This is a genomic window from Kitasatospora sp. NPDC094019 (genome assembly GCF_044764505.1).
Classification (GTDB): domain Bacteria; phylum Actinomycetota; class Actinomycetes; order Streptomycetales; family Streptomycetaceae; genus Kitasatospora.
Window position 1 is genome coordinate 127,652 of sequence record NZ_JBIWIF010000009.1, and the last position, 111,970, is coordinate 239,621.

Annotated in this window: 103 protein-coding genes (2 of these 103 cut by a window edge); 45 read left to right on the forward strand and 58 right to left on the reverse strand. The window is 73.8% G+C overall.

All coding sequences use genetic code 11. The annotated features are described in order from the left end of the window. Nucleotides 1-454, forward strand: partial view of a hypothetical protein gene (locus ACIQ9P_RS21535; protein WP_402358260.1) — the 3' portion only. Its footprint begins 770 nt before the window's first position; the window shows 454 of its 1,224 coding nt (coding positions 771-1,224); its start codon lies off the left edge, out of view; it ends in the stop codon at nt 452-454. A 156-nt stretch (nt 455-610) separates the two neighbouring features. Next, nucleotides 611-2,824: a tetratricopeptide repeat protein gene (locus ACIQ9P_RS21540; RefSeq protein ID WP_402358263.1), complete on the forward strand. Its 2,214-nt coding sequence runs from the start codon at nt 611-613 to the stop codon at nt 2,822-2,824. A gap of 119 nt (nt 2,825-2,943) precedes the next feature. On the opposite strand, the gene ACIQ9P_RS21545 is transcribed toward ACIQ9P_RS21540, so the two are convergent. The 7 genes from ACIQ9P_RS21545 to ACIQ9P_RS21575 form a co-directional block, all read right to left on the reverse strand. After that, a complete protein-coding gene (locus tag ACIQ9P_RS21545; RefSeq protein ID WP_402358266.1) occupies nt 2,944-3,453 on the reverse strand; it encodes a DUF6545 domain-containing protein in 510 nt (169 codons plus the stop codon). Further along, nucleotides 3,446-4,015: a ParH-like protein gene (locus ACIQ9P_RS21550; protein ID WP_402358269.1), complete on the reverse strand. Its 570-nt coding sequence runs from the start codon at nt 4,013-4,015 to the stop codon at nt 3,446-3,448. The genes ACIQ9P_RS21545 and ACIQ9P_RS21550 overlap by 8 nt, the downstream gene beginning before the upstream one ends. A 91-nt stretch (nt 4,016-4,106) precedes the next feature. After that, nucleotides 4,107-4,586 carry an XRE family transcriptional regulator gene (locus ACIQ9P_RS21555; protein ID WP_402358272.1) on the reverse strand — a complete coding sequence of 160 codons (480 nt, stop codon included), beginning with the start codon at nt 4,584-4,586 and terminating at the stop codon, nt 4,107-4,109. 136 nt (nt 4,587-4,722) lie between these two features. Continuing rightward, nucleotides 4,723-5,430, reverse strand: a complete 708-nt coding sequence (locus ACIQ9P_RS21560; protein WP_402358275.1) for an SDR family NAD(P)-dependent oxidoreductase — start codon at nt 5,428-5,430, stop codon at nt 4,723-4,725. 325 nt (nt 5,431-5,755) lie between these two features. Then, nucleotides 5,756-6,127, reverse strand: coding sequence for a fic family toxin-antitoxin system, toxin component (locus ACIQ9P_RS21565; protein WP_402358278.1), 372 nt, complete (start codon nt 6,125-6,127; stop codon nt 5,756-5,758). Further along, the gene (locus ACIQ9P_RS21570; RefSeq protein WP_030397208.1) at nt 6,124-6,375 is read right to left on the reverse strand and encodes a plasmid mobilization protein; all 252 of its coding nucleotides are present in this window, start codon (nt 6,373-6,375) and stop codon (nt 6,124-6,126) included. The genes ACIQ9P_RS21565 and ACIQ9P_RS21570 overlap by 4 nt, the downstream gene beginning before the upstream one ends. Before the next feature lie 30 nt (nt 6,376-6,405). Further along, a complete protein-coding gene (locus ACIQ9P_RS21575) occupies nt 6,406-7,647 on the reverse strand; it encodes an FAD-dependent monooxygenase (protein WP_402358281.1) in 1,242 nt (413 codons plus the stop codon). A 146-nt stretch (nt 7,648-7,793) separates the two neighbouring features. Here ACIQ9P_RS21575 and ACIQ9P_RS21580 point away from each other — a divergent pair, with 146 nt between their 5' ends. Continuing rightward, nucleotides 7,794-8,378, forward strand: a complete 585-nt coding sequence (locus ACIQ9P_RS21580) for a TetR/AcrR family transcriptional regulator (RefSeq protein ID WP_402358284.1) — start codon at nt 7,794-7,796, stop codon at nt 8,376-8,378. A 104-nt stretch (nt 8,379-8,482) separates the two neighbouring features. On the opposite strand, the gene ACIQ9P_RS21585 is transcribed toward ACIQ9P_RS21580, so the two are convergent. Continuing rightward, nucleotides 8,483-9,964 carry a purine-cytosine permease family protein gene (locus tag ACIQ9P_RS21585; protein ID WP_402358287.1) on the reverse strand — a complete coding sequence of 494 codons (1,482 nt, stop codon included), beginning with the start codon at nt 9,962-9,964 and terminating at the stop codon, nt 8,483-8,485. 179 nt (nt 9,965-10,143) lie between these two features. Here ACIQ9P_RS21585 and ACIQ9P_RS21590 point away from each other — a divergent pair, with 179 nt between their 5' ends. Next, nucleotides 10,144-10,881, forward strand: coding sequence for a VOC family protein (locus tag ACIQ9P_RS21590; protein ID WP_402358290.1), 738 nt, complete (start codon nt 10,144-10,146; stop codon nt 10,879-10,881). Nucleotides 10,882-10,955: 74 nt separating this feature from the next. Here ACIQ9P_RS21590 and ACIQ9P_RS21595 read toward each other — a convergent pair whose 3' ends face one another. Further along, nucleotides 10,956-12,176 (reverse strand): saccharopine dehydrogenase family protein, encoded by a 1,221-nt coding sequence (locus ACIQ9P_RS21595; protein WP_402358293.1) that lies wholly within the window; start codon nt 12,174-12,176, stop codon nt 10,956-10,958. A 430-nt stretch (nt 12,177-12,606) separates the two neighbouring features. Here ACIQ9P_RS21595 and ACIQ9P_RS21600 point away from each other — a divergent pair, with 430 nt between their 5' ends. The 3 genes from ACIQ9P_RS21600 (at nt 12,607) to ACIQ9P_RS21610 (ending at nt 14,758) form a co-directional block, all read left to right on the forward strand. Continuing rightward, nucleotides 12,607-13,167: a dihydrofolate reductase family protein gene (locus ACIQ9P_RS21600; protein WP_402358296.1), complete on the forward strand. Its 561-nt coding sequence runs from the start codon at nt 12,607-12,609 to the stop codon at nt 13,165-13,167. 267 nt (nt 13,168-13,434) lie between these two features. Further along, the gene (locus ACIQ9P_RS21605) at nt 13,435-13,677 is read left to right on the forward strand and encodes a DUF397 domain-containing protein (protein WP_402358873.1); all 243 of its coding nucleotides are present in this window, start codon (nt 13,435-13,437) and stop codon (nt 13,675-13,677) included. Between the two features lie 121 nt (nt 13,678-13,798). Further along, the gene (locus ACIQ9P_RS21610; RefSeq protein WP_402358299.1) at nt 13,799-14,758 is read left to right on the forward strand and encodes a Scr1 family TA system antitoxin-like transcriptional regulator; all 960 of its coding nucleotides are present in this window, start codon (nt 13,799-13,801) and stop codon (nt 14,756-14,758) included. Nucleotides 14,759-14,850: 92 nt separating this feature from the next. Here the strand turns inward: ACIQ9P_RS21610 and ACIQ9P_RS21615 are convergent, their stop codons facing one another. Then, nucleotides 14,851-15,678, reverse strand: a complete 828-nt coding sequence (locus ACIQ9P_RS21615; protein ID WP_402358302.1) for an SAM-dependent methyltransferase — start codon at nt 15,676-15,678, stop codon at nt 14,851-14,853. A 239-nt stretch (nt 15,679-15,917) separates the two neighbouring features. After that, the gene (locus ACIQ9P_RS21620) at nt 15,918-16,364 is read right to left on the reverse strand and encodes a hypothetical protein (protein WP_402358305.1); all 447 of its coding nucleotides are present in this window, start codon (nt 16,362-16,364) and stop codon (nt 15,918-15,920) included. Between the two features lie 768 nt (nt 16,365-17,132). Here ACIQ9P_RS21620 and thpR point away from each other — a divergent pair. Further along, a complete protein-coding gene (gene thpR / locus ACIQ9P_RS21625; protein WP_402358308.1) occupies nt 17,133-17,750 on the forward strand; it encodes an RNA 2',3'-cyclic phosphodiesterase in 618 nt (205 codons plus the stop codon). A gap of 90 nt (nt 17,751-17,840) precedes the next feature. On the opposite strand, the gene ACIQ9P_RS21630 is transcribed toward thpR, so the two are convergent. Beyond that, complete coding sequence (locus ACIQ9P_RS21630; RefSeq protein ID WP_402358311.1) at nt 17,841-19,211, reverse strand: glutamate-cysteine ligase family protein; 1,371 nt, start codon at nt 19,209-19,211, stop codon at nt 17,841-17,843. Further along, nucleotides 19,208-20,740 carry a flavin monoamine oxidase family protein gene (locus ACIQ9P_RS21635; RefSeq protein WP_402358314.1) on the reverse strand — a complete coding sequence of 511 codons (1,533 nt, stop codon included), beginning with the start codon at nt 20,738-20,740 and terminating at the stop codon, nt 19,208-19,210. Before ACIQ9P_RS21635 ends, ACIQ9P_RS21630 begins: the two co-directional genes overlap by 4 nt. A gap of 413 nt (nt 20,741-21,153) precedes the next feature. On the opposite strand from ACIQ9P_RS21635, the gene ACIQ9P_RS21640 reads away from it, so the two are divergent. Next, nucleotides 21,154-22,248: an NAD(P)-dependent alcohol dehydrogenase gene (locus ACIQ9P_RS21640; RefSeq protein ID WP_402358317.1), complete on the forward strand. Its 1,095-nt coding sequence runs from the start codon at nt 21,154-21,156 to the stop codon at nt 22,246-22,248. 36 nt (nt 22,249-22,284) lie between these two features. Here ACIQ9P_RS21640 and ACIQ9P_RS21645 read toward each other — a convergent pair whose 3' ends face one another. Both ACIQ9P_RS21645 and ACIQ9P_RS21650 read right to left on the reverse strand, forming a co-directional pair. Next, a complete protein-coding gene (locus tag ACIQ9P_RS21645; protein ID WP_402358320.1) occupies nt 22,285-23,655 on the reverse strand; it encodes an amidase family protein in 1,371 nt (456 codons plus the stop codon). A gap of 125 nt (nt 23,656-23,780) precedes the next feature. After that, complete coding sequence (locus tag ACIQ9P_RS21650) at nt 23,781-24,140, reverse strand: hypothetical protein (RefSeq protein ID WP_402358323.1); 360 nt, start codon at nt 24,138-24,140, stop codon at nt 23,781-23,783. Nucleotides 24,141-24,457: 317 nt separating this feature from the next. On the opposite strand from ACIQ9P_RS21650, the gene ACIQ9P_RS21655 reads away from it, so the two are divergent. Beyond that, complete coding sequence (locus ACIQ9P_RS21655) at nt 24,458-25,933, forward strand: glutamate synthase subunit beta (protein ID WP_402358326.1); 1,476 nt, start codon at nt 24,458-24,460, stop codon at nt 25,931-25,933. 59 nt (nt 25,934-25,992) lie between these two features. Here the strand turns inward: ACIQ9P_RS21655 and ACIQ9P_RS21660 are convergent, their stop codons facing one another. Next, entirely contained in the window at nt 25,993-26,595 is a 603-nt protein-coding gene (locus ACIQ9P_RS21660) for a hypothetical protein (protein ID WP_402358329.1), read from the reverse strand. A gap of 28 nt (nt 26,596-26,623) precedes the next feature. Here ACIQ9P_RS21660 and ACIQ9P_RS21665 point away from each other — a divergent pair, with 28 nt between their 5' ends. Beyond that, nucleotides 26,624-26,851: a hypothetical protein gene (locus ACIQ9P_RS21665; RefSeq protein WP_402358332.1), complete on the forward strand. Its 228-nt coding sequence runs from the start codon at nt 26,624-26,626 to the stop codon at nt 26,849-26,851. 377 nt (nt 26,852-27,228) lie between these two features. Here ACIQ9P_RS21665 and ACIQ9P_RS21670 read toward each other — a convergent pair whose 3' ends face one another. Then, nucleotides 27,229-27,846, reverse strand: a complete 618-nt coding sequence (locus tag ACIQ9P_RS21670; RefSeq protein WP_402358334.1) for a TetR/AcrR family transcriptional regulator — start codon at nt 27,844-27,846, stop codon at nt 27,229-27,231. A gap of 104 nt (nt 27,847-27,950) precedes the next feature. Here ACIQ9P_RS21670 and ACIQ9P_RS21675 point away from each other — a divergent pair, with 104 nt between their 5' ends. Further along, the gene (locus ACIQ9P_RS21675; protein ID WP_402358337.1) at nt 27,951-28,421 is read left to right on the forward strand and encodes a DUF1348 family protein; all 471 of its coding nucleotides are present in this window, start codon (nt 27,951-27,953) and stop codon (nt 28,419-28,421) included. A 34-nt stretch (nt 28,422-28,455) separates the two neighbouring features. On the opposite strand, the gene ACIQ9P_RS21680 is transcribed toward ACIQ9P_RS21675, so the two are convergent. The 3 genes from ACIQ9P_RS21680 to ACIQ9P_RS21690 form a co-directional block, all read right to left on the reverse strand. Next, nucleotides 28,456-28,890: a hypothetical protein gene (locus tag ACIQ9P_RS21680; RefSeq protein WP_402358340.1), complete on the reverse strand. Its 435-nt coding sequence runs from the start codon at nt 28,888-28,890 to the stop codon at nt 28,456-28,458. A gap of 230 nt (nt 28,891-29,120) precedes the next feature. Continuing rightward, nucleotides 29,121-29,861 carry a class I SAM-dependent methyltransferase gene (locus ACIQ9P_RS21685; protein ID WP_402358343.1) on the reverse strand — a complete coding sequence of 247 codons (741 nt, stop codon included), beginning with the start codon at nt 29,859-29,861 and terminating at the stop codon, nt 29,121-29,123. Between the two features lie 197 nt (nt 29,862-30,058). Continuing rightward, entirely contained in the window at nt 30,059-31,660 is a 1,602-nt protein-coding gene (locus ACIQ9P_RS21690) for an FAD-binding oxidoreductase (RefSeq protein WP_402358346.1), read from the reverse strand. Nucleotides 31,661-31,729: 69 nt separating this feature from the next. On the opposite strand from ACIQ9P_RS21690, the gene ACIQ9P_RS21695 reads away from it, so the two are divergent. Continuing rightward, nucleotides 31,730-32,353: a TetR/AcrR family transcriptional regulator gene (locus ACIQ9P_RS21695; RefSeq protein WP_402358349.1), complete on the forward strand. Its 624-nt coding sequence runs from the start codon at nt 31,730-31,732 to the stop codon at nt 32,351-32,353. 119 nt (nt 32,354-32,472) lie between these two features. Here the strand turns inward: ACIQ9P_RS21695 and ACIQ9P_RS21700 are convergent, their stop codons facing one another. The 3 genes from ACIQ9P_RS21700 to ACIQ9P_RS21710 all read right to left on the reverse strand — a co-directional run bounded on the left by ACIQ9P_RS21700 (nt 32,473) and on the right by ACIQ9P_RS21710 (nt 47,547). Next, a complete protein-coding gene (locus ACIQ9P_RS21700) occupies nt 32,473-45,576 on the reverse strand; it encodes a hypothetical protein (protein ID WP_402358352.1) in 13,104 nt (4,367 codons plus the stop codon). A gap of 278 nt (nt 45,577-45,854) precedes the next feature. Next, entirely contained in the window at nt 45,855-46,454 is a 600-nt protein-coding gene (locus ACIQ9P_RS21705) for a fasciclin domain-containing protein (protein ID WP_402358355.1), read from the reverse strand. Between the two features lie 226 nt (nt 46,455-46,680). Next, entirely contained in the window at nt 46,681-47,547 is an 867-nt protein-coding gene (locus ACIQ9P_RS21710; protein ID WP_402358358.1) for a helix-turn-helix transcriptional regulator, read from the reverse strand. Between the two features lie 113 nt (nt 47,548-47,660). On the opposite strand from ACIQ9P_RS21710, the gene ACIQ9P_RS21715 reads away from it, so the two are divergent. Beyond that, nucleotides 47,661-49,283, forward strand: a complete 1,623-nt coding sequence (locus ACIQ9P_RS21715) for an MFS transporter (protein ID WP_402358361.1) — start codon at nt 47,661-47,663, stop codon at nt 49,281-49,283. A gap of 38 nt (nt 49,284-49,321) precedes the next feature. On the opposite strand, the gene ACIQ9P_RS21720 is transcribed toward ACIQ9P_RS21715, so the two are convergent. Continuing rightward, on the reverse strand, nt 49,322-50,836 hold the full coding sequence (locus tag ACIQ9P_RS21720; protein ID WP_402358364.1) for an MFS transporter: 1,515 nt from the start codon (nt 50,834-50,836) through the stop codon (nt 49,322-49,324). 315 nt (nt 50,837-51,151) lie between these two features. Between ACIQ9P_RS21720 and ACIQ9P_RS21725 the strand changes: the two genes are divergently transcribed. The 4 genes from ACIQ9P_RS21725 (at nt 51,152) to ACIQ9P_RS21740 (ending at nt 54,464) form a co-directional block, all read left to right on the forward strand. Next, nucleotides 51,152-51,727 (forward strand): hypothetical protein, encoded by a 576-nt coding sequence (locus ACIQ9P_RS21725; protein ID WP_402358367.1) that lies wholly within the window; start codon nt 51,152-51,154, stop codon nt 51,725-51,727. Nucleotides 51,728-51,941: 214 nt separating this feature from the next. Further along, nucleotides 51,942-52,268 (forward strand): hypothetical protein, encoded by a 327-nt coding sequence (locus ACIQ9P_RS21730; protein WP_402358370.1) that lies wholly within the window; start codon nt 51,942-51,944, stop codon nt 52,266-52,268. Continuing rightward, entirely contained in the window at nt 52,265-53,887 is a 1,623-nt protein-coding gene (locus tag ACIQ9P_RS21735; RefSeq protein ID WP_402358372.1) for an alpha/beta hydrolase, read from the forward strand. The genes ACIQ9P_RS21730 and ACIQ9P_RS21735 overlap by 4 nt, the downstream gene beginning before the upstream one ends. Nucleotides 53,888-53,927: 40 nt before the next feature. Then, a complete protein-coding gene (locus ACIQ9P_RS21740) occupies nt 53,928-54,464 on the forward strand; it encodes a hypothetical protein (protein WP_402358374.1) in 537 nt (178 codons plus the stop codon). Nucleotides 54,465-54,522: 58 nt separating this feature from the next. Here the strand turns inward: ACIQ9P_RS21740 and ACIQ9P_RS21745 are convergent, their stop codons facing one another. Continuing rightward, the gene (locus ACIQ9P_RS21745; protein ID WP_402358377.1) at nt 54,523-54,780 is read right to left on the reverse strand and encodes a hypothetical protein; all 258 of its coding nucleotides are present in this window, start codon (nt 54,778-54,780) and stop codon (nt 54,523-54,525) included. A gap of 463 nt (nt 54,781-55,243) precedes the next feature. Between ACIQ9P_RS21745 and ACIQ9P_RS21750 the strand changes: the two genes are divergently transcribed. Beyond that, nucleotides 55,244-55,393 carry a hypothetical protein gene (locus ACIQ9P_RS21750; protein ID WP_402358380.1) on the forward strand — a complete coding sequence of 50 codons (150 nt, stop codon included), beginning with the start codon at nt 55,244-55,246 and terminating at the stop codon, nt 55,391-55,393. Between the two features lie 102 nt (nt 55,394-55,495). Here ACIQ9P_RS21750 and ACIQ9P_RS21755 read toward each other — a convergent pair whose 3' ends face one another. The 4 genes from ACIQ9P_RS21755 to ACIQ9P_RS21770 all read right to left on the reverse strand — a co-directional run bounded on the left by ACIQ9P_RS21755 (nt 55,496) and on the right by ACIQ9P_RS21770 (nt 59,378). Continuing rightward, nucleotides 55,496-56,389: an alpha/beta fold hydrolase gene (locus tag ACIQ9P_RS21755; protein ID WP_402358383.1), complete on the reverse strand. Its 894-nt coding sequence runs from the start codon at nt 56,387-56,389 to the stop codon at nt 55,496-55,498. 6 nt (nt 56,390-56,395) lie between these two features. Next, complete coding sequence (locus ACIQ9P_RS21760; protein ID WP_402358386.1) at nt 56,396-57,052, reverse strand: dihydrofolate reductase family protein; 657 nt, start codon at nt 57,050-57,052, stop codon at nt 56,396-56,398. Nucleotides 57,053-57,207: 155 nt separating this feature from the next. Further along, nucleotides 57,208-58,251 (reverse strand): alpha/beta hydrolase, encoded by a 1,044-nt coding sequence (locus ACIQ9P_RS21765; protein WP_402358389.1) that lies wholly within the window; start codon nt 58,249-58,251, stop codon nt 57,208-57,210. Between the two features lie 59 nt (nt 58,252-58,310). Then, nucleotides 58,311-59,378 carry an alcohol dehydrogenase catalytic domain-containing protein gene (locus tag ACIQ9P_RS21770; protein ID WP_402358392.1) on the reverse strand — a complete coding sequence of 356 codons (1,068 nt, stop codon included), beginning with the start codon at nt 59,376-59,378 and terminating at the stop codon, nt 58,311-58,313. Between the two features lie 134 nt (nt 59,379-59,512). Between ACIQ9P_RS21770 and ACIQ9P_RS21775 the strand changes: the two genes are divergently transcribed. From ACIQ9P_RS21775 to ACIQ9P_RS21785, 3 genes are all read left to right on the forward strand, one after another. Further along, nucleotides 59,513-60,223 (forward strand): CGNR zinc finger domain-containing protein, encoded by a 711-nt coding sequence (locus ACIQ9P_RS21775; protein ID WP_402358395.1) that lies wholly within the window; start codon nt 59,513-59,515, stop codon nt 60,221-60,223. 11 nt (nt 60,224-60,234) lie between these two features. Continuing rightward, the gene (locus tag ACIQ9P_RS21780; protein WP_402358398.1) at nt 60,235-60,384 is read left to right on the forward strand and encodes a hypothetical protein; all 150 of its coding nucleotides are present in this window, start codon (nt 60,235-60,237) and stop codon (nt 60,382-60,384) included. 253 nt (nt 60,385-60,637) lie between these two features. After that, nucleotides 60,638-61,432 (forward strand): DUF4232 domain-containing protein, encoded by a 795-nt coding sequence (locus ACIQ9P_RS21785; protein ID WP_402358401.1) that lies wholly within the window; start codon nt 60,638-60,640, stop codon nt 61,430-61,432. A 12-nt stretch (nt 61,433-61,444) separates the two neighbouring features. On the opposite strand, the gene ACIQ9P_RS21790 is transcribed toward ACIQ9P_RS21785, so the two are convergent. Then, nucleotides 61,445-62,188, reverse strand: a complete 744-nt coding sequence (locus tag ACIQ9P_RS21790; protein ID WP_402358404.1) for a hypothetical protein — start codon at nt 62,186-62,188, stop codon at nt 61,445-61,447. A gap of 253 nt (nt 62,189-62,441) precedes the next feature. Between ACIQ9P_RS21790 and ACIQ9P_RS21795 the strand changes: the two genes are divergently transcribed. Next, entirely contained in the window at nt 62,442-63,269 is an 828-nt protein-coding gene (locus ACIQ9P_RS21795; RefSeq protein ID WP_402358407.1) for a lipase family protein, read from the forward strand. A gap of 525 nt (nt 63,270-63,794) precedes the next feature. Continuing rightward, entirely contained in the window at nt 63,795-64,208 is a 414-nt protein-coding gene (locus tag ACIQ9P_RS21800) for a hypothetical protein (protein ID WP_402358410.1), read from the forward strand. Between the two features lie 385 nt (nt 64,209-64,593). Here ACIQ9P_RS21800 and ACIQ9P_RS21805 read toward each other — a convergent pair whose 3' ends face one another. Together ACIQ9P_RS21805 and ACIQ9P_RS21810 are read right to left on the reverse strand one after the other, a co-directional pair. After that, the gene (locus ACIQ9P_RS21805) at nt 64,594-65,118 is read right to left on the reverse strand and encodes a DUF6584 family protein (protein WP_402358413.1); all 525 of its coding nucleotides are present in this window, start codon (nt 65,116-65,118) and stop codon (nt 64,594-64,596) included. A 96-nt stretch (nt 65,119-65,214) separates the two neighbouring features. Continuing rightward, nucleotides 65,215-65,799 (reverse strand): helix-turn-helix domain-containing protein, encoded by a 585-nt coding sequence (locus ACIQ9P_RS21810; protein ID WP_402358416.1) that lies wholly within the window; start codon nt 65,797-65,799, stop codon nt 65,215-65,217. 160 nt (nt 65,800-65,959) lie between these two features. On the opposite strand from ACIQ9P_RS21810, the gene ACIQ9P_RS21815 reads away from it, so the two are divergent. Continuing rightward, nucleotides 65,960-66,598 carry a class I SAM-dependent methyltransferase gene (locus tag ACIQ9P_RS21815; protein WP_402358419.1) on the forward strand — a complete coding sequence of 213 codons (639 nt, stop codon included), beginning with the start codon at nt 65,960-65,962 and terminating at the stop codon, nt 66,596-66,598. A gap of 137 nt (nt 66,599-66,735) precedes the next feature. Here the strand turns inward: ACIQ9P_RS21815 and ACIQ9P_RS21820 are convergent, their stop codons facing one another. Next, nucleotides 66,736-67,620, reverse strand: coding sequence for a DMT family transporter (locus ACIQ9P_RS21820; RefSeq protein WP_402358422.1), 885 nt, complete (start codon nt 67,618-67,620; stop codon nt 66,736-66,738). A gap of 49 nt (nt 67,621-67,669) precedes the next feature. Then, nucleotides 67,670-68,467, reverse strand: a complete 798-nt coding sequence (locus tag ACIQ9P_RS21825) for an alpha/beta fold hydrolase (protein ID WP_402358425.1) — start codon at nt 68,465-68,467, stop codon at nt 67,670-67,672. Between the two features lie 360 nt (nt 68,468-68,827). On the opposite strand from ACIQ9P_RS21825, the gene ACIQ9P_RS21830 reads away from it, so the two are divergent. Then, on the forward strand, nt 68,828-69,883 hold the full coding sequence (locus ACIQ9P_RS21830; RefSeq protein ID WP_402358428.1) for a serine protein kinase RIO: 1,056 nt from the start codon (nt 68,828-68,830) through the stop codon (nt 69,881-69,883). A 72-nt stretch (nt 69,884-69,955) separates the two neighbouring features. Here the strand turns inward: ACIQ9P_RS21830 and ACIQ9P_RS21835 are convergent, their stop codons facing one another. The 12 genes from ACIQ9P_RS21835 to ACIQ9P_RS21890 all read right to left on the reverse strand — a co-directional run bounded on the left by ACIQ9P_RS21835 (nt 69,956) and on the right by ACIQ9P_RS21890 (nt 82,783). Then, nucleotides 69,956-71,056 carry an LLM class flavin-dependent oxidoreductase gene (locus tag ACIQ9P_RS21835; RefSeq protein WP_402358431.1) on the reverse strand — a complete coding sequence of 367 codons (1,101 nt, stop codon included), beginning with the start codon at nt 71,054-71,056 and terminating at the stop codon, nt 69,956-69,958. 6 nt (nt 71,057-71,062) lie between these two features. Beyond that, nucleotides 71,063-71,599 carry a flavin reductase family protein gene (locus tag ACIQ9P_RS21840; RefSeq protein ID WP_402358434.1) on the reverse strand — a complete coding sequence of 179 codons (537 nt, stop codon included), beginning with the start codon at nt 71,597-71,599 and terminating at the stop codon, nt 71,063-71,065. After that, nucleotides 71,596-72,438, reverse strand: a complete 843-nt coding sequence (locus tag ACIQ9P_RS21845; protein ID WP_402358437.1) for an alpha/beta hydrolase — start codon at nt 72,436-72,438, stop codon at nt 71,596-71,598. Before ACIQ9P_RS21845 ends, ACIQ9P_RS21840 begins: the two co-directional genes overlap by 4 nt. Beyond that, nucleotides 72,435-73,619, reverse strand: coding sequence for an LLM class flavin-dependent oxidoreductase (locus ACIQ9P_RS21850; RefSeq protein ID WP_402358440.1), 1,185 nt, complete (start codon nt 73,617-73,619; stop codon nt 72,435-72,437). The genes ACIQ9P_RS21845 and ACIQ9P_RS21850 overlap by 4 nt, the downstream gene beginning before the upstream one ends. Before the next feature lie 101 nt (nt 73,620-73,720). Next, on the reverse strand, nt 73,721-74,935 hold the full coding sequence (locus ACIQ9P_RS21855) for an acyl-CoA dehydrogenase family protein (RefSeq protein WP_402358443.1): 1,215 nt from the start codon (nt 74,933-74,935) through the stop codon (nt 73,721-73,723). Then, nucleotides 74,932-76,032 (reverse strand): ABC transporter ATP-binding protein, encoded by a 1,101-nt coding sequence (locus tag ACIQ9P_RS21860; RefSeq protein WP_402358446.1) that lies wholly within the window; start codon nt 76,030-76,032, stop codon nt 74,932-74,934. Before ACIQ9P_RS21860 ends, ACIQ9P_RS21855 begins: the two co-directional genes overlap by 4 nt. After that, nucleotides 76,029-77,132, reverse strand: a complete 1,104-nt coding sequence (locus ACIQ9P_RS21865; RefSeq protein ID WP_402358449.1) for an ABC transporter ATP-binding protein — start codon at nt 77,130-77,132, stop codon at nt 76,029-76,031. The genes ACIQ9P_RS21860 and ACIQ9P_RS21865 overlap by 4 nt, the downstream gene beginning before the upstream one ends. Further along, the gene (locus ACIQ9P_RS21870) at nt 77,113-78,063 is read right to left on the reverse strand and encodes an ABC transporter permease (RefSeq protein WP_402358452.1); all 951 of its coding nucleotides are present in this window, start codon (nt 78,061-78,063) and stop codon (nt 77,113-77,115) included. The genes ACIQ9P_RS21865 and ACIQ9P_RS21870 overlap by 20 nt, the downstream gene beginning before the upstream one ends. Continuing rightward, on the reverse strand, nt 78,060-79,139 hold the full coding sequence (locus tag ACIQ9P_RS21875) for an ABC transporter permease (protein WP_402358455.1): 1,080 nt from the start codon (nt 79,137-79,139) through the stop codon (nt 78,060-78,062). The genes ACIQ9P_RS21870 and ACIQ9P_RS21875 overlap by 4 nt, the downstream gene beginning before the upstream one ends. Then, nucleotides 79,136-80,686: an ABC transporter substrate-binding protein gene (locus ACIQ9P_RS21880; RefSeq protein ID WP_402358458.1), complete on the reverse strand. Its 1,551-nt coding sequence runs from the start codon at nt 80,684-80,686 to the stop codon at nt 79,136-79,138. Before ACIQ9P_RS21880 ends, ACIQ9P_RS21875 begins: the two co-directional genes overlap by 4 nt. Before the next feature lie 715 nt (nt 80,687-81,401). Continuing rightward, nucleotides 81,402-82,250, reverse strand: coding sequence for a DsbA family protein (locus ACIQ9P_RS21885; RefSeq protein ID WP_402358876.1), 849 nt, complete (start codon nt 82,248-82,250; stop codon nt 81,402-81,404). Between the two features lie 113 nt (nt 82,251-82,363). After that, nucleotides 82,364-82,783 (reverse strand): RrF2 family transcriptional regulator, encoded by a 420-nt coding sequence (locus ACIQ9P_RS21890; RefSeq protein ID WP_402358461.1) that lies wholly within the window; start codon nt 82,781-82,783, stop codon nt 82,364-82,366. 261 nt (nt 82,784-83,044) lie between these two features. Here ACIQ9P_RS21890 and ACIQ9P_RS21895 point away from each other — a divergent pair, with 261 nt between their 5' ends. Continuing rightward, nucleotides 83,045-83,602: a cupin domain-containing protein gene (locus tag ACIQ9P_RS21895; RefSeq protein ID WP_402358464.1), complete on the forward strand. Its 558-nt coding sequence runs from the start codon at nt 83,045-83,047 to the stop codon at nt 83,600-83,602. 19 nt (nt 83,603-83,621) lie between these two features. On the opposite strand, the gene ACIQ9P_RS21900 is transcribed toward ACIQ9P_RS21895, so the two are convergent. After that, nucleotides 83,622-84,545, reverse strand: coding sequence for a TauD/TfdA family dioxygenase (locus ACIQ9P_RS21900; protein WP_402358467.1), 924 nt, complete (start codon nt 84,543-84,545; stop codon nt 83,622-83,624). 165 nt (nt 84,546-84,710) lie between these two features. Here ACIQ9P_RS21900 and ACIQ9P_RS21905 point away from each other — a divergent pair, with 165 nt between their 5' ends. Beyond that, the gene (locus tag ACIQ9P_RS21905) at nt 84,711-85,043 is read left to right on the forward strand and encodes a UBP-type zinc finger domain-containing protein (protein ID WP_402358470.1); all 333 of its coding nucleotides are present in this window, start codon (nt 84,711-84,713) and stop codon (nt 85,041-85,043) included. A 67-nt stretch (nt 85,044-85,110) separates the two neighbouring features. On the opposite strand, the gene ACIQ9P_RS21910 is transcribed toward ACIQ9P_RS21905, so the two are convergent. Then, nucleotides 85,111-85,707 carry a TetR/AcrR family transcriptional regulator gene (locus ACIQ9P_RS21910; RefSeq protein ID WP_402358473.1) on the reverse strand — a complete coding sequence of 199 codons (597 nt, stop codon included), beginning with the start codon at nt 85,705-85,707 and terminating at the stop codon, nt 85,111-85,113. 172 nt (nt 85,708-85,879) lie between these two features. Between ACIQ9P_RS21910 and ACIQ9P_RS21915 the strand changes: the two genes are divergently transcribed. Beyond that, complete coding sequence (locus ACIQ9P_RS21915; protein ID WP_402358476.1) at nt 85,880-86,854, forward strand: alpha/beta hydrolase family protein; 975 nt, start codon at nt 85,880-85,882, stop codon at nt 86,852-86,854. 96 nt (nt 86,855-86,950) lie between these two features. Here the strand turns inward: ACIQ9P_RS21915 and ACIQ9P_RS21920 are convergent, their stop codons facing one another. The 3 genes from ACIQ9P_RS21920 to ACIQ9P_RS21930 all read right to left on the reverse strand — a co-directional run bounded on the left by ACIQ9P_RS21920 (nt 86,951) and on the right by ACIQ9P_RS21930 (nt 88,839). After that, complete coding sequence (locus tag ACIQ9P_RS21920; protein ID WP_402358479.1) at nt 86,951-87,478, reverse strand: dihydrofolate reductase; 528 nt, start codon at nt 87,476-87,478, stop codon at nt 86,951-86,953. Beyond that, on the reverse strand, nt 87,475-88,272 hold the full coding sequence (locus ACIQ9P_RS21925; protein ID WP_402358482.1) for a thymidylate synthase: 798 nt from the start codon (nt 88,270-88,272) through the stop codon (nt 87,475-87,477). Before ACIQ9P_RS21925 ends, ACIQ9P_RS21920 begins: the two co-directional genes overlap by 4 nt. A 72-nt stretch (nt 88,273-88,344) precedes the next feature. After that, nucleotides 88,345-88,839, reverse strand: a complete 495-nt coding sequence (locus ACIQ9P_RS21930; protein WP_402358485.1) for a hypothetical protein — start codon at nt 88,837-88,839, stop codon at nt 88,345-88,347. Between the two features lie 585 nt (nt 88,840-89,424). Between ACIQ9P_RS21930 and rho the strand changes: the two genes are divergently transcribed. The 4 genes from rho to ACIQ9P_RS21950 all read left to right on the forward strand — a co-directional run bounded on the left by rho (nt 89,425) and on the right by ACIQ9P_RS21950 (nt 92,391). Continuing rightward, nucleotides 89,425-90,945 (forward strand): transcription termination factor Rho, encoded by a 1,521-nt coding sequence (gene rho / locus ACIQ9P_RS21935; protein ID WP_402358488.1) that lies wholly within the window; start codon nt 89,425-89,427, stop codon nt 90,943-90,945. 2 nt (nt 90,946-90,947) lie between these two features. Beyond that, on the forward strand, nt 90,948-91,442 hold the full coding sequence (locus ACIQ9P_RS21940; protein ID WP_402358491.1) for a hypothetical protein: 495 nt from the start codon (nt 90,948-90,950) through the stop codon (nt 91,440-91,442). Between the two features lie 73 nt (nt 91,443-91,515). Continuing rightward, complete coding sequence (locus ACIQ9P_RS21945) at nt 91,516-91,938, forward strand: hypothetical protein (RefSeq protein WP_402358494.1); 423 nt, start codon at nt 91,516-91,518, stop codon at nt 91,936-91,938. 279 nt (nt 91,939-92,217) lie between these two features. Next, nucleotides 92,218-92,391, forward strand: coding sequence for a hypothetical protein (locus ACIQ9P_RS21950; RefSeq protein WP_402358497.1), 174 nt, complete (start codon nt 92,218-92,220; stop codon nt 92,389-92,391). A 190-nt stretch (nt 92,392-92,581) separates the two neighbouring features. Here the strand turns inward: ACIQ9P_RS21950 and ACIQ9P_RS21955 are convergent, their stop codons facing one another. Then, nucleotides 92,582-92,881, reverse strand: a complete 300-nt coding sequence (locus tag ACIQ9P_RS21955; protein ID WP_093858361.1) for a hypothetical protein — start codon at nt 92,879-92,881, stop codon at nt 92,582-92,584. A gap of 293 nt (nt 92,882-93,174) precedes the next feature. Continuing rightward, nucleotides 93,175-93,573, reverse strand: a complete 399-nt coding sequence (locus ACIQ9P_RS21960; protein ID WP_402358500.1) for a YidH family protein — start codon at nt 93,571-93,573, stop codon at nt 93,175-93,177. Nucleotides 93,574-94,167: 594 nt separating this feature from the next. Between ACIQ9P_RS21960 and ACIQ9P_RS21965 the strand changes: the two genes are divergently transcribed. Beyond that, entirely contained in the window at nt 94,168-94,668 is a 501-nt protein-coding gene (locus tag ACIQ9P_RS21965) for a hypothetical protein (RefSeq protein ID WP_402358503.1), read from the forward strand. A 123-nt stretch (nt 94,669-94,791) separates the two neighbouring features. On the opposite strand, the gene ACIQ9P_RS21970 is transcribed toward ACIQ9P_RS21965, so the two are convergent. Continuing rightward, on the reverse strand, nt 94,792-95,256 hold the full coding sequence (locus ACIQ9P_RS21970; protein WP_402358506.1) for a hypothetical protein: 465 nt from the start codon (nt 95,254-95,256) through the stop codon (nt 94,792-94,794). Nucleotides 95,257-95,894: 638 nt separating this feature from the next. On the opposite strand from ACIQ9P_RS21970, the gene ACIQ9P_RS21975 reads away from it, so the two are divergent. From ACIQ9P_RS21975 to ACIQ9P_RS22010, 8 genes are all read left to right on the forward strand, one after another. Beyond that, the gene (locus tag ACIQ9P_RS21975) at nt 95,895-96,821 is read left to right on the forward strand and encodes an ABC transporter substrate-binding protein (protein WP_402358509.1); all 927 of its coding nucleotides are present in this window, start codon (nt 95,895-95,897) and stop codon (nt 96,819-96,821) included. Between the two features lie 213 nt (nt 96,822-97,034). Beyond that, nucleotides 97,035-98,084 (forward strand): DUF4129 domain-containing protein, encoded by a 1,050-nt coding sequence (locus ACIQ9P_RS21980; protein ID WP_402358512.1) that lies wholly within the window; start codon nt 97,035-97,037, stop codon nt 98,082-98,084. After that, nucleotides 98,081-98,692, forward strand: coding sequence for a hypothetical protein (locus ACIQ9P_RS21985; RefSeq protein WP_402358515.1), 612 nt, complete (start codon nt 98,081-98,083; stop codon nt 98,690-98,692). Before ACIQ9P_RS21980 ends, ACIQ9P_RS21985 begins: the two co-directional genes overlap by 4 nt. Nucleotides 98,693-98,852: 160 nt before the next feature. Further along, nucleotides 98,853-99,902, forward strand: coding sequence for an AAA family ATPase (locus ACIQ9P_RS21990; RefSeq protein ID WP_402358879.1), 1,050 nt, complete (start codon nt 98,853-98,855; stop codon nt 99,900-99,902). A 416-nt stretch (nt 99,903-100,318) separates the two neighbouring features. Further along, nucleotides 100,319-101,524 (forward strand): DUF58 domain-containing protein, encoded by a 1,206-nt coding sequence (locus ACIQ9P_RS21995; RefSeq protein ID WP_402358518.1) that lies wholly within the window; start codon nt 100,319-100,321, stop codon nt 101,522-101,524. Continuing rightward, nucleotides 101,521-102,171 (forward strand): hypothetical protein, encoded by a 651-nt coding sequence (locus ACIQ9P_RS22000; RefSeq protein ID WP_402358521.1) that lies wholly within the window; start codon nt 101,521-101,523, stop codon nt 102,169-102,171. The genes ACIQ9P_RS21995 and ACIQ9P_RS22000 overlap by 4 nt, the downstream gene beginning before the upstream one ends. Before the next feature lie 828 nt (nt 102,172-102,999). Next, nucleotides 103,000-105,321 carry a hypothetical protein gene (locus ACIQ9P_RS22005; protein ID WP_402358524.1) on the forward strand — a complete coding sequence of 774 codons (2,322 nt, stop codon included), beginning with the start codon at nt 103,000-103,002 and terminating at the stop codon, nt 105,319-105,321. Between the two features lie 285 nt (nt 105,322-105,606). Continuing rightward, complete coding sequence (locus ACIQ9P_RS22010) at nt 105,607-107,001, forward strand: isopeptide-forming domain-containing fimbrial protein (RefSeq protein ID WP_402358527.1); 1,395 nt, start codon at nt 105,607-105,609, stop codon at nt 106,999-107,001. A gap of 127 nt (nt 107,002-107,128) precedes the next feature. Here the strand turns inward: ACIQ9P_RS22010 and ACIQ9P_RS22015 are convergent, their stop codons facing one another. The 3 genes from ACIQ9P_RS22015 to ACIQ9P_RS22025 form a co-directional block, all read right to left on the reverse strand. Continuing rightward, nucleotides 107,129-107,446 carry a hypothetical protein gene (locus tag ACIQ9P_RS22015; protein WP_402358530.1) on the reverse strand — a complete coding sequence of 106 codons (318 nt, stop codon included), beginning with the start codon at nt 107,444-107,446 and terminating at the stop codon, nt 107,129-107,131. Between the two features lie 297 nt (nt 107,447-107,743). Next, the gene (locus ACIQ9P_RS22020; RefSeq protein WP_402358533.1) at nt 107,744-107,947 is read right to left on the reverse strand and encodes a DUF397 domain-containing protein; all 204 of its coding nucleotides are present in this window, start codon (nt 107,945-107,947) and stop codon (nt 107,744-107,746) included. Further along, on the reverse strand, nt 107,944-108,771 hold the full coding sequence (locus tag ACIQ9P_RS22025; protein ID WP_402358536.1) for a Scr1 family TA system antitoxin-like transcriptional regulator: 828 nt from the start codon (nt 108,769-108,771) through the stop codon (nt 107,944-107,946). Before ACIQ9P_RS22025 ends, ACIQ9P_RS22020 begins: the two co-directional genes overlap by 4 nt. Nucleotides 108,772-108,972: 201 nt before the next feature. Between ACIQ9P_RS22025 and ACIQ9P_RS22030 the strand changes: the two genes are divergently transcribed. From ACIQ9P_RS22030 to ACIQ9P_RS22040, 3 genes are all read left to right on the forward strand, one after another. Further along, nucleotides 108,973-109,128, forward strand: a complete 156-nt coding sequence (locus ACIQ9P_RS22030) for a hypothetical protein (RefSeq protein ID WP_402358539.1) — start codon at nt 108,973-108,975, stop codon at nt 109,126-109,128. Nucleotides 109,129-109,258: 130 nt separating this feature from the next. Next, a complete protein-coding gene (locus ACIQ9P_RS22035) occupies nt 109,259-109,384 on the forward strand; it encodes a hypothetical protein (RefSeq protein WP_402358542.1) in 126 nt (41 codons plus the stop codon). Between the two features lie 893 nt (nt 109,385-110,277). Further along, nucleotides 110,278-110,841 (forward strand): hypothetical protein, encoded by a 564-nt coding sequence (locus tag ACIQ9P_RS22040; RefSeq protein ID WP_402358545.1) that lies wholly within the window; start codon nt 110,278-110,280, stop codon nt 110,839-110,841. Nucleotides 110,842-111,020: 179 nt separating this feature from the next. Here the strand turns inward: ACIQ9P_RS22040 and ACIQ9P_RS22045 are convergent, their stop codons facing one another. Further along, on the reverse strand, nt 111,021-111,970 hold the 3' portion of the coding sequence (locus ACIQ9P_RS22045; RefSeq protein ID WP_402358548.1) for a carboxylesterase/lipase family protein. 532 nt of this gene lie beyond the right edge of the window; 950 of the gene's 1,482 nt are visible here — the last part of the coding sequence; its start codon lies off the right edge, out of view; its stop codon occupies nt 111,021-111,023.

The window sequence follows — 111,970 nt, forward strand, 5'->3', positions numbered from 1 at the left end:
CGCCTGGGCCACGGTGCTGCGACTGGCCTGGCAGGGCTTCTTCTACCTGCGCACCGACCTGTACGTGCTGCTCAGCACCGCGCTGGGTTGCGTGAACCTGCACGCCGCCGCGGTCGACGTGCTCCGCAACGCCGTTCGGCGGGTCACCGGGCGGCCGCCGGTGGACCTGGCGGCCCACCACCCCGTCGACCGGCGCACGGCCCGCTGGTACGCCTGGCTGATGGTGGTGGGTTACGCGTTCACGCTGACGATGTTCGCCGGTGTGGTCGTACCGACGGCGTACCGGCTGCTGCACGACGTGTGGCTGCGGATCACGGGTCAGGGGTCGACGGCGGCCCGGCTGGACTCGATCGTCCTGCTGGTGCTGAGCCTCGCGCAGACCGGCGCCGTCGTGGTCCTCGCCGTCCGGGAGCGCCGCACCGCCCGGCGCGCCGGCCCCGCGCGGACGACCTGACCCCGTCCGAACGTCCGAGCCGACCCGGGACTCCCGCACCGGGGCACCGCGCCACATCGCGTCACGCCGTGCCCCGCCGCGCCACCCGCGCCGGAGCGCCCCGCCGCGTCACCACCCGCCCCACCTCCCCGTCACCGCACGAAAGGCAGCTGTGCCATGGCCGAACACCGCCACCACTGGGTCCGCGCCGACGGGCGCCACGCTCGCGCCGCCGCCCGCGCGACGCTCGACCTGCCGCCCGTGCTCGCCGAGGTGAACGCCGACCGCCGCCTGCGCGGGCCCTACACGGCCGTCGGTTCGATCCTGCGGGCGATCCTCCCCGACGCGCTCGCGCGCTGCCCCGAAGCCGTCACCGGGCACGACATCGAACTCCTCTCGACCACGCCCGAACTGCGCGACCTCGTGCCCGCCACCCGCGAGACCCTCACCTCGCTCGCGGTGCCCAAGGAACGCACCCGGTTCTACTCCGCGCTGCGCACCCTGCGGATCGCCCACGGCCTGGTCGAGTTCCTGGAGGCGTACCTGCGCGCGCTCGGCACGGGCCCGCACACCCTGGTGGTCGAGGACGCGCACCGGGCCGACCCGACCGACGGCGAATTCCTCGCCGTCCTGCTGCGGCGGATCGACCCGGGGCTGCTCACCGTGGTGGTGACCACCGGTACCGAGCCGCTGGAGCGCCCGACCGGTCCGGGCCGCGAGACGCTGCCCGACGCGCTCGCCGTCCACTGCGCGGTGCTCGGCCCGGCCGACCCCGACCCCGGGGCCGCGGCCGACCCCGAGCCCGCCGGGTACGGGCAGGCCGAACTCGGCCGCGCCCACATCGCCGCCGACGGCATCGGTGACGACGCCGAAGAACTCGCCGCCTACCTGGCGCTCCCGGCCGACGAACGCGCCCGCCTGCACGACCTGCGGCGCGCCGAACTGGAGACGGCCGGCGAGTCCTCGCTGCGGCTGGGGGCCATCGCCTGGCACGCGGAGCACGGCGGCGACCCCGCCGGCGTGGGGGCGGACATCCTGCGCCACGCCCTCGACCACTGCATGGACCTCGGCTACTACCACGCCGTGGTCGACCTCGGCGAGCGCGGCCGGCGCCTGGTGACGCACGAGAGCAACCCCAACCACTGGTGGGCCTTCACCACCAAGATGACCACCTCCTTCGCCGCGCTCGGCCTGGCGGAGCAGGCCCTGCCGCTGTACGACGAGGCCCGCGCGCTCAGCGCCTCGCCCGAGGTCCACATGCAGGCCGCGTACGCCACCGCGATGCTGCACACCCGGCACTTCGAGGCCGGGCGCCGCGACCACCGGCTGGCCCGGGCCTGGATCAACCAGGCCATCGCCTTCGCCCGTTGGCACCCGGACCCGAAGGAACGGGAGGCGCGGGTGGTGTTCAACCGCAACGGGCTCGCGCTGATCGAGGTCCACCAGGGCCGCCCGGCCGCGGCTCTGGAGCTGCTGGACGCCTGTATCGCCCGGCTGGACGAGACCCTGGCGCCCGACGAGCACGCGCTGCACCGCTCGGTGCTGCTCTACAACCGGGCCCAGGTCCACGCGGCCCTCGGCCACCACACCGAAGCCGTCGCCGACTACACGGCGGTGATCGAGTGCGACCCCAACTACGCCGAGTACCACTTCGACCGGGGCATGCTCTGGCGCGACCTCGGTGAGCCGGAGCGGGCCCTGGCCGACTACGAGCACGCCATCCGGCTCTCCCCGCCCTTCCCGGAGGCGTACTTCAACCGCGCCGACGTCCTGGCCGAACTCGGCGACGCGGAGGGCGCGGTGGCGGACTTCGGGTACGTTCTCCGGCTCGACCCGGAGTTCGACGACGCCCGGGTCAACCGGGCCGCCCTGCTGCTCGAAGCGGGATCCCACGACCTCGCCCGGGCTGACCTCGCCGCCGGGCTGGAGCGGAACCCGAAGGACGCCCGACTCCTCTGCCTGAAGGGGCAGTTGCTGGCCGCCGAGGAGGACCTCGCGGCGGCCGCCGCGGCCTACGGGGAGGCCGTCGACGCCGACCCCGGCTCCGCCGAGGCATGGGCCCTGCTCGGTGAACTCCGCTACCAGGAAGGCGATCTGGACAGCGCCGGCAGTCATCTGGCCCGCGCGGTCGAGCTGTCGGCGGAACCCGGCATCCGGTTCAACCTGGCCGTGGTCCACCACGACGCCGGCCGCTACGGCGAGGCCGTCCGGCTGCTGGACGAGGTGGTGGACGAGACCGAGGACGTCGACGCGCGCCTCCAGCGGGCCCGTTGTCTGCTCGGGCTGGACCGGACCGAGGCGGCCCGGGCCGATCTGCTCGCCTGCCTGGAGGCCGATGCCGGGGCCTCGGAGCAGGTCTACGGACTGATGCCCGAGCTGGCCCGGGGCTGAGCACCCCTCGCTCGACCGCTCCCCGTCCGCCGCTCCCCGTCCGCCGCTCCCCGTCCGCCGCTCCGCCCCCGCCGCCGTTCGTGGCGGGGGCGGAGGCGGGGGCGGAGCGGTCGGGGACCTCACCGCGCCGCCGCGACCTCGGCCAGCTCCGCCCGCACCCGCCGCCGGACATGGGCCATCACCGGTGAACGGCGGTAGACGGCAGCCACCTTGACCAGCCACGCCGCCTCCTCGCGGAGGCCGGCCGCGAGCGGGTGCGGCACCCAGCCCTCGGCGGGGCCGACCGGAAAGCGGTGCCCGGCCCGGGCCGCCTCCAGCGCGGCGGCGATCGCCGCCGCCTCGACCACGATCGCGAACTCCTCCGTCCCGGCCGGGCGGACCACCTCACCCACCCAGAACGGCACCAGGGGGTGCAGGTGCGGCCGCAGGGACAGCTGGCCGTCGCGGATCTCGATGATCCGGCGGAACAGCGCGAACCGGACGTCGCCGCGCCGACCGCTCCCGGGACCGAACCACTGCTCGGGCGCGACGAGTTCGATCTCCGGCCGCTCCGAGCGCAGTGCCGACCAGAGCGGGCCGAGCCGCCGGAGGTCGGACCAGTCCCGGACCGGCCCGCCCCCGTCACCCATGCTGCACCCCGTGGCGCGCCCGTGCCGCGCCGTGCTCCCGCGCTCCGCCGAGCCCGGGCACCGACCGGAGCACGCCCTCGGCGAGATGCCCGACCAGCGAGGACCGCCGCCGCAGCAGCACCCGGTGCAGGGCCAGCGAGGCGACGAGCTCCGCCTCCCGCTCCTGCCGCTGGGTGTACGCCGACCGCCCGAGCACCCGACGGACCAGCTCACCCGACAACCGGGGCGTCAGCGCCTCCCGGACCTCCTCCCCGAGCCCCGGACCGACGCCGGTGTGCCGACAGAGGAGGTGGCCGATCTCGTGCAGCACGATGTGCTGTTGGTGCAGGGTGGTGGTGTCGACCGCGTAGCCGATGTAGTCGGCGCGATCGGTGCTGACCAGCACACCGCAGGGCGAGTGCGCGGGGCCGGACAGGGGGATCAGCTCGATCGGCCTGCCCCGCCGCCGGGCCAGCGAATCCGTCAGCGCCCGGATGCCGAACGGCTCCGGGAGCGGTATGGAGTCCGCGACGCCGCGACATCGAAGCCAGAGACTCCGCTCGACCTCACCCGGATGCCCCACGTCGGTACCCCCCGCTGCTCCACCGCCCAAGTCGGGAGGCGATCCTACGGACGGGGGCGCCCCGGGAGAACCGCTTCGACAGCGATTGCCGCTACCTGCCGCCGGACGTCCCGCCGGGCGTCCCGCCGGATGCCGCGCCGGCTCCGCCCTCGGGCCGACCGGCGGCCTCGCGGCGGGCGATCGCCTCGATCATGTCGCTGATCGTGCCGAGCCCCTCGGGCGACAGGGCCACCGCGCGCAGCGCCACGTCCCGCACCCCGGCGTCCCGCAGCGCGCCGAGCAGCGCCAGCTCCTCGGCGATCCGGACGCTCTGCCGGTCGTCGAAGAAGTAGGCGGGGGGCACCTGGAAGAACTGGGCCAGCGCCTCCAGATGACGCTTCGTCGGATTGTCCCGGCGGCCGGTGCGCAGCTGCCACAGGTAGGTCGCCGAGAACGTCTCGCCGGTCGCCTCCCGGCAGGCCCGGGCGACCTCCTCATGGGAGTAGGGCTCACGGTCGGGACGGCGGACCACGTCGAACAGCCGGGCCAGCTTCGCCGCGAGCGTCGACGCACCGGAGTCCGGTTCGGGCACGGCGCACCTCTTCCCTCACCCCGCGGGCACGCCCCGTGCGTGTGCGGATCCACCACTCGCGACTGAGCACCCATTCTAGGGGGCGCCGTCAAACCCCCGTCGGCGGAAGGCGGGCACGCCCGCCCGGGTCGGCCGGCTACCAGTCCAACGGCTTCCCGTGCCGGAAGAACCCGCCGGTGGGACCGGAGTCGGGCAGGGTGGCGGCCCAGACGACCCCGGCGGCGCCCCGGTCGACGGGCGCGCCCCCGGGGCCGCCCATGTCGGTGGCGATCCAGCCGGGGCAGACGGCGTTGACGAGGATCCGGTCGCCGCGCAGCTCGTCCGCCAGCTTGCGGGTCAGGGCGTTGAGGGCGGCCTTCGAGATCCCGTAGGCAGGTGTCCCGCCCGACATGTGGGTCAGCGATCCGGACTCGCTGGACACGTTGACCAGGCGCGGGTGCGCGGACCGGCGCAGCAGCGGGAGGAACGCCTGCGCGGTGCGCCACGCGCCGAAGAGGTTGGTCTCCAGGGTTCGGGCGACCTCGACGAGGTCGACGCCGGTGGCGCGCTCGCCGGTGTCGTAGTTGACGGCGGCGTTGTTGACGAGGACGTCGAGACGGCCGAACCGCGCCTCCACGGCCCGGGCGAGCGCCTCGACGCCGACGGCGTCGGTGACGTCCAGCCGGAACGGCAGCAGGGTCCCGGAGGCGTCGGCGGCCAGGTCCGCCGCGGCCCGTTCGGCGTCGGCGGTCCGCCGGGCGCAGACCAGGACGGTGTGGCCGAGGGCGGCGAGCTGACGGGCGGTCTCCCGGCCGATTCCCCGGTTGGCGCCCGTGACCAGCGATACCGGTGCGGTGGTGCTCATGCTTGCTCCTCGGCGGGCACGATCGGGATCCGGGGCACGAGGTCCGTCCCCCGGCGGCCACCGCAGTGTTCCACGCCGGGCGGGTGTGAGCGTCATGGCCCCGGCGGTCGTGGCGTGATCTTGGCGGCGATGGGCGCTCACGCCACTCGTCCGGGCGGGCCGGGGGCCGGAGGATGGCCGTGCCGTCCGGAGGAGTCCGCCCCGACCAGCAGGAACACGAGGTCACCCGATGCCCGCCGCCACCCCCTCCACCGCTGCCACTCCCACTCCGACCGCCCGCTCCGACCGCCGGAGGATCCGGGACCGCCGGGACGCCCGGGCCGGTTCAGCGGTACCAGGCGCGGATGGCGGTGGCGGTCTCGCGGACGTCGGAGCGGCCGTCGCGGATCCGCGCGGCCAGGTCGACGGCCGCCTTGGGTTCGGCCGTCACGATGACTCCGGAGGCGCTGAGGTAGGACGCGGCGACGACGGCGGCGAAGTGCTCGTTGGCGAACTCCAGCGCCGGGACGCGGATGAGCTGGTGCATGAGGGCGGCCGCGCGCTGGTGCACTCCGCCGTACACGGCCACGTCCATCACCTCGTCGACATGGCGGGCCACTGCCGCGGCGAGGGTGCCGTAGTCCGTGACGTCCGGATCGGCGCGGAGGAACTGCTGGGCGACGTCCAGCAGCCAGGTGCGGTCGACACGCAGGATCACGCCGCGTCCGCCGTCCCGGACCGGTGCCCGGCCCCTCCCTGGGGGTAGGGGCCGAACTCGGCCTCGAACGCCGGCGCCCACACCTGGGAGAAGTGCGCGGCGGCGGTCAGGAACCGCTCGCGCCGCTCGTCGGCCTCCTCGGCCAGGACCTTGCGGGCGTAGTCCGGCAGGCTCATGCCGGCCGCCTCCGCGCGCTGTTCCAGGGCCTCGTGGGTTTCCTCGTCGATGCGCAGGTTGAGTTGCTTCACGCGTGGCAGCGTAGCGGTGTGTACATCTCGCTACAAGACGGGCACGACGGGCGGGGTCCGGCGTGCTCGGGCCGGGGCGCCGGGGGCCGGGCCGCCGAGGGCCGGGGGCTGCCAGTCGTACGTCGGGCCCGAGCGGCCGAGCAGGGCGCGGGCGGGCAGCAGGCCGGTGAGGGTGAGGGCGGTGTCGCGCAGGAAGACGGCGGCGGGGCTGCGGAGGGCGACGAGTTCGCCGACGCGCCGGGAGCCGGTGACGATGCCGGTGGTGCGCGGCAGGCGGGCGGCGGTGTAGCCGGGGAGGGTGGTGGCCGGGTCCGTGGTCGGGGAGAGCGGAGCGGCGAGGACGACGGCGTCCTCGATCGCCTGGCAGGCGCCCTGGCCCTGGAACGGGCACATCGCGTGGGCGGCGTCGCCGAGCAGCGCGACCCGGCCGAGGTGGTGGGCCGGCAGGGGCTCGGCGAGGTCGTGGACGTCGTGGCGCAGGACGTGCCCGGGTTCGGCGAGCGCGAGGAGCTGGGGCACGGGCGCGCACCAGGTGCCGAACCGGCGGAGGAGTTCGGCGTTCTCGTCGCCGTCGGCCGCGCGGGCGCCGGCCGGGGCGAGCGCCGCGCCGTACACGTAGACCCTGCCGTCGGCGAGCGGGACGACGCCGGCGAGCCGCCCGCGTCCCCAGACCTCGCCGGCGGCCTCCGGCCGGCGGGCGGGGGTCACGACGGTGCGCCAGCTGGTGAAACCGCTGTAGCGGGGGCCCGGGTGTCCGGGGAAGAGCCGGTGGCGGGTCGCGGACCGGATGCCGTCGGCGGCCACGACCAGCGCCGCGGACCGTTCCCCGTCGGCGGTGCTGACGACGGCGGGCTCGGTGGCGCTCCCCGGGGTGACGAGGGTGGCGGGCGATCCGGTGCGGACGCTGCCCTCGGGGAGGGCGTCGACCAGGGCGGCGACGACCTCGGCGCGGGCGACGGCGGCGACGGTGTCCCCGAAGCGGGCCTCGAAGGTCGCCGAGTCGGTGCGGACGAGCCAGCGGCCGGAGGGGTGGCGCAGCCCGATCGCCGGATGCGGCGCGGCCAGGGCGCGCAGGCGTTCGCCGACGCCGAGCCGGTCGAGGGCGCGCAGGGCGTTGGGGGCGAGGGCCAGCCCGGCCCCGACGGGTTCGAGCGAGGTGGCGCGCTCGTGGACGGTCACCGGGATGTTCTGCCGGTGCAGGGCGAGGGCGGCCGCGAGTCCGCCGATCCCGCCGCCGATGACGATCGCCCGGTGCGCTTCCGTGGTGAACATGGCCGGTCCCCTTCCCCCGCCACTACGGCTGTAGTGGCCTCTTGGGCAGCACCGTACTACATCTGTAGTGAGAGTGGACTATTCTTGTAGTGAGAACATTCGAGCCCCGGTCGGGGCAGCCCCGGGGAAGGGCCATGATCGGACCCATGACGCCGCACCGCCCGACACTGATCGCCGACGCCGCCATCGCCCTGATCGCCGAGCGCGGCCTGCGCGGGCTGACCCACCGTGCCGTGGACGAGGAGGCCGGACTGCCCGCCGGCTCGACGTCCAACCTCGCCCGGACCAGGGCCGCCCTGCTCGACCTCGCACTCGCCCGCATCGTCGAACGGGAGACCGAGGGGAGCCCGGTCGTGGCCGACACACTCCCCGACGGGGTCGCGGCCCGGGACCTGCTGGTCCGGGGCGGTGCCGACCTGCTGCACCGGGCGCTCACGGTCGGCCGCCCGCTCACCCTGGCCCGGCTGGAACTCGCCCTGGAGGCCACCCGTCGGCCCGAACTGCGCACCGGCTACGACCGGCTCGGGGCCCGTTTCACCGATCTCGCCACCGCCCTGCTGGCGCGGTGCGGCTCCGCCGACCCGGCGGGCGACGCCCGGCGGCTGATCCGCTGGTGCGACGGGGTGCTGTTCAACGCGACGGCGGGGAGCGGGCACGACCGCGTGCCGACGGCCGAGGAACTGCGCGGCGACACGGCGCGGTACCTCGCCGCGCTGCTCGACCACGGCTGACCGGCCGACCGGCGAAGCCCTGCCCCGGGCACGCAAGATCGCCCCGGCCAGGACGGCCGGGGCGATCGGAGTGCGACGGGACCGGGGTCTCGCGACCCCGGGGATCACGCGGTGACCGGCTCCGGCTGCTCCGCCGCGCCCGTCTCGGCGGTCTGCTCCGTCCCGGCGGGAGTGTTCTCCCGGGGGACGGGCAGCACGGCCATGATCACGCCGGAGGCCACGATGGTCGCCGCCCAGGCGAGCCCGTACCGGCCGACGGGGGTGTCGGACAGCGGGCCGGCGAACCAGTCGCACTTGGTGAAGGCCAGCCCGACCAGCAGTGCGAGCACCCACGACACCATCGCCTGCCAGCAGAAGCCGCCGACGTACCAGTACCGGCTGCTCCGGCCGGTGTCCATCAGCGCGGCGGCGTCGTAGCGCACCGCGCGCGAGCGGCGGCGGAACATGTCCACCGCGTAGACGCCGATCCAGGCCGAGAAGGAGACGGCGAGCAGGATCAGGAAGGTGATGAAGGAGCCGAGGAAGCTGGTGGCGACCAGCATCAGCAGCAGGCCGCCGACGAGCGAGATCACGGCGTTGATGCTGACGGCCATGGCCCGCGGCAGCTTGACGCCCATGGTCTGGGCGGTGAAGCCGGCCGAGTACATGGAGAGGCTGTTGATCAGCAGCATGCCCACGATCGCGGTCAGCAGGTAGGGCACGGCCAGCCAGGTCGGCAGCAGGTCGCCGAGGAAGGAGACCGGGTCGGCCGCGTCGGCCAGGCCGGGGGAGGCCACCGCCATCACGGCACCCATCAGCACCATCGGCACCACCACCAGGCCCGCGCCGGAGACCGTCACGCCGACGATCCTCCGGCCGGAGGCCGAGTGCGGCAGGTAGCGGGCGAAGTCCGGCCCGGTGGGGACCCAGCTGATGCCGCCGGCGGCGATGGTGCCGATGCCGGCGACCATCATCGCGGTCGTGCCCGCGGGCTTGGCGAAGACCTCGCTCCAGTCCATGGTCGCGACCAGGTAGCCGAGCACCAGGACGCTGAAGACGCCGAAGAGGTAGGTCGACCACGTGTTGCAGACGTTCAGCGCCTTCCGGCCCAGGCCGGAGACCAGGAAGGTGCAGGCCACGAAGACGAAGAGCGTGACGACGATCAGCGCGGTGTTGCTCCGGACGCCGAGCAGCAGGTCCAGCACGGTCAGGACGGCGTAGGCGCCGGTGACGGCGTTGATCGTCTCCCAGCCGAACCGGGCGATCCAGAGGATCGCGCCGGGGAAGAGGTTGCCGCGCACGCCGAAGGTGGCCCGGGAGAGCGTGGCGCCGGGGGCCCCGCCCCACTTCCCGGAGACCGAGAGCAGCCCGACCATGCCGAAGGAGGCGAGCGCGGCGCACGCGGCGACGATCAGGACCTGCCAGAAGTTCAGCTGGTTGAACACCACCAGGGCCGCACCCATGGTGAGCAGCAGGACGCTGATGTTCGCCGCGACCCAGGTCGGGAAGAGTTCGCGGACTCTGCCCCGGCGCTCGTGGTCCGGGACGGGTTCGATACCGCGGGTCTCCATCGCGCCGTCGGTCTCGGCGGTGGACGGGTTGTCCATGAGGGTGGCTCCGTGCGTGTGAAGCGGGAGATTAATCGGGCATAGGTGCCCATTTATGGAAGTCTTCGCGCGTAGCGCGAAGGTTGGTTCATCCTACTTGTCTGCTTCGGTCCGGGATGCGGCCCGGGCTCCGGAAACGCCCTCGCGGGAGCTGTGGGGTCGCTCATATGATCTTGTTCATGGCAACGCGACTTGTGCAGATCAACATGAAGGCCCGGGACGACGCGGCGCTGGGCCGGTTCTGGGCGGAGGTGCTCGGCTGGGGGATCGAGAGCGAGGGTCCCGGGGTGACCAACCTGGAGCCCGTGGGGCTTCCCTATCCGGACCCGTCGGCGCTCTTCATCGACCTCGTGGCCCGTCCGGAGCCCAAGACAGGGAAGAACCGGGTGCACCTCGACCTGGCCACCACCTCGGCCGCCCACCAGGCCGAGCTGGTCGCACGCCTGAAGGACCTCGGCGCGACGCTCGCCGACGTGGGCCAGGGCGACGTCCCCTGGACGGTGATGGCGGACCCGGAGGGCAACGAGTTCTGCGTCCTGGAGCCCCGCCCGGTCTACGGGGACACCGGGCCGGTCGCGGCGGTGGTGGTCGACTGCGCCGATCCGCGGGAGATGGCCCGCTTCTGGGGCGAGGCGATGGACTGGACGGTGCACGAGGTCGCCGACGACCACGCGACCATGCGGTCCGCCCAGGGTGTCGGACCGTACCTGGAGTTCGTCCGCACTCCCGACGTGAAGAACGGCTGGAACCGCGTCCACCTCGACATCCGCCCCTACCCGGGGGGCGACGTGGAGGTGGAGGCGGCCCGGCTGCGCGCCCTGGGCGCCACCGATCCGGGATTCGACCGGGACGCGATCTCGTGGAAGGTCCTGGCCGACCCGGAGGGCAACGAGTTCTGCCTCCTCGCCCCGAAGTAGCACCGGGTGCGGTGACGCCGGGCGCGTCCGGCGGCCGTCCGGCGGGTCGCTGTCCGCCGGGTCGCCGGGCGACGTCAGCGGCCGGGGGCGCCCGTCGGCGCGGCGTCCAGGATCCGGAAGGAGATCCCGGCCGAGGACAGCCGGTCGATCAGCGGACGCCCCATCGCCACGGCCGTGGTCAGCTGTCCGGCCGTGACCGGCAGTTCGTCGTAGGCGAGGCAGAGCGCCGATTCGGCGAGCATGACCGCGGTCTCCTGGTAGCCGGGATCGCCGCCGGACACCTCGGTGACCAGCGGGCGGCCGCCGTCCGTCCGGGCCACGAACCGCACGGTGAACCAGGAACCGGCCCGCTGCTTCGCGCCCGGGCCCTCGCCGGGCTTGCGCAGCCGCTCCAGCGCGCGGCGCAGCGGCCGCAGTTGGGCGGCGAGGGCGATCGCCGTGACCGCCAGGACGCCGCCGACCGCGATCGGCAGCCGGCGCACCGCCGCGTAGTGGGTGTAGCCGAAGTCCGGGCCGTAGGCGTCCAGTGCGGCGGCCGAGCGCCCCACCATCTGGGGGTCGATGGTCGGGAGCGGCAGGGCCCAGGCCCGGGCCGACCGTGACCGGTGCGGTCGGCCGGCCGGTGTGCGGACGCGCCGCCCCGCCGGTCGGGGATCGGCCGCGCGGCGCTCCCGGGCGGCCCGCGCCATCGCGCGCGGCCTGGAGAAGGCGGTCATCGCCGAGGCCAGGGTGCCGCCGGAGACGGTGCCGGCGACGCGGACGAAGCCCTCGACCGAGATCCGCCCCGGCGTCGCGCCCCGGCGCCGGAGTTCCTCGACGGTGAACAGCACGCCGAGGTCGTGCGGCACCGAGTCGAAGCCGCAGGCGTGGACCAGCCGCGCTCCGGTGGCCACCGCCCGCTCGTGGTGGCGCAGGTACATCCGGTCGACGAACTCCGGCTCGCCGGTGAGGTCCAGATAGTCGGTCCCGCTCTCCGCGCAGGCGGCCACCAGCGGCTCGCCGTGGCGCAGGTAGGGGCCGACCGTGGACACCACGACCCGGGCCGAGGCGGCGACCTCCCGCAGGGCCTCGCGGTCCGCGGCGTCGGCGACCAGCAGCGGCAGTTCGGCGCAGCGCGGATCGATCGCGGCCAGTCCGGCGCGGACGGCGGCGAGCCGGTCCGGGTCCCGGCCGGCGAGCGCCCAGCGGCAGCCCTCGGGCGCCGCCCGGGCCAGGTACTCGGCGGTGAGCCGTCCGGTGAACCCGGTGGCACCGAACAGGACGAGGTCGTACGGGCGCGCTGAGGCCATCAACATTCCCTACTCATGGGTAATCGCTCGCGTCACGCTAGGAGTCCGTCGCGGCGGTGTCAACGACACGACTGTGCGTTCACTGTCGAGTCATTGCAATGAATCACGTGCTTCCATTGCATTGAATTCCCATCTATTGCAACGATCATCTCTACTTTGAACTGGGATGATGCATGTTTTATACTGAACATGTATTGCGAAAGATGGAAAAGCAACCTAGCTTCGGCGTTGTCGGAGCGCGGAGCGCGGCCACCGGTGACGGGGCGTGTGGTGGTTCCCCTCCGGTACGTCCGCGTCCGTGGGGGCGCGGCGGGCGGGCGGCGCTCCGGAAAGTTCTTCCGGCGGGAGCGATGAGTTCCGCCCCGCCGACCGGTCTGACCATGTGAAAGCAAGCAGCACCCGAACACTCAAGCACCCGAGACACAGGGAGATCCTGATGCGAAAGCTCACCGCAGGTCTGTTCATCGCCGCCGACGGCGTGGTGGAGAGCCCGGAGCAGTGGCACTTCCCCTACTTCGACGCGGAGATGGGCGCGGCGGTCGGCGCCCGGCTGGCGGAGGCGGACACCGTGCTGCTCGGCCGTGCCACCTACGACACCTTCGCCGAGTCCTGGCCGGCCCGTGAGGAGTCCGGCGGCGAGGAGGGCGGGATGGCGAAGGCGCTCGGGGACGCGCGCAAGATCGTCGTCTCCCGCTCGGAGCTGAAGCTGACCTGGCGCAACTCCGAGCAGTTGCAGGGCGACCTGGTCGAGGGCGTCACCGCGCTGAAGCGGGAGGAGGGCGGTCCGATCGGGATGTCGGGCTCGATCTCGGTGGTGCGGGCGCTGCTGGCCGCCGGGCTGATCGACGAGTTGTACCTGCTCGTCCACCCGATCGCGGTCGGGCGCGGCACCCGCCTGTTCGAGGAGGGTGCCGACCCGATCCGGCTGAAGCTCCTGAGCAGCACGGCCTTCGCCAGCGGTGTCCTGCACACCGTCTACGGTCCGGCCGACCGGTAGTGGGCCCGGCCGGCCGCTGGCGGGGCGGCCGGCCGGTGGCGGACGCAACCTGTCCGACTGTGCTATCAGCGTCTGACCATAGATATGCATAAAGCGATCCGCATTCACCCTAATAGGGAGTGGCGCTGTTCGATTGTCGGGGTGAATGATTCAACTCGCCCGGCCTGCGAAATCCCGCACGGGATTTCTCAGGGGCCCCACCAGGGCACTTCTCCGTACGTGTGAAGATCGGAGAAGCGGGCGCCCATCGGACAGTGGAGATGGCTGATCGTGATCGACTACTTCAATGGCATGCCGGCCGACGTGATCGAGGCGACGGACGGCTGGCAGAAGGCCCGGGCCAGCCAGGGCACGGGTGCCTGCCTGGAGCTGCGGAAACTGGACGACGGCCAGGTGGCCCTGCGCAACAGCCGCTTCCCGAGCGGTCCCGCCCTGGTTCTCACCGCCCCGGAGATCGCCGCACTCCTGAGCGGCGCCAGGAACGGCGAATTCGACCACCTGGCGGTTTGAGTTCATAACACCGGCACCCGGTCCAGCGGTCCGGCGTGACGACGGCGCCCCCCTTGTGTGAAGCTGAACCCGACCGTTCGGGGTGAGCTTCGAGATCGTGCCCAAGGGGGGCCCTTTGGCCATGGAGGACCGTACCGTCCCGTTCGGGCGGCCCGCGCCCGACCCGCCCGGATCCTGGGGCGTTCCGGCGCTGCTCCTGGGCGCGGAACTGAAGATCGAACGCGGCACCCTGACCCAGCGGCAGGTGCTGGCCAGGTCGAAGGTCAAGGTCTCGGCATCGGTCTACAGCCGGATCGAGAACGGCGAGATGCGGATCGACAAGCCGGCCGTGGTCGAAGCCCTCCTGGACGCCCTCGGCGTGCGGCCCGGACCCCGGCACGCGCAGCTGCTCCAACTCGCCCACGACGCCTCGGCCGAGGGGTGGGCCAACTCGGTGTGGACCCGTTCCCGAGCCGCCTACCGCGAGGCCGTGCCGGACTCGATGCTGCGCCTCACCAGCCTGGAGGAGTGGGCCGCGCGGCAGATCATCATCGACACCAATGTGATCCCCGGGGTGCTCCAGATCCCCCGGTACCGCGAGGTGGTGACGGGCCGGACGCTGCTCGCCAGCCAGCGGAGGCTCGCGGACCGGATCATCGAGGTCCGGGGCCTGCGCGCCGACCGCTTCGCGAGCAGGCTCCCGAGATCGACCTTCTTCATCCAGCGCAGCGCCCTCTACGCGGACTTCGGCGAACCCCGGATGATGGTCGACCAGCTCTCGGTGCTGCTGCGGCACGTGGACGAGGAGCGTTCACCGGTCGCGGTCAGGGTGATCGCGGTGGAGGATCCCCTCGCGCTCCAGGTGACGTCCCTGATCCGGCTCAGCTTCGAGCGGGGCTCGTTCGCCGCTCCGGACGTCATCTACACCGAGTCCGGGGGGCGGGGCGAGTTCCACCGGGGACCGATCGCCGGTGAGGCGGCCGACAGCGACTACCTCGACTACCAGGACCTCAGCGACAGCGTCATCCGCCGGGCTCCCGGGCCGGTGCCGAGCCGGGGCCTGGTCGCGGAGGCGCTCGACTGGCACCGCGCCCGCCTCTGACGCCCACCGGCCGCGGTCGGGCCCCACCCTCCGCCGGGACCCACCCCCCTCACCGGGCTCCGGTGAGGACGGGTCCCGGCGGGGACGGAGGTTCAGTCGACGGTGGCCAGGCCGCCGAACTCGATCCACTCCTGCGTCGCCTGCCGCCGGACCAGCTCCGTGTCCGGCCGCCAGTCGGTGACGTCGAGCAGGCCGACCTCCTCCTCCGTCCGGAGGCGGGGGATGGTGAAGAGCTCGGCCACCTCGGCCTTCGTCCGCACCCGGCCCCAGCGGTCGCCGGTCTGTTCCCGCATCAGCTCGGTGACCGCGTCGCGGATCCGGGCGTCCTCGCTCACGAGCTGGCAGAGCACGACGACGCTGCCGGGCGCGAGCAGGCGAACGGTGTCCTCGACCATCCGGCGCGGGTTCCCCCGGTCGTCGTCGGGGACGCAGTGCAGCACGGAGACGAACAGCGCGGCCACCGGCTGCCGGAAGTCGATGATCTGCGCCGCGTCGGCCGCGATGGCCGGCGTGTCCCGCATGTCCGAGGGCAGGATCAGCACGTTCCGGTTCTCCTCCAGGAACGCGCGTCCGTAGCCGAGGACCAGTGGGTCGTTGTCGATGTAGACCACTTTGCTGTCGGGATCGACGCTCTGGGCGACCTGGTGCACGTTGTTCTGGGTGGGAAGGCCGGAGCCGTGGTCGAGGAACTGCCTGATCCCGTAGCGCCGGGCGATGTGGCGCACCACCCGTTCCAGGAAGGCCCGGTTGTTGAGCGCCAGTTCCCGGGTGCTGGGAGCGGTGACCAGGAGCTGGTCGCACGCCTCGCGGTCGCACGGGTAGTTGTAGTGCCCGCCCAGGAGGTAGTCGTACATCCGCGCCGCGCTGGGCGTGTCCGCGTCAACGTAATGATCCTGCGATTCGGCCCTCGCGTCGTTCACGGTCTGCCCCTTTGTGTGTGCCGAAGTCGGCCGAAGTCCCTTGTCGACATGCCATTGTGACGACACGTCATCCTAGGTCGGCCCGATCGCGGTTGAAACAACCCGGGTGGGTGAACTGTGGCGGGGCATGGCGAATCCGTGGCGCACCGGCGGCCGCGGGGGAGCGGTCGGGTGCGTCACGGGGGGCCGGCGCGTCATGGCGGGACCGGCGTCACCGAGGGGCGGGTGTCGGGCGGGTGTCAGGCGCCTCCCTTCCGGCGGCCGGGGTCGCGTTCGGCCAGGATCCGGCGGGCGGCGCGGAGCTGGACCTGGAGCTCGGGTTCGCCCAGGCCCATCAGGGCCGCGGCGGTCTCGGGCGCCATGCCCAGGCGCTCGTGCAGGAGCGCGGCGTCGGCCGGCCGGTCGGGCAGGGCGCGGTGCAGGTCGTCCGCCGGGGCGCCGGGCGCCTCGACGCGGGCGGTCGTGACGCTCTCCCGCAGCACGTCCCAGGTGAGGGCGGCCGGGTCCCCGCGGAGCGCCGCGCTCCAGCTCAGCTCGGCCCGGCGCAGGACCTGCGCCACGACCGTCGCCGCAAGTCGGCGGTCACCCAGACGGGAGCGGGCGTACCGCTCGTAGCCGTTGCGGTGGAGCTGGACGAAGGCCGCGTAGCTGACCGGGCCGGTCGCGGGCCTGCGCGGAGTGGGCACGACGCCTCCGATCGGGGTCGGGTGTGCGGGTGTGCGGGGGCAGCCGAGCGGCTCGGGAGGTGCGCGTGGTGCGCGGGGCGCGCGCCCGGGGCCGGAGTTCCGGGGCGGGGGCGCGCGTCGGCCGGCTTCCATCGGGAGGAGGCCGGGTGCGGTCCGCTCGGTGGTGGCGGGTCCGGCGGTGCGGACGCGGTCCGGTCCGGGCGGCCCCGACCCGCTCCCAGCAGGCCGGGGATCAGAGCGAGGCGCTCCCGCCGGGCCGCGCCGTCGGCGTACGCCGCCCGGTCGGCCGTGAACGGACCGGGCGGTCGGGCGAGTCGGTCCCGTCCGGGGTGGCGCGCAGGCTGCGAAATCCCGTGGGCGGCCGGTCGCCCCTGCTAGCGTGGGAGATCACCGGGGGCAGGTCCGCCCGTTCCCGCGAGGGTCGGTCATTCACAGGGTGTGCCTCATCTTCTGTGATCGGCCCGTGAGCCCCACTCGGTGTCCTACCACTGGGTGGGGCAACCCCATTACGGGAAAAGGCCGTTGAGCAGAACCGTACCGCCCTGGGCGGCGGGTACCGGCCGTTCCCGACCGCGCGCAATCCCCCGGTCGGAACCGGTCGCGACCCGGTCGAATCCGGGCCGGCCCGGGCCCCGACCGTCCCTCCCCGACCAGGTGCGATCGCCCGCCGGTCCGCGTCCCGGGGGCCGCTCCCGGAGCCCCGTCGGGTCCGCCTCCACCCCGGCGCCGGTGGGCGCACGCGCTCCGGCCTGGGCTAACCTCCCCTTCGTGAACGATCACCCCGAGTCCCCGACCCTGCGCGTCTTCGTGGCCCTCGCCCCGCCCGACGACGCCAAGGACGAACTGGCCCGGGCCCTGCGACCCGCCTACGAGACCTTCCCGGCCCTGCGCTGGAACCGCATCGAGGACTGGCACATCACCCTGGCCTTCCTCGGCGAACTGCCCGCCGCGGCGGTGCCGCCGCTGCGCGCGGCCCTGGCCGCCCCGGCGGCCTCGCGCCCCGCCCTGGACCTGCGCCTGCGCGGCGGCGGCCACTTCGACGAACGACTGCTGTGGAGCGGGATCGACGGCGACCTGGACGGACTGCACGCCCTCGCCGCCGACGTCCGGGAGGTGGTCGGCTCCTGCGGCATCACCTTCCGGGACCGCCCGCTGCGCCCCCATCTGACCCTGGCCCGCTCCCGCCGCGACGATGCCACCAGCGTCCCGCTGGCCGCCGCCGGGCTGACCGGCTTCGTGGGCCGGCCGTGGCCGACCGAACGGCTGCACCTCGTCGGCAGCAACGTCGGCCGGGGTCCGGGGCCGATCCGCTACCGCGACATCGAGGCGTGGCGCTTCGGCTCCGCCGTCCCGAGCGGCGGCGGGGGCGCCCCCACCGCCCGGTAGCCGGGAAGGCGCGCCCACCACCGCCCACCACCGCCGCCCACCACCGCCCACCAGCGCCGTCCACCACTGCCCACCACCACCGCCCCGACGCTACGAAGGGGCAGAGGGTCGGACGCGGTACGCCGCGACATAGCGCGCCGGGTCGGCGCGCAGGCCGCCGTGCCAGCGGTCGAGGCACCGGGCGGCGAAGGTGCGGCCGGTGGCGGCGATCTCGTCCAGCGGGTCGAGCAGGGCGGGGACGTGGGACGGCTCCAGGCCGGCCCCGACCCGGGCCTGGAGGCCGGCCCGGGCGAGCCGGAGGAGTTCGACGGCCAGTGGGCGCAGCGGCGTGTCGCCGAGGCGGGTGTCGAGGCCGTCGGCGGGTAGGCGGTCACGGGCGACCCGGTGCTCCCCGGCGGTGTGGTGGCGCAGGAGTTCCCAGGCGGCCAGGCAGGACGGCGGGTGGTAGCTGAGGCCGGTCCACAGGGCGGGCAGGGCGCCGAGGTGGGGCCAGGGCGGGCCGTCGGCGCCGCGGAGTTCCAGCGTGCGCCGGACCCGGGTGTCGGTCCACAGCTGGGAGAGGTGGCCGGCCCAGTGGTCGAGGGTGGGCGGGGTGCCGTCGTCGAGGCCGTCGCGGATCAGGTCGGCGAAGGTGCCCTCGGGTGCGCGGTGGTAGCGGCCGTCGGCGGTCCGGTAGTGGATCAGCGGGATGCCGAGGGCCCAGTCGACGATGTCGTCGGCGCTCACCTCGGCCCGCAGGGCGGGCGGCAGCGGGCCGTGGCGGCGCGGGTCCATCCCCAGCCAGGACCAGCAGCGGTGCGACAGCAGGCCGCAGGGGCGGCCTTCGTGGAGCGGGGAGTTGACCAGCAGGGCGGAGACGACGGGGGCGGCGGCCGTCTGCATCCGCAGCTTCCGGTCGAAGTCACCGGGGTCGAGGAAGTCGAGGGTGACCTGAGTCGACAGGGACAGCGCCATCACGTACGGCGCCCGCGCCCCGGCCGGGCCGAGGTCCTCGAAGTAGCGGCGCATGACGGCGCCGCGGGTCATCGGCACCCATTCGACGTCGGCGAGCCGGCCGAAGGGCAGGTTGCCGCCCGGGACGAGGGCCAGACCGAATCCGGCGGCCAGGTCGGCGAGGCGCTCCAGCGCCGCCCGGACCTCGTCCATGGCCCGGCCGACGCCCGGGGCCGGTGTCGAGGAGTACTCGATCTGGCCGCCGTGCTCCAGGGTGACGCTGCTGCCGTCGGGCAGCCGGACGCCGGTCAGCCGGCCGGTGTCGGACTCGGGTTCGCCGCCCCACCGCCGCAGCACCGCGGTCAGGACGGCGCGCACACCGCGCGGGCCGTCGTAGCGGGCGCCGATGCCGGTGACCGGGTCGAGCAGCCCGCACTCGACCTCCACACCGACCTGCTCGGCGGCGTGCGGGGCCGCGGTGACCAGGGACCGCAGGTCGGCGCGGCCCAGTGGTTCGCGCGGGCTCAACGGGCGGGCGCCGCGGCCGTGCCCCGGGCGTGCCGGGCGTGTTCCAGCAGGGCGCCGACCGCGCCGAGCGCGGACTGCGCCGCGCCCTGGCACCAGGCGTGGGCGCCGGACAGGTGCTCGCCCGCGAAGAAGATCCGGGGCCGCCCGGCCGGGTGCGGGGCGCCCAGCACCGAAAGGTAGCGGGTGTGCTCACCGGGCGTCAGATGGGCGAACGCGCCGCCGCCCATGCCGGTCTGCACGTCCCAGTTGCAGTGGACGATGTCGTCGACGTCCGAGGTGATCCCGGGGTGGAGGCGCTCCAGGCACTCCAGCACCATGGCCTCCCGGTCGGCCTGGTCCAGCGCGGCGAAGCGGCGGGCGTTCGCCCCCCACAGATAGGCGCCGAGCAGCGCGGCGGGCTGCGCCGACCGGAGCGGGTCGCGGGCGTCCCAGCGGGGTGTGCCGAAGCCGTTGACGCCGCCGTCGGTGCGCACCGCGTTGTCGGAGGGGTACCAGACCTGCTGGATCGGCAGGTCGGTGAAGCTGCCGCCGCCGTGGATGCCGTCCTCGCTCTCCCAGCGGCGCCGGGTCACGTGCAGCACGGTCTTGGCGCTGCTGGCGTAGCTGATGCCGCGCACGGCGTGGCGCTGGGCGTGCGGCAGGCCGGGCGTGACGGTGATCTGGTCGAGCGCGGGGGCCGGCACGCAGCAGACCGCGAAGTCCGCGGTGTCGTCGAGCCGGCCCCCGATCCGGCGTCCGCGCACCCGGACGCCGTCCGGGGTCGGCGCGAGCTCGTCGATCCGGGTGGACAGCCGCAGGGTGCCGGGCCGCAGCGCGCGGACGAAGGCGTGCACCAGGGAGTCGAGGCCGTCGGTGAGTTCGACCTGACCGCGGTGGAACAGGCCGAAGTAGTCGACCAGCACCTCCAGCAGGGAGGACTGCTCGTAGTGGGCGAGGCCGCTGGCGTGGCCGTAGAGGTCCCAGGCGTCCTGGGAGAGGTGCTCGTGGACGAACTGCCAGAGCGAGACCGAGGCCGCGCGTTCCAGCGCGGGGTCGTTCCAGTGGCCGTCCAGGGCGAGGCGCTGCTGCTCGGTGGTGAACGCCTGCCAGACCGGGCCGAGGATCCGGTCCAGCAGGGCGGACGGCTGCTGGCGTTCCTCCGGTCTCAGGGCGAAGGCGGGGAACAGGGACGCGACGTCCTCCACCCGGACCCGTCGGCCGCGCAGGTGGTAGTAGGCCCGCGGGTTGCAGTTGACGAACGGGCGGATCGGGAGCCGGAAGCGGGTCACGTAGTGGAGCACGCAGTGGTGGTTCGCGGGGATCCGCATCGCGCCGAGGTCGGCGTGGGTGCCGTCCCAGAACCGGTGCGTGCGCACGCGGCCGCCCGGCCGGTTGCCGCGTTCGTAGACCACGACGTCGAAGCCCCGCCGCTGCAGCTCGTACGCGCACACCAGTCCGGCGATGCCGGCGCCGATCACGACCACGCGGCCGCCGGGGCCGGCCACCGGGTTCAGCAGGGCCCGGGGGAACGCGAAACTGGAGTCGAACATCGGGCGCGGCCCTTCGCTGGTCGGCCCCGACAGCCCGACCGACCGGACATCGGCAGACGTGCCGGGTATGGGAGTTGGCGGACGGCGGCGGCACCGCGGTGACGGTTCCGGTGGTCGACCGGCCCTCGCTCCGCCCGTGTCCGCGGCCCTCCGGTTCCGCCGTGCGCGCCGGGTGGGCGCCGATCGACGGTGGTGCGTGAGCGATCGAAAGGGGATCGACCGCCCCCTCGGCCGCGACGGCTACCGGGCAGTCTGCCCGGTGGCGGGGCGTCGGCCGCGCATTGTCACCCGAACGGGCGGGTCCGAGGGGGCCGGGCGCCGTCCCGTCATTCCCGGCCGGGAATTGAGCGGTGACCGGGGCGGGCGGCACGGTGGAGGCACACACCGAACGCCTGACCACCGGGGGACCGCTCATGACCACCACCCAGATCGCCACGCCTGCCGGGACCGCCGTACCCGCGGCCGTCCCCGCGGCGGCCGCCGCCGCGTTCCCGTCGACCGTGCGCAGCTACCACCTCGGCGAGGGCAGCGGCCTCGACCGGCTGTCGCTGCGCACGGCCCCGCCCAGGACGCCGGGGCCCGGGGAGGTCGCGGTCGCGGTCCGCGCGGTCTCGCTGAGCTTCCGGGAACTACTGGTGCTGCGCGGGACGTACGTGCTGCCGGTCAAGCCCGACCTCGTCCCGGTCTCCGACGGCGCCGGCGAGGTCGTCGCCGTCGGACCGGGTGTCCGCTGGGCGCGCCCGGGGGACCGCGTCACCGCCACCCTGTTCCCGGACTGGCGGGACGGCCGACTGGCGCCGGAGCTCCTGCCGCAGCTCGGCGGCTCGCTGGACGGGATGCTCACCGAGCTGGCCGTCCTGCCCGAGCGCGCCCTGCTGCCGGTCCCCGCCCACCTCTCCTACGCGGAGGCCGCCACCCTGCCCTGCGTCGGCCTCACCGCCTGGAACGCGCTCACCGGCGACGGCCGCGGAGTGCGGCCCGGGGAGACCGTCCTGACCACCGGCTCCGGGGGAGTGTCCCTGTTCGCGCTCCAGTACGCCCGCGCCCTCGGCGCGCGGGTGATCGCCACCACCGGGAGCCGGGGGAAGGAACAGCGGTTGCGCGAGCTCGGCGCCGACGAGGTCGTCAACTACCGGGACCGCCCCGACTGGCACACGGCCGTCCGGGAGCTGACCGGCGGGCGCGGCGTCGACCGGGTCGTCGACACCGCCGGGTCGCTGGAGCAGTCGGTGAGGTCGCTCGCCGTGGACGGCCACCTCGCCCTCGTCGGCTCCGTCTCCGGGGACTGGCCGCCGCTCGACTCGCGCCTGCTCTTCGCCGTCGCCGCGACCGTGCGCACGGTCGCGGTGGGCAGCCACGCCCAGTTCGCGGCCATGAACGGGTTCGTCGCCGAGCACGCGCTGCGCCCCGTCGTCGACCGGGTCTTCCCGTTCGAGGAGGCCGCGGCGGCCTACGAGTACTACGAGCGGGTCAACCCGATGGGCAAGGTCGTCATCGCCGTCGGCTGACCGGCGCCCCGCCCGGGTGTCGCCCGCCCCGCCCGGTCACGAGCCGGTGCCCCCGGCCTTCCCGGGCCGCAGCAGGGCGTCGATCCGGGCGGCCACACCCAGCAGTTCCCGGTCGCCGCCGCGCGGTCCGACCAACTGGAGACCGACCGGCGGCGACCCCACGACCGGGAGGGGAACCGTGACCGAGGGCAGCCCGGCGGTGGTCGAGGGGGAGGTGTTGCGGATCAGGACCGGGAACGTGGGCACGTCGCGGCCGTTGAGGGGCAGCGACTCCTCGTACCGGTGCAGCGGCCGGGCGCACACCGGCACGGTGGGGCAGAGGATCGCGTCCAGGCCGTTCGCCGCGAACAGGTCCGCGTAGGCGGCCTGCAGCGCGCGGCGCTCCGCGAGTGCCCCGCGCAGCGCGGCCGGTCCCGCGTACGCCGGTCCGGTGGGCAGGGCGGCGGTCCGGAGCAGCTCGGCGACGGCCGGGTCGGCGACCGCGTCCAGCACCTCGGCGGTGGTGCGCCCGGTCCGGTGCCCGGCGAGGTAGCGGTCGAAGGCGGCGGCGAACTCCCCGAGCACGAGGTGCATCCCGGCCCGCGCGTCGTGCTCGACCAGGTGCCCGGTGTCCACGGGGGTCCAGACGGTCCGCGCCGTGCCGAGCCGGTCCACGGCCGCCTCCCAGGCGGCCCGGACCGGGGCGTCCAGGTCCTCGGTGAACACGTGCCTCGGCAGGCCGAGCCGGAGCGTGCGGTCCGGGGACGGGGCGGCTCCGGTGCGGCCGGCGACGAAGGCGTCCAGGGCGGTGAGCCGGTCCAGGGTGCGGGCCATCGGCCCGGGGGTGTCCCGGGTGACCGAGAGGGGCGTGACGCCGGCCGAGGGGTAGCGTCCGGCGGTCGGGCGCAGGCCGTAGATCCCGTTGAGCGCGGCCGGGATACCGACGGAACCGCCGGTGTCGGTGCCGAGCCCGGCGTCCACCACGCCCGAGGCCACGGCGGCGGCCGTGCCGCCGCTGCTGCCGCCCGCGAACAGGGCCGGGTCGGCGGCGTTGCCGACCGCGCCGAACGCGGGGTTGGCGGAGGTGACGCCCAGGGCCAGTTCGTGCATGTTCGTCTTGCCCAGGACGATCGCGCCGGCCGCGCGCAGCGCCGCGACGACGGGGGCGTCGGCGGCGGGGACGAACCCGGCGAGCCCGGGGGTTCCGGCCGTGTTGGGCAGGCCCGCGACATGGACGTTGTCCTTGACGGCGAGGCACCAGCTGCGGGCTCCGTCCCCGCGCCGGTCGTGACGGGCGGCCTCCGCCCCGGCCCCCTCGGCGTCGAGGGTGATGAAGGCGTTGAGGTGCGCGACGGCGGCGGCACGGCCCAGGGCCGCCGCCACCGCCTCCTGTGCGGGCCCGCGACCCGCTGTGCCCTGTCCGACCATGTGCCGTTCCCTCCGTATGACCGGTGCGCGTGCGGTACGACCGCGCTCCAGTCTGACGGGCGGGCGGGTCCGACGTGGCCGGTCCCGGGTGGAGCCGTGCCTGAAGGACCCCACCCGGGGGAGTGTCAGGCCGGGACCACCCGGTAGCTCCGCGCCGCGGCCGGAAGGTCGGACTGCGCCAGGGACCCGGTGGCCCACGGGTGGGCGCCGGTGCAGCCGGCGCCGGGATAGAGCAGGACGGACGCCGAGCCGGAGACGACCTGGACCGACCGGGCGGGCGTCGCCAGGGTGTGGCAGGTGCCGAGGTCGGACAGGTCCACCGCGGTGACCGTCCCGGTGCCGGCGGTGCCGGAGTACAGGTACCCGCCGTCCTGCAGCGGAGGCCAGCCGGCGGCCTGGGCGGCCCCGGTCCCGACGGTGGCCAGGGCGGCGGCCGCGGCGGCGGCCGTGAGCGTGCCGCGCAGTGTCGTCCTCAGGGTGGCCAAGCAACTCACCTCGTCCTCGGTGGGTGACGCGGCGACTCCCGGGGTGTCCGGCGCGGAGCACGCGACGGACGCGGCGGGGGCGCCGCTCCGGCCGGATCCGGCCGGCCACGACCGAGCCTGGCACGGCCGATCATGGGCCCGGGAGTGCAGAACCGGTCAAACCCGGGCGTCGTCGCCCGCGCCGCGTCGCGGTGCCCGGGGCGGTCGGCTCCGGGCACCGCTTCCCGCCGGCCGTTCGTGGGCGTACCGTGGCCACACGGTGGCGCGTCCGCCGGGGTGCCGCCGGTCCGTGTCGGCACGCCCTGCCGGAGGCCGCGATGGCAGCAGACCGGATGGCCTTCCTCACCACCCCGCGCGCGGAACGCGAACGGCGGGACGCGCGGGAGCGGGTCGAGGACTGGCGGGAGGTGTACCGCCCCGGGGCCCTGCTGCCGATCGTCGGTGGGCAGGCCGCCCGCTGCATGGACTGCGGGCTGCCGTTCTGCCACAGCGCCTGTCCGCTCGGCAACCTCGTCCCGGACTGGAACCGGCTGGTGGCGCTGGACGGCTGGCGGGCGGCGGCCGCGCGCCTGCTGGCGACCAACAACTTCCCGGAGTTCACCGGGCGGCTCTGCCCGGCCCCCTGCGAGAGCGCCTGCGTGCTGGCCGTCGACGGCGGGGCCCCCGTCACGATCAAGAACATCGAGCTGGCTCTCGCCGACCGCGCCTGGGCGGAGGGCTGGGACCGGCCCCAGCCGCCCGGCACCACCACGGGCCGGCGGGTCGCGGTGGTCGGCTCCGGCCCGGCGGGTCTCGCCGCCGCCCAGCAGCTCACCCGGGCCGGCCACGCCACCACGGTGTACGAGCGGGCCGAGCGCCCCGGCGGGCTGCTGCGCTACGGCATCCCGCCGTTCCGGCTGGAGAAGCACCGGCTCGACCGCCGGCTCGACCAGATGCGGGCCGAGGGCACCGTGTTCCGTACCGGCCTGTGCGTCGGCCGGAACCTCGCGGCCGACGAACTGCGGGCCGACTGCGACGCGCTGGTGGTCGCCGTCGGCGCCGGCCGCCACCGCGAACTGCCGGTGCCGGGGTGCCGGCTGGCGGGCGTCCACCGGGCGATGGCCTACCTGACCGGCGCGAACCGGGTCGACGAGGGCGGGATCCCGGTCGCGCCGGTGTCCGCGGAGGGCCTGCGGGTGGTGATCGTCGGCGGTGGCGACACGGCGGCGGACTGCCTCGGTACCGCGCTGCGGCAACGGGCGGCGGCCGTCACTCAGCTCGACATCAACCCGCGTCCGCCCGCTCGCCGGGCCCCCGGACAGCCCTGGCCGGTCCACCCCGAGGTCCACCGGGAGACCACCTCGCACGAGGAAGCGGATGCCACCGGCGGCGGGGTCCGGGTGTTCGCCGCCAGTACGGTCGCCTTCGAGCCCGGCCCGGACGGACGTCTCGCTGCGGTCCGCTTCGCCGACGCGGAATCTCCCGGCCGCACGCCCCGGGCGGGCACCGAGCGGACCGTCCCGGCCGAACTGGCGCTGCTCGCGCTCGGCTTCACCGGTCCCGAGCCGGAGCCCTGGCTGAGTTCCGGGCTGGGGCTCGCGATCGGCCCGGACGGCGCGTTCGCCCGTGACGACGGCTTCGCCGCCGGGACGGCGGGCGTCTTCGTCGCGGGCGACGCGGGGCGCGGTCAGTCGCTGATCGTGTGGGCGATCGCCGAGGGCCGCTCGGCCGCCGCCGCGGTGGACCGCTATCTGCGCGGCAGCACGGAACTCCCCGATCCGATCCGGGCCTCCGCCCGTCGGCTCACCCTCTGACACGGAGCGCCGTCCGAAGGGCCCGGGTGCGGGTCGGGCCGGCCGGTCGTGCCCGTGGGTCAGAGCTTGTCGGCGCAGCCGAACGGCCCGAACGCGGACCTGTCGTCGGCGCGCAGCGGGAACTCGAAGGCCGTGCCGGGCGCGCACTTGTCGGGGGTGGCGCCCCGGGGGACGAGAATGGTGGTCACCACCTTGACCACCTTGTACTCCGGCTTGGACCCGCCCGTCCCGTCGCACTTGGTCTCACGGCCGATGGCCTTGCCGCCGGTGCTGGTCGTCTTCACGACGCAGTCGCCGACGCCGATCATCGGGCCGCCGCCCTGCCCGGGGTCGCCCGGGTGCGGGGCGTTCAGGTTGCGCAGACAGGCGTACGCCTCGTCCATGCCGGGGCGGGCGATGCCGCCGCTCGCCCGCACCAGGTTCGGGCCGAGATCCAGCACGAAGTCGGTGGTGTCCTCGCAGGCGGGCCGCTGGACGGCGCGAACGGCGGCGGTGGCCAGGGTGGTGCGGCTGCGTGAGGTCACCCGTGCGACCGCCGACCGGCTGTCGCACGGCACGGGGCCGAAGCCGGCCGGGGCGGTATCGCTGATCGCGTCGACGACGACGGTGACGCACTGGCCGGCGGCGAGGTAGTCGTCGGTCAGCTCCGTCGGTGCGGTCACCGCCGGCGGCGCGGGTTTCGATGGCGGCGTGGTCACCGCGGGAGCCACGGGGGACGGCGCGGTCGTCGCCGGAGGGACCGTCGCCGTCGAGGCCGCGGTGCCGGGCGCCGCCGCGCCGCCGGTCGTGGTCACCTCCGCCGTCGGAGCCGGTGCCGCGTCACCGGACGAGGAACTGCTCGAACTGCAACCCACGAGCAGCAGCGCACCTGTCACCAGCGCCACCGGGGCCGCGAACGACCTGGCTCGGGGCCACTGACCGATCCCTGTACGAATCATCCGAAACACCCTCCCGTGGCCAGCATAGGGGCGGTGGTCACGGCGCGTGCCCATAATCTGACGAAAGGTCAGAACTGCTTCCTGTGCGGGCCGGAGGGTGCCTCCCGTGCCGCTCCGGGGCGGACCGGGGTGCCGGGTGGCGGGTCCGGGTCGGGCGGGAGGCGTCCGCGGGCGAGGCCGCTCAGGAGGTCCGCCCCGAGCGGGTGGTTTGCCTTCGCGGATCCGGGTCAGAAGACGGTCGGTGGCAGCAGTGGGGCCCGGGCAGCGACACCCCCCCGGCGCCGTCCGGGCCCGTGCCACCGGACGATGCGCCCGGCCGTCGTGGCGATGACACCGACGGCCGGGCGTTCTCCGTCCTCAGGCTGGGGCGGGACCGGCCGTGCCGACCCGCGCCACGGAGGCCGTGCCGGTGCCCGCCCCGGGACGGGCGAGCAGCAGCCGGGCGACCTCCCGGGCCTCGGTGGCGGGGGCCGGGGCGACGGCGAGGGCGGCGAGGGTGATCGCCCCCTCGGCGAGCAGGGCCAGGCGGACCCCGGTGCCGGCCGGGCAGCCGGCATCCTCGGCGAGTCCGTCGAGGTAGTCGCGGAGGGCTTCCTTGTGCCGCCGTGCCGCGGCGGTGACGCCGGGTGCGGTGGCGCCGAGCTCGCCGTGGGAGTTGACGAAGGCGCAGCCCCGGAAGCCGGGCCGGGCGAACCAGTCGGCGAGCCAGTCGAACACGGCGAGCACCCGCTCGGCCGGAGTGCCGGCGGCCGTGTCCACGTACTCGGCGAGCTCGGCGAGCCACCGCCGGTCGCGGCGGTCCAGGTATGCCGCGACGAGGTCGTCCTTGGACGGGAAGAGCTGGTAGAGGCGGCGCAGGGTGACGCCGGCGGCCGTGCGGACCGCGTCCATGCCGACCGTCTGGACGCCCGTGGCGTAGAACAGCTCCTCGGCCGCGTCGAGGATCCGGGTACGTGCGGCGTCCGTCGTGTCCACCAGCTCTGTCCTTTACATGAGAACGATGGTTCTCCTAGAGTAGCGGACATGTTGAGAACGACCGTTCTCACCTGTTCTCGACGTCAGTACCGGAGGAGACCGGCATGTCCGAGCAGCGCCCGCCCCTGCCCCCGTTCACCGAGGAGACCGCCCGAGTGAAGGTCCGGGCCGCCGAGGACGGCTGGAACACCCGAGACCCGCAGCGGGTCTCCCTCGCCTACACCCCGGACAGCCGGTGGCGGAACCGCGCCGAGTTCGTCACCGGGCGCGCGGAGATCGCCGCCCTTCTCACCCGCAAGTGGCAGCGCGAGCACGAGTACCGGCTGATCAAGGAACTCTGGGCGCACGGCGCCGACCGCATCGCGGTCCGCTTCGCCTACGAGTGGCACGACGACTCGGGCCAGTGGTACCGGTCCTACGGCAACGAGAACTGGCAGTTCGACCAGAACGGCCTGATGGCCCACCGGCACGCGTCGATCAACGATCTGCCGATCGCGGAGGGCGAACGCCTCTTCCACTGGCCGCTCGGCCGCCGCCCCGACGACCACCCGGGGCTGACCGCGCTCGGGCTCTGACGCCGGCCCCCGGGCCGCAGGGCGTCGGAGCGTCTCAGTTGATCGAATAGGACAGCTTGACCCGGTCGAAGCTGTCACTGATCCTCAGGCGGAGGTAGTGGACGAACTGGCTGTCGTCGCCGTCGGGATGGGTGGAGAGGGTGCAGGCGTCGCGCAGTGTGACGGTCAGGGGTGTGACTTCGGGCGATCCCGCCGGTCCGATCCTGCCGACCGTCTGCTGCGAGGTGATCTGCGAGTCGGACACGTCGCAGCACTGGTGCACGCTGACGCCCACCGACCCGTTGCCGGGGATTCCGTTGGGGTCGTCCAGTTCCGCCACCAGTTGAACGTTGATCACGGTGCCTGCGGGAGCGCTGAACGGGGGCGAGAACATGGTCACCGTGGTGGAGGCGGTGAACGACTCGTTGATCGGCAGGGAGCGGGAGCCGCTGCACGACTTGTCCGTCCTCAGATCGAGTTCGTCGGACACGGGGGCGTCCTCTCGTGAGGTGGAGGAATACCGGATGTCGAGGCAGTGCCGAAGGCCGAGGCAGTGCCGTATGTCGAGGCGGTGCCGAAGGCCGAGGAAATACTGACCTTTTCAGCATCGCCGCAACGAGCCCGGCCGCATCTCTGCCGCCCGGCACGGCGCCCCCGGTTCTTCTCCGGCCACCCGGTGGCCGGAGAAGAACCGGGGGCGGGGCGCGGCCCGCGAGGGGGTCAGGCCCGGCAGCGCAGCATCGTCAGCGGGGGATTGGCGGCGTAGTCGTCCCAGAACTCCTCGCCGTACTCCCGCACACCGTCCGCCGAGATCTCCAGCGGTACCCAGGTGATCCCGGTGAAACCGGCCGCCCGCAGGCTCCGCTCGTAGACCTCGCGGGCGGGCGGGTTCGCGACGAAGGAGACCGGCGGATCGAGGAGCGCGGTGATCCTCACCCGGGGCCCGATCGCCGAGTCCTCGCCGAGCGATTCGCAGAGGAAGCCGTACTTGGCCAGGGACGGCCCGTCGAAGCGGTAGTCCGGGTGCTGCCCGAACACGAAGAACTCGGCCCCGGGCGCGATGCTCCGGTGGATGTTGCGGCACATCCGCTCGATGGACGCGACGTCCTCGGCGTAGTTGAACAGCTGGACCGCGACCGCGACGTCGAAGGGCTCCTCGAACGCGCGCAGTTCGGCGACGTCACCGATTTCGTAGCGCACACCGAGCGGTTCCTCGTCCTCCCGCGCCCGGGCCGCGTCGACCATGGCGGAGGAGATGTCGACGCCGAGCACGCGGGAGGCGCCGCGGCGCTTGAACTCCCGGCTGTAGAAGCCGGTTCCGGAGGCGAGGTCGAGGACCGACCTGCCCTCGACCTCGCCGACCAGACCGAGGAAGCCCGGTACCTCCCCGTACCGGGCGAGCGGAAGGTTCTTGAAGCCCTCGAACGCCTCGCCGATCCCGTCGTACAGCTGACCGCTCATCGCGTCGGTCCCCCCTCTGTTCCGTCTCTGTTCCGTCCGTGGCGGCGGCCTCCGGAACCGGCCGCGGCCTCTGCCGGGAAAGTCTTCCTCCCGACCTCCGGGCCGGCGAACTGGCGGAAACCCCGAACCTGGTGCGTCCACGGCCGGTCCGGTTCTCGTGTTCGTCCCGGTCGCGGTGCTCGACCGGTCGGCGCCGGTCAGCCGAGCAGGACGCCGGGGTTGAGGATGCCGTGCGGGTCGAGGGTGTCCTTGACCGCGCGCAGGGCCAGCGCGAACGGCTCCGGACGCTGGCGGTCGTAGCCGGGGCGGTGGTCGCGGCCGACGGCGTGGTGGTGGGTGATCGTGGCCCGGTGGCGGTGCAGGACGTCGGTGGCGGCGGCCTTGATGTCGTCCCAGACGGCGACCTCGTCGCCGGGGCGTCCGGCCACGGCGACCGTGAAGTAGGGCGCGGCGCCGTCCGGATAGACATGGGTGAGGCGGCAGTTGACGGTGGCGGGATTTCCGGTGGCCCGCCCGGCGGCGGCGCCGACCTCGGCGCGGACGGCTTCGACCAGGGCGGGGATCCGGTCCCAGGTGGCGGCGGTCTCGAAGGTCTCGACGACGGCGCCCATCCGGGCCAGCCCGTCGCGGAGGTAGGGCATCCGCAGGAACGCCGCGCGCCAGGCCCCCACGGCCCCGCCCGCCCCGTCGCCGCCCTTACGGTCGGCTCCCGCCCCGCCCCGTCCGCCGTGGTCGCGGGCCAGGGCGACGGCGTCGGCGAGACGGCCGTCGACGGGTCCGTGGGCGGACTCGAAGCCCAGCACCAGGACGCTCGACCCGTCCCTGGACGCCCCGGAGAACAGGGCCTCCCCGGGGTCGAGCAGCCGGCAGTTGGCCGGGGCGAGGTCGGTCTGCGCGACGGCCCGCACGGCGTCCAGCGCGCGCCGGAAGTCGGCGAAGGCCAGCGTGGCGGAAGCCCGGTACCGGGGGCGTTCCTGGACCCGCATCCAGGCTTCCGTGATGACGCCGAGGGTGCCCTCGGACCCGAGGAAGAGCCGGTCGGGCGAGGGCCCGGCGCCGGACGAGGGCAGCCGCCAGGAGGTGCTGGTCCCGGCGGGGGTGACCACGCGCAGCGACTGCGTGAAGTCGTCGATGCGGGTGCGTCCGGTGGCGTAGTGGCCCCCGGCGCGGGTGGCCAGCCAGCCGCCGAGGGTGGAGAACTCGAAGCTCTGCGGGAAGTGACGTAAGGTCAAGCCGTGCGGGCGCAACTGGTCCTCCAGTACGGGGCCGAGGGCTCCGGCCTGGATGCGGGCGGAGCGGCTGCCCGGGTCGACCTCCAGGACGCGGTCCATCGAGGTCAGGTCGAGCGACAGCACGGCGCGATGGGTGTCGCCCCGGTACTCCACGCCACCGACCACCGAGGACCCGCCGCCGAACGGGACCACGGCCACCCCGTGCGCGCCGGCCCAGTCGAGCAGGTCGGCCACCTCCCGGTCGCCGGTCGGGCGGGCGACCAGGTCGGGGATCCGGCCCGGCCGGCCGCGCAGGGCGCGGGCGATGTCGCGGTAGGCCCGGCCCATGGCGTGGGCGGCACGGTCGCCGGGGTCGTCGCCGACGAGGCGGGCCAGCGAGGGCGGGGGCGTCACGGCGGGTCGGCCGACGGCGAGGTCGGCCACCCGGGGGACCGGCAGCGGGCGGGCCAGGGTGCCCGGCAGCAGGGCGCCCAGCGCGAGGCACTCGGCCTCGTCGGGGTGGGCGTCGGCATAGCCCCAGCCCCACCAGGAGCGGAGGCGGGGGACGGGCTCGGCGGCAGGCGTCATGAGGCGGCTCCGGGTGGGGAGGCAATGAACTTACCGGTCAGTAAATTACCCTAAGGTAAGATCAGTGCTATGACAACGCTTCCGGCCAGGGCCGGCACCAAGGGCATGCCGAGAGCCGAACGCGAACGACAGGTCCTCGCCGCCGCCACCGAGGAGTTCGGCCGACGCGGCTACGAAGCCACCACCATGGCCGTCGTCGCCGCCCGGGTCGGCGTCACCAAGCCCCTCCTGCACCAGTACTTCGGCAGCAAGCAGGACCTCTTCCTCGGCTGCCTCGAACCGGTCGGCGACCGGCTGCTGACAGCCGTCCGCACCGCCATGGCCGACCACGACAACGGCGCGCCCCCCACACCGCTCCGCGTGCTGCACGCCCTTTTCGACGCCCTCGACGGGCAGCGCGAGGCATGGTTCGTCCTCTACGACCCCTCACTGCCGCCCGGCAGCGAGGCCGCCCGCCGCGCCGCCCACTACCGCGACGCCATCGACGCCCTCGCCGCCACCGGCACCGCCGAACTCCTGCACCGCACCGGATCCGACGACCCCCTCGACGCCGACGCCCTCAAGTACGCCTGGCGCGGCCTGTGCACCTCCCTCGTCCGCTGGTGGATCGACCACCCCGACCAGACCCCCGCGGCCATGGCCGGCCGCTGCGCCCGGATCTTCGCCACCGCCCGCGCCGTCGACCCGACCTGAGGGCCCGCCGCACGACACCGGCGCGCGACGGGGGCTCGCGACACCGTCGCGTGACGGCGCCGGATCACACTGCCGGGCGGCCGGCAGAGCCGACCGCCCGGCAGTGTTCGCGGCGGATCTCAGCGGCGGGAGCGCCGCGCCCCCACCAGCAGACCACCGAGGGTGAGCAGCACCATGGTGATCAGCAGCGCCGGCTTCGGGCTTCCGCTGCCGGTGGGCGGCAGCGGCGGGCGGGTCGTCGGGCTGGGGCTCGGCAGCGGGGGCCGGGTCGTGGGGCTGGGACTCGGGCTCGGCAGCTTGCGGACCGTGGTGGTGGTCGAGCAGGTGCCGCTCGCGCCCACCGCTGCCCGCCGCGCGCCGGCGCCGCCGGCCGTGTTCCCTTCGGCGTCGGAGCAGTTGGACCCGTCGGCGGACAGCCGGTTGACGAGTGTCCCGCCGCCCGCCCCGGGCTTCACGGTCACGCTGTAGGTGAGCGTCGCCGTCGCCCCGGGCCGGAGGTCGAGCGTCCAGGTCAGGTGCGGCGCCGCGTAGGCCGTCCGCCCGGTGTCGGCGTGGGCGTCGAGACCGTAGACCGCCCCGCCCAGGACCCCGGAGAGGTCGTCGGTGACGACGGCGCCGACGTAGGTGCCGGTGGCCCGGTTGGTGGCGGTGACGGTGTAGGTGACCCGGTCACCGGGCTTCGCGTCCGTCGGCGTCGCCCGCTTGGTGAGCAGGAGGTCGTGCCGTACGGTGATCGGCCCGGTCGGGGTGGCCACCGCGGTGTGGGCGGTCGCGTCCGGGTCCGGCCCGCCCGTCACCACCACCGTGTTGACCGGGACGGCCGTGGCATCGGCGTCCAGCGTGCCGGTGAGCGTCCAGCCCACCGTCCCGCCGACCGGGATCTCGACGGCCGGGCAGGTGGCCTTCCCGTCGGCGATCGGGCAGGCGGTGCCGTCGTCCGCCGTCATCGAGGCGTTCAGCACGCCGGCCGGGACCAGGTCGGTGACGACCACGTTCCGGGCCCGCGAAGGCCCGTTGTTGGTGACCGTCACCCGCCACTGGATCCGCTGCCCGGCGACGACGGGCGAGGTCAGCAGCACCTTGGCGACGGTCAGGTGCGCCTGTCGGACCGGTTCGACGGACGGGCTGGCGACGGCGGTGTGGGTGGGCGTGGCCGGGTCGGGCCCGCCGGTCACCGTCACCGTGTTCGTCGGCGTGACGGTCGCGCCCGGGTCGAGCGTCCCCTTCAGCGTCCAGGCGAGCGTCCGGCCGACCGGGATCTCGACGGCGGGGCAGGTGGCCTTCCCGTCGGCGATCGGGCAGGCGGTGCCGTCCTGCGCCGTCATCGAGGCATTCAGCACCCCGGCCGGGACCCGGTCGGTGACGACGACACCGCGCGCCACGGAGGGCCCGTCGTTCGTCACGGTGACCCGCCACTCGATCGCGGTGCCCGGGACGACCGGGTCGGTCACCAGGACCTTGGCGACGGTCAGGTGCGCCTGCTGGATCGGCCCGACGGACGGGCTGGCGACGGCGGTGTGGGTCGGTGTGGCCGGGTCCGGACCCCCGGTGACCGTGACGGTGTTGGTCGGGGTGATGGTGGCGTTCGGGGCGAGTGTGCCGGTGAGCGTCCAGGTCACGGTGGCACCGGCCGGGATCTCAACAGCGGGGCAGGTGGCGGTGCCGTTGGTGATGGGGCAGGTGGTTCCGTCGGCGTCGGCCTTCATCGAGGCGTTGTCGACCCCGGCCGGAACGGTGTCGGTGACGACGACGTCGCGGGCTCGGGAGGGTCCGTTGTTGGTCACGCTCACGCGCCACTGGATCTGCTGTCCGGGAATGACCGGGTTGGTGAGCAGGGTCTTGGAGACGACGAGGTTGGCCTGCGGGGAGGGAGAGTCGGTGGGCGAGGCGACGGCGGTGTGGGCCGGCGTGGCCGGGTCGGGCCCGCCGGTCACCGTCACCGTGTTGGTCGGCGTGACGGTGGCGTCCTGGGCCAGGGTGCCGCTCAGCGTGTACGAGGCGGTCTGCCCGACCTCCAGGTCGACCGCCGGGCAGGTGGCGACGCCGTTCGCGACCGGGCAGTTCGTCCCGTCCTCGTCCGAGGTCATCACGCCTCCCGACACCCCGTCGGGGACCCGGTCCGCGACCACCACGTTCCGGGCCCGGGACGGACCGTTGTTGGTGACGGTCACCCGCCACTGGACCGTCCGACCGGGTACCACCGGATCGGTCACCAGCACCTTGGAGACCGTCAGCTTCGCCTGCGGCGAGGTGGAGCCGGTGGGCGAGGCCACCGCCGTGTGGGCCGACGTGCTCGGGTCCGGACCGCCGGTCACCACGGCCGTGTTGCCCGGCACCGTGGCCGCGTCCTGGGCCAGCGTGCCGGAGAGCGTGTACGCCGCCGTCCGGCCGACCGGGATCTCGATCGGCGGGCAGGTCGCCACCCCGCCCGTGACGGGACACGCCGCCGCGGTGTCGTCCGGGGAGAGCGAGGCGCCGACGACACCGTCCGGGATCCGGTCGCTCACCACGACGTTGCGGGCCAGGCTCGGTCCGTTGTTGGTCACGGTGATCCGCCAGGCGATCGGCTCTCCCGGCACGACCGGGTCGGTGAGCAGCGCCTTCGACACCGTGAGGCTCGCCCGCGGCTCGACCGTCTCACTGGCCTGCGCGGTCGCCGTGTGGGCGGTCGCCGTCGGGTCGGGTCCGCCGGTGACGACGGCCACGTTGACCGGGGTGCTGGTCGCCGCCGGGTCGAGCGTTCCGGTGACGGTGTAGGAGACGCTTGCGCCGGCCGGGATCTCCACGGCGGGGCAGGTCGCCGTGCCGCCCGTGACCGGGCAGGCCGAGCCGTCGGCGTCCGACGTCATGCTCGCGTTGTTGACCATGGCCGGGACGGTGTCGGTGACGACCACGTTCCGGGCGCGCGACGGACCGCGGTTGGTCACCGTGACCCGCCACTGGATCTGCTGTCCGGGGACGACCGGGTTGGTCACCAGTGCCTTGGCGATGGTGAGGTTGGCCTGCGGGGTGGGGTCGGCGGAGGGGCTGGCCACCGCCGTGTGCGCGGTCGCGGTCGGATCGGGGCCGCCCGTCACCACGGCGGTGTTCGTCGGTGTCACGGTCGCGTCCGGGGCGAGTGTCGCCGTCAGTGTGTACGACACCGTGCGGCCGACCTCCAGCTCGACGGCCGGGCAGACCGCGACACCGGCGGTGATCGGGCAGACCGTCGCGTCGGCGTCCGACTGGAGGACGGCGTCAGACACCCCGTTCGGGATCCGGTCGGTGATCACGACGTTGCGAGCCGTCGACGGCCCGTTGTTGGTCACCGTCACCCGCCACTGGACGATCTCCCCGGGGACGACCGGGTCGGTCAGCAGTGCCTTGGCGATGGTGAGGTTGGCCTGCGGGGTGGGGTCGGCGGAGGGGCTGGCCACGGCCGTGTGCGCGGTCGCGGTCGGATCCGGTCCGCCGGTGACGACCGCCGTGTTGGTCGGCGTCACGGTCGCGTCCTGCACCAGCGTGCCGCTGAGGGTGTACGAGGCCGTCTGCCCGACCTCCAGGTCGATCGCCGGACAGGTCGCCGTCCCGTCCACGACCGGGCACACGTTCCCGTTGTCGGCGTTCATGCTCGCACCGACGACACCCTCGGGCACCCGGTCGGTGACGACGACGTTCCGGGCCCGCGAGGGGCCGTTGTTGGTGACCGTCACCTGCCACTGGATCTGCCGGCCGGGGACGACGGGGTTGGTGAGCAGGGTCTTGGAGACGGTGAGGTTGGCCTGCGGGGTGGGCGTGGTGGTGGGCGAGGCGACGGCGGTGTGGGTGGGAGTCGCCGGGTCGGGCCCGCCGGTCACCGTCACGGTGTTGGTCGGGGTGACGGTGGCGTTCTGGTTCAGGGTGCCGGTGAGCGTCCAGGTGAGGGTCTGTCCGGCGGGGATCTCGACGGCGGGGCAGGTGGCGGTGCCGTTGTTGATCGGGCAGTTCGTGCCGTCGGCGGCGGTCATGGTCGCGTTGCTCACGCCGGCGGGTACCCGGTCGGTGACGACGACGTCGCGGGCGCGGGAGGGTCCGTTGTTGGTCACGGTGACCTGCCACTGGATCTGCTGTCCGGGGACGACCGGGTCGGTGAGCAGGGTCTTGGAGACGCTGAGGTTGGCCTGCGGCGTGGGCGTGGTGGTGGGTGAGGCCACGGCCGTGTGGGTGGGGGTCGCGGGGTCGGGACCGCCGGTGACCGTGGCCGAGTTGGCCGGCGTGGTGGTCGCGTTGGCGTCGAGGGTGCCGGTCAGTGTCCACGTCAGCGACGAACCCGCCGGAATCTCCACGGCCGGACAGGTGGCCGTTCCGTTCACGATCGGGCAGTTGGTGCCGTCGGCCGCGGTCATGGTCGCGCCGGTGACTCCGGCGGGGACCTGGTCCGTCACTACGACGTCGCGGGCGCGGGAGGGTCCGTTGTTGGTGACGCTCACCTGCCACTGGATCTGCTGTCCGGGGACGACCGGGTTGGTCAGAAGGATCTTCGACACCGTGAGGTTGGCCTGCGGCGAGGGGTTGGCGGTCGGTGATGCGACGGCCGTGTGCGTCGGTGTGGCGGGGTCGGGTCCGCCGGTGACGGTCGCGGTGTTGGTCGGGGTGACGGTGGCGTCCTGCGCCAGCGTTCCGGTGAGCGTCCACGTCAGGGTCTGGCTGGCCGGGATCTCCACTGCTGGGCAGGTCGCCGTACCACTGACGATCGGGCAGTTGGCGCCACCCGTATCGGCGGTCATCGTCGCACTGGTGACGCCCGCCGGGACCTGGTCGGTGACGACGACGTCGCGGGCTCGGGAGGGTCCGTTGTTGGTGACGCTCACGCGCCACTGGATCTGCTGTCCGGGGACGACGGGGTTCGTCAGCAGCACCTTTGCCACCGTGAGGTTGGCTTGCGGCGTGGGCGAGTTGGTCGGTGAGGCCACGGCCGTGTGGGTGGGGGTCGCAGGGTCGGGACCGCCGGTGACTGTCGTGGTGTTGGCCGGCGTCGTCGTTGCGTTGGTGTCGAGGGTGCCGGTCAGCGTCCAGGTGACGGTCTGTCCGGCCGGGATCTCGACGGCGGGGCAGGTCGCCGTGCCGTTGCCGATCGGGCAGGTGGTTCCGTCGGCGTCGGCCTTCATCGAGGCGTTGTTGACCCCGGCCGGAACGGTGTCGGTGACGACGATGTCGCGGGCGCGGGAGGGTCCGTTGTTGGTGACGCTCACGCGCCACTGGATCTGCTGGCCCGGTACGACGGGGTTGGTCAGCAGGACCTTGGAGACGGTGAGGTTGGCCTGCGGCGTGGGGGTGTTGGTCGGTGAGGCGACGGCGGTGTGGGTCGGTGTGGCCGGGTCCGGACCCCCGGTGACCGTCACGGTGTTGGCCGGTGTTGCCGTTGCGTTGGTGTCGAGGGTGCCGGTGAGGGTCCACGTCATCGACGAACCGGCCGCGATCTCGACGGCGGGGCAGGTCGCCGTGCCGTTGCTGACCGGGCAGGTGGTCCCGTCGGCGTCGGCCTTCATCGAGGCGTTGTTGACCCCGGCCGGAACGGTGTCGGTGACGACGACGTCGCGGGCACGCGAGGGTCCGTTGTTGGTGACCGTGACGCGCCACTGGATCTGCTGCCCGGGCACCACCGGATCGGTGAGCAGGGCCTTCGAGACGCTCAGGTTCGCCTGCGTCGAAGGTGAGCCGGTGGGGCTCGCGACGGCCGTATGGGTGGGCGTCGCGGGGTCCGGGCCGCCGGTGACGGTCACCGCGTTGGTCGGCGTGACCGTCGCGTCGGAGGCCAGGGTGCCGGTCAGCGTCCACGTCTGCGACGAACCGGCGGGGATCTCGACGGCGGGGCAGGTGGCCGTCCCGTTACTGATGGGGCAGGTCGTTCCGTCGGCGTCCGCGTTCATCGAGGCGTTGTTGACACCTGCCGGAACGGTGTCGGTGACGACGACGTCGCGGGCGCGGGAGGGTCCGTTGTTGGTCACGGTGACGCGCCACTGGATCTGCTGACCCGGTACGACGGGGTTGGTCAGCAGGACCTTGGAGACGGTGAGGTTGGCCTGCGCCGTGGGCGAGTTGCTCGGGGAGGCGACGGCGGTGTGGGTGGGGGTTGCGGGGTCGGGTCCGCCGGTGACGGTCGCGGTGTTGGTCGGGGTGACGGTGGCGTCCTGCGCCAGCGTGCCGCTGAGCGTCCAGGTCAGGGTCTGGCCGACCGGGATCTCGACGGCGGGGCAGGTTGCAAGCCCGCCGGTGATCGGGCAGTTGGTTCCGTCCGAGGCCGTCATCACGGCGTTGGTGACCCCGGCGGGCACCTGGTCGGTGACGACGACATCGCGAGCGCGGGAGGGGCCGTTGTTGGTGACGCTCACCTGCCACTGGATCTGCTGCCCCGGGACGACGGGGTTGGTGAGCAGCGCCTTGGACGCGATCAGATTCGCCTGCGGCGACGGTGAGTTGCTGGGGCTGGCCACCGCCGTGTGGGTCGGGGTCGCGGGGTCGGGTCCGCCGGTGACCGTCACGGTGTTGGTCGGGGTGACGGTGGCGTTCGTGTCGAGGGTGCCGGTCAGGGTCCAGGTCATCGACGAACCCGCCGGGATCTCGATGGCGGGGCAGGTTGCGGTCCCGTTGCTGATCGGGCAAGGCGCGCTGTCGGCATCCGCCTTCATGCTCGCACCGGTGACACCTGCCGGAACGGTGTCGGTGACGACGACGTCGCGGGCGCGGGAGGGTCCGTTGTTGGTCACGGTGACCTGCCACTGGATCTGCTGCCCGGGGACGACGGGGTTGGTCAGCAGGACCTTCGACACCGTGAGGTTCGCCTGCGGGGTGGGCGTGGTGGTGGGTGATGCGACGGCGGTGTGGGTGGGGGTCGCGGGGTCGGGTCCGCCGGTGACCGTAATGGTGTTGGTGGGTGTGACGGTGGCGTTCTGGGCCAGCGTGCCGGTGAGGGTCCAGGTCAGGGTCTGGCCGGCGGGGATCTCGACGGCGGGGCAGGTGGCTGTGCCGCTACTGATGGGGCAGTTGGTTCCGTCGGCGGCTGTCATCGCGGGGTTGTTGACTCCGGCCGGAACGGTGTCGGTGACGACGACGTCGCGGGCGCGGGAGGGTCCGTTGTTGGTCACGCTCACCTGCCACTGGATCTGCTGGCCGGGGACGACGGGGTTGGTGAGCAGGGTCTTGGAGACGGTGAGGTTGGCCTGCGGCGTGGGGTTGGCGGTCGGTGATGCGACGGCGGTGCGGGTCGGTGTGGCGGGGTCGGGACCGCCCGTCACGGTTGCCGTGTTGGCCGGAGTCATCGTCGCGTTGGCGTCGAGCGTGCCGGTGAGGGTCCAGGTGAGAGTTTGCCCGGCCGGGATCTCGACTGCCGGGCAGGTGGCTGTGCCGTTGGTGATGGGGCAGTTGGCGCCGCCTGTGTCGGCGGTCATTGTCGCGCCGGTGACGCCCGCCGGGACCTGGTCCGTCACTACGACGTCGCGGGCGCGGGAGGGTCCGTTGTTGGTGACGGTGACGCGCCACTGGATCTGCTGTCCGGGGACGACCGGATTGGTCAGCAGCACCTTGGAGACGATGAGGTTGGCCTGCGGGGTGGGCGTGTTGGTGGGTGATGCGACGGCGGTGTGGGTCGGTGTGGCGGGGTCGGGTCCGCCGGTGACGGTCGCGGTGTTGGTGGGTGTGACGGTGGCGTCCTGGGCCAGCGTGCCGGTGAGGGTCCAGGTCAGGGTCTGTCCGGCGGGGATCTCGACGGCGGGACAGGTGGCTGTGCCGTTGGTGATGGGGCAGTTGGCGCCGCCTGTGTCGGCGGTCATTGTCGCGCCGGTGACGCCCGCCGGGACCTGGTCCGTCACTACGACGTCGCGGGCGCGGGAGGGTCCGTTGTTGGTGACGGTGACGCGCCACTGGATCTGCTGTCCGGGGACGACCGGATTGGTCAGCAGCACCTTGGAGACGATGAGGTTGGCCTGCGGGGTGGGCGTGTTGGTGGGTGATGCGACGGCGGTGTGGGTCGGTGTGGCGGGGTCGGGTCCGCCGGTGACGGTCGCGGTGTTGGTGGGTGTGACGGTGGCGTCCTGGGCCAGCGTGCCGGTGAGGGTCCACGTCTGCGACGAGCCAGCGGGGATCTCCACGGCCGGGCAGGTTGCCGTGCCGCTGGTGATGGGGCAGTTGGTGCCACCTGTGTCGGCGGTCATTGTCGCGCCGGTGACGCCCGCCGGGACCTGGTCGGTGACCACCACGTCGCGGGCGCGGGAGGGTCCGTTGTTGGTGACGGTGACGCGCCACTGGATCTGCTGTCCGGGGACGACCGGATTGGTCAGCAGCACCTTGGAGACGATGAGGTTGGCCTGCGGGGTGGGCGTGTTGGTCGGTGAAGCGACGGCCGTGTGGGTCGGTGTGGCGGGGTCGGGCCCACCCGTGACGGTCGCGGTGTTGGTCGGGGTGACGGTGGCGTCCTGGGCCAGCGTGCCGGTGAGGGTCCACGTCTGCGACGAGCCAGCGGGGATCTCCACGGCCGGGCAGGTTGCCGTGCCGCTGGTGATGGGGCAGTTGGTGCCACCTGTGTCGGCGGTCATTGTCGCGCCGGTGACGCCCGCCGGGACCTGGTCGGTGACCACCACGTCGCGGGCGCGGGAGGGTCCGTTGTTGGTGACGGTGACGCGCCACTGGATCTGCTGTCCGGGGACGACCGGGTTGGTGAGCAGGACCTTCGCCACCGTGAGGTTGGCCTGCGGGGTGGGCGTGTTGGTCGGTGATGCGACGGCCGTGTGGGTCGGTGTGGCGGGGTCGGGCCCACCCGTGACGGTCGCGGTGTTGGTCGGGGTGACGGTCGTGTTGGCGTCGAGCGTGCCGGTGAGCGTCCAGGCCAGGGTCTGTCCGACCGGGACCTCCACGGCCGGACAGGTCGCCGTACCGCTGGCGATCGGGCAGTTGGCGCCGCCTGTGTCGGCGGTCATCGTCGCGCCGGTGACGCCCGTCGGCACCCGGTCGCTGACCACGACGTCGCGGGCGCGGGAGGGTCCGTTGTTGGTGACGGTGACGCGCCACTGGATCTGCTGTCCGGGGACGACCGGGTTGGTGAGCAGCACCTTCGAAACGGTCAGGTTGGCCTGCGGCGAGGGGCTCGCAGTCGGGGAGGCGACCGCCGTCCGGGTGGACGCAGAGGGGTCCGGGCCACCGGTGACCGTCACCGTGTTCGCGGGCGTGGTGGTCGCGTTGGCGTCGAGGGTGCCGGTGAGGGTCCAGCTCTGCGACGAGCCGGCGGGGATCTCGACGGCGGGGCAGGTGGCGACGCCGCCGCTGATCGGACAGCCGGTTCCGTCCGAGGCCGTCATCGCGGGGTTGCTCACCCCGGCCGGGACGGTGTCGGTGACGACCACGTTCCGGGCGCGCGACGGTCCGTTGTTGGTGACGGTGACGCGCCACTGGATCTGGCGGCCGGGCACTACCGGATCCGTGAGCAGGACCTTGGAGACGGTGAGGTCGGCCCGCGGCGACGGCGAGCCCGAGGGTGACGCGACGGCGGTGTGGGTGGGCGTTGCGGGGTCGGGTCCGCCGGTGGCCGTCACCGTGTTGGTCGGGGTGACGGTGGCGTTGGTGTCGAGGGTGCCGGTGAGGGTCCAGGTCTGCGAGGATCCGGCGGGGATCTCGACCGCCGGGCAGGTGGCGACGCCGTTGGTGATGGGGCAGTTGGCGCCGCCCGTGTCGGCGGTCATCGTCGCGCCGGTGACTCCGGCGGGGATCTGGTCCCGGACCACCACGTCGCGAGCCCGGGAGGGTCCGTTGTTGGTGACGGTGACGCGCCACTGGATCTGCTGGCCGGGGACGACGGGGTTGGTGAGCAGGACCTTCGACACCGTGAGGTTGGCCTGCGGCGAGGGGTTCGCGGTCGGCGATGCCACCGCCGTGTGGGTGGACGCGGTCGGGTCGGGGCCGCCGGTGACCGTCACCGTGTTCGTCGGCGTGGCCGTCGCGTTCGGGTCCAGAGTCCCGGTCAGCGTCCAGTTCAGGGACGAACCCGCCGGGATCTCGACCGCCGGGCAGGTGGCAACGCCGCCGCTGATCGGGCAGTTGGCGCCGCCCGAATCGGCGGTCATCACGGGGTTGTTGAGCCCGGCGGGCACCTGGTCGGCGACGACGACGTTCCGGGCCCGCGACGGGCCGGCGTTGAAGACGTTGATCCGCCACTGGATCTGCTGGCCGGGGACGACCGGGTTGGTGAGCAGGACCTTCGACACCGTGAGGTTGGCCTGCGGCGAGGGGCTGGCGGTCGGCGAGGCGACGGCGGTCCGGGTGGACGCCGAGGGGTCGGGGCCGCCGGTGACCGTCACCGAGTTCGTGGGAGTGGTGCTCGCGTTGGCGTCGAGCGTGCCGGTGAGGGTCCAGTTCAGGGACGAACCCGCCGGGATCTCGACCGCCGGGCAGGTGGCAACGCCGCCGCTGATCGGGCAGTTGGCTCCGTCGGCGTCCGCCTTCATCGAGGCGCCGGTCACTCCGGCCGGGACCTGGTCGGTCACCACGACGTTGCGGGCCCGCGAGGGGCCGTTGTTGGTCACCGTCACTCGCCACTGGACCGGCTGACCCGGTACCACGGGGCTGGTGAGCAGTGACTTGGAGACGGTGAGGTTGGCCTGCGGCGAGGGGCTCGCGGTCGGCGAGGCGACCGCGGTGCGGGCGGTGGCCCCCGGGTCGGGGCCGCCGGTGACCACCGCCGTGTTGGTGGGTGTCACGGTGGCGTTCGGGTCCAGGGTGCCCGTGAGGGTCCAGGTCTGCGACGATCCGGCGGGGATCTCGACGGCGGGGCAGGTGGCGACGCCGCCGCTGATCGGGCAGTTGGCCCCGTCGACTCCCTGGCGCATCGAGGCGCCGGTGACGCCCGCCGGGACCTGGTCGGTCACCACCACGTTGCGGGCCCGCGAGGGGCCGTTGTTGGTCACCGTCACTCGCCACTGGATCTGTGCGCCGGGCACGACCGGGTTGGTGAGCAGCGTCTTCGAGATGGTGAGGTTGGCCTGCGGCGAGGGGCTGGCGGTCGGGGAGGCGACGGCGGTGCGGGTGGAGGCGGACGGGTCGGGGCCGCCGGTGACCAGTGCCGTGTTCGTCGGGGTGGCGGTGGCGTTCGGGTCCAGGGTGCCGGTGAGGGTCCAGCTGGCGGTGCCGTTCACCGGGATCTCGACGGCGGGGCAGCTCGCGGTGCCACCGGTGATCGGGCAGGAGGTGCCGTCCTGGTCGTTGGCCATGCTCGCGGCGGTCACTCCGGCGGGGACCTGGTCGGTCACCACGACGTTGCGGGCCCGCGAGGGGCCGTTGTTGGTCACGGTGACCCGCCACCTGATCTGCTGGCCGGGTACCACTGGGCTGGTCAGCAGTGTCTTGGAGACGACCAGGTTGGCCTGGTTGGCGGGCGGGACGGGGTTGGCGGTGCTGGTGCAGTTGGGGGTGCAGTTGGGGTCGGTGGCGCCGCCCGGCGGGGTGACGGTGGCCCGGTTGTCGAGGGAGCCGGTGGCGTCCGCCGGGACGGTGCCGGTGATGCGGTAGGTGACCTGGCCGCCCGCGGCGATGTTGACGGTGGTGTTGATGTCGCCGGTGCCGGAGGCGGTGGTTCCGCAGCTGCTGCCGTCGGAGGCGGTGCAGGTCCAGGTGAAGGCGCGGATCGTGGCGGGCAGGGTGTCGCGGACCGAGGTGCCGACGGCGTCGGAGGGGCCGTCGTTCTTGACCACGACGGTGTAGGTGAGCGGCTGTCCGGGCACGTACGGGTTCTTGTCGGGCGTCTTGGTGACCGACAGTCCGGTGGTGGGCCGCCCGGGGGTGTCGACGGTGCTGGAGCAGGTCGGGCCGCAGTTGGGGTCGGTGCTGGCGGCCGGGCGGGTCACCGTCGCGGTGTTCGACAGTGTGCCCGTGGTGGCGGAGGGGACGATGCCCGTCACGGTGTACGTGACGGAGCTGTTGGCGGCGATCGTGGCCGTGGTGTCGGGGCTGCCGGTGCCGCTCGCGGCGCCGCAACTGCTGCCGGTGCCGCCGGAGGCGCAGGTCCAGGTGAATCCGGACAGCGCGGACGGCAGGGCGTCACGGACAGCGGCGTTGACGGCCGGCGCGGGCCCGGCGTTGCTCACCACGAAGGTGTAGGTGAGCCGCTGTCCCGGGACGTACGTGGTGGGGGAGGCGGTCTTCTTGACGGACAGGCCGACCTGGGTGACCCATTCGAGGACGATCTGGCCGTTGCCGCCGTCGGTGTAGCCGCCGCCGTCGCCGATTCCGCTGCCGCTGGCGTACTGGGCGTCGGTGCGGCCGCCCGAGGTGCCGCCGACGCCGTTGCCGTTGCTGTTGGTGCCGTTGGAGGTCTGGGTGTTGGTGACGCCGGTGCCCCGGTTGTAGCCGGAGCCGCCGCCGCCCATGCCGTTGGCGTCGAGGGTGCCGCTGCGCTGGCAGGCGCCGCCGCCACCGCCGTAGTAGCCGCCGCCTCCTCCGCCGCCGCCCTCGTTCTGCGGGAACGGGGCGCCGCGGCCGCCCTGGTACTGGCTGCCGGCGGTGGCGGCCGCGCAAGCGGTCTGGGTGGCGGCGGCGCCGCCCGCGGTCTGGGTGCCGCCCCGGCCGGAGGCGGCGGGCTGGTTGTCCTGGCCGCCGTTGCTGCCGCCACCGCCACCGGCGGCGGGAGTGGTGGCGTCGGCGCCGGGGGAGGAGCCGCCGCCGCCACCGGCGATGACCAGCGGGTTGGTGCCGTAGGCGCCGTTCCACACGGCGCTCATGCCGCCGCCGCTGCCGCCGGTGGCGCCTGCCCCGCCGGACACGGCGAAGCCCTGGCCGCCGGCGCCGCCGCCGCCGTACGTGGCGGTGGTGCTGTTCAGCCGACCACCCCCGCCGACGGTGAGGGTCAGCGACTGACCGGGCGTCACCGCGAGGGTGCCGGTGGTGTAGCCGCCACCGCCGCCGCCGTACTGGCCGGTGTAGTAGTCGCGGGGCGAGCCGGCGCCGCCGGCGCCGAACACCCGGGCGTAGACGGCGGTCACGCCGGCCGGCACGGTGAAGGTCTGGTCGCCGCCGCTGTAGGTGACGCGGGCGCAGTTGGTGAAGCTGCCGGTGGGCGTGCACGCGACCTGGGCGCGCTGTTCCCGGGGCAGTCCCTGCGGGCCGTAGGCCGGAGGGGCTGCGGCGAGTGCCAGTCCGCCCTGGGGCACCAGGCACAGGAGCGCGAGCACGCCGCGCGTCACCGTCCGGAACCGACCGCCGAGCAACGACGTCACCGGGGCCATCCGGCGTCTCCTCTCGCGACCGTGCGCGCACGGGATCGGCTGGACGGACAACCTGACAAGTCAGGCGAATGTATGCAGATGGGATCAGAGACTGCCGGAAGGAGTGCGCGGCGGAGTGACCTGATGTCGTGTCAGCGATCTTTCGTGCCGGAATGCGCGCTTTCGGCCCATCACGGTCACCGTTCGGCGCAACGGGCGGGCCGGCCCGCCGGGCGGATCGGCCCCGGGCCGCCGTGGCGGGCGCGGCCCGGGGCCCGGTGCCGGTCGTCGCTCGGCCGTCAGCCGAAGGCGGGCACGGTGTCCAGGATCGCGAGCCGTGCGTTGGCCGTCCGGATACTGCCGCAGAGCACCTGCGCGCCACCGACGCGGTAGTCCTCGCCGCTGCCGGTCGCCTTGATCGCGGCGCCCTGGAGCGAGGTGTACTGCTTGTCCTGGAGGTCGTCCTTGCGCAGGTCGCGGACGACGATGAGCTTGCGGACCAGGTCGCCGGCACCCTGCTGGGTGGCGAGGGCCTTCTTCTGGTCCTCGCTCAGCTTGGCGAAGGCCGCGTCGTTCGGGGCGAAGACCGTGACGTTCTCCATCGAGTCGAAGATGTCCTTCGCCTTGGCCGTCTTCACCAGGGCGGACAGCTGGGAGAGGTCCTTGGTCTGGTCGATCGCGCCGAGCACCGGCAGCCGGCCCATCGCGTCGAGGCTGCCGGGGCCGTCGCCGGGCATCGTGGCGCAAGCCTGGCCGAAGGCTTTCTCGGGCGGCGGGGGCGCGACGGCCACCGGGCCGGGCCCGCCGGTCCCGCTGTCGACGCCGCCGCAGCCGGCGAGCGGGACGACGGCGAGGGCCAGGGCCGTGAGGAGGGCGGGGTGGTGGGTGCGGCGGCTCATACGGGGGTCCTCCAGGGGGAACCGGTCGAATCGTGCCGGATACGCCCCAGATGGTGACATTGCGCCGAGCCGCCGCCCGGGAGATCGGGCCCGCACCGCACCGCCCGTCACCCGTGCGGAGCCTCCCCGGAGGATCCGGTGCTGGAAGCCGCTGCCTCCGGCCGTCGTCCTTGCCAGGGCGTGGAGATCACCGGGGTCGGCCGGCGGGCTTTCGCGCGGTGACGCCTCACCTGGCCGCGGGTGCACCGTCGGTCCGGTCGAGGATGTGCAGGGCCTGCTCGGCGGGGCTGCCGGGCGGGGCCGTGTAGACCACGAGGACGTGGTGGGCGGCGCCCGGGACCTGGAAGGTCTCGTAGGTCAGCGCGACATCGCCGACGACGGGGTGCCGGAAACGCTTGGGGCCGTGGGTCTTCTCGTGCACATGGTGGCCGGCCCACAGCTTGCGGAAGACAGCGCTGCCCAGCGACAGTTCGCCGACGAGGCGCACGAGTTCCGGGTCGTTCGGGCGCCGCCCGGCGGCCATGCGCAGAACGCCGACCGTGGTGCGCGCGGCTTCGTCCCAGTCGGGGTGGACCTCGCGCGCGTCCGCGGCCAGGAAGATCCGCCGGGCCATGTTCCGCTCGCGCGGCGCCAGGCTGGGGAAGTCGGCGATCAGCGCGGTCGCCGGCCGGTTCCAGGCCAGGACGTCGCTGCGATCGTTCATGACCAGGGCGGGAGAGACGGGGACGGTCTCGACGACCTGCCGCACCGCCGGGCGCAGCACCTCGCTCCGGACGCCGGCCGCTGCCGTCGTCCGGACCGGGCGGGGCGGTCGGGCCAGGTCCTGCAGATGGGCGCGCTCGGCGGATCCGAGCCTCAGCGCTCGGCCGAGAGCGTCGAGGACCTGGTCGGACGGACGGTCGGCGCGTCCCTGCTCCAGGCGGACGTAGTAGTCGGTGCTGAGCCCGACCAGTTCGGCGACCTCCTCGCGTCGCAGCCCGGGCACGCGGCGGCGGCCGGTCGGCGGCAGGCCCACGTCCGCCGGTGACACCAGGGCGCGGCGCGCCCGAAGGTAGTCACCGAGCCTGTCGCTGATCGTGCTCGTCCCGGCCATGCGTTCCAGTATGGAGGTGCCGACGGGGGTGCGGCGGCGGGAGGGTGGCCCTGTCGGTCCCAGGGAACAGCGGGCCCTTCATGTGTGGGTGGCCGTGGCGAACGATCGACGTCATGTCCACTCCTGCTGCCCCTTCCACTCGAACCGGGCACTCCGCCCCGCTCGCCCCCGCTGCCGCTCCTGCCGTCGCCGCCCCGTCGCTCCCACCGTCCCCGACCCGCTCCCCGACCCGGTCCGGCGGCGGTGGCGGCGACATCGGGCGCGGCTACTGGCCGACGGTGCTCGCTGTCGCCTCCGCCGGAGTGATGCTGCCGTTCTCCGTCACCGGGGCGGCGGTGGCCCTGCCGAACATGGCCGCCCAACTGGGCTCCTCGACCGGCTCCGCGCAGTGGATGCTGAACGCCTTCAACGTCACTTTCGCCGCCCTGCCGCTCGCGGCCGGGGGCCTCGCGGACCGGTTCGGCCGCCGCCGCGTCCTGCTGACCGGCATCGCCCTGGTCGGTGCGATGTCGCTGCTGGTCGCGCTGGCACCCTCGACGGCCCTGGCCGACGGGGCCCGGGCGGTCCAGGGATGCGGCGCGGCGGCCGTCCTGGCCTCGGGCGCGGCGGTACTGGCACACGCCACGTCCGGGCGGCGCCGACAACTGGCCTTCGGGCTTCTCGGCAGCTCGTTCGGCACGGGCCTGGCGATCGGGCCGCCGCTCGCCGGGACCATGGTCGAACTGGCCGGCTGGCGATCGGTGTTCCTCCTGGTCGCGGTGATGTCGGTGCCCGCCTGGTTGTGCGCGACCCGCGCTCCGGAGTCCCGCAACCCCGCCGGGACCGCCCTGGACCTGGCCGGGCCGGCAGCCTTCACCGCCGGACTGGCCTGTCTTTCGCTCGCCTTCGTCCGGGCCGGGGCCGCGGGATGGGCCGCGCCGGGCACCCTGCTGCTGCTCACCGCGGCCGTGGCGCTGGTGGTGCTGTTCGCCGCGGTGGAGGTTCGCCTGGGCGAGCGCGCGATGTTCGACGTCCGGCTGTTCCGCAGGCCCGAGTTCGCCGCGCTGGTCTGCCAGCCCTTCACCGTCACCCTCGGCTTCGTCGTCCTGCTGGTCTACCTGCCCGCCTACCTCCAGGGTGTTGCCGGCCGTTCGACCTCGGCCAGCGGCCTGCTCCTGCTGCCGATGACCGCCCCGGTGCTGCTCCTGCCGCTCGCCGCCGCCCGGCTGGCCGCGCGCACCTCAGTACGCGCGGTTCTGACCGCCGCTTCCGCGCTGATCGTGGTCGGCGCCCTGCTCCTGACGACCCTGCGCGGCGACGGATCGTGGCCGGCCCTGGCGCTGCCGCTGCTTCCCTTCGGCGTGGGCGTCGGGCTGGCGTTCGGGGTGATGGACAACGCCGCCGTCGGCACCGTCCCGGTCGAGAACGCCGGCGCCGCGGCGGGCATCTTCAACACGATGCGCATCACCGGCGAGTCCGTGGCCGTCGCCGGCGCGGCCGCCCTGCTCACCACGCTCACCTCCGCCCGGTCGGCGGGCGGCGGCCTCTCCTCCGAGGCCGCGACCCGGCTGGCCGGGCACGCCGTCCAGGGCCGGGTGGACGAAGCCCATCGCGCCGCCCTGGCCGAGGGTTTCACGGGCGCCTTCCACACCCTCGGCCTCGTCCTCGCCGCCCTGTCCGCCCTGGGCACCGTCCTCACCTGGTGCGCGCTCGCACCCCGCCGCTCCGTGAACCGCTCCCGCGCGCCCCGCCCGTAGCCCTCGCCTGTAGCCCTCGTCCGTGGCCTTCGGTCGTCCTACCCGGTCCGCTGGGGTTCGACGGAGCCGAGCGGGGCGGCGAGCGATTCCAGGCTCTGCCGTTCCGCCTTGACACCGATCGCCGCCTCCACCAGCCCGGCGAGGGTCATCAGGGTCGCGCCGATGCAGAACGCGAGTGTCGTGTCGGAGACCTTCCCGCTGCTCACCAGACCGTTGAAGAGCAGCGGGCCGCTGATGCCGCCGACGGCGGTGCCGACGGCGTAGAAGAAGGCGATGCACATCGCCCTGGTCTCCAGCGGGAAGATCTCGCTGACCGTCAGATAGGCGGAACTGGCGCCGGCGGAGGCCAGGAACAGCACGGCCGTCCAGCAGGCGGTCATGGTGACGGCGGACAGCGATCCCTGCTGGAAGAGGAACGCGGTGCCGAACAGCAGCACGCCGGAGCCGATGTAGGTGCCGGCGATCATCGGCTTGCGCCCGACGGAGTCGAACAGACCGCCGAGCAGCAGTGGTCCGAGGAAGTTGCCGACCGCGATCACCGCGAAGTAGTAGCCGGTGTTGCCCTCGGGGACGTCGAAGTACTTGGTGAGGATCACCGCGTAGCCGAAGGTCACCGCGTTGTAGAGGAACGCCTGCCCGATGAAGAGCGCCAGGCCGAGCACCGTGCGGCGCGGGTAGCGGGTGACGACCGTTCGGGCGATGGTGCCGAAGCCGAGCGGCCCGCGCTCGCGGATGCGGATCGGATCGCCCTCGACGGGCGGCAGCTCGCGGCCGTACTCCTCCCGCACGATCCGTTCGGCCTCGGCCACCACCTCCTCCGCCTCGTCGGCCCGGCCGTGGGTGAACAGCCAGCGCGGACTCTCGGGGACGTGCCGGCGCACCAGCAGGATCACCAGGCCGAGGACGACGCCGATCCCGAACGCCAGCCGCCAGCCGAGGTCGGTCGCGAACAGGGCGGTGTTCAGGAGGGCGATGGACGCGAAGGCGCCGATCGCGGCGCCGATCCAGAAGCTGCCGTTGATCACGAGATCGATCCGGCCGCGCACCCGGGCCGGAATGAGCTCGTCGATCGCGGAGTTGATCGCCGCGTACTCGCCGCCGATGCCGAAACCGGTGAAGAAGCGGCAGAGGAAGAAGAACCAGGCGGTCCAGGAGAACGCGGTGACGGCGGTGGCCGCCAGATAGACGGCCAGAGTGATCATGAAGAGCTTCTTGCGGCCCAGGCGGTCGGTCAGCCAGCCGAAGAACAGCGCGCCACTGCACGCTCCCGCGACGTAGACGGCGGCCGCGATGGTGGTGACCTGGGTCGTGGAGATGGAGATCCCGCTGCCGCTCTCGGCGAGCCGGGCCGCCATGTTGCCGACGATCGTCACCTCCAGACCGTCCAGGATCCACACCGTCCCCAGTCCGATCACGATCCGCCAGTGCCAGCGGGACCACGGCAGCCGGTCCAGTCGCGCGGGGACGTCCGTCTCGACGACCCCGTCGTCGGGACGGGTCCCCTTGGGCGGTTGCGTCACCCCTCGCCCCGTTCGCTTCGCCGGGTCGGCCATGGCGTACCCCTTCCCTCACGTTCGCTCGCATCGCCAGGACGCCCCGGCGTCTGCCCGCATCCCGCACGACCACACCCCACCACACCGCCCCGCCCGGGCCGCGCATCCCGTCCGCCCGGCCGCGCCGTGGCCGGGCGGACGGGTGAGTGCTGTCCGTCCGCCGCGCCTGCCGGTGTCCGGTTCCGGCAACCCGGCTGCCGGGTCTGGTGGTTGGGAGGGCGGCGGGACATGCTGGCGGCGGGTGTGCGGTTCGCCCGGCCGGCTCGGGTACCGGGCCCGGCACTCGGCTCCGGCTTTCGGAAAGGTCTGTCCCCCATGGACGAGACACTGGATCGGTTCCTGCCCGTGTACGGGCACCGGGCGGTTCACGGAATCACTCTGGCGGCCCCGCCGGAGAGGGCGTGGGCGGCGCTTCAGCAGGTGACGCTGGCCGACCTCCCGCTGCCCCGGATGCTGCTGGCGGTGCGGACGCTGCCCTCGCGGCTGCTGGGGACCGGTCCCGACCTCCTGGACCGGTCGGTTCCGCTGGCGGAGCTGTTCCGCAGGGACGACCGCTGGGTGACCCTGGCCGACGAGCCGGGGCGGGTGCTGGTACTGGGCCGGGTCGCGCGGTTCTGGGATCCGGTGCCGCGGGCGCCCGTGCGGCTCGGTGACGGCGGGGGCTTCCTGGCGTTCGGTGAGCCGGGCTGGGCGAAGGCGGTGATCTCCCACGAGGTGTTCGCGCACGGCAGCGGCTCGCGGCTGGTCACGGAGACCCGGATCCAGGGGACCGACGCGCGCGCGAGGCGGCGGTTCGCGGCGTACTGGTTCCTGATCCGCCCGGGTGTCGGCCTGATCCGGCGCAGCGCCCTCGCCGCGGCCGGCCGCCGCTGCGCCGGACCCGTGCGGTAGCGCGGGCCGCGCGGGCCAGGTCGGTCCGGGGCCCGGCGCCCGGTGTGTTTCCTCCCCCCGGGGACGGGCGCGACAGCACCCTGTCGCCACCGCGAGCGACGTCGGGGCGGGGGCAGCCCCTCGCCCCGACGAGGGCCACCCGCCCCAGGCGCCGATGGGGCGTGGTCGTAGCATCTGTTCATCTACGTGTCGATCTTCGGGGAGGGGAGCCCACGTGGCTGACAACGTCATGGGCAAGGTCGCGGTCCAGCCGACGGACCTGCGGGCGTCCGCGGGTGTCGCGAAAGGACTGGGGGCGGAGCTGGGTACGCCGGTCCAGCAGGCGGTGACCACCAGCGAGACCGTCGCCGGTCAACTCGCCGGTTGGTCGATCGCCGGCGGACTCGGGCAGCTGGGGAGCGGCTGGTCCAAGCCGCTCGGAGACCTGCGGCAGCGTCTCGCGGACACGTCGGCGAACCTTGAGGCCAACGCCGCCGCGCACCAGCACGCCGACCACGGGATCGCCGGTGCGTTGACCGTCGCACCGCAGGGGGCGAAGTGAGCTCCTACGAGCTGCTGATGAAGTTCGACCCCCAGGGTCTGCACGACGCGGCGAAGGCTTGGACAGCGCTGGGGCACGCGGCGGAAGGCGTCGGCCAGCGGCATCGCAGCCAGGTCAACGGCCCGCTGGCCGGCAACTGGGAGGGCGAGGACGCCAAGGCCGCCGTTTCGTACATGGGGAAGACGGAACAGCAGCTGAACATCGTGAAGATGGAAGCGGGTGCCGCCGCCCTGGTCCTCAACACGGTCGCCGACCGGATCGACCAGGCGCGGACCAACCTCGTCAACGCCGTGAACCGGGCCGCGGACGCCGGCCTCGACGTGTCCGCCGACGGAGTCGTCAGCCTTCCGCCCGAAGGGGAGGGAGAGCACAACGACCCGGACGCGCAGAAGGCGCGTCAGCAACTCGGCCGGGACATGAAGAGCTGTCAGGGCCGGATCGACACCGCGCTGAAGGACGCCGGGACAGCGAGCGACCAGGGCAATACGGCCCTGGGGCGACTGAGCTCGAACGCGCTGGACCCGGCCAAGGTGAACGGCGCGCTCGCGGGGGCGAAGAACGCGGCCGCCGCCGCGATGCGGGACCTCGGGCTGGTCGACCCCTACATACCCGACGGCAAGGACCCGGAGCGGTCCGCGGCGTGGTGGAAGGGACTCACCCCCGAGCAGCAGGACGCCTACCTGGCCCTGCACCCGGACCGGATCGGCAAGCTGGACGGGCTGCCCGCGACCGTCCGGGACGAGGCCAACCGTCTGGTGCTCGACGAGAAGCTGGACGCCTACCGGGCCGGGAAGCCCGGTGACTTCGGGGTCGAGGAGGGCGAGTACAAGGCGCGGATCAGTGCGATGGAGGAGATCAGGAGGAAACTGATCGCGTCCGACGGGAACCCGGAGAAGCACCGGATGTTCCTGCTGGGCATCGATCCCGACGCGAACAACGGCCGGGCCGTCGTCTCGACCGGAAACCCCGACAAGGCGCAGCACACGGCGATCTTCGTGCCGGGCACCGGGACGGTGCTCACCGGAGTGCCGGGGCAGATGGACCACATCCGGCGCCTGCAGGGGGTGGCTGAGGACGAAACCGACGGGGACGTGGCTGTCGTTTCGTGGCTGGGCTACGAGACACCGAACTGGCTGAACGGCAGCGTCGCCGAGACCGACCGCGGGGATGCCGGGGCGCCACTGTTGCGTGACTTCACCAAGGGCCTGCGGGTGGCCGAGGGCGACAACGGTGTCTGTTCGCACCTGACCCTGATGGGACACAGCTACGGGACCTACGTCGTTGGCGCGGCCGCGCGGGACGGCGGGGCGAACGTCGACGACATCATCGCGCTGGGCAGCCCGGGCATGGGGGTGGACCGGGCATCGGAGCTCAACATCGACCCGAAGCACGTCTGGGTCGGCACGGCCAAGGACGACTTCATCCAGACGGCCACCGGCACCGTGTTCGGCGAGGGTCCCCAGTACGGGATCTTCGGCGCGCAACGCATCCTGGTCGACACCGAGGGACACGGCGGCTACTGGAACATGGGCCCCAACGGTCCGAGCGAAACCCTCAGCAATCAGGGACGGATCATCGCAGGTCACCAACCCTCGCTGCTCCCTACCGTCCCACACTGATCCCGCAACCAGCCCGATCAACCGTCGACTCAGGAGCACCATGACTGCCAGCGCATCCCGCACTCCCGGGCGGATCGTCGCCACGGCGCTCCTGCTCGCGGTGCTCGGCGGATGTTCTTCCGCCGATCCCGACAGGAGTGACCCACTACCCGTGAAGTCCAAGGCCGACGCCCAGACCTGGGCCCAGCAGATCACCGAGCACATGGCCCTGACCGCCGGAATCGAGCCCGACCCGGCTACCATCAAGGCCCTTTTCACCCCGTGTACGGGGAAGAACGGGGAAACCGCCTCCGACGACCGGTACATCCTGATCTACAGCGTCAAGAGCGATGTGCCCCGCGACCGGCACCCGGAAGCGGTGCGGAAGGTTCGCGACATGCTGACCGGGGAGGGCCTGACGGTGAAGGGTTATCGCGAGGACGTGGACGGGAAGCCGGACGCCCTCGTCGATGCCTTCCACCCCAGCAGCCGGTACACCGCGACCGCGTCCACCTCGGGAACCGGGGACCGCATGTACCTGAGGGTCATCACCCCCTGCCTGCTCCCCCCGTCCGACGGCCCCACCCCCGCGCCGTAGTCGGTCCGGATGCGAAGGCGCCGGAGGCCCGGAGGCCCGAAAGCCCGGAACGCGCGGGCTACCGGTCGGGGGCGGCGCCCTCGATGGCGGCGAGGAGAAGCGCGTGGACGGCCGCGGCCGCCTCCTGCGTGGCCGGGTCGGGGTCCTTGAGCTGAGGAGTGATCAGTTCGGCGGCCGCGGCGAGGAGCGGGACCGGCACGGTGGCCTCGCGCAGGTGGAGCAGCTGCGAGGCGGCGCGCTCACCCGGCGTGGCCCGGGCACGGGCGTCGGGGATCAGGGAGGTGAGACCCCGGGGGAGGGGCTGGGTACTGGTCACCCGGCTCATTCTTCCGCCTCTGGGACGCTGATGATCGCCACAGCCGCCCGGCGGGTCCCCTCCGGGGGGCGCCGACAGGTCGGCCGGGCCGTCGGACCGGGCCTCAAGGTCGTGGTACGGCGGGCAGGTGAGGACGTGGTCGAACCCGCCGCCTCGGCTGCTCGGGAAGCGGGTTCGCCGAACTGCTGCCTGAGGGGTGGTCGACAAACTAGGGTGGCAGGGAGCGTGGATCGAATGCCACGTGATGGAGAGAGCAGCATGGCCTATCTCGGGTCAGACTCAAGAGGTCCGCCGGGGCGGGCGCGCGCGGAGGCGAATCTTCCGACTGGCGCGCCGAGGAAGAGCGGCTGCGGAGGTCTCCGCAGGGGAGCGGCATGGGTGCCCGGTGCATCCCCCGACGTCGGGCAGTCACCGCACCCCAGTCCCTCTTCCTGGAAGGTCAGAAATGGAAACTGCCGGATGGGTGACAACCATCGTGGCAGGGATCGCCGGGGGTATCACGGTCCTCGGCTATCTCTTCGACCAGGTTCCGCCCCTGTCGCAGAAGCTCGTGAAGGCGATCCGGTCACTGCGCGCTTTGCGTGATGAACTGAGGCGCACGTCGAACGGCTGAATGACGGCCGCGCCGGTCAAGGCCGGCGCGGCTCCTTGCTGTTCGGACTCGGAAGAAGGTCGGCTCGCCGCCGAACGCAGGGGGTGTCGCGGCACCGGTGTCTCAGCCCGTGTGCCGTTCGCCCGCACCGGGTCCCGGTCCGGACGGGGGTGTCCGGTCGAGTGCGAGCATCGCGGCGGCGACCTCGTCGACGGCCGTGTCCGGGACCCCGATGGCGGCGCGGTCGAGGACGAGCAGTCGGGCGTCCGGGATCTCGCGGGCCAGGGCCTCGCCGTTGCCGAGGGGGAAGAGGGGGTCGTGACGGCCGTGGACGACGAGTGCGGGGAGGTCGAGCGCGGGCAGGCGCTCGCGCCAGCGGGGTCGACAGTCGAGGCGGGCGAAGACCGTGCCCAGCTGGTTGGCGAGGTGGACCGCCGGGTCGCTGCCCGGGGTGCGGTCCCAGATGCGGGCGGCGGTGGCGCGGGCGGCGGCGGGGTCGTCGCCGCGGATGCTCGCGCCGGTGGCGGCGAACTCCGCGACCGCCTCCCGGTCGTTCCAGTCGGGCATTGGGCGAGCGAACAATTGGCCCATCGTCACCCGGTCGTGGTCGGGGAGGTCGTCGTCGGTCGGGCCGGGGGCGACGGCGCGGGTCCCGGCCAGGGTGAGGGCGGAGAACGTGTCGGGGTGGTCGAGGGCGGCGACCTGGGCGACCATCCCGCCGACGCCGACCCCCGCGAGGTGCGCGGGTGCCCCGCCCAGCGCGTGGGCGAGGGCCGCGGCGTCGGCGGCGAGGTCACGCAGGGTGTAGGCGGGTGCCTGCGGGTCCACCGTCGCCGACTCCCCGCTGTCGCGCAGGTCGTAGCGCACCACCCGGCGCCCGCCGGTGGCGAGGCGTTCGCAGAGCGCGTCGGGCCAGGAGAGCATGGTCGGCCCGCCGGCGAGCAGGACGAGCGGTGCGTCGCGGTCACCGAAGGACTCGACGCCCAGGACGGTGCCATTGACGGTGACGGTGGCCATCTCAGATCACCGGCCGTTGCCGTTGCCGTTGCCGTCAGGGCCGAGGCCCCGGTCCGGCGCGCTCATGTCGCCCGTCGCGGGGACGCCCTCGGCGCGGGCGTAGCGCAGGTACACCGTGCCCTCCGGACCGGCGGCCGGCGGTTCGAGGAGGGCGAGGTTCGTGGGTACGGCGCCGCCGTCGAACACCTTCTTCCCGACGCCGAGCACGATCGGGTGCACCCACAGGTCGAGGCGGTCGAAGAGCTGCTCCCGCAGGAGGGTCTGCACCAGGTCCAGACTGCCGACGACCTTCACGTTCTCGTGCCGGTCGCGGATCTCACGGACCGCGCCCGCCAGGTCCGGGCCGAGCTGGGTGGACCCGTCCCACGGGAGCTCCGGCGTGCCCCGGGAGGCGACGTACTTCGGGACGCGGTTGAACAGCTCGGCGATCTCGCCGTCCTTCTGGTGCGGCCAGTACGCGGCGAAGATGTCGTACGTCCGCCGGCCGAGCAGCAGGGCGTCGGTGCCCTCGTACGCGGCCATGATCTGTGCCCCGGTGACCTCGTTCAGCAGGGGCGCCTGCCAGCCCCCGAACGGGAACCCGGCCGGGTCCTCGTCCGGCCCGCCGGGCGCCTGCGCGACGAGGTCGAGGGTCGCGAACAGTTCGATCTGGACGATTCCCATGTCTGTACTCCCGGAGTGTGTGGTTGTCCCTTCGAGATGTAGACCGGACGGGAGCGGAAAACTCATCGCCACGCCGGTACCTTTTTTCGGTACCCGGGCAGGGCCGGCCGGTCCGCGCTCACCACGGCGCGGCCGACCGGCCCCGGGCGGAGGTGTCAGGCCGGGACGGGTACGGCGGCGAACCGGCGGGCGAGGTAGTCGAACCAGGTCCGGTGGAACGCGGCGGCCAGCCGGGAGTCCGGGGCGATGAGGTCGAACGCGTGGTAGGCGCCGGGGTAGAGGTGGAGTTCGACCGGGACGCCCTGCGCCCGCAGCCGGGTGGCGTAGTCGAGGTCCTCGTCCCGGAAGCAGTCGAGGTCACCGACGGTGATGAAGGTGGGCGGCAGGTCGGCGAGGTCGTCGGCGCGGGCGGGAGCCGCGTACGGGCAGACGTCCTCGGTGCCGGCGCGGTCGCCCAGGATCGCTTCCCAGGCCAGCAGGTTGGTCGAGCGGTCCCAGATGCCGATGTCGGTGATCTCGTGACTCGACGCGGTCCGGTTGCGGTCGTCGAGCATCGGATACGTCAGTGACTGGAAGAGTGGTGCCACGCCGCCCCGGTCGCGGACCAGGAGGGTGGTGGCGGCCGCGATTCCGCCACCCCCGCTCTGGCCGGCGATGCCGATGCGGGTGGCGTCCAGGCCGAGGGCGTCCGCCTCCCGGGCGAGCCACTCGTACGCGGTGAAGCCGTCCTCGGCGGCGCCGGGGGCGGGCGTCTCCGGGGCGAGCCGGTAGTCGACCGCGGCGACGGCGCAGCCGAGGCTCGCCGCGAGCCGGGTGAGCCAGGGTTCGTCCTGGGCGGCGAAGCCGAGCACCTGGCCGCCGCCGTGGAACCAGAGCAGGACCGGCAGCGGTCCCGGCGCGGCCGTGGGGCGGAGGAGGCGGACGGGCACCGGTACGTCGGGGCCGTATGTCCGGTCAGCCCGGCTCGCGAGGTGCTCCTCGACGGTGACCGACGGGTCCGCGGGCGAGCTGTCGGCGGCGGATTCGGCCTGGGCGCGGAAGGCCGCGCGGGTCGTGGCCAGGTCGGTCAGGTCGAACGCGCCGTTGGGCGTCATGGGGACCGCGTCGAGGGCCAGGCGCAGCTCCTGGTCCATCAGCCGACGGGAATCGTGCGTGCGGGAGTCGTGCGGGCGGGAGCCGGGGATGCGGGGGGCGGTCATCGTCGTCACTGCTTTCGGGGAGGGATCGTTCATCGGGAGAGGGGGGAGGAGGAGGCGATTCAGGCGCTGAACGAGTCGATGACGACGAAACCCGTGGGCCCGTACGTCTCCAGGGACTCCAGGACCTCGCTCGCCTCGTGCAGGCCGACGGTGCGCGTGACGATCCGGCCGGGGGCGAGCCGACCGGCGGCGATCATGTTCAACATGGTGCCGAAGCGCTGGCCCTGCATCCCGAAGGCGCTCAGGAACTCCAGTTCCTTGACCATCATCACGTCGATCGGCAGGGGGACGTTGCCCTGCTCCGCGGCGGTGGTGTGCCCGATCTGGAGGTGGCGACCGCGGGTGCGCAGGGACAGGACGGAGTTGCGGCAGGCGGCGGCGATGCCGACGGCGTCGACGGACACGTGGGCGCCGCCGCCGGTGAGGGTCTTGACGGCCTCGACGGGGTCGGTCGTGGCGGCGTTCACGGTGTGGACCGCGCCGAGTGCGCGGGCGGCGTCCAGCTTGTCGTCCGTGATGTCGATCGCGATGACGTTGGCGCCCGTCGCGGCGGCGATCTCCACCGTCGACAGCCCGCTGCCGCCCCCGGCGCCGTAGACCGCGACCCACTCGCCGCCGCGGACCCGCGCCTGGTCGACGACCCCGTGGAAGGCCGTCATGTAGCGGCAGGCGAGCGCGGCGACATCGGTGAAGCCGACGCCCTCGGGCACCTCGACCAGGTTGACGTCGGCGAAGCGGACCATGACGTACTCGGCGAAGGCGCCCCAGTAGGACACCCCGGGCACGAGCTGGTCCACATGGTCGCAGACGTGCTGGTTGCCGCTGCGGCACGGCTCGCACGAGCCCTCGCCGGGGTTCATCGGGAAGATGACGCGAGCGCCCTCCTTCCACCCCCGGACGTCGCGGCCGACCTCGACGACGGTGCCGGCGAACTCGTGGCCGAGCACGAACGGGGCCTCCACCCGCGGCCCGCCGGTCCAGAACTGCCCGGCCCACAGGGCCCAGTCGGTCCGGCAGATGCCGTTCGCCCCGACCTTCACGATCGCCCCGTCCGGCGGGCAGACGGGGTCGGGCACGTCGCGGAGGACGAGCGGGCGGTGGAGTTCCTCGATGACTGCGGCGCGCATGGCGCGGCCTCCTCGTGCTGCGGGGTGAAGACGCGTGGGGCAGGGAGCTGTCACGCGATGTCCACCGGTTCAAGCGGTGGACTTGGAAGCTAGCCGCTTGTTTCGAGCAATGTCAACCGCATAGAGTGGTGGACATGAAGGGTGAATCGAAGGACGCGGAACCGGGTGGCACGGCCAGTACGGATGGCACGGACAGGAAGGACGGGAAGGACGGGAAGGACGCCGGGGACGGAACCCGGGAGGGACGCCAGCGCGCCAAGACCGACTTCCGCTTCGACGATGCGCGCCTGTGCTTCGCCTTCGCCGGCACCCTGGCCGACCGCGGCACCGGCACGCCCTTCGAACGGCTCTCCCGCCCCGAGGACTTGAGCCGCTGGGCGGTGGAGAGCGCCTGCACCACGGTCGCGCCGTCCTGCACCGGGGCCGACCTGGAACGGGCCCGACAGCTTCGCGAGGCGATCCACCGGACCGGCCGGGCCCTGGCGGAGGCGCTCCCGCCCGCCCCGGAGGACATCGCGCTGGTCAACCGCGTCGCCGCCGATCCGCCCTCGACGCCCGAACTCGCCCCCGACGCCGCCACCGTGCGCTGGCACGGCGACGGGATCACGGCGGTGCTGTCGATGGTCGCCCGGGACTTGATCGCCCTCTGCGCCTCGGAGCACCGCGCCCACGTCCGCCTCTGCGGGAACCCCGACTGCGCGGTCCCCTTCGTCGACACCTCCCGCGCGAGCGCCCGCCGCTGGTGCTCGATGAAGACCTGCGGCGCCCTCGCCAAGAAGCGGGCCTATCGCGCGCGGCAGCAGGCACCGGCCGCTGCCGGAGCCTCGCTGCCGCCGACCCGGTGAGACGGATCGCCATGACACCAACGACGGATGCGGCGGAGCGCGGGCGGGACGACCTTCACCGCACCTGCCTGGGCGTGCCCGGCCGCTTCTTCGGGTTCGCCCTTCCGCGTGCTGCGGTGGCCGAGGGTGAACCGCCGGCGGTGCTGCTGGAGGTCGGCTGACCCGGTGGCGGGACGGGTGCCGGACGGGCACGTCCGGAGCGCGGCAGGGGCAGAGCGGCGGTGCGGACGGGGCAGAGCGGCAGGGGCGGGCAGCGCCGGGAGATCCGGTCCGGCTGAGTCGAGAGAGACGTTCTCGCTGGTCGGGCGGGGTGCCAGCGGCTCCGGCGGGCCGGGTCGAAAGGGGCAGGGTCCGCGCGGCCGTCGGGCCGGGCGGCGAGTGGGCCGCAGTACTGTCCGGCGGAGTCCGAGGGCGGTGCCTGGAGACCTCGTTCACCCGTACTTCTACTGCCTCGGGGGCTTCGTCATGACGGTTCGCCGTACCCTGCTCGTTCCGGCGGCGCTCGTCGGCGCCGTCCTCGCCGTGACCGGCTGCGGGCCCGACGACACCGGCGGCCCGGCGCCGGCGAAGACCGCCGCCGCTGCCGCGTCGGCCCCCGGCGCCGCCGGGCCGACGAGTGCCCCGGCCGGTGCGCCGACCGTTCCGTCGGCGGCGGCCGTGCCGTCGAGTTCCGCCCCGTCGGCCACCGCCGCGTCGAGGACGACCGCGCCCGCCCCCGGCGGCGGCACCGACGACGCCTATGCCTACACCCACCCCTGCGAGGGGAAGGACCTCGCGATACGGGTGACGGCCCGCCCCGAGGTGCCGAGCCAGCGGGTGATCGAGGTGCGCAACCAGGGCCCGCGCTCCTGCGGCGTGAGCTACTTCCCGCTGGTCAGCCTGGGTGACTCGCACGCCGCCGACCGCGGCAAGGACATCAGGCCGCTGGTCCCGGGCGGGCTGGGCGGCCCGCCCGCGTACCCGGTCGGGGCCGGGAGGACTGCGTTCGCGGTGCTCGACCTCAGCCCCGCCGGCGGATCCGGCACCTCCGCGGCCGGGGTCGACGAGCTGAACGTCCTGGCCGGCGGCGAGCACATGCCCGCCGCGGAGACGCGGAACTTCCCGCTCGGCGCCGGTGCGAAGGTCCGGGCGCCCAGGCTGGGCCTGTACCGGGCCACCGCCGCCGAAGCGGTCGAGAGCGCCGCCACCGCGGACCAGCGGCAGGCGTAGTTGTCGTCGTGCTCAGCCGAGCCGGAGGGCCCTGACGCCCGAGAGCAGCGGGACGAGCTGGAAGTTGCCGTCCCCGGTGCCGCAGGAGGGCTGGGTGTCGGGAGTGTTGGAGACGTTGGTCCCGGCCCTGAACCGACCGTCCTTACTGGGGGCGAAGGTGGTGAAGTGGTCGCGGAAGCCCTCGTAGTAGTACATGCACTGGTGCAGGTTCAGGTACCGCCCGGCGGTCAGGTCCAGTGGCGTGGCGCTCGAAAGCAACGGGATCGGGTGGTCCGTGCCCCCGCCGCCGCAGGAGGGTGCGGAGTCACGGGTGTTGGAGACGTTGGTGCCGGCGACGAACTTGACGTCGGTGGTCCCGACCAGCGTGGTGAGGTGGTCCTGGTCGTAGTCGCTCCAGAAGACGCACTGGTGCAGGTTGAGGTAGCGACCGGTGGTCAGGTCGTAGCCCTGGGCGGCCGTGTAGACGCTGGGTTCGTAGGTCCCGTCGCCCGGGCCGCACACGGCCGCGGGGACCGGGGTGTCGGAGATGTCCGTGCCCGCGCTGAACCGGCCGTCCCGGCTGGGGACGAGGGTGGTCATCAGATCGAAGCTGGTCGGCAGGAACGGGCCGTGGTAGACGCACTGGTGCAGGTTCAGGTACCGGCCCGCCGGGGGCGGCTGGGTGGTCGCGGCGCCGGCGGCGGGAACGGGACCGACCAGGGCGGCGACGGACACGGCGGCGGCCGCGAGGGCGGCGGAGCGCGGGAGTGCACGCATGGGGGACTCTCCTCGGTGCGGCGCGGCGGCTCGGGGACGAGCGGCCGTCACGCACGAGGGTTCCCGCTGTCTCCGGAGGCCCCGGCTGCCGCGCGGGAACTTCACCTGAACGACCGGCCGCCGGCGTGTTCGACGGGCCGTCCCTTCTCGGGCGCACAATCCGGGCGGTTGCACCGGCGCGGCCGAGGAATGATCGTTCGTCCACGGGTCTATGGTGCTGGATGCCCCCGCCCGGCTTTCCCGGAGGACACCCATGGCCGTTCCCTCGCTGGACCACTCGACGACCCGCTACTCCCTGCAGCACGCCTACTGGATGGCGCGCGCGGCGGGCCTGGCGCCGCTGGAACGCGAGGCCATCGAGGAACAGGCACGGGCCTGGGGCTTCCAGGAGGTCAGGCACTTCGAGTCCGAGCACGCCATGCCGTTCCCGATCGAGGACACCCAGGCATACGTCATGGCCGATGACCGCATGATCGTCGTCGGGTTCCGCGGCACCGAGGTCCTCAAGATCTACGACTGGCTCACCGACGTCAGCACCCCACCGGTCCCCGGACCGGCGAACAAGGGCTTCGTCCACTACGGCTTCCACCAGGCGCTCCAGTCCGTCTACCCGGAGATCCGCGACTCCGTGCGCGAGCTGCGGACGAGGGACCAGAGCCTCTGGTTCACCGGACACAGCCTCGGCGGCGCGCTCGCGATGCTGGCCGGCAGCAGGTTCTACTTCGAGGAGCCGCAGCTCCTTCCGGACGGCATCTACACCTTCGGCCAGCCCCGCACCTGCGAGCGCCTGCTCGCGGACGCCCACAACAAGGCGTTCCGGCAGCGCTGCTACCGCTTCGTCAACAACAACGACATCGTCCCCCACCTGCCGCCCGCACCGCTCTTCACCCACGTCGAGACGCTGCGCTACTTCGACGCGGACGGCCGCCTCCACGAGTCCATGCCGCTGCTGGCGGGGCTGAAGGACCGGGCCAAGGGCCTGACCGCCGACATGCTGGCGCCCGGTACCGACGCGGTCAGGGACCACCACCTGCGCAACTATCTGACCGCGTTCGAGAAGAACCTCGCGGTCACCTCCTGAACGACGCATCGGCTCCTGGGGGCACACCTCTGCCTGTGTGCCCGGCGCCTACCCGGCCGCCGCCGGGTTCCGGTCGTCGGCCGGTCGGAGGTCGGACGTCACTACCGGCCCTTGTCCAGAAGCCCTCCCCGCTCCGTTCCGGTCCGCGCCCTCACCCGGGACGTCGACCGCACCGGCGCCGGCCGGGGATCAGGGCGGGAGCGGGCGGGTGTCGACCCACCGGAGAAGGTGGTCCCGTCGCGGGCCGGGGCGCGGGTGGCCGCCGAGCCGGTGCAGGTGGGCGGTGAGATTCAGCTGACCCCGCAGCTCGCGGATCTGTTCGACGGCCAGCGCGCGCCCGTCACGGGCAGAAGCGGCGGCGCCCGACGGACCGGGGACCAGTGCGCGGCCGGAGCCCCGAACGCCAGACGAACGTCAACCCGACGACATGGAGGTCCCGTCCCCGGGCGCCGAGGATGGGGACAACGGCAGGGCGGGACCAGGGACCGTCCGGTACCCGGCGCCAGGCCCGCAGGAGGAATCACCATGTTCATCGGCAAGAAGCTGACCGCGACCCTCGCGCTGCTCGGCGCCATGGCCGCGGGCGGAGTGGTGGCGGCCGCTCCGGCGGGGGCGGCTCCGAGTGCCGTTACCTCGCAGGCCGGCCTCACCTCGGTGGGGATCCGGCTGAGTACCGGTCACGGCGTCGGTGTCTACGGGTACTACAACGTCGGCAGCGCGAAGGTCGCCGCCGACCTCTCCCCGGCCTCGCACGACGGGATCGACGTCGACTGCTGGAGCGACTGGGGTCAGGACATCGGCTCCGGGAGCCTCTGGTACCACACCTACCGCGAGTACCACAACGACGCCGGCTGGCAGCAGAGCGTCTACGGGTGGACCTACGCGGCCTACGTGGACTACGGCGCCGCCAAGAGCCGGCTTCCCTTCTGCGGCTACTGATTCCCACCACCCCTGAGCAGGCCCCGGTCGCGCCTTGACCGTGAGCGGCACGGTCGGACCGTTCCACCTCAGGACCGGCCGCCTCCGGGGGAAGAGCGGGCGGTAGTGCCTCGGCGAGTCCTGCGCGACGTCCGGCCCCACCCGGCGGGACGCGGGACGACCCGGCCACCCGTACGGGGGTCCCAGCCCATGTGACCGGTGTGCTGGCAACGGGAGGGCCACGGCCGAGGCGCCCGCCCATGGTCCGCACCGCCGCGAGCACCCGCTCGCGGCGGTGCGGACCGTCGCCGTTCCGGTGGCCGTACGACGCCCCTGCCCGACGCCGGGTCGGCCTGGCATCGTCGGGGCTGCTGTCCGTGACAGCGGTGCCGACGGTGACGACGCGTCAGAGCCACCAGCGGACGAAGGTGACGATGCCGAGGGCCGCGAAGCCCAGGACCGCGAGCGCGGCGGCGGCGAGACCGACGCAGAACAGCGAATCGTCCGCATCCGCGCTCTCGGTGGGGCGGTCGCGATCCCTGGCGTGGTGGGCCACGCGGTCCCAGCGGATCGGGTGACCGGCCTGTGCGGTGGCCGCCTCACGGAGTTCGGCCAGCCGGGCGCGGGCGCTCTCGGTCGGCGCCGACTGCTCGGGGCCGCGCCAGGCGAGGGCCACCATCCGGTCGAGCGGATCAGGGTGACGGGCCTCGAAGGCCGCGGTCTCGGCCGGATCCCGGTCCGGGTCGAGGTAGGTCCAGCGGCCCGCCTCGGCCGGCTCGCCGTACAACCGGTAGATCTCGGCCAGTCGCTGTCTGACCGTGAGGTCGGCGGGGTACGAGGCCACCAGGCCGCGCAGACGTTGGCGGGCTACGGGTATCCGGCCCGCGTGGAGGTCTGCGTCAACGCGGGCGAGGGTGGTCTCAAGTGTCACCGGAGCATCGTCACTGACGAAGAACTCCTGGTCAAAGGGCTTTTCAGGTGTCCAGGCAGTGGGAGGGGCGCGGGTGGCGGCTGTCGGCGGGCGCCTTCATCGTGGTGTGGTCCGGGCGCGGAGGTGTGCGCGTTCTCCCTGGCGGCCGAGGAGGCTGAGGATTTCGACGGGGTGTTCGTCGGCGTTGCCGAACCAGTGGGGGGTGCGGGTGTCGAACTCGGCGGCTTCGCCGGGGCCCATGATCAGGTCGTTGTCACCCAGGACCAGGCGCAGCCGACCGTCGAGTACGTAGATCCATTCATAGCCCTCGTGGCTGGCCTGCTCGGGCTCCGGCGAGCGCGTCTTCGGTGAGATGACCAACTTGTAGGCTTGCGGGCTTCCCGCACGTCTGGTGAGCGGGAGCACGATCATGCCGTGGCGGGTGACGGGCTGAAGGTGTAGCCGCGGGTCGCCCGTCGGGGGTGCGCCGATGAGCTGGCCGATGTCCACGCGCAGTTCGCGTGCCAGGGGCAGGAGCAGTTCGAGGGTGGGGCGACGCTGGCCCGATTCCAGGCGCGAGAGCGTACTGAGGGAGATCCCGGTGGCTTCCGCCAGAGCTGTCAAGGAGAGGCCGCGCTGCGTCCGCAGTCCTTTGAGGCGCGGGCCGACCGCGGCCATCGTCGACTGTGTTTCTTCGTCCATCCCTCCACCTTGCCACCGCAGCAAGAATCTTTGCGCTTCACGGCGGGCTGTCCAATCGTGGTGTCAGGCGGTCCGACCGGGGCCGTCGTCCGGAGAGCGGGCCCCGACTCCACCCCCGCATGATCACCACAGATCCCGACCACACCCTGGAGAACTTCTGATGAGTGGCACCGACCCCCGCTACGAGGCCGAGTTCTGGGACCAGCGCTACAACGCCCCCGACCCGCTGTGGAGCGGGCGGCCCAACCCCGCACTGGTCGAAGAAGTCACCGCACTGACGCCGGGGACGGCACTGGAGGCGGGATGCGGTGAGGGCGCCGACGCCATCTGGCTGGCCGGGGCGGGCTGGCAGGTCACCGGCACCGACTTCTCCGCCCGTGCCCTCGCCCGCGCGGCCGACCACGCCCCGACCGCGCTGACCGGTCGCCTCGCCTGGCAACAGGCCGATATCCGCACCTGGACGCCCCAGGACGACGCGCCCCACTACGACCTCGTCACCGCCTCCTTCCTCCACTTCCCCTCACCCCTGCGCCGCGCCGCCCTCGCCGCCCTCGCCGCGCGGGTGGCCGACGGAGGACATCTGGTGATCATCGGCCACCACCCCAGCGACCTGGACACCGCGATGCCCCGCCCACCCGAGCCCGACATCTTCTACACCGCCGACGACCTCGTCGACGACCTGCCCGCCCCCGCCTGGAAGGCCGTCACCCGCACCGCCCGCCCCCGCACCGCCGCCGCACCCGACGGCCGGCACGTCACCATCCACGACACCGTCCTGACCGTCCGGCGCGGCCAGTAGCCGACCCCTCACCCACACGCGACGCCACGCAGGAACGAACACGCTCGCGAGAACTGTCCGCAGAATCGCTGCTCCACGTCGTAGTGGCGGTCGGCCGGGTCGGCCGGGTCGGCCGGGTCGACCGGGTCGGCGGTCGGTCAGGTGCGGCGGGTGACGGCGACGCCGGCGAGGCAGAGGGCACCGCCGGCGAGGGTGAGGAGGGCGGGGGTCTCGCCGAGGAGGAGCCAGGCCATGACGACGACCAGGGCCGGGACGGAGTAGGTAGTGGCGCCCATACGGGCGGCGGTGGTGCGGGAGAGGGCGTAGGCCCAGGTGGTGAAGGCCAGGGCGGTCGGGAACAGGCCGAGGTAGAGCACGTTGAGGCTCGCGGACACCGGGGCGGCGGAGAGGTCCGAGACCAGTTGCGGGGCGAAGGGCAGGCAGGCGACGGCGCCGATCAGGCAGCCGAAGGTCGTCACCTGGAGCGCGCTGGCGTGTCGCAGGGCGGGCTTCTGGGCCACCACACCCGCCGCGTAGGCGACGGCCGCGAGCAGGCACAGGCCGATGCCGGACACCGAACTGCCCTCGCCGCCCGACCTGGACAGGCCGACGACGACCACGCCGGTCAGGGAGACGGCCATCCCGGCGAGCAGCTTGGACGGGAGGCCCTCGCGCAGCAGCCAGCCGCCCAGCAGGGCGATCAGGACGGGTCCGATACCGATCAGCATCGCCGCTGTGCCCGCCTCGACCTCCTTCTCGCCCCAGTTCAGGGCGACCATGTAGAGGCCGAACCAGAGCACGCCCGAGACGGCGACACCCGGCCAGGCCGCTCGCGGGGGCAGGCCCTCCCGGCGGTGGGCCAGCAGGCCGAGCAGGGCGACCGTCCCCACCAGCAGGCGGCCGAGCGCCAGGGATCCGGGCCCGAAGTGTTCGTTCGCGCTCCGGATCGCCACGAAGGCGGATGCCCACAGCACCACCGTCGTCGAGGCCGCCGCCAGTGCCTTGCCGTCCCTCGGGGCCACGCCCGCCGCTGAGATGCTCATACGGAGAACCTAGGGCGTCCAGGTTTCGGCCCGCACCGAAATAACGCCCTCAGCCGTTGAGGACGACGTCGGCGACCAGGCGCGCCACCGCATCGGGTTGCTCCAGCATCACCATGTGCCCGCTGTCGGGGATCACCGTCAGGGTGACGGAGGGGCAGGCTTCGAGTGCGCCGCGCTCGGTCTCGGTGAGCCCCACTTCGTCCCGGTCGCCGCGCACCACCCGGGTCGGGGAGCCGGATTCGCACAGCCGTGGCACCAGGTTGCCGTGCCGGTCCAGGTAGGCGAAGTACTCGGCGATGGCGCGGCGGCAGAACGACGGTGAGTTCTTCTCCAGATCGGCGACGAGCTCGGCCCGCCGTCGTTCCGGGAAGGCCAGGACCCTCGGCGTCAGCCACAGCATCGCCGGCCAGACCAGGGAGCCGAGCCCCGGGACCCGCCCCAGCGCCGAGGCGATCGCGAGTGCCGTGGACTCGTCCGGTCGCGAGAACGTGGGGGAGAGCAGCACCAGTGGTCCGGAGAAGTGGCCGCCGGCCGCCATCTCCAGGGCGATGTTGGCACCGATGCTGTGGCCGACCACGGTCGTACAGCCGTGCGCGGCGGCGAAGGCGCCGGTGATGGCCGCGTAGTTCTCGATCGACACGTCCGCCGGCGCGATCGTTCCGGCGTGGCCCGGGACGGTCGCCGCGATCAGTCGGATCGGTGCGTCTGCGAGCGCGGGGGCGGACGTCAGATCGGCGAAGAACGTCGTGCCGCAGAGCCCGCCGGGCAGGAGCAACACCCGGTGCGGGGCGTCGGGCGGGCCCGACTCCCGGATGTTCCAGGCGTGGAATTGTGCGGTGCCGCCCATGGCTCGACCTCCCGGCTCGTCGGACGTCCCGCATTGTCGCGTGCCGGGTTCCGCCCGTCGGCGACCTTGGGCCGGTCGTGGCATGTCGACCGGAGCGGCGGAGGGTGGGTGAGGACGGGCGGAAATATTCGGTTGCGCCGATCTTGGAAGTCGCTAGGCTCTGACTTGTTCTCGCTGCGGGGCTTCCGTGGTGTGGGGACTGACGTGGAGAAGCAGAGGAGGTGCGTTTCGATGGTCGCCGCCGTGTCGCGGCGCGCCTTGGTGTGCGCGCCCTATGCCTCTTCCTCTCGTCCTTCGCCCACTGACTGACGGCGCCTCGCAACTGGCGCACCGGTGGGCTGTTTCCCAGGAGCCACCACAGTGCGCGAGCGCTTTTCCGAGACCGATTCCTTCTCCCGTATCCGCGCCAAGGGCGCACCCCGTCGCGGCCGCCGGTCCGAGCGGTTCGACGACACCGAGCCCGAGGTCGTGTTCGGGTTCGACGACCACGGGGCCTACGCCGTGGGCGGCAGTGACGACTACGCCGACTTCGACGGCGGCCACGAGAGCCACGGCGACGACGGTCACAACAGCTACGTCGACGACAACCACGACGACAACTACGACAGTGACGACGACAACCCCGACGGCCCGGCCGACGGCGACCGCTGGTCGACGTGGGACCAGTCCACCCCCACCGAGAAGGGGCCCGAGCCGCGCCCGTCCTGGGTGGTGACCGAACTCGCGGCCGTGGACACCGAACTCGGCCTGGTGAAGACCGGCAAGGAGGCGGACGTCTTCCTGCTGGAGCGCGCGGTGCCGGGCACGGACCGCCGCACGCTGATGGCGGCCAAGCGCTACCGCGACTCCCAGCACCGGATGTTCCACCGGGACTCCGGGTACCTGGAGGGGCGCCGGCACAAGGAGTCCCGGATCGCCCGGGCGATGGCCAAGCGGACCACGTTCGGCAAGGAGGCGATCGCCGGGCAGTGGGCCGGAGCCGAGTTCAACGCGCTGTGTCGCCTCTGGTCGGCCGGCGCGGCCGTTCCCTATCCGGTGCAGATCCTGGGCACGGAGATCCTGATGGAGTTCATCGGCGACGAGAGCGGCGCCGCCGCGCCCCGGCTCGCGCAGCTGCGCGCCGAGGAGGCGGACGTCGAGGACCTCTGGGAGCAGCTGGGCCGCAGCCTGTCGCTGCTGGCCGTCGGCGGCTACGCGCACGGTGACCTGTCGGCGTACAACATCCTGGTCCACGAGGGGCGGCTGGTGATCATCGATGTGCCGCAGATCGTGGACGTCGTGGCGAATCCGCGCGGCCGTTCGTTCCTGGAGCGGGACGTGCGCAACGTCGGCGCCTGGTTCGTCTCCCGGGGCCTGCCGGAGCGGCGGGTCGGCGAACTCGTCGAGTCCCTGGAGTTCGACGCGCGACTGGGGTGACGAGGGCCGGTCGGGCGGCGGGGTGCGATCCCGCCGCCCCGTCGCCCGACCGGATCCGCCCGGCGACTCCCGTCAGACCTCGCGTTTCCAGAGCCCCCGCTCGGCGAGGACCGGCAGCACGTTCTCCCCGACCCAGTACGCCTCCTCCAGGTGCGGGGCGCCGGAGAGGATGAACTCGTCCACACCCAGCCGGTGGTACTCCTCGATCCGGTCCGCCACCTCGCGGTGGTCGCCGACCAGGGCGGTGCCCGCGCCGCCGCGCACCAGACCGATCCCGGCCCAGAGATTGGGCGAGACCTCCAGCCGGTCGGTCGAGCCGCCGTGCAGCAGACGCATCCGCCGTTGGCCCTCGGACTCGCTGCGGGCCAGGGCCGCCTGGGTCTCGGCGATCCGCGCCGGGTCCATGCCGGCGAGCAGCCGGTCGGCCTCGGCCCACGCGGCCCGCGCGGTGTCGCGGGTGATGACGTGCAGCCGGATGCCGAACCGCGGCGCGCGGCCGTGCCGGGCGGCCAGTTCGCGGATGTGCCGGATCTTCTCGGCCACCATGGCCGGCGGCTCGCCCCAGGTGAGGTAGACGTCGGCGTGCCGGGCGGCGACCTCGGCGGCCTCCGGGGAGGAGCCGCCGAAGTACACCTCGGGCACCGGTTCCGGCAGTCGGGTCAGCCGGGCGCCCTCCACCCGCAGATGGGTGCCCCGGTGGTCGACCTGTTCGCCGCGCCAGAGACGGCCGGTGACGGACAGGAACTCCCCGGTGCGGGCGTAGCGGCCCGCCTTGTCGAGGAAGTCCCCGTACGCGCGCTGCTCGGCGGACTCGCCGCCGGTGACGACGTTGAGCAGGAGTCGGCCGCCCGACTGGTTCTGGTAGCTGGTGGCCATCTGGGCGGCCAGCGTCGGGCTGAGCTGACCGGGCCGGAAGGCCACCAGGTACTTCAGGCGCTCGGTCTCCCGGGTGAGCATCGCGGTGGTCAGCCAGGCGTCCTCGCACCAGGCACCGGTCGGTGTCAGCGCACCGGTGAAGCCGAGCTGTTCCGCGCTGCGGGCGATCTGGCCGAGGTAGGCGATGCTCGGCGGCCGGTCGGTGCCGACGGTGCCGGGCGTGGAGCCGTGGCCGCCGCCGACCACGTGCCGGCTGTCCCCGGTGGTGGGCAGGAACCAGTGGGCGGTCAGCGTCATGGCGGCTCAGCCCTCCCGGACCGGGGCGAAGGCGCCGTAGCCGCCGTCGTGGTGGACCAGCGGCGGGCCGTCGGTGGTGTCGACGGCCAGTACCTCGCCGACGACCAGCAGGTGGTCGCCGACCGGCTGGAGCAGGAACGGGCGGGCCGTGAGCCGGGCGGCGGCGCCGGCGAGGACGGGCGTGCCGTACGGGCCGGTGTGCCAGTCGGTACCGGCGAAGCGGTCGATCCCGCTGCGGGCGAAACGGTTCGCCAGCTCGCGCTGGTCGTCGCGCAGGATGTGCACGGTGAACGCCTCGGCCTCCCGGACCGCGGGCGCGGCCGAGGCGGTGGCCGACAGGTAGAAGGAGACCAGGGCGGGGTCCAGGCTGACCGAGGTGAACGAGGTCGCGGTGAACCCGGCGGGGCCGCCGGGCCCGGCCGCGGTGATCACCGTGACGCCGGCCGCGTGCCGGCGCAGGGCGCTGCGGAGCAGGTCGGCGCCGTGGGCTCCGGCGAGCGTGGACGGTTGGGTGAGGACGGGTCGTTCGTCGAGGGTGGTCATGCGGGGTCTCCTTCGGGGGCGGGCGGGCCGGGGGTGTGCCCGTCCGCGCCGGTGGTGACGATCTGGGCGGGCAGGTGCGGGCCGCCCCGCAGGCGTTCCAGCCACTGGACGACGGCGGCGGCGACGCTGCGGTGGGCGGCGTCGTTGAGCGCGTCGTGGCGGCCGTCGGCGACCAGCACGATTCCGGCGGAGAGCCGGTCGGCGAAGCCCCGTGCGGTGGCGGGAGGCGACACCGGGTCGGCGGACCCGTGCACGAGGAGGACCGGCACCCCGGCGGAGGCGGCTCCACCGGAGGCGATGTCGGAAGCCGCCTCCTCGGCGGCCCGGGCGAGGGAGACGGGGACGTCCTGGGCGAGGGCGCCCGGCCGGAACTCCGGGTCGGTGGCCAGCAGGCTCCGGTGCATCGGGCAGGACGTCCGGGCGCCGAGTTCGTCCGTCCAGGCGTCGGTGGTGTCCGGGGCGCCGGGCGCGGCACCCGCGGTGGGCAGGCCCACGAGCAGCAGTCCGTCGGGGGCGGCTGCCGGGGCGGCTGCCAGGGCGAGCAGGGCTCCGGTGTCCGAGCCGGCCAGGACCACGGGGGCGCCGGGCGGGGCGCTGGCTCGGGCCTCGGCGACCGGACCGGCCAGGTCCGGCGGGACGGATCCCGCGGCGGGCACCACCGGGACGACCACGCGGTAGCCGTCGAAGGCCAGCCGCCGCCCGAAGCGGGCGTACACGCCCGGGTGCTCGCCCCGGCCGGGCAGCAGCAGGACGGTGCCGCGCACGGCGATGCCGACGGCGGGCTCCCAGACGGCGGAGGTCGGATCGGCCAGTGGCACCGGGGCGGTGGTGGCGGTCATCGGGCGGCACCGGACACCGCGACGGCGGCCTGGCCCGCCTGCCGCACCCGCGCCTCCCCGGCCTCCTGGGCCGCCCGGGCCGCCCGCGCGTCGCGGCGGGCGACCTCCTGACGCACCAGCGGGATGAGCTCCTTGCCGTAGTCGAGGGCGTCCTCCAGCGGGTCGTAGCCGCGGATCAGCAGCGTGGTGGCGCCGAGGTCGACGTAGTCCAGCAGGGCCTGGGCGACCGTCTCCGGCGTGCCGACCAGGGCGGTCGAGTTCCCGGCGGCGCCGGTCGCCGCGGCGGGGGCCGTCCACAGCGCTCGGTCGTGCCGGTCGCCCTTGGCGGCGGCGGCCAGCAGGCGCTGGGAGCCGACGTTCTGCGGGGCCGCCCCGGGGCCGGTCGGCAGGATCCTGCGGCGCCCGCCGAAGGCGTCGCCGCCCTTCTTGATGGTGGCCAGGACGCGGTGGGCGCGGTCCCATGCCTCGTCCTCGGTGCGGCCGAGGATCGGGCGGAAGGAGACGCTGATGCCCTGCACGTCGGTGCGGCCGGCGGCGGTGGCGGCCGCGCGGACGGAGGCGATCTGCTGGGCGGTCTCGGCCAGCGGCTCGCCCCACAGCGCGAAGGTGTCGGCGTGCCGGCCGCCGACCCGGTAGGCGGCCTCGGAGGAGCCGCCGAAGAACAGCGGGATGCGCGGCCGCTGCGCCGGCAGCACCTCGGACTTGAAGTCGGCGAAGCGGTAGTACGGGCCCTCGTGGTCGAACGGCTCATCGGCGGTCCATGCCTTGGTGAGCACGGTCAGGTAGTCGTCGGTGCGGGCGTAGCGCTCGTCCTTGGTGAGGTAGTCGCCGTCGCGGCGCTGCTCGGCGTCGTGGCCGCCGGTGATGATGTGGACGGCGACCCGGCCGCCGGAGAACTGGTCCAGGGTCGCGAAGGTGCGGGCGGCGACGGTGGGCGCGATGAAGCCGGGGCGGTGCGCGATCAGCAGGCCCAGCCGCTCGGTGTTGGCGGCGGCGAACGCGGCGACCTGGTTGGGGTCGGGGCTGGCCGAGGAGTGGGCGATCAGGATCCGGTCGAAGCCGGCCTCCTCGTGGGCCCGGGCGAACCGCCGGGTGTAGTCGGGGTCGACCACCGGGCCGTGCGCGGGGCGGGTCTCGGAGACGTCGTGGGTGGAGATCATGCCGATGAACTCGACGGGCATGGCGGTCTGCCTTTCGTGGCAAGGAGATTTCTTGGCAAGGGGATCGGGGAGGAGCGCCGCGGGCGGCGGAGCCCGGGGGAGCGAGGGAAGGAGGGGGCCGGTCAGCCGACCGGCGGGCGGCGCAGGGCGGCCCGGCCCCGGGCGAGCAGGACGGTGTCGTCCTGCGGGGTGTGCACCCGGGCGCACAGCACGTCGCGCAGGTGTCGCTGGAGCGGGTGGTGCCGGGTCAGGCCGTGGTTGCCGACCAGGGTGACGGCCCGCTGGACGGATTCCACGGCGGCGCGGGTGCCGAGCAGCTTCGCGCCGGGTGCCTCGTCGACGGCCTGCGGCTCGTCCGCGTCGACCGCCGCCGCGAGGGCGGTGACCAGCCGTTCGGCGGCGCCGAGTTCGAGGTCGATCAGGCCGAGTTCGCTCTGGAAGCGGGGCAGGCTCGCCAGTGGCGCGCCCAGGGCGCTGGGTGTCCGCTCGTGCAGGAAGCCGGTGAGCCAGGACTGCGCGGCCCGGGCGACGCCCAGGTAGAGGGCGGTCAGGCCGAGCGAGTTCCAGGCGCCGCCGAGGTGGTCCCGGCCGCCTTCCGGGGCGGGGGCGGCGAGCCGTGCGGTGTGGTCGAGCGGGACCCGCACGGCGTCCAGGACCACGTCGTCGCTGCGGCTGGCCCGCAGGCCGAGGTGGTCCCAGGTGGGTTCCACGGTGATGCCGGGGAGGTCGCCGCGGACCAGGAACGAGCCGACCCGGGGCTCGGGTTCGTCGGTGCGGGCCCAGACCAGCAGCCAGCGCAGCGCGGGTGCGGCGGTGGAGTAGATCTTGCGCCCGGTCAGTTCCCAGGTGTCGCCGCGCCGTACGGCCACGGTCGTCGGCAGCCCGCCGCGCACGGGGGTGCCGAGCTCAGGCTCCACCCGGACGTGGTTGACCAGGGTGGGGCGTTCGGCGGACTCCGCGAGCAGCCGCGCCAGCGGGCCGGCCGGCCAGTGGGCCTCCCGTGCCTCGGCGGCGTGGACGAACAGGGTCATCGCGGTGGCCAGGGCGACCGCCGGGTCGCCGGCGCCGAGGGCGCGCAGGATCCGGACGGTGTCGGCGAGGCCGCCGCCGGCGCCGCCGTACCGTTCGGCGACGGTCGCGGTGAGCAGCCCGGCCCGGTGGACGAGTGCGACGCCCTCGGTGGGGAAGGTGGCGTCCCGGTCGTGCTCGGCGGCCCGCTCCGCGAGGGCGGCGGTCAGGGCGGGCAGTCTGCCGAGGTCGGGCGGTGGGGGTGCCGGTCGGGCGGGGGCCGTCGGTGGGGGTGCGGGTCGGTCGGTCGGTGCCGGTGCCGGGGTCATCGGGGCTGCTCCGTGGGAGTGCTGGCGTCAGGAGTGGTGGCGTCGGAGCCGGGGGTGTGGACGGCGTTGCCCGGGTGGAGCCGGGCCTGCCAGTCCGGGCTGTGGTGGCAGGCGGCGGCGTGCGCCCGCGGACCGGTGCTGGAGACCGCGGCGGCGGGTCCGAGCTCCGGGACCGCCGCGCAGGCCGCGTCCGCGAACGGGCAGCGGTGCGCGAACCCGCAGCCGCCCTCGGGGACGGCGGCCCCGGCGGGCGCCCGCAGGAGCCGGAGCACGGTCCGCCGCGCGGGGTCCGGTCCCGGCGCCGAGGCGGCCAGCAGCGCGCTGTACGGGTGCAGCGGCCGGTCCAGCACCGCGTTTGCCGGGCCCTGTTCGACGATCCGGCCCCGGTAGAGCACGGCGATCCGGTCGGCGATCCCGGCCAGCGAGTCGAGGTCGTGCGAGATCACCACGACGGCCAGGTCGAGTTCGTGGCGGAGCCGGTCCAGCAGGCGCAGGACGTGGTTGCGGTTGGAGGCGTCCAGGGCGCTGGCCGGTTCGTCGGCCAGCAGCAGCCGGGGCCGCCCGACGATCGCCCGGGCCAGGGCGACCCGTTGGCGTTGGCCGCCCGACAGCGCGCCGGGGGTGCGGGCGGCCAACGCGCCGTCCAGGCCGACCCGGTCGAGCGCCTCCCGCACCCGCGGCCCGCGCTCGGACCGGGGCACGCCGGCCACGGCGAGCGGTTCGCCGACGAGGCGGGCCACTGTCAGATCGGGGTCGAGGGAGCGCAGCGGGTCCTGGAACATGTACTGGACGGTCCCGGCCCGCCGCGCCGTCCGCAGGGAGCGGCCGCGCAGGACGGTGCGGTCGGTACCGTCCACCGTGATCCGGCCCGCGGTGACGGGGGCGAGCCCGGCCACGGCCCGGGCGAGCGTGGTCTTCCCGGAGCCGGTCTCGCCGATGAGGCCCAGGATCTCGCCGGAGCGCGCCTCCAGGTCGACCCCGCCGAGTACGGGGGTGCGGCCGTAGCGGACTTCCAGTCGCTCGATCCGCAGGGCGGGGGATCCGGTGACGGGCGTCGGCCCGTCCGTGATCGACGAGGCGATGGCGGTGATGCTCAAACCGGGACCTCCGTTCGTTGCGTGGCGTCCGTGTGTTCGCGGACGCCGCTGAGGGTCAGTTCGGCGCTGCGCAGGCAGCGGGCGGCCCGGTGGCCGGTCCCGGGGCCGGGCGTGAGCGGGACGGGCTGCTCGGCGCAGGCGGCGGTGGCGTACTCGCAGCGCGGCGCGAAGCGGCAGCCGGCCCCGGCGGTGCCGGGCTCGGGCGGTCGGCCGGGGATGACGGCGAGTTCCCGGCGGTCGCGGCGGCCCAGGGCGGCGACCCGCAGCAGCGCCTCGGTGTACGGGTGGGCCGGGGCGGCGACCACCTCGGCGGTGGGGCCCTCCTCGACGACCTCGCCCGCGTAGAGCACGAGGACCCGGTCGCACACCTCGGCGACCACCGCCAGGTCGTGGCTGACCAGTAGCAGGGCCAGTCCGTGCCGGTCGCGCAGCCCGCCCAGCAGGTCCAGCACCTCGGCCTGGACGACGGTGTCCAGCGCGGTGGTGGCCTCGTCGGCGACCAGCAGCTGAGGGTCGTCGGAGATCGCGACCGCGATCAGGACCCGCTGGAGCATGCCGCCGGAGAGCTCGTGCGGGTAGCTGTCGTGGATCCGCTCCGGGTCGTGCAGGCCGACGGCCCCGAAGAGTTCCACCGCCCGTCGGCGGGCCTGGGCCCGGGTGAGTCCGCGTCGGCGCAGCGGCTCGCCGAACTGGCGTCCGACGGTGAGGGTGGGGTTGAGGTACGAGCCGGGGTCCTGGAAGACGGCGCCGATCCGGGTGCCGCGCACCTGCTGCCACTGGCGGTCGGTCAGGCTGACGAGATCCGTGTCGGGACTCCCCGGGCCGTCGTCCGCCGTGCCGCCGAGGACGATCCGTCCGGCGGAGACGGCGACCCCGGGCGACGGCAGGCCGAGCACCGAGCGGCAGGTGAGCGTCTTTCCGCTGCCGGACTCCCCGACCAGTCCGACGGCCTCGCCGGGGAGGACGTCGAACGAGACGTCGCGGACGGCCTCGGTGCGGCCGTGGCCGACGGTCACGTGCAGCCCCTCGACCCGCAGGGCGGCGGTGCGGGCGGGACGGCCCGGCGCAGCAGAGGCGGGCTCAGGCGGGGTGGGGGACATGGTCCTGCTCCTTCCGGTCCGGCGCGGTCGATACACCCGGTGCGGGCGGGGCGCCCGGCGCGAACGGCACGCCCGGCGCTGCGCGCCTCCCGCCGACCCGGCGGGTGCGGGCGGCGGCCGGGGCGGCGCCGGTCCGGTCGCTGTCGGTGAGGGCGTCGGCCAGCAGGTTCAGTGCCCCGACGGTGAGCATGATCAGTACGGCGGGCGGGACCGGCGCCCACGGCTGCTGGGCCAGGAAGCCGAGGTCGCTGGCGAGCATGCCGCCCCAGGTCGGCGCCGGCGGCTGCACGCCGATCCCGAGGAAGGTGAGGGAGGAGACCGTGAGCAGACCGGTGGCCAGCGCGTGCGCGGTGGTGACGGCGACGGTCGGCAGGACCTTGCGCCAGATGTGCACCCGCAGGATCCAGGACCGGGAGGCACCCATCAGCTCGGCGGCCTCGACGTACTGGGCGCGGTCCAGGCCGAGCGCGGCGGCCCGGGTGACGCGGAAGAACAGCGGCGCGAGCAGGACGCCGAGCGCCAGCATCGCCTGGTGCAGTCCGTTGCCGAGCAGGCCGACGGCGGCGATCGCGAAGAGCGTGAACGGCAGCGTCATCAGGGAGTCCACGGCGCGCAGGGCCAGCCAGGACCGGGCCGGGCCGAACCGCACCGACAGCAGCCCGGGGACGACCCCGAGCAGGGCGGCGAGGGCCACCGCCTCGACGGCGGCGAGTACGGAGAGCCCGGTTCCGGCCAGCAGTCGGCTCAGCACGTCGCGGCCGAGGTAGTCGGTGCCCAGCAGGTGCTCCGCCGAGGGCCCGGCCAGGATGTGGGCGGTGTCCTGGGCGAGCGGGTCCGCCGGGGCGATCCGTCCGCCGAGCAGGGCGAGCAGCAGAACGAGGGCCAGGACGGTCAGCGCGGCGCGGGCGATGGGCACCCGCAGCGCGTTCACCGGGCCACTCCTGTCGCTGCCGTTGCCGTTGCTGCTGTCGTCCTCCGTGCGCGTCCCTCCGGCCGAGGTCCGCGCCGGGCCACCGGGTTGAGGGCGAACAGCACGGCGTCGACGGCCAGATTGGCGACGAGCACCACCGCGACGGTGACCAGCAGGGTGCCCTGGATCACCGGCACGTCGTGCTGCTCGGCCGCCCGGAGCGACAGTTGGGCGATCCCCGGCAGGTTGAAGATCCGCTCGGTGACCACGGCGCCGCCGATGAGTACCGGCACGCTCATGCCGAGCACGGTGAAGGCCGGACCGGCGGCGTTCCGCAGCGCGTGGCCGAACAGCACCCGGCGCCCGGACAGTCCGCGCATCAGGGCGCCGGTCGCGTAGTTCCGGCGTACCTCCGCTACCAGCGAGGTCCGCAGCTGGCGGGCGATGCCGGCGGCGGCGTCCAGACTGAGGGCCAGCGCCGGCAGCAGGGCGAACCGCAGCCACTCGCCCGGCTGTCGGGAGAACGGCACGTACCCGCCGGACGGCAGCAACCGCAACTGGACGGCGACCAGCGTGATCAGGCCGATCGCGATCACGAAGGCGGGCAGGGTGCCGAGGAGGGTGCAGACGGCGGTGACGGCGCGGTCCAGCCGGCCGCCGTTGCTCAGCGCCGCCGCGACCCCGGCCGCGCCGCCCAGCAGGACGGCCAGCAGCAGGGCGAGCCCGGCGATGGACAGGTCGACCGGGAGCGCGGTGGCGATCGAGTCGGCGACCGGCACCGTGGTGAACCAGGAGGTCCCGAGGTCGCCGCCGACCGCGTCGAGCAGCCAGTCGCCGTACTGGACGGGCAGCGGCCGGTCCAGGCCGAACTCGTGGTCCAGCCGGGCGATGTCGGCCGCGGTGGCGGTCTCGCCGAGGACGGCGGCGGCCGGGTTGGCGTCCGAGACGGCGCCGAGGCCGAAGGTGAGCAGCGAGGAGAGCAGGAAGACGGTGACCGTGCTCCCGAGCACCCGCCCCAGCGGACGCGGGGCCCGCGCCACCCGGCGGGCGAGCGGCCCCGCGCGCCGGACGTCCGGGCGGGGCAGGACGGCGCTCACGCCGCGGTCACCCCTTCGAAGCGCTGTACCACCGTGAAGGCCGGGATCGGCGAGACGGCCTTCCGCCGGGCCAGCAGCCGGGGGACGCTGTAGAGGAAGGTGTTGGGCATCGTGCGCACCGCGAGCGCGGTCGCGGCGCGGAGGACCTGCGGGTACTCCGGCGAGTCCAGCGGGGTGCGCGAGACCTGCTCGACCGCTGCGGCCAGCTCCGGCGGGGTGCGCCGGCCCGGGTTCATCAGGCCCTGCTCGCCGAACAGCACCTGGAACGTCTGTGCGGCGGAGTCACGGCCCGCGAACTGGTCCGTGAACAGGGCCTTGGCGTGCTGGATGTAGACGATCTGGGTGGCCTGCGCCGCCGGGACCACGTCGATGGTGGCCCGGATGCCGACCTCCTTCAGCTGCGCCTGGAGCTGCTCGGGCAGTCCCTGCGCGGCCGTGGTGGTCAGGGCGAGGTCGACGCCGTCGGGGTGGCCGGCCTCGGTGAGCAGCGCGCGCGCCTTCGCCGGGTCGTACCGGTAGAGGTCGGCCGAGGCGGGGTCGTAACCGACATAACCCTTCGGGAACGGTTGGTGATTGACCTCGCCGTAGCCGAAGAGCTGGGTCTTGAGCAGCGCCTCCCGGTCGACCGCGAACTTGAGTGCCTCGACCACCTTGGGGTTGTCGAACGGCGCCTTCTCGACGTTGACGTCCAGCACCGCCACCACCAGGGACGGGATCACCTGGACCTCCAGGCCCGCCGCCTTGGCCGCGGCGACCTGGCTGCCCGGGATCTGGGCCACGTCGAACTGTCCGGACTGGAGCCCGGCCACCACGGTGGCGGCGTCCGGCAGCGGGTAGATCTCGAAGTTCTCCAGTTTGATCGCGGTCGCGTCCCAGTAGGCGGGGTTGCGCCGCAGGACGGCCTTGGCGTTCTGGGTGTAGGAGGTGAGGGCGAAGGGCCCGGCTCCGGCCGGGCGGGTGGCCAGCCCGGCGCCGTCCGACTCGAAGGCCCTGGGATTGACGACCATGCCGGTCTTCCCGGCCAGCAGGTTGGGGATCTGGTAGTCGGGCCGGGAGAGTTGGAGCAGCACGGTCTGCGGGTCGGGAGCGGACACCTCGCGGACGCTGGTGAGCTGTGGGGCGACCAGGGACTTGGGCTCGGTGCGGCCGCGGTCCAGGCTCTTCTTGACCGCCGCGGCGTCCAGCGGGGTGCCGTCGGAGAAGGTCAGGCCGGGGCGCAGGGTGAAGGCGACCGAGGTGCCGTCGGCACTGAACTTCCAGGCCGAGGCCAGCGCCGGGACGGCTGTGCCCTGTTCGTCGAGCTTGGTGAGGCCCGCGTAGACCAGCGACAGCGAGTGGACGTCCCAGCCCGCCGAGGAGAACACCGGATCCCACGAAGTCGGCAGCGCCCAGCCCCACTTGAGGGTGCCGCCGGCGGTGGATCCGCCCGTCCCGGCCTGTCCGGGGTCGCCGCACGCGGCGAGGGCGAACGAGGCGCCGAGGCCCAGGCCGAGGCCGAGCAGGGAACGTCTGCCGAGCTGCGGGCGGTCGCTGAGGGAGCTGGTCATGACGGTCGGTCACCTTTCGGAGGGGGCGCGCGGCAGCGCGGGGCTCCGGCCACGGGCACGGAGTCGAGGGGTCGGGCACAGGCGTGGGCACGGGTACGGGCCGGAGGACGTGTCTGGCGCGAGGAGGCCGGGCCGGGAGCGCGCGGCCGGGCACGGAGGGGCCCGACGGGTCCGCGGGCCGGGGAGCGAGCGGGCGGTGCGGGGGTGGCGGGTCCGCCGGGGAAGGGCCGGCCGGGAACCGGGGCCCGGGGTGCCGGGTTCAGGAGCCGTGCGCGCGGGTCGCCCGGGCGGGGCGCGGTGTGGCGGCGCGATGGCCGCCGGGTCCGGACGCGGTCAACAACAGCGGGTGCTGCTGGTGCGTCGGTGACTCGTCCAGCGGCGCACCGGGAAGGGGTGCGTGGAGGTCATGGACTCATCCTGGCCAGGTCAGCGGCCTGCTGTCAATGGACACCAAAAGGTGTCTCTTGGCTTCGGCGAGTGCTGCAACACCTCCTCAACGCGCCGTTCACACAGCGCCGTTGCGACGTCCACGGACAGCCGTTGTGCCGGACCGGGACGGGCCGCCGCGCCGCCCCCGGTGCGGCGCCGTGTGACGTCTTCGTCGCCTCCGTCGGCGCGGCCCGTCGGCCCGTCGGCCCGTCGGCCGGGCGGCGGAGGGCCGTCACCACGGCCAGGTCGCCGCTAGCGCCGGCGCCGCCGTTACCGCCGGTGGCGACTACCCTCGGGCCGCCGCTGCCGCCGGGCCGGAACGCTCCCTCGGGTGGAGGACGACGACCCCGTTCGCGGTCCGGACGCGCAGTGCGTCGGCCGGTAGCCTTCCGGGTGCCCCGGCCAGCTCGGGTCCGGTCAGACTGCGGTACCGCTCCAACAGTTCCTCGGCGGTGGCGGTGCGGGCCGCCACCGGCAGCGGCGCGGGCGAGACCGCCGCCAACGCGCTCCGGTACTCCTCCACGCCCCGCCACCCCGGTACCACCCGCCGCCCGCGCGGTCCGCTGAACACCACGGTCGGCAGCGCGTACCGGTGGCCGCCGTCCTCGGTCTCCTTCGCCGCCCCCGGGTGGGGCCCGTCCCCGCGCAGCCCGATCACCTCCGGCAGCGGCCGCCGGGCCTCGGCGCGGTCGCGCAGCACCCGTTCGCGGACGGCCGCGGAGGTCAGGTCGGCCCGCAGCCGTGGCTCGTCGAGGCCGGCGACGCCCGCCACCGCCGCGAGGACGCGCCCGGGAGTGTCGGCGGGCTCGCCGAGGACGAACACGCTCTCCCGCAGCCGGCGCAGCACCCGCTCGGCGACCAGCGGACCCTGCGCCTCGGCGGCGGCCGCCGCCAGCGAGGACGGCCAACTGCTCGCCGCCACCCAGCCCAGCCGGACGGCCCGGGGCGCGCCCGCGTGGTCGGTGATCCGCTCGACGTAGCGGGCGTACCAGGCCGTCTCGGCAGCGGGATCCGGCGCCGGATCCTCGTCCTCGTCGAACAGGACCCCGAAGACCCGCCGGTGTCGGCAGAAGCCCTCCGTCTCACGCAGCAGTGCCCGCAGCCTCGGCTCGGCGGCCCAGGACCACGGGCACATCGGATCGGTGAACTCCACGACCTCGACCGCGGTGGCCTCGGGCTCGGCCCCGGTCCTGCGTTCGGCCTGGACCCCGGTCTCGGCCTGGACCCCGGTCTCGCTCTCGGCCCCGCTCACGCGGTCGCGACCCGGTCGCCGGAGCGCACCAACTGGGCCACCGTCGTGCCCGCGAGGATCTCCACCGCGCGTTCCTCGACGCTGCGCCAGACCGACGGCAGTGCGCGCGCGGGGCCCGGATAGTCGAGCCCGGACAGCGGCTCTCCGCGCAGGGTGATCACCTCGCCGTCCACCGCGCGCACCACGTCCAGCAGAGTGATCTCGTCGGCCGTCCGGCCGAGCCAGTAGCCGCCCTCGCAGCCGCGCTGGCTGCGGACCAGCCCGGCCCGTCGCAGCTCGCCCACCACGGACTTGAGGAACCGGAACGGGATGCCCTGGGAGGCGGCGATGGCCTCGCAGGTGAGGGGGCGCGACGTGTCGCGGGCGAGCTCGACCAGAGCCCGGGCGGCGTAGTCGGCCTTGGCGGATATGTGCATGCACCCGAGTATCCCCCGGGTGGAGCGGTGCTCAAGTCCCTTGTCCGCCAAGGGCGGGCCAGGCGGGCGGGAAAAGACACCTCTTGACATCCTTTCACCGGCGGGCCTAGCGTCCGGTGACATCCCGGGGTGCCCGGGGAGGGCGCCGGGAGGTGCCGCCCCGTGTCCGAGCCACGCGCCGCCGCCCCGTTCCCCCGTGCCTCATCGTCCCGCCCTCCCCTTCCTCCCCGCCCCGATCGCCCCGCCCGACCCAGGAGCGCCATGTCCGCCGAACCCCACGCCCACTCCCACACCCCCGCGCCTGCCACGGAAGGAGCGGCGGCCGTCGTCACGGAGGCGGGCACCGGCTTCCATCCGCACCTGCACGGCACGGACGCCCCCGCGGGCACCGCGCTGAGGGCCCGGCTGCACCACATCCGCGCCGGTGAACTCGACGACGGCACCGCCCAGACCGGCGGGATGCGGCGCTTCGCCGCGATCAGCGGACGCACGGTCGGCTCGGAGAAGCTCTGGATGGGGCAGACCCACGTCGCCCCCGCCACCGCCTCCTCCGACCACCACCACGGCGAGTCCGAGACCGCCATCCACGTGGTCAGCGGGCACCCCGAGTTCGTCTTCGTCGACGACTCCTCCGGCACGCCCGAGGAGATCCGGCTGCGCACCGGCCCGGGCGACTACATCTTCGTGCCGCCGTTCGTCCCGCACCGCGAGGAGAACCCGGACCCGGAGGAGGAGGCGGTCGTCGTCATCGCCCGCAGTACCCAGGAGGCGATCGTGGTCAACCTTCCCGGCCTCTACGCCCTCGGCGACGGCGGCTGACCCCACCCGGCCAGGGTCTTCACCGGTCGGCCGGCCGGTCCGCCCAGACCCGGGCCAGGCAGCGCCGCTCGCCCGGGCCGGCCGGGTCGCTGAACCCGGTCCGTCCGTGCAGGACGGCCGTGTTGTCCACGAACAGCAGATCACCCCGGCGCAGCGGGACGCGCAGCACCATCCCGGGGTCGGTGAGCACCTCGTGGAGGGTGTCCAGTGCCGCCCGCCGCTCCGGCGGCAGCGGCCGGTCGGCCTCCTGCTGCCCGCGCTCGATCCAGTAACGGTTGTACTGGACATGCAGGCCGTGGCGGCGCTGCTGGAAGACGGGCGAGACGCGGTCGAAGTCCGGGCCGCGCCCGAAGTGGAAGTCCTGGTAGAGGTGATGCAGCGCGGACGGGTCGCGCGCGGCGAGACGGTCGTGGACGGCGCGGCCGCTGACCAGCAGCGACTCACCTCCGGCCCGGGCCGGCCGGATGCACAACAGGCCCAGCAGCCACGGCGACTCGGGGCCGTACGACCGGTCGGTGTGCGGGTCGAGCGTCCTGGCGTCCCCCTCCCGCTGCGCGGCGCGGTCGGCGGCGGAGAGTTCGACCGCCGGGGCGGTCTCGGCGGTGAGCAGGTCGTCCGCCGACGGGCCGGCCGGGAGCGGCAGCACCGTGCCCAGACGGGCGGCGAGGCGTCGGCACAGCTCGGCGCACTCCGGGTCGCCGAGGCCGTTCAGCTCCAGGCCGCGCACCAGGGCGAGCCCCGGCCCGTGGCGCAGGGCGTGGGCGATGCGGGCGGTCGGATCGTCCTCGGTCTGCGGTCCGTCGGTGGGACCCGTCGGACCTGTGGGATTCGTGGCACCGGGCGGACCCGTCGGACCGGGCGACCACGGAACGAGCCAGTCCTCCTCGTCCAGAGCGGCGGGGGTCCAGGCCCGGGGCCCCGGGCCTTCGGCGCGTCCCGTCATCAGTGATCCCCTTCGGTCGCAGTCGCACGTTCGGGAGTCCCGACACGTTCTTCCCCGCGCTCCGGGCCGAAAACCCCGCCGCGGCCGGCGGTCGGGGGTCTCCCGGCCGCCCTTCGAGGCCGGTCCGGCCTGCGCCGCCGCGACCGGCCTCGTAGGGTGTGCCCTGTGGACGGTCGGAACGAATGGCGGGTCGCGGCCGATCCGGGCCGGGTCGTCCAGTCGACCTGCGCCCATGTGGAAGGACTGCGCGCGGCCCCCGCGAACGCAATCCCCGGCTGCGAGGACTGCCTGCGGGACGGCGGTTCCTGGGTGAACCTGCTGGCCTGTCTGAGCTGCGGGCACGTCGGCTGCTGCGACAGCTCGCCCGGGCAGCACGCGTACCGTCACGCCCGCGCCCACGGCGCCCACCACCTCGCCCGCACGCTCCGGCCGGGCGAGGACTGGGCCTGGTGCTACACCGACGAGGTCTACCTGCGCCCCGCCGCCCGGCCGGAGTGACCGGGCCACCGGCCCAGGGGGAAGGGGGCGGTGGGACGGGTGGCCGTCGTCCCGGCTGCGCGCCGGGTCAGTTCGGCACCGACCGCAGTCCGGTGAGCAGCACGTCGATCAGTCGGCGGGGGTCGTACCGGTCGTCGCCGTCGCGTCCGATGCAGAGGTTGCCGATGCCGCGCATGAGTTCGTAGGGCTTCAGGTGGCCGGTGATCTCGCCCGCGCTCTCCGCGGCGTCGAGCAGCTGCGCGCAGACGGGCAGCAGGCGTTCGAGGAGTGCGTGCAGGGAGCCGAAGCGGTCGGTGTCGGACTGCAGGACCTCGGCGAGTCCGTGCTTGGTGACCAGGAAGTCGACGAAGAGGTCGATCCAGGCGCGCAGCGCGTCGTAGGGGGAGTCGGCCTCGGCCAGCAGTCTGGGGCCGGCTTCGACGCACGCTTCGATCTGGTGCCGGTAGACGGCGGTGACGAGGTCGGCCCTGGTCGGGAAGTGGCGGTAGATGGTGCCCATGCCCACGCCCGCCCGGGCGGCGATCCGGCGGATCGGCGCGTCGACGCCCGACTCGACGAACACCTCGGCCGCGGCGGTGAGCAGCGTCCGCTGGTTGCGCAACGCGTCGGACCGTTTGCCGCGGGCCGGGGGTGTGGGCTGCTCCTGCGGGCTGTCGACAGGCACCTGGGTCTCGCTTCCTTCCTTCGTCGTTGACAAAGCGGAACAGTGCTCCGGATACTAGATGGAGCAGCGCTCCGCTTGAGTCGAGCTTAGCGGGAGCCTGCCCGCCCCGGCCACCGATCTGCCGTCCGCCCGAATCCGGCGCGATCTCCGGCAGCCAGAAGGGACCCACCCCATGCAGCGCTCCGCCCCCGCCTCCGCCGTTCCGTCGCCCGCGCCCGTCCTGTCCTACAGCCCGGTGGTCCTGTCCGTTCCCGGACGCCCCGTGGACCTCCAGGTGCGGGTCACCGTGCCCGTCGACGGCACCGACCTGCCCGTCCTCCTCCTCTCGCACGGCCACGGTCACTCCAACAACCTCTCCTCCCTCAACGGCTACGCCCCGATCGCCAACCTCTGGGCCGCGCAGGGCTTCGTCGTCCTGCAGCCCACCCACCTCAGCTCCAGCACGCTCGCCCCGCTGCTCGCCGACGCCCCGGGCGCGCCGTTCTTCTGGCGCTCGCGCGCCGAGGACATGAGCCGCATCCTCGACCGGCTGGACGAGATCGAGGCGGCCGTGCCGCACCTGGCCGGGCGGATCGACCGCGGCCGCGTCGCCGTCGCCGGCCACTCCCTGGGCGGCTTCACCGCCTCCCTGCTGCTGGGCGCGCGCGTCGCCGACCCGGACACCGGCGAGATGGTGGACCTGACCGAGCCCCGGATCACGGCGGGTGTCCTGCTGGCCGCGCCCGGCCGGGGCGGCGACGCCCTGAACGGCCCCATGGCCGGGATGATCGGCTTCGGTCGCGGCATCGACTTCTCCACGATGACGACGCCGACGCTCGTCGTGGCCGGTGACAAGGACGACTCGCGGCACTTCACCGACCTCGGTCCGGCTTGGCACGCCGACCCTTACACCTTCGCCCCCGGCCCCAAGGCCCTGCTCACCCTCTTCGGCGCGGAACACGGGCTCGGCGGCATCGCCGGCTACGACGCCGCCGAGACCACGGACGAGAACCCCGCGCTCGTCGCCGCACTCGCGCGCCTGGCCGGGGCCTACCTGCGCCGTGTGCTGCACTCCGACGACACCGCGTGGCGGGCGGCGGTCGACACGCTGGCCAGCGGGCCCGGCACGTTCGGGCAGGTCGGGACGAAGGGGGCCGTCGGCAGTTGATCCGGTCCGGTGCGGTCCGGCGGCGTCGGTCGCCACGGTGTGCACGAGGTCCCACCGGCGGCCCTCGACCGGGGGCCCTCGACGGTGGGACGCAGGTCAGTCCGAGCCGCTGCCGCCGTCGGGGCGCGCGTAGGTGCGGATCCGGTAGCGCAGGCCGGAGGCCGAGGTCTGCGGTCCGCCGTCCTCGACGACGCTCCAGGCGGCGCCGATGGCGGGGGCGTAGGTGTCGCCCCGCACCGTCAGGTCGATCTCGGTGACGGACAGCGTGACGGCACGGTCGACGGCCTGGCGGTACAGCTGCCCGCCGCCGATCACCCAGGTCTCGGCGCCGTTGCCCCGCCCGGGTTCCCCGGCGGCGAGGCTCAGCGCCTCGTCGAGGGACCCGGCGCGGTCGGCGCCGTCGGCGGACCACTGCGGGTCGCGGGTCACCACGATGTTGCGCCGCCCCGGCAGCGGGCGGAACCGTGGCGGGAGCGACTCCCAGGTGCGGCGGCCCATCACCACGGGCCGCCCGAGGGTGGTCGCCTTGAAGTGGGCGAGGTCCTCGGGCAGGTGCCACGGCATCGTGTTGTCCGCGCCGATCACACCGTCCGGCGTCTGGGCCCAGATCAGTCCGATCCTCATACCGCGACCGGCGCCTTGATCGCGGGGTGGTGCTTGTAGTCGACCATCTCCACGTCGCCGTACGCGTAGTCGAAGAGCGACCCGGCCTGCCGCAGCCGCAGCTCGGGGAAGTCGAACGGCGTCCGCGAGAGCTGCTCGGTCACCTGCTCCAGGTGGTTGTCGTAGATGTGGCAGTCACCGCCGGTCCAGATGAAGTCCCCGGGCTCCAGACCCACCTGCTGCGCCACCATGTGGGTGAGCAGGGCGTAGCTGGCGATGTTGAACGGGACCCCGAGGAACAGGTCGGCGCTGCGCTGGTACAGCTGGCAGGAGAGCCGGCCGTCCGCCACGTAGAACTGGAACAGGGCGTGGCACGGGGCGAGCGCCATGGCCTCCAGCTCGCCGACGTTCCAGGCCGAGACGATCATCCGGCGCGAGTCCGGGTCGTTGCGCAGCGTGTCGAGGACCTGGCTGATCTGGTCGATGTGCCGCCCGTCCGGGGTGGGCCAGCTGCGCCACTGGGCGCCGTAGACGGGGCCGAGGTCGCCGTCGGCGTCGGCCCACTCGTCCCAGATCGTGACGTTGTGCTCGCGCAGCCACTTCACGTTGGACTCGCCGCGCAGGAACCACAGCAGCTCGTACACCACGGATTTGAGGTGCACCTTCTTCGTGGTGACCAGCGGGAACCCCTGCGAGAGGTCGTAGCGCAACTGGTGTCCGAACACACTCCGGGTACCGGTGCCCGTCCGGTCGGCCTTGGCCGTCCCGGCGGTGAGCGTGTGCCGCAACAGGTCTTCGTACTGGGTGTCCACCACGAGGGGCAAGTGTACGTGCCCGTCCGGTCCACCCTGATCCGTCCCGGCCCGCGAGGGTCGGGCGATCGGGGGTCAGGCGATCGGGAGCGGCGCGCCGCCGCCCTCCGGCCGGGGGCAGCACCAGCGGGCCGCGCCGTCGATCACCGCCGCGCGCATCGGGTGGCGGTGCCCGGGGCACGGGGGCAGGGCCGCTCCGTGGGTCAGTTCGATCGCCCAGTCCTGGAGCCGGTCGGCGAGCAGGACCAGGGCCTCGGCGGGGGCCAGGCCCGACGGGAGGTGGACCTCTGTCCGGTCGCCGCCGGTCGAGACCGCGACGCGCGTGCCCGACATCTGCGGCTCGCCGAGGGCCGGGTCCTCCGGCGCGTCCGGGTTCTCCGGGTTCTCCGGCGCGTCCGCGAAGACGATGGTCAGCGTCGAGTGGTACGGCACCTCGGAGGCGAGCGGCGGAGCGGGTGCGGGCCCGTCCTGGAGCACGGTCGTCGCCTCGATCCGGCACCGGCCGTCCAGCCCGAGCTGTGCCAGGACCGTTCGGGCCCACCCGGCGGCTGCCGTCGCGACATCGTCCATCCGGCGATTCTCCACGATCCGGCTCCCGGCCACGGGCGAACGGCGAGAACACCGGCCGGGCCGTTTCCGCCGTCCGTCGTCCGCCGTCGTCCGCTGCTCCCGGCGGGTCCAGCGTCGAGGCCACCGGTCGGGCGGGATCCGGGCCGTGGCGGCAGGAAGCGCCGGTGTGCACGCAATTTCCGAGGCGCCACAGCCACCCATGGTGCTACCCTGCAAGCAGGCGAGCTGGAAGCCCACCCCTTGGGGGTGCGGGAACCAGGCGCCACTGCGGAGTCGGGCCCCTGGCGGGCTGACCGGACACCGGCGGACCACAGCAGCTTCAACGCTCCGGTCCCGGGCACACCCGCAGCACCTGAGAGCGCTCGCCCCGGCATCCTCCGGGCGAACCCGCGTCAATGCGGCAGCGACAGCCGACGCCACCCGCACGGATCACCTCGTGGTCGTGCCGAGGCCCGAGGCCGCTTCGCTCGCCACCCCGCGCATCTCGACCGGCTCCCCGGCCGGACCGCGATTCCGCTCCGGCCGCCCGGCCGCTCACGGCCGCCGCGCCGCCACACCCTTCACACCGCACAGGAGTACCTGCTCGTGACGACCATCACCGAACCGACCATCACCGAACCGACCATCACCGAACCCACCATCACCGAACCGACCACCGAACCCACCATCACCGCCCCGCTGGACGGCCTGCTGAAGGCCGACCTGCACCAACTCGCCTCCGCCCTGGGCATCCAGGGCGCCGCCCGCCTGCGCAAGGGCGAACTCGTCGAGGCGATCACCTCCACCCGCTCCACCTCGACCCGCTCGACCTCCACGGGCTCCACCGCCCGCCCGCCGGAGCCGACCCGGGTTCCCCGCCCCGCGAGCACCGGGAGCGGCGAGGCGCGGCCCGGACAACGGGCACGGGCCCGTTCCGACGGACCGGCGCAGCCGGACAGCACCGCCACGAGCGACCTCGTCGCCGTCGCCGGAGTGCTGGACATCCGCGAGGGCAACGCCGTGCTGCGCACCTCCGGCTACCTCCCCGGCCCCACCGACGTGCACCTGCCCGCAAGCCAGGTGCGCGCGCTGGGTCTGCGGACCGGCGACGTCCTGACCGGCCAGGTACCGACCGGCGCGGCCCGCGCCCGTTCCGGCGGTGCCCGCTCCGGCGCCGGCCGCCCGTCCCTGGCCCGGGTCGACACGGTCAACGGCACTCCGGCCGAGGAGTCCCGGCCCCGACCGGCGTTCCACGACCTGACCCCGCTGTACCCGCACCGGCAGCTCCACCTGGAGACCGAGCCGGACCCGCGCCAGCTGACGGGCCGGGTCATCGACCTGGTGGCCCCGATCGGGATGGGACAGCGCGGCCTGATCGTGGCGCCGCCGAAGGCGGGCAAGACCCTCGTCCTGCAGTCGATCGCGGGGGCGATCGCCCGCAACCACCCCGAGGCGCACCTGATGGTCGTCCTGGTCGACGAGCGCCCGGAGGAGGTCACCGACATGCGCCGCTCGGTCAAGGGCGAGGTCATCGCCTCCACCTTCGACCGGCCCGCCCGCGAGCACATCGCGCTGGCCGAACTCGCCATCGAGCGGGCCAAGCGCCTGGTCGAACTCGGCCACGACGTGGTCGTCCTGCTCGACTCCCTCACCCGCCTCGCCCGCGCCCACAACGCCAACGCCCCCGCCCACGGACGGACCCTCAGCGGCGGCCTCGACGCGAGCGTCCTCCAGCACCCGAAGCGGCTCTTCGGCGCGGCGCGCAACATCGAGGACGGCGGCTCGCTGACCATCCTGGCCACCGCCCTCGTCGACACCGGCTCGCGCATGGACGACCTGATCTTCGAGGAGTTCAAGAGCACCGGCAACATGGAGCTCCGCCTCGACCGCCGCCTCGCCGACCAGCGCGTCTTCCCGGCCGTGGACATCAGGGCCTCCGGCACCCGCCGCGACGAACTCCTCCTCGGCCCCGCCCGCACCCCCGCCACCTGGGCCCTGCGCCGGGCCCTGGGCGGCCTCGACACCCAGCAGGCCACCGAACTCCTGCTGGACCGCGTGAAGCGCACCCGCAGCAACGCCGACCTCCTGCGCCAGGTGCTGACCAACTCCCCGTCCCGCTCGGCCTGAGCTTGTCCTTCGACCCCGTGGTCCCGGATGCTGGCGTCGTCGAGGTGGTGCCGGTGGATGGGGAAACCGTGGTGATCGAGTCCGTCACGTACCCGTCGCAGTGCCCTGCCTGCGGTTCGGAGACGGAGTGCGTCGGCGTTCAGGCGTTCGTCGGCCAGCGGCTCGAGTGGGACCTCGGCCACAACTGCTCCGCCTGCGGTGACGCGATGTACGAGTGCGGGCCCGGAGGGGACCGGACCCCGGACGACCTGCGGCGGCGCCTGCTGGCCGTGCACGGTGGCGCTCGGGTCGTGCTCGGTGACCGCCTCGCCGCTCCGGTCCTCGTCATGAAGGTTCTCCGCGCCGAACTCGGTGCGGATCCGACACAGGCGAAGGAAGCGCTCCAGCGGATCCGGGCCGGAACGTTCACAGGGACGATGCCCGAGATGGCCCTTCTCGCCCATCGGCTGCGCGCCGCCGGAATCGAGGCGACGGCGGATCGTCCCGCTGCGATCTGACGGTGCGATCGGGATGCCGGGGTGCCGGTGGCCGAACCCGGGGCAACCGCGGTCGTGCGGGTAACCTGCCGGGATGCCGTACGAGCTCAGCGCCGTCATCGGACGCTTCGACCTGCTCAGGAGCCGAACCGCCGGGATCCGGACGGCGTTTGTCGCCCCGCTCCGGCAGTCCATGGGGCTGCTGCCCGTCGCCGAGGACCACCTCGCGGAGTTGACCGGTGAGGACGGCGTTGCGCCCGGGCGCGGATCCGGCGGAGCCGCTGGGCCCGCTGGCTCCGACCGCCGTAACAGGCCCGACGACTCCACCACGACCGTGTTCGCGGCCGTGGAGCAGGCTCTCGGTCGGGCCATGACCGGCTGGGCCAGGGGCGGACCGATCGCCCTCGTGGAGGCCGACTTCCACGGCGGTACCGGGCATCAGGCCGCCGCTGTGTGGGAGAACGGGGCGAAGGTCTGGGGGCCGGTCAGGGACTCCGGGTTCACCGGCCCGCGGTAGGATTGGCCGATCAATGCCGCGCTTGCCCGCCTCGGCGCGGTCGCGGGCGGTTCGGAGGCCGCGGACCACCAGGACCTGTTCCTGGCGGCGGGCCTGGGCCGGGAACAGCACACGGACGGCTGGCGCGAGGCCGGCCGGGCCGCCCGGTGGGCGGCGGACTACGACGAGTGGCACCGGGAACGGGAGGCGGAGCGCGCACGAGCGGCGCGTGCCGCCGCGGAGTTCGAGCGCCACCGGCGGCTCCCGGACGTCCCCGCGGCCCTGGACGGCAGGGCGATCATGGAACTGCTCGGCCTGCCCCCGGGCCCGCTGATCGGTGCGGCCGTCCGGCACCTGCAAGAACTGCGTCTCGAACGCGGCCCGCTGGCACCGCAGGAGGCCATGGCGCTGCTCCGGGCCTGGGCCCGGAGCCAGGAGCCCCGTGCGGCCGCCGCGCCGACTCCTCCCCGGTGAGCCGGATCGGGTCGAACGGGCGGCTCGCGGTGGGCAGGCCCGGGCGGTCGCCCGACCGGGCCCGGCCGGGCGCGGGGCTGCGACACCGTGGTGAGGTGATCGCAGGCCCCACGCACGATGCCCTGCCCTGGCTCGCCACCGCGCCTGGGCCGTCCCGGCCGGCGTCCGGCCGGAACGGTCGCGGTGACCGTCAGGCCCGGTGCCGGAACCAGAGGTTCACGGCCTGCTCGCCGTGTGCGAACTGCCCCGGGGCGCAGTAGTAGTACACCTGCGGGTCCAGGTTCCCGGACCGGTCGAGGATGCCGTTCTGCGCCCGCTTGCTGCTGTTGCACTCGTTCCAGTTGGCGCCGCTGTCGCCGCTGGCGAAGGTGTACGTCAGTGAGTTGGCGTAGCCGGCCGCCGAGGCGGTCCCGGCGCTCACGGCGAGCATGCCGGTCGCCGCGGCTCCTGCGAGGAGCAGGGCCGCCGTTGTCCGTGCCGTGCGCTTCATGAGGGTGATCTCCCTTGTTCGTCGGACGGCGGACCGCGTGCGTGGTGCGGTGCCGGTCGTCCACCGAGCGGCTGCCCCCTGGAACGGGGGCTCCGTCCTGCCCGGTGCCCCGACTCTGGCCGACCCGTACCCGGTGGGCATCAGTCATCTGACTACGTTCGCCGACTCCGACCTCGGTCGATCCCCCGGCCTCGCCGAGGACGGCGTCGTCGCCCCGCGGCCGGAACTTCCCGGCGTACGAGCTGTGCGAATCGTCGGGCGAGTGCGCCGGTCACCCCCGTGGGCGGCGCGCGTCAGCGCGGGCCGGTGGCGACGGCGGCCACCACGAGTCCCGCCAGGACCAGGAACGCGAGCCCCACCGTCGCGTTGACCGTGCTGTGGCCCAGTGGCTGGCGCAGCCGCATCCGCCGCTGCCGGACCCGCCACTGCCAGTACCCCGAGACGGTCGCCGCCACCGCGAGGACGATCAGGTAGCAGGCCAGCCCGAGCCGCACGCCGTACGGGCCCACCTGCCCGAGTCCCAGGACCGCCAAGGCTCCCGCCAGCAGTGCCAGCGCCGTACGGGACCAGGCCAGGAACGTCCGCTCGTTCGCCATCGTCGCCCGGTAGTCCGGCTCCTCGCCCTCCTCCCACCACCGGGCGGAGCCCTTCGGCCCGCGCTCCCCGTCCTGCCGCGAACCATCCACAGACACCAGCTGCTCCTCGGGTTCCGTCGGCCCAGTCTCCCCGGCCGCGCGCGGGCGGTGCCGCACCGACGCGCGCTTCGCGGCCCGGGCCCGGGGTGATCCGGTCGGGGTGTGCCCACTGGGGAGCGGCTCCGGTCGGCGGTCCACCGGGAGAGCCGGGAGGTGAGCCCGCCTTCACCGCCGCCGTGCGCGGCGGTGCGTGCCCGGCCCCCGCCCGGTACGCCGTGCCGGCTGTCCTCCTGCCTGTCCGGGCTGCCCGATGCCTTTCCCGCCCGCCCGGCGTGCTCGCCCGGGCGGGCGCCGCGCTGTGGACGGTCGGCGTGTTCTCCGAGCCCGCCTCAGGCGGACCCGGCCGACCGTGGCCGGACAACGGTCCGCGGCCTGCGGTGCTGGACCCGCCGCCCCGACTGCTCCGGTGACGCCTGCGTTCGCCGCCCGCACCGCGTGCGGGGCCGCACCCCTGACCGCCCCGCCGTGTCGATAGGGCTCCGGCTGGACTTTCGTGGCCGGAGATTCCTCCTGGTCCGGCGGTGGGGGGCGCTGCGGCTGTGGCAGGCTTCCAGGAGCTGCGGCCGAAAGGGAATGGTGATCTTGGGCGACGTGGTGTCAGCTGACGATCCGGCCCGGGACCCGGACGAGCACGTCCGGTTCGCCCACTACCGGGAGGCGTTCGCCGGGGTAGCCGCTGAAGATGCGGCTGCTCTCGTCGTCCGGGTGCTCGGCGACCCCGATGGGCAGATGGCCAACAGCGCCGTCTGCGAGTACCTCGACCGGCGGGCCGCCGAACTGCTCACGGATCCCGGTTATCCCGCCTGGTGCCGGGAGATGACCGGACCGGTCGCGGTCGACGACTTCTCCGCCGGGCGCCTGCGCGAGTGGACTCTGCTGCGGACGATGACCTTGGAGGAGCCGTGGGACGCCGAGGCCCTGCTCACGGCCTCCGACTGGCTTCAGCTCCGCACCGCGGAGAAGTCCTTGGCCATGACCGCCCTGGCGACGCTGGCCGAGGGTGGCCGGACCCGGCGCGTCCGCAACAACGCCAAGTCCCGCCTGGCGGCCCTCGGCGGGCGACGGGGGCCGAACCGGGTCCTGCCGGCGTAGGCCGACAACCGCGTGTGGAGGGGCGCGTCGGCCGTCGGGTAGAGCTGGGCGGACGCCGAATCGGCCCGGTCCGCCGTGTGGCGGGCCGGGCCGATCCGATGCGGTCCGTGCTGTGGCCTGGGGTCAGCCGCTGTGGACGGCCTTGGTCCACCAGCCGCTCCAGTTGCCGCCGGCGTCCCGGTCGCGGAAGAAGTCCGCGCCGATGTTGAAGGAGCGCGAGCCGACGCTGAAGGCGTTGCCCTTGCGGTTGACGATCTTCACCTTGTTGGCGAAGTCGTTCTGGCCGCCCAGGGACATCCACGCGGCCTGGGCGCCCTTCGGCGGGAACCAGGTCGTCCACATGTTGTGGTCGGTGCCGATCACGAACAGCTGCTTGGTGCCGTCGGAGAGCGTGACGTAGGTCTTGCCGTCGCCGAAGTCGCCGCCGCAGAAGAACGTGCCGCCGTTCGCGGTGCAGGTCTTGGGCCGCGGGACCGGCTGGGCCGTGCCGCTGTCGCCGCCCTGGACCTGGGCGAGGGCCGGGGCCGAGCCCAGTCCGAGGGTGGCCACGGCCGCGAGGGCCACCACGGCGGTCCTGATGCTGTTCATCGATGCTCCTGGGAAGTGCCGGTGTGCACGGGAGATGCGGGCTGTTCGGGCCCGCCGACAGCCTTCGGCAGTGTGTGACGGAGCGTCAACGAATTCCGGGGCCAGCTGCCCCCGGTGCGGGCCGTCGGTGCCTCTGCGGGCAGGAAACGCCGGAACGGTGAACCGTCGCGGCTGCCGCGACCGGGACCGGCTGCCGCTGCTCGCCAATGCCGGCGCTCGATCCTTCCCGCGTCACCCGAGAAGGTGCCGCGTGCCCCTCCGTCGGGCGCGGATCTTGATCGGTTCGGGCCCGACGGCGGTGCCGCGAGCGGATTCGGGCACGATCGAGTCCACCACGTGGACAGCCGTCGGCCCGTGGCGCGGGCCTGTCGTCCGGTCCTGCGCGCGGTCGTGCGGCGCGCGCCGGCGAGTCGCTTCGTCGCCCTCGGGCCCCGCGCCGTCCCGCCGGGCCTTCTCCGGCCCTTCTCGTCCCGGAGAGCGGCGGGGCGGATCCGGGGCGCGGGTGAAGCCGATAGCGGATCGTGACATGACGAGCGCCCGTCGAACCGGAACCGGATGGCAGGATTCCGCATCCCCGGTCGCGGCCGCTCCCTCGTGGACGCCGGTCGCGTCACCCTGCCTCGCAGAGGAGCGCCATCGTGGTCCGTCCCTCCGGCCCGTTCCCCCACCGCCCCGCCCTGCCGGCGGCCCTCGCCACCGCGTCCGCCCTGCTGCTCACCGCCTGCGCCGGGTCGCAGGCCCCGACGGGTGTGGAGGACAACGCCCGGGCGGCGGTCCCGGGCGCGCAGCGCGCCGCCGGAGTGTTGCGGATCGGTTCGGACCTCAACTACCCGCCGGTCGCGTTCCGCGGTACGGACGGCAGGCCGACCGGTCTCGACCCGGACCTGGCAGAGGCCCTGGGGAAGGTTCTCGGCCTGCGGATCGAGATCGTCGACACGCCGTTCGACAAGCTGATACCGGGGGTCAACGACAAGCTGTTCGACCTGGCGATGTCGGGAATCAGCGACACGCCCGCGCGTCGCAACGCGCTCGGCGACAACGGGATGCCGACGGGTCGGCCCGGCGTGGACTTCGTCGACTACTTCATCGCCTGGACCTCGATCATCGTGCAGAAGGGCAACCCGAAGGGGATCCGGACGCTGGACGACCTCTGCGGTCGTACGGTCGCCGTGCAGCGCGGCACGACCCAGGACGAGATCGTCACCCGCCAGGTCGGCGCCTGCGAACGGACGGGCAAGCCCTTGCAGGTCCACCGCTTCGACGACGACACCGCGGCCCTCGCCGAGGTGGCGGCCGGCCGGGCGGTGGCGGACTTCAACGACCTCCCGGTGGCGGCCTACGCGGCCAGGACCTCCGACGACGGCAACCGGTTCGAGGTGACGGGCGCGCTGTCGCAGTCGAGTCCGTACGGGATCGCGGTGAACAGGAGCGACACCGCCCTGCGGGACGCGGTGGCGAAGGGGCTGGACGAGCTGATGCGCAGCGGGGCGTACGACGCGATCCTCGCGAAGTGGAACGTCGGCGCCGGTGCGGCCCGGGTGGCGGCGGTCAACGGGGGACTGTGACCCGGGGACGGTGGCCCGGAGGGAGCCCGACGCCGCTCGACCACTCACCCTGGGTGTCGAACCGCCGGAGTCGGCCGGGGAGGAACGGTCCGGGGCACCCGTTCCGGGAGTGCGGGGCGGCCCAGAACGCGGAATGACAATCCGACAGTTGGTGTGCGACGCTGCACCTCGCGCGGAGCCGTCCGCGCTGCGGGGGGAACCAGGGGTGGCCGCATGAACGACGAAGCGCAGCCGAGCGGGCCTCGGCAGGACGGCCGCGAAGCCCCGGTCGACGGGGCGGCGGACACCGCCCGCGGGTCGGGCGGGCGGACCGCGGGCGTCCTGGTGACCGTGGCGGGCCTGCTGCTCGCGGCCTCGGCGCTGCGGCCGGACGGCGGACTGCTCGGTGTGCCGCTCACGAGGGTCCCGGTCCAGGCGCTCGGGTTCGTCCTGCTGCTCGCGCTCGGCTGGCTGATCGTGGTCGGCCGGTTCGCGGCGCGCTTCCGTGCGGAGGTCCGTCACTTGGACGGGCCCACACCCTGGGCCGAGCGCCTGCGGGAGGCCGCCCTCGTCCTGCTGCCCGTGGCCGTTGTCGTCGTGCCGGTGCTGATGTTCGTCTTCCACCGGCGGGCGGACACCGGTTCGCCCGGGGCGCGGCCGGTGCCGGAGTTCGTCCTGCCCACGGTGACGCTGCCGCCCGAGGCCCACCGACCGGTCTCCGACGACCCACCGTCGGCGTTGGTCCCGCTGCTGTTCGGCGCGTTCGGGATCCTCCTCGTGATCGCCGTGGTCGTCGGCCTCGTCCTGCTGCTGCGGATGCGGATCGTCCGGCGGCGGCCGCCGACCTCACTGCCCGCCGCGCCGGGCCGGAGCGAGGACGCGTTGGCGGCCGCGGTCGTGACGGGGCGGCGGGCTCTCACGGGTGCCGACGCGCGGGCGGCGGTGATCGCCTGCTACGCAGCGATGGAGAGCTCGTTGGCCGCCTCCGGCCTGTCCCGCCGGGCTCCTGACAGCCCGACCGAACTGCTGGAGCGCGCGGTGGCCGACGATCGCGTCGACCCGGTCCACGCGCGGGCTCTGACCGCGCTGTTCCGGGAGGCCAGGTACTCCACCCACCCGATGGACGAGACGCACGTGGGCCGGGCGCGGACCGCCCTGGACGCCCTCGCCGCGCGACTGGCGGACCGGGCCGGCCCGCCGCCGGAGCCCGTGGCGGTCGGAGCGGGAGAGGCCGGAGCGGGCGGAAGCGTCGGCGCGGGCCGAGCAGCCGGAGGCCACCGATGAGCGCCCGCCCGAACCGGTGGACGGCCGATCACGCGACGTCCGCCGATCCCGCCGGGTCCGTCGGCCGGGCCGCCCCGACCGGCCGCCGCCTCGCCGTGCCCGGCTCCGTCCGGCACAGCCTGTTCGAGCTGACCGGGGCGGCGGTGCTGGCCGAGATCGTGTTCACGCTGGTCGGCGGCGCTCCCGCGGCCGCGGCGGGCGCGGTCCTGCTGACCGTCGCCGCCCTGCTCACCGCCCGGCACGTGGCCGGCGCCGGCTTCCTCGACATCGGCCTGCGCAGCCGCCAGCGCCTGCGGGATCCCCGCGAGCCGGGCCTCGGCGACTGGCGCTGGACCGTGCGCGAGGGTCTCGACCCGCAGGGCGAGGCCGGGCCGTTGCTCGGTCGCCTCCGCCGGCTCTTCGCGGCGCGCCTGTCCGAGACCCACGGCGTCTCGCTCACCGCCGACCGCGACCGGGCCGCCGAACTGATCGGGCCCGGGCTGTGGCCGTGGATCGATCCGGACGCCGCGGCCCCGGAAGGGGCTGTCCCGGCGGCCGTCCTGCTCGCGCTCGTCGACCGGCTCGAAGCCCTGCAACCGCCCGGCGCGACGCCGCCGAAGTCCGGCTAGCGGGCGCCGCGCAGAATCCACCGTTCCCCGGACCCTGTGCCCTGCACCCCGTTCCCCGCACCTCCCGCCGGTCCCGACGACCGGCCGACCGACGTCGCCCGTCAGGAGAGCCATGACCGCCGTTCCCCAGGCCCCCGCCCCGGACACCGAGCCGGCCCGGATGGCCGAGCAGAGCCCGGACCGCCCGACCGAGGCCGCCGCGCTGACGCCGCAGGAGGCCGGTCGGCGTGCCCGCGCGGTCGTCGAGGAGATCGAACGCGCCGTGGTCGGCAAGCCCGAGGCCCTCCGGCTGGTGATGCTCGGCGTGCTGGCCGGCGGCCACGTGCTGATCGAGGACCTGCCGGGGCTCGGCAAGACCCTGCTGGCGCGGTCCTTCGCCACCACCCTCGGCCTGGACTTCCGCCGGATCCAGTTCACCCCCGACCTGCTGCCCTCGGACGTCACCGGCGCGCCCTTCTACGACCGGCGCAGCGGCGACATGGTGTTCCGCCCCGGGCCGCTCTTCACCCAGCTCCTGCTGGCCGACGAGATCAACCGCACCCCGCCGAAGACCCAGGCCGCACTGCTGGAGGCGATGGCCGAGGGCCAGGTCTCCGTCGACGGGGCCACCCGCCGGCTGCCGCAGCCGTTCGTGGTGATCGCCACCGCCAACCCGATCGAGTACGAGGGCACCTACTCGCTTCCGGAGGCCCAGCTCGACCGCTTCCTGCTCCGGGTGCGGATGGGCTACCTCTCCTCCGGCCTGGAGGCGTCGATGCTCCGGGCCCGGCTGGACCGCGCGATGCCCGAGCCGGTCCTGGAGGCCGTCAGCAGCCCGGCCGAACTGCTCGCGATGCGGGCGGCGCTGGAGCTGGTCGAGGTCGACGACGACCTGGTCGACTATGTGATCGCGCTGGTCCACGCCACCCGCAACGACCCGCAGATCCAGGTCGGCGCCTCGCCGCGCGGCGGTCTCGCGCTGGTCCAGCTGGCACGGGCCCGGGCCATGCTGGAAGGCCGCGACTACCTGACGCCGGAGGACGTGAAGGCGCTCGCCGTCCCGGCCCTGGCCCACCGGATCACCCTCACACCGGAGTTGTGGGTCCGCCAGGTCGAGGTGGACGACGTCCTGGCGCGACTGGTGGCCACCGTTCCGGCGCCGCGGACCCTGCCACGCGCGCCCGGCGGTCCGGAGAGCGGCCCGGTGGACTCCCCGGGCGGCGCCCGGTGAGCCCCGAGCCCGCCGCCGGCCACCGGCGCGGGGAGCGGGCCCGCCGGCTCGCCGCCCAGAGCGCTACGGTGCGCGCGCGCCCGGTCCGGCGGCTCGCCGGCCCGGTCGGCGGCCCCGGTCCGACGGCCGGTGCGCATTCCAGTGCGCACCCCGGTGCGCACCCCGCGCCTGAGCGTCCGGCCCGGCCCCCGGGCCCGACCGGCGCACGGAGCGGCGAAGGGCCCGACACACGGAGCGACACACGAAGCCACGCGCGTGTCGGCACGCGCACCGGCCGCCGGCCCGGCTCGCAGAGCCCCGACCGGGCCGCCGCGCGCCTGGTCGCCCGCAGCCTGCGGGCCACCTCGGCCGGCCAGCCGAGCACACCGCCCTCGCCGTACTGGCGGCCCGGCGAGCGGACTCTGCGCCTGCTCACGGTGGCCACCGCCGCGGCCGTCGCCGCGCTGGCCACCGGTCACGCCTGGCTGCTCGCGCTGGCGGCGGGCCCGGCCGTCCTGCTCGGCCTGGCGGCCCCGGGCGACGACCGGCCGTCCCGACTGGAGGCCGAGAACGCCGTCACACCCCGCCGCTGCCTGGAGGGCGAGCCGATCATCGTACGGATCACCGTCCACCACGACGGCCGGATCGGCCGGCTCGACCCGGCCGTCGCCCTCGGCCCGGGCGTCACCCTGACGGCGGTGACCGTCGGCGCCACTGAGGTGGACCTGGTGGTCCGGGTGGAACGCTGGGGCCGCTGGACCTTGGGCAGCGTCGACATCGACGTCTACGACACCGGCGGTCTGGCCCGCCGGACGGTACGCACCGACCTCGGCACCGTGGACGTCTTCCCCGAGCCGAGCGCGGCCCGCCTCACCCCGATCCCGGTGCGGCTGCCCGAACGCCTCGGTGAGCACACCACCGCGCACGAGGGCACCGGTGTCGAGGTCGTCGGTGTGCGCCCGTACGTGCCCGGTGAGCGCCAGCGGCGCATCCACTGGCCGTCGACCACCCGCCGCGACGCCGTCCAGATCAACCAGTTCGCGGCGGAGCGGGCCGCCGACGCGGTCGTCCTGCTGGACACCCTGGCCGACTTCCGGGACGCCGCCAGCGGCCGCTCCAGCCTCGACGAGACGCTGCGCGCGGCCACCGGGCTGACCCGCGCCTACCTGCGTCGGCACGACCGGGTCGGCCTGATCGCGGTCGGCGGGAAGCTGCGCTGGCTCACCGCGGGCAGCGGGGAGCGGCAGTCCTACCGGATGGTGGAGAGCGTGCTGGAGGTCCGTCAGGACCGGTCCTACCGGGGGCTCCTCGCGCCCAGGCTCCCGGTGGCGGCACTGCCCCGGCACGCGCTGGTGTACGCGTTCACCTCACTGGCCGACCAGCGGATCCTGGACGTGCTCGGCCGGGTCCGTGACCTCGGCAACCCGCTGGTCGTGGTGGAGATCCCGGCCGGCGAACCGGCGGTGGAGCCGGACGACGAGATCGACGCCGTGGCCCTGCGGCTCTGGCACGCCGAACGCGAGGCGATGCGGTCGGCGCTGCGGGCCCGGGGCATCCCGGTGGCCCGCTACACCCCTGGCGAGGCGCTCGACCTGGCGCTCGCACCGCTGCTGCGCCGCCGGATCGGGGGAGGAACCCGATGAGCACGCCCGACCACGTCCCGACCGAGATCGAGACCGGGACCGAGACCGAGGCTGAGGCCGAGATCCTGATCCCGACCGGGGCCCCGGCCCCGGTCCCCGCCGCGACCGGGCCCGCCGCCCCGTGGCCGCGATGGGCCGAGCGGGCCGCGCTGCGCTGTACCGGTGTCGCCCTGGTGCTCACCGCCGCCGGGGTCGGCACCGTCGACGGTGCGGCGGAGCGGGGCGGGCCCGCCGCCGTGGCGGCCGCCGCGGCCTTCGCGCTCTGGGCCGCCCCGCCGCTCGACGAGCCGCCGGACCGCCCGCACAGCTGGCCCGGTCGGCTCGCCGGGTCGCGCAGCACCGTGCTGGCGGCCGGGAGCGTCCTGCTGGCCGCGTTGGGTGAGCTCCCGTTCGGGCAGATCGCTTTGGTGGCCGCGCTGCTGATCGGCTATCTGCTCCTGGTCGACGTTTTCGGCCCACAGGGCCACCGGGCCCGGCCCGCGCACGCGCTGGCCGCCCTCGCCGCGTCCGGGCTGGTCCTGTCCGTCGCGTTCGCGCGGACCGGGGCGGGGGAGTGGTCGCGTCCGATCGCGCTGGTGGGTCTGGTGGCGGCGGGCTGGGGCGTCGCACGGGCACTCCGGCCGCGGGCCCGCCGGGAGCGGGCGTAGGGGCCGCACCCCGCCGGTTGAGCGGCGCCGGGCCGGCCGGACCGGCCCGCCCGGCGCCTGCGGGCGTCGCCCCGTGCGGTCGGTCCCCGTGCAAGCCCCGTTCGTTCCAGAGGGTTGGTCTTCGTGCGTCGGCCGCACGGCGCCGGGTGCTCCGGCGACCGGCGGTGCTGCGCGCCGCCCTTGAGCGGGTGAAGACGGGCTTCGACGGCTTCTGCGGCAGGTGACCGGCGCCCGTGCGGAGCAGGTCGGGACCCGGTGCCGCGGAGCAGGTCGGAACCCGGTGCCGCGGGGCAGCCGACACGGCCCGGATGTGTGCCCCAAAGGCCATGTCGGCCGGAGCGCGAGCGGTGGCACGATCCTCCCGGCACGCGGCGCCGGCCCCGAACGGTCGGAGGTGCGTGCGTCCGGCCCGGCTCGTACCCGGAGCGTTTCCTGGAACGGATCTTCCGGGTGGTTCCCGGAGCCGGAGGTTGCCCGCGTGCGGGCAGAGACGGTCCGGCCGTCGGCGAACCGCCGACGAGGACCGGCGACGCTCTGCGCGCGGGGAAAGAACTCGACTCCCCGCACCGTCAGTTCGGCAGGTTCGTCCGGGGACGGGCGGAGCCGCTCGGACAAGGATCAGAACCGACAGACAAGCCGCGCCGGTCCACCGGGACCGCCCGACCGGCGCGAATCCGGAGGGGACATCGTGCGCGACGTCCCCCGTCGTTCGAGGAGAGCACGATCAACCGACACTGGAGAACCACCGCCGGTGCCCTGCTGGCCGCGGTACTCGGCTTCGGGACGCTGACGCTTCCCGCGGCCGCCCCGGCACACGCGGACAGTTCCATGAGCACCCCGTCGTACCAGAGCCTGAGTTCCGCCACGGCCGGCTCGGACTGGATGAAGGGCGTTCCCGGCGGCACCGGTCTGGGCGCGATGTCCATCCCCGGCACCCACGAGTCGCTGTCGACCTTCGGCGGTGACGCCACGCAGACGCAGGAGGGCGACTCCACCCAGGCCGGCAACCTGGCCGGCCAACTGGCGGCCGGCATCCGGGCCTTCGACATTCGGGTCCGGGTCGTCGGTGGGCGGACCAACGCCCAGGGCGACTACCTCGACGGCTCGTACGCCGTCCACCACGGAGGCTATTACCAGCACGCGATGCTGGGAGACGCCCTCAACCGGTTCCGGACCTTCTTGACGAACCATCCCGGCGAGACACTGCTGCTCCGGCTGAAGGCCGAGTGCACCGGTAAGCTGGATTCGTGCACTGACGACCTTACGGACCCGGACGCGCCGCTCCAGTACGACGAGAACGGCATGGCCTTCCCGACCCCTCCTTCCGGCGACACCAGAACCGCCTACCGGAAGAATCTCTTCGATCATTACCTGATGCTGTACCCCGATCTCTTCTACGGCCCGTCGGTCGCCCCGCCGACCGCCACGGGGAAGCAGACCGAGGTTCCGACACTCGGCGCCGTCCGCGGGAAACTGGTACTGACGGCCTTCTACGGTCCGGGCGGCGGTGACTACCAACGGGGCCTGAAGCAGGCTTCCGACCTGTCGGAGAACAAGTCCGCCAGCCTCGCCGACGGCGACTGCGGGACCAACACCGACTCCACGTACCACAAGTGCTTCGTCCAGGACGAGTACAGCGTCCCCAACATGATGGCCATAGCCAGCAAGCGCGACTACGTGCGACGGCATCTGGACCGTCAGAACAGCGACCCCGACCAGGACCGGAAGCTGTACATCAACTACATCAGCGGAACGTCGCTCGGGGCCTACCCGTACTCGGTCGCCAGCGGCTGCGCCGCCGGGATCTGCACGAGTCAGGGCGTCAACGAGTTCCTGCTGACGTATCTCAACCAGACCACGGGCACGCACGCTCCGGTGGTCCGCACGGGCGTCGTGATGATGGACTTCCCCGGCGGCGCCCTCATCGACAGGATCGTCGGTTACAACTTCTTCAAGTCCGGCGCGGGCGGCACCGCCTCCCCGAACGAATCGACGCGCAAGGCCGACTCGTTCCTGCGGAAGGCCATCGACCAGCACGGCGCCCCGGACGCCCTCCGGGTCCCGCAGAGCTACACGGGCGGCCACTTCGGGGCCGGGGGCCCGTTCGGACCGACCGGTTACCAGTCGTCGTTCACCTACGACAACGCCGTGACCGTCATAGCCCTCCTGACGAACCACACCGGTACCGACTTCACGCACGCCATCGCCCTCGGCGACAGCCTGCTGTACGCCCAGGACCACGACCCGGTGAACGACGGCCGGATCCGGGCCTCCTACCTGCCGACCCCGTTCGTCACCACGCTGGGCCGGGACTACCCCGTCGGCACCCCCTACATCGGCGGCTGGTCGGTCTACACCGGCAACATGGCCTGGGCGGGCATGGCCTTCAGCCACCTGTACCAGGCCACCGGTGACCGCAAGTACCTCGACGGCGCGCTGCGGGCGGCGAACTGGATCCAGGCCAACTCCGCCGACTCCCGCGGTGCCGGTGGCTACACCGGCGGCTATGCCGACACCTCGGCCGCGGCGGACGGCAGCGGCCTGGTCCAGCGGACCTGGAAGGCCACCGAGCACAACATCGACGTCGGCGCCTTCTTCGCCATGCTCGGCAAGCTCGACGGCGACCAGGTGTGGAAGAACCGTTCCGACAACGCGTTCGCGTTCGTCAGGACCATGCAGGCCCCCAACACGTCCCTGTGGACCGGGACCGGCCCGGACGGCGTCACCACCAACGAGGACGCCGTCCCCGAGGACGTCCAGACCTGGAGCTACCTGGCCACCCTGGACCCGGCGTACGCGCCCACGGTCGACTTCGCGGCGGGCCGCATGGCCGCCACCGACGGCGAATACACCGGCGTCAGCTTCGGCGCCGTCGACACCAGCGGCGTCTGGTTCGAGGGCACCGCCCACCTCCTGGCCGCCTACCGGGCCCGCAACGCCCCGGGTGACGCGGGCCGGGCCGCAGTGCTGACGGCGACGCTGGAGAAGGCCCAGAAGCAGGACCCGAACACCGACGGGGAAGGAATCGTCGCCTCGTCGCACGACGGCCTGGACACAGGGCAGGGCGACTTCTACTACACGTCCCTGCACACCGGCGCGACCGCCTGGTACCTCATCGCCGCCCTGGGAGGCAATCCCTTCCGGCTCTGACCGGGGTGCTTGCACCCCGCTTGTGCCCGGCCCCGGAACGGTTCCGGGGCCGGGCACAAGCACGCGCGGGTGTTCGTCCACCGCGGACCGGCGGTTCCGGGGTGGGGTCGGTCGCCGGGGGACGGCCTTGGTCCACCGGCCCGGGCGGCGGGGCGCGATCCGCGACGGTCCGCGCCCGCGAGCGCTCCGGGAGCCCTGCCCCGCGCTCTCGTCCGTACAAGAACGAATGCCGCACCCTGAAGGCGGATGCCGGCCGCGTCCGGCACCGGACCGAAGGGGAAGACCGTGACCACTCCCGCCCCGTCCCGCATCACCCTGGTGAACGGCAGCTTCGAACAGCCCGCCTTCGCGAGCGGCAACGCGCTGCTGCCCGACGCCTCCCAGGCCCAGAGCCCGAACCACGTCCCGGGCTGGCTCACCACCGCCACCGACCACCTGATCGAGCTCTGGCACGACGGCTTCAACGGCGTCCCCTCCGCCGACGGCGCCCAGTTCGCCGAACTCAACGCGAACCAGGTCTCCACCCTCTACCAGGACCTGCCCACCACCCCCGGCGCCACGCTGTACTGGCGGCTCTACCACCGCGGGCGGCTCGGCCAGGACACCATGGCCCTGGACATCGGCCGCCCCGGCGCGGTCGTCCAGCAGCGGCAGTTCACCGACGGCAACACCGCCTGGGGCTTCTACTCCGGCACGTACACCGTGCCGGCCGGGCAGACCACCACCCGCTTCGCCTTCCGCTCGGTCGCCTCCGCCGGCGGCAACCAGTCGGTCGGGAACTTCCTCGACGGCATCTTCTTCGGCACCGCCCCCGCCGTCACTCTCACCAAGATCGCCGTCCCCGACGGTCCCCTCCAGGTCGGCGACGTCATCACCTACCGGATCGTCGCCAGGAACGACGGCGGTGGCAACGCCGAGGCCCTCGTCCTGACCGACACCGTCCCGGACGGCACCACCTACCTGCCCGGTACCCTGCGCATCGTCAACGGCCCCAACGCCGGGGCGAAGACCGACCGGCCCGGAGACGACCAGGCGTCCTACGACCCGGTCGGCAACCGGGTGACGTTCAACCTCGGCAACGGCGCCACCGCCGGGCGCGGCGGCAGCCTGCCCAACACCGACACCCTGCCGAACGGCACCACCGTGGAGTACCGGGTCACCATCGACGAGGCCAGCGCGGGCGGACACGTCACCAACACCGCCACCGCCACCTACGAGAACCGGCTCGGCCCCACCCCCGAACCCCTCACCGCCACCTCGGACCCGGTCGACACCGAGGTCCTGCCGGCCGTCGACCTGGGCGTCACCAAGTCCGCCGACGCCACCACGGTCACCGTCGGCCAGACCGTCACCTTCCGGGTCACCGTCCGCAACGCCGGACCCAACACGGCCACCGGCGTCACCGTCACCGACACCCTCCCGGCCGGACTGGCCTTCCTCTCCGCCACGGCCGGTGCCGGCGCCTACGACCCCGGCACCGGACAGTGGAGCGTCGGCACGCTGGCCGCCGACGCCTCGGCCGCCCTCACCCTCCGGGCCAAGGCCACCGTCCCGGGCGCCGTCACCAACACCGCGACGGCGCACGCCATCGAGACCGACCTCGACCTCGCCGACAACACCGACTCCGTCACCGTCTGCGTCAAGGCCGCCCCGGCCTGCCCGCCCGCCGACTGCTGCTGACCCTGCCGCGCCCGCGGTACGGCCCCGGCCCGGGTGGGTCGGGGCCGGACCGCGGCTGTCGCACCAGTTCGGCGCCGTCGCGCCGAGGGCACCGCCCTTCCGGCGGTGCCCTCGGACTGTCGGGTGTCTACTCGCCCGCTTCCCGGACCAGTTGGTAAGCGGCGGTGAGGGAGAGTCCGGGCCGGACGGTCCGCAGGGCCTTCACCGCCGCGACCTGCTCGCGGATGTCCGTGCCCGATGCGTGGAGAACCTCCCGCACCCAGCGGCCGCGCACTGCGGAATCGGGGGCCGACGCCGTCTCGGTGACGATCCGCAGGGCTTTTTCCAGGCCCGCCCGTTCGCCTGCTTCGGCGGTCTCCAGGGCCTGCCGCAGATCCGCCTCCACCTGTCGGGAGTCGCGGACGACGATGACGGGCTCCTCCTGGGTCTTGTTCGACTTGAACACTGCGTCACTCCTTGGGTGGCTGACGAGGAATCCGGGCGGACAGTTCGGATTCCCTCCTGTTGGGCGGTCGGTAGACCACGTGGCCCGGCCGGGTCGGAAGCAGTCGGACCGGATGGTCAGGACACCGAGGACAAAGTTTTGGCGGGGTCCTGCCTGCCAACGGCGGGTGTGCGTATGGCTTCCCGCTATAGACCCCGGCGCCATGCGGCAGCAGACACGGTGGAACGCCACCAAGGCACAGGGACCCCGCCGCACTGTCGTGACGGGGTCCAGTCGGCGAGCGCCCGAGGTGCCACATCAGACGACGCCGAACTCCCCATTGCGCACCGCATTGAGGAACGCCGAGAACTCCGCAGCTGAGAAGGTGAGCGAAGGTCCTTCGGGGTCCTTCGAGTCACGGATCGGCACGATGCCGGCCGAGGTTGCCAGATTTGCTGCAACCTCCACGCAGTTGCCGCCGTTGCTGCTGTAGGTCGACTTGAACCACTTGGGTTCGGTCACGGCAGTTCCTTCCGTAGAGAGCTGATCAGGGCCGCCGACTCCGCCGGCGAAAGGGCTGTGGCCTGTAGCTGATAGTAGGCCGTCAGAATCGGCACCACTGAGTCGCTGTCCCGTTCTAGGTGCCCCTGCTGCGACGACTCGGCATAGGACATCAGGGACCTGTTCGGCAGGGTGAGGATGTTCACCGGCAGGTCGAAAGTGCGGTCCTCTCCTATGGCGAACGACGCGACTTGCAGGACGGTGTGCGGGAGCGCTGAAACTTCGGCAAGTCGTTCCAACTGTGCCGCCATGACGGCCGGCCCGCCGACAGTCCGCCGAACGCAGCTCTCGTCCATGACGACGTGCAGTAGGGGTGGCTGGTCCCGATGCAGGCGAAGTTGACGAGCTGTCACGAACTCCACGCGCTTGTCTGCCTGGTCCTGCGTGATACTCCCTCGACGCACAGCGCCCGCCGCAATGGCCTCGGCATACCTCTGGGTCTGGAGCAAGCCAGGGACGATCCCGAGATCGAACAGACGCAGTTCGACGGCCTTGGCCTCCTGGACCACGTACTCGGCGAACCCCTCCAGCAGAGGGGAGTTCTTGACGTCGTTGGTCTTGCGGGTGAGGACGCCGTCCGTCCCGAATGCTTTGTCAAGTTTCTTCGAAAAACGTGGAGTTGGCGGCCTTCGGTTAGTTTCCACAGCCGAGATGTGGGATGAGGAGTATCCAGTGGTCTTGGCCAGATCGTCCTGGGTCCAGCCGCGTTGCTCCCGTGAGCTGCGCAGAAAGACCCCAAACTCCGCCCCCGGACCGCCCTGCGGATCCAGCTCAACTCGGTTCATGGGTCGAACTCCCTACTTTTCAAGCACAGATGGGAGGTTGAAGACACCTCGACTGTAGTTCACAGTGAAGGCGTTCCGGTAGTGAAGCGACTACGGAGGGGAACGATCATGCGGCGTGCGAGGGAGCCGGCGAGACCGGACTACTACCCCGAGCTGGGTGAGGTGGTCTACGACCACCTCCACGACAGGGAGGGTCACTTCATGGGCACCGTCGGTGGACAGGTCTACCTGCGTCCTTCGGGCGGTGGGTGTGAGTGGACCACGTATCACAGTGAGATCGAAGCGAGCCTCACCGAGCGCGAGACGCGTTCGCCGAAGCGCGGGTTCGACTCGCGGCGGATGAACGGCGCGGCGTGACTACGGCGGTTCGGCGGTTCGGACGGTGCTTCTGCTGTGAGCGCCCCAACCCGATGTCGTGGCCCCCGGTCCCGTGCTTGGCGACTGGTCATTGCCCTTCTGTCACCGTGAGTCAGGAACAGAGGCCGCCATGTTCGACCCGTGCGCGGAACCCGCGGCGACCGGCGACTCCGACTCCGCCGGTCAGAACAGCGAGCAGTCCGACGACACGGCCGCGCACGGGCGCGGGACCGGCGGGCGGTTCGAGAGTTACTGATCCCGACTCCCGTCCCGTACCGCCCGGAAGGCCGGTTCGGGGACGGGCCCCTACTCCACCGTCCGTCGGGCGACGGTGGACGCCGCTCCCACAGGGATTGGCCTCGGCCAAGGGACGCGGCACGGGCACCGCTCGCCCCATCCCCCCAGGGCGGGCGGAGCCCTTCAATGCTCCGGAGGAGATTGCCACACGGTGAACCGCCCTCCGGGCCCGCCCGTCCCGTCCCGAACCGTACCGGGACGGGACGGGACGGGCGCCCTCGGCTCCGTTCCCGCACGCGCTGCCCGCTGTCGCGGAACGGGGCTCCCTCATCGGACCTGGAGTCGTCGGATCGATCGCGTTCGACAACCGGCCGGGTGGCCGAGCAGAGTTCGTGCACGTACTGATCTCATTGCCGTCGGTGTCCAGGACCTTCGCCCTACCGCGTTTCGTTGGCCGAGTCGGTGAGGTCGGTGAGGTCGGTGAAGTCGAGGCGGATGTCCTGGACGTTGGCCGCCCGGGGCCGGGGGTGGTCGGCCGCAGAGGCGGGGGTGGCTGCCAGGTGGGCGGTGAAGGCGGTGGTCGCGGCCAGGACGGTGACGATGCCGGCGGTCCGCGCATGATGGGTGGGCCCTTCACGAGGATCACGGGGGGGAGCTGCGGAGGCGCTGCTCGGGCCGGCAGAGCCCGCTGGCCACTGCGCGGCACGTGGTTGTGGACCGTGCGGGTGGCAACGGTGACCGCGTGGTCCGGTGGTGCCGCTGGTAGTGCTTTGTCAGGAGGTTTGTCGCATCGTGCGGTCGGTAGTTCTCCGGTCGTACGAGGGTTGGGAGCACGCCTGTTCCGCTGCGATGACTCCCGGGATTTCGGGTAGACGGCCGGCACACAACCGACGACCACGTAGGGAGGCACTCGTGAACATGGCCGAAGGCAGTGCGGGCGTCAGGCAGGCGTTGTCCGACACGGCGCACCACACCGGTGTGCTCGCCGCGCGAGCGGCCCACGGCGCCGGGCAGGCCGCCGCGCCCGCGCTGGACGCGGTGGCCACGGGCGCGGAGCGCACCCGCACGGCGGCGCGGCGCGCCGCGCACACGGCGTCCGACCTGGCCGAGCGAACCGGCGGGGCGGTCAGTGGGACGGTTCGCAGCGGCCGCCGGCGGGCGACGCGCGCGGCCCGGCGGCGCGCCGGCCGCCGCCGCGCGGTGGTGGGGCTGATCCTGGCGACGGGTGCCGTGGCGGCCGTCGGGTGGTGGGCGGCGCGGCGCCGAGGTGAGGACTTCCCGGACTGGCTCGACGAGCAGCCGTTCGCCACCGATGCCGAGGAGGGCAGCGCGGTGGTGGGGTTCGAGCGGGTACGCGCCCACGACGAGGCGGCGGACCTGTCTCCCCTCAAGGACGACGTCTACGTCGTCGACGACGTCGACGGGAAGAACACCGAGGTCGCCGACCATGTCCGGGACGGCCGCCGCAAGGGCTGAACAGGCGGGGCCGCTTGCCCCGGACCTGCGGGAACGATCAGTGATCAAGGTGCGTTTCCGCAGGCCGGAGGCTTCAGCATGGCCCTGGGTGCGGGCCGAACGCCCCGAGCGGTTCGGCCCGCCTCACGCCGTGCGTTGCCCCCCGGCGGTCGGTCACAGCGGCCGGTCACAGCAACCGGTCACTGCGGCCGGTCCCGGTCCGGCCGCCGCGGAGGTCCGCCGAGGGGCTCCGCCGCGGGGTGGCGCGGGTCGTAGCGGGCCCAACCCGGGTCGCCGTCGCGGGCGAAGGCGACCCAGGCGCCGTGGACGCGGGACGCGAGTCCGGCGGGCGCGGCGTCGGGACCGAGCAGGCCGGTGTCCGCGTGGAGCCAGGGCTGGTGGGCGTTGTCGAACACGAAGGGCAGTTCGACGGTGTGGGCGGCGCCGAGTCGTCCGCCCAGGGCGGTGGAGCGGTGGGTGAACGAGTAGCGGTGGGTGCGGCCGCCCGAGATCCGCGCGTGGGCCCGGGCCATCCGCGCCGTGCCGGTCTCGAACAGGGCCGCTCCGAGCAGGGCCGAGCGCAGTTCGCCCGGGGTGTCGTCGGGCCGGGCCGCGCGGTGGGCGGTGACGGCGTCGAGAGCGCGGTGCGGGTCGGGGTGCAGGCGGGCGGCGAGGGTCAGCAGGTCGGCCTCGGTGGTGGATTCCAGCGCGTCCTGCGGTACGAGGTAGAGGTGTCCCTCCTGGGTGTTGGTGCCGATGAGCAGGTCGACGTCACGGGCCGGTCCGTGGGCGAGGTCGTCGGCGGGTTGGACGGGCAGGACCAGGCTGAACGGGCTGAGCCCGGCCAGTGGGTCGATGGCGGTGGCGGTGCGCAGGTCGAGCCCGGCCAGGGCGGGCAGGATCGCCAGGAACCGCTCGTCGGGGACCGGGGCGAACGCCTCGGCGATGGGTTCGACGCCCAGGGCCGCGGCCGCCCGTTCGGTGACGCGCCGGGCCTGTTCCGGGGTGAACGCGCCGGTGCCGTTGCCGCTCTGGACGATCGCCCGCCCGAACAGGCCCTTTGCCTGTGGTGCGGCGAGAAGCGCGCCGACGAGGGTGGCGCCCGCGGACTGGCCGAAGACGGTGACGTTGCCGGGGTCGCCGCCGAAGG

Bases quoted from the DNA above. Each gene is read 5' to 3' on its own strand.
- ACIQ9P_RS21970 (WP_402358506.1), bottom strand. From the start codon at position 95,256: ATGAACAGCATCAGGACCGCCGTGGTGGCCCTCGCGGCCGTGGCCACC.
- ACIQ9P_RS21800 (WP_402358410.1), top strand. From the start codon at position 63,795: ATGTTCATCGGCAAGAAGCTGACCGCGACCCTCGCGCTGCTCGGCGCC.
- ACIQ9P_RS21880 (WP_402358458.1), bottom strand. From the start codon at position 80,686: ATGACCAGCTCCCTCAGCGACCGCCCGCAGCTCGGCAGACGTTCCCTG.
- ACIQ9P_RS22030 (WP_402358539.1), top strand. From the start codon at position 108,973: ATGGGCACCGTCGGTGGACAGGTCTACCTGCGTCCTTCGGGCGGTGGG.
- ACIQ9P_RS21915 (WP_402358476.1), top strand. From the start codon at position 85,880: ATGCAGCGCTCCGCCCCCGCCTCCGCCGTTCCGTCGCCCGCGCCCGTC.
- ACIQ9P_RS21585 (WP_402358287.1), bottom strand. From the start codon at position 9,964: ATGGACAACCCGTCCACCGCCGAGACCGACGGCGCGATGGAGACCCGC.
- ACIQ9P_RS21580 (WP_402358284.1), top strand. From the start codon at position 7,794: ATGACGCCGCACCGCCCGACACTGATCGCCGACGCCGCCATCGCCCTG.
- ACIQ9P_RS21655 (WP_402358326.1), top strand. From the start codon at position 24,458: ATGGCAGCAGACCGGATGGCCTTCCTCACCACCCCGCGCGCGGAACGC.
- ACIQ9P_RS21540 (WP_402358263.1), top strand. From the start codon at position 611: ATGGCCGAACACCGCCACCACTGGGTCCGCGCCGACGGGCGCCACGCT.
- ACIQ9P_RS21600 (WP_402358296.1), top strand. From the start codon at position 12,607: ATGCGAAAGCTCACCGCAGGTCTGTTCATCGCCGCCGACGGCGTGGTG.
- ACIQ9P_RS21840 (WP_402358434.1), bottom strand. From the start codon at position 71,599: ATGACCACCCTCGACGAACGACCCGTCCTCACCCAACCGTCCACGCTC.
- ACIQ9P_RS21955 (WP_093858361.1), bottom strand. From the start codon at position 92,881: ATGAAGCGCACGGCACGGACAACGGCGGCCCTGCTCCTCGCAGGAGCC.
- ACIQ9P_RS21895 (WP_402358464.1), top strand. From the start codon at position 83,045: ATGTCCGCCGAACCCCACGCCCACTCCCACACCCCCGCGCCTGCCACG.
- ACIQ9P_RS21610 (WP_402358299.1), top strand. From the start codon at position 13,799: ATGGAGGACCGTACCGTCCCGTTCGGGCGGCCCGCGCCCGACCCGCCC.
- ACIQ9P_RS21635 (WP_402358314.1), bottom strand. From the start codon at position 20,740: ATGTTCGACTCCAGTTTCGCGTTCCCCCGGGCCCTGCTGAACCCGGTG.
- ACIQ9P_RS21695 (WP_402358349.1), top strand. From the start codon at position 31,730: ATGACAACGCTTCCGGCCAGGGCCGGCACCAAGGGCATGCCGAGAGCC.
- ACIQ9P_RS21560 (WP_402358275.1), bottom strand. From the start codon at position 5,430: ATGAGCACCACCGCACCGGTATCGCTGGTCACGGGCGCCAACCGGGGA.
- ACIQ9P_RS21590 (WP_402358290.1), top strand. From the start codon at position 10,144: ATGGCAACGCGACTTGTGCAGATCAACATGAAGGCCCGGGACGACGCG.
- ACIQ9P_RS21810 (WP_402358416.1), bottom strand. From the start codon at position 65,799: ATGGACGAAGAAACACAGTCGACGATGGCCGCGGTCGGCCCGCGCCTC.
- ACIQ9P_RS21985 (WP_402358515.1), top strand. From the start codon at position 98,081: ATGAGCGCCCGCCCGAACCGGTGGACGGCCGATCACGCGACGTCCGCC.
- ACIQ9P_RS21575 (WP_402358281.1), bottom strand. From the start codon at position 7,647: ATGTTCACCACGGAAGCGCACCGGGCGATCGTCATCGGCGGCGGGATC.
- ACIQ9P_RS21700 (WP_402358352.1), bottom strand. From the start codon at position 45,576: ATGGCCCCGGTGACGTCGTTGCTCGGCGGTCGGTTCCGGACGGTGACG.
- ACIQ9P_RS21595 (WP_402358293.1), bottom strand. From the start codon at position 12,176: ATGTTGATGGCCTCAGCGCGCCCGTACGACCTCGTCCTGTTCGGTGCC.
- ACIQ9P_RS21720 (WP_402358364.1), bottom strand. From the start codon at position 50,836: ATGGCCGACCCGGCGAAGCGAACGGGGCGAGGGGTGACGCAACCGCCC.
- ACIQ9P_RS21795 (WP_402358407.1), top strand. From the start codon at position 62,442: ATGGCCGTTCCCTCGCTGGACCACTCGACGACCCGCTACTCCCTGCAG.
- ACIQ9P_RS21815 (WP_402358419.1), top strand. From the start codon at position 65,960: ATGAGTGGCACCGACCCCCGCTACGAGGCCGAGTTCTGGGACCAGCGC.
- ACIQ9P_RS21640 (WP_402358317.1), top strand. From the start codon at position 21,154: ATGACCACCACCCAGATCGCCACGCCTGCCGGGACCGCCGTACCCGCG.
- ACIQ9P_RS21545 (WP_402358266.1), bottom strand. From the start codon at position 3,453: ATGGGTGACGGGGGCGGGCCGGTCCGGGACTGGTCCGACCTCCGGCGG.
- ACIQ9P_RS21775 (WP_402358395.1), top strand. From the start codon at position 59,513: ATGAAGGGTGAATCGAAGGACGCGGAACCGGGTGGCACGGCCAGTACG.
- ACIQ9P_RS21675 (WP_402358337.1), top strand. From the start codon at position 27,951: ATGTCCGAGCAGCGCCCGCCCCTGCCCCCGTTCACCGAGGAGACCGCC.
- ACIQ9P_RS21890 (WP_402358461.1), bottom strand. From the start codon at position 82,783: ATGCACATATCCGCCAAGGCCGACTACGCCGCCCGGGCTCTGGTCGAG.
- ACIQ9P_RS21690 (WP_402358346.1), bottom strand. From the start codon at position 31,660: ATGACGCCTGCCGCCGAGCCCGTCCCCCGCCTCCGCTCCTGGTGGGGC.
- ACIQ9P_RS21865 (WP_402358449.1), bottom strand. From the start codon at position 77,132: ATGTCCCCCACCCCGCCTGAGCCCGCCTCTGCTGCGCCGGGCCGTCCC.
- ACIQ9P_RS21980 (WP_402358512.1), top strand. From the start codon at position 97,035: ATGAACGACGAAGCGCAGCCGAGCGGGCCTCGGCAGGACGGCCGCGAA.
- ACIQ9P_RS21825 (WP_402358425.1), bottom strand. From the start codon at position 68,467: ATGGGCGGCACCGCACAATTCCACGCCTGGAACATCCGGGAGTCGGGC.
- ACIQ9P_RS22035 (WP_402358542.1), top strand. From the start codon at position 109,259: ATGTTCGACCCGTGCGCGGAACCCGCGGCGACCGGCGACTCCGACTCC.
- ACIQ9P_RS22005 (WP_402358524.1), top strand. From the start codon at position 103,000: ATGAGCACCCCGTCGTACCAGAGCCTGAGTTCCGCCACGGCCGGCTCG.
- ACIQ9P_RS21765 (WP_402358389.1), bottom strand. From the start codon at position 58,251: ATGACCGCCCCCCGCATCCCCGGCTCCCGCCCGCACGACTCCCGCACG.
- ACIQ9P_RS21900 (WP_402358467.1), bottom strand. From the start codon at position 84,545: ATGACGGGACGCGCCGAAGGCCCGGGGCCCCGGGCCTGGACCCCCGCC.
- ACIQ9P_RS21820 (WP_402358422.1), bottom strand. From the start codon at position 67,620: ATGAGCATCTCAGCGGCGGGCGTGGCCCCGAGGGACGGCAAGGCACTG.
- ACIQ9P_RS21850 (WP_402358440.1), bottom strand. From the start codon at position 73,619: ATGCCCGTCGAGTTCATCGGCATGATCTCCACCCACGACGTCTCCGAG.
- ACIQ9P_RS21945 (WP_402358494.1), top strand. From the start codon at position 91,516: ATGCCGTACGAGCTCAGCGCCGTCATCGGACGCTTCGACCTGCTCAGG.
- ACIQ9P_RS21790 (WP_402358404.1), bottom strand. From the start codon at position 62,188: ATGCGTGCACTCCCGCGCTCCGCCGCCCTCGCGGCCGCCGCCGTGTCC.
- ACIQ9P_RS21950 (WP_402358497.1), top strand. From the start codon at position 92,218: ATGGAACTGCTCGGCCTGCCCCCGGGCCCGCTGATCGGTGCGGCCGTC.
- ACIQ9P_RS21715 (WP_402358361.1), top strand. From the start codon at position 47,661: ATGTCCACTCCTGCTGCCCCTTCCACTCGAACCGGGCACTCCGCCCCG.
- ACIQ9P_RS21855 (WP_402358443.1), bottom strand. From the start codon at position 74,935: ATGACCCCGGCACCGGCACCGACCGACCGACCCGCACCCCCACCGACG.
- ACIQ9P_RS21740 (WP_402358374.1), top strand. From the start codon at position 53,928: ATGACTGCCAGCGCATCCCGCACTCCCGGGCGGATCGTCGCCACGGCG.
- ACIQ9P_RS21710 (WP_402358358.1), bottom strand. From the start codon at position 47,547: ATGGCCGGGACGAGCACGATCAGCGACAGGCTCGGTGACTACCTTCGG.
- ACIQ9P_RS21920 (WP_402358479.1), bottom strand. From the start codon at position 87,478: ATGAGGATCGGACTGATCTGGGCCCAGACGCCGGACGGTGTGATCGGC.
- ACIQ9P_RS21835 (WP_402358431.1), bottom strand. From the start codon at position 71,056: ATGACGCTGACCGCCCACTGGTTCCTGCCCACCACCGGGGACAGCCGG.
- ACIQ9P_RS21885 (WP_402358876.1), bottom strand. From the start codon at position 82,250: ATGTGCCCGTGGTCCTGGGCCGCCGAGCCGAGGCTGCGGGCACTGCTG.
- ACIQ9P_RS21770 (WP_402358392.1), bottom strand. From the start codon at position 59,378: ATGCGCGCCGCAGTCATCGAGGAACTCCACCGCCCGCTCGTCCTCCGC.
- ACIQ9P_RS22025 (WP_402358536.1), bottom strand. From the start codon at position 108,771: ATGAACCGAGTTGAGCTGGATCCGCAGGGCGGTCCGGGGGCGGAGTTT.
- ACIQ9P_RS21780 (WP_402358398.1), top strand. From the start codon at position 60,235: ATGACACCAACGACGGATGCGGCGGAGCGCGGGCGGGACGACCTTCAC.
- ACIQ9P_RS22000 (WP_402358521.1), top strand. From the start codon at position 101,521: ATGAGCACGCCCGACCACGTCCCGACCGAGATCGAGACCGGGACCGAG.
- ACIQ9P_RS21845 (WP_402358437.1), bottom strand. From the start codon at position 72,438: ATGACCGCCACCACCGCCCCGGTGCCACTGGCCGATCCGACCTCCGCC.
- ACIQ9P_RS21930 (WP_402358485.1), bottom strand. From the start codon at position 88,839: ATGGACGATGTCGCGACGGCAGCCGCCGGGTGGGCCCGAACGGTCCTG.
- ACIQ9P_RS21990 (WP_402358879.1), top strand. From the start codon at position 98,853: ATGGCCGAGCAGAGCCCGGACCGCCCGACCGAGGCCGCCGCGCTGACG.
- ACIQ9P_RS21645 (WP_402358320.1), bottom strand. From the start codon at position 23,655: ATGGTCGGACAGGGCACAGCGGGTCGCGGGCCCGCACAGGAGGCGGTG.
- ACIQ9P_RS21685 (WP_402358343.1), bottom strand. From the start codon at position 29,861: ATGAGCGGTCAGCTGTACGACGGGATCGGCGAGGCGTTCGAGGGCTTC.
- ACIQ9P_RS21760 (WP_402358386.1), bottom strand. From the start codon at position 57,052: ATGGGAATCGTCCAGATCGAACTGTTCGCGACCCTCGACCTCGTCGCG.
- ACIQ9P_RS21725 (WP_402358367.1), top strand. From the start codon at position 51,152: ATGGACGAGACACTGGATCGGTTCCTGCCCGTGTACGGGCACCGGGCG.
- ACIQ9P_RS21705 (WP_402358355.1), bottom strand. From the start codon at position 46,454: ATGAGCCGCCGCACCCACCACCCCGCCCTCCTCACGGCCCTGGCCCTC.
- ACIQ9P_RS21755 (WP_402358383.1), bottom strand. From the start codon at position 56,389: ATGGCCACCGTCACCGTCAATGGCACCGTCCTGGGCGTCGAGTCCTTC.